This window comes from Tenacibaculum aquaeponti (assembly GCF_057221555.1).
The window spans coordinates 1,805,242-1,920,584 of sequence record NZ_CM170147.1 but is presented as its reverse complement, the minus strand read 5'-3'; the positions used below and the strand labels follow the sequence as shown (position 1 = coordinate 1,920,584).

The 115,343-nt window shown below is 31.2% G+C and carries 94 protein-coding genes, 3 tRNA genes and 2 pseudogenes (2 of these 99 only partly in view); 54 read left to right on the top strand and 45 right to left on the bottom strand.

The window, feature by feature from the left end; translation table 11 throughout:
- The 4 genes in view from AC2TEO_RS08465 to AC2TEO_RS08450 are tightly spaced (at most 48 nt apart) and all read right to left on the bottom strand, a layout consistent with a single transcriptional unit that may run on beyond the window.
- On the bottom strand, positions 1–226 hold the 5' portion of the coding sequence (locus AC2TEO_RS08465; RefSeq protein ID WP_442267687.1) for a hypothetical protein. It extends 89 nt beyond the left edge of the window; only the first 226 of its 315 coding nucleotides appear in the window; it begins with the start codon at positions 224–226; its stop codon lies off the left edge, out of view.
- A 5-nt stretch (positions 227–231) separates the two neighbouring features.
- Positions 232–774, bottom strand: a complete 543-nt coding sequence (locus tag AC2TEO_RS08460; protein ID WP_442267686.1) for a thioredoxin family protein — start codon at positions 772–774, stop codon at positions 232–234.
- 13 nt (positions 775–787) lie between these two features.
- The gene (gene gpmI / locus AC2TEO_RS08455; RefSeq protein ID WP_442267685.1) at positions 788–2,305 is read right to left on the bottom strand and encodes a 2,3-bisphosphoglycerate-independent phosphoglycerate mutase; all 1,518 of its coding nucleotides are present in this window, start codon (positions 2,303–2,305) and stop codon (positions 788–790) included.
- Positions 2,306–2,353: 48 nt separating this feature from the next.
- Positions 2,354–2,620: a hypothetical protein gene (locus AC2TEO_RS08450; RefSeq protein ID WP_442267684.1), complete on the bottom strand. Its 267-nt coding sequence runs from the start codon at positions 2,618–2,620 to the stop codon at positions 2,354–2,356.
- 210 nt (positions 2,621–2,830) lie between these two features.
- Between AC2TEO_RS08450 and AC2TEO_RS08445 the strand changes: the two genes are divergently transcribed.
- A complete protein-coding gene (locus AC2TEO_RS08445) occupies positions 2,831–3,682 on the top strand; it encodes a coiled-coil domain-containing protein (protein WP_442267683.1) in 852 nt (283 codons plus the stop codon).
- 412 nt (positions 3,683–4,094) lie between these two features.
- Here the strand turns inward: AC2TEO_RS08445 and AC2TEO_RS08440 are convergent, their stop codons facing one another.
- Positions 4,095–5,570: a hypothetical protein gene (locus AC2TEO_RS08440; RefSeq protein ID WP_442267682.1), complete on the bottom strand. Its 1,476-nt coding sequence runs from the start codon at positions 5,568–5,570 to the stop codon at positions 4,095–4,097.
- Positions 5,571–5,686: 116 nt separating this feature from the next.
- On the bottom strand, positions 5,687–6,466 hold the full coding sequence (locus tag AC2TEO_RS08435) for a M48 family metalloprotease (RefSeq protein WP_442267681.1): 780 nt from the start codon (positions 6,464–6,466) through the stop codon (positions 5,687–5,689).
- Positions 6,467–6,576: 110 nt separating this feature from the next.
- Here AC2TEO_RS08435 and AC2TEO_RS08430 point away from each other — a divergent pair, with 110 nt between their 5' ends.
- From AC2TEO_RS08430 to AC2TEO_RS08420, 3 genes are all read left to right on the top strand, one after another.
- Positions 6,577–8,334, top strand: coding sequence for an aromatic amino acid hydroxylase (locus AC2TEO_RS08430; protein WP_442267680.1), 1,758 nt, complete (start codon positions 6,577–6,579; stop codon positions 8,332–8,334).
- Positions 8,335–8,368: 34 nt separating this feature from the next.
- A complete protein-coding gene (locus tag AC2TEO_RS08425; protein ID WP_442267679.1) occupies positions 8,369–8,644 on the top strand; it encodes a rhodanese-like domain-containing protein in 276 nt (91 codons plus the stop codon).
- Positions 8,645–8,712: 68 nt separating this feature from the next.
- The gene (locus AC2TEO_RS08420) at positions 8,713–9,228 is read left to right on the top strand and encodes a cysteine peptidase family C39 domain-containing protein (RefSeq protein ID WP_442267678.1); all 516 of its coding nucleotides are present in this window, start codon (positions 8,713–8,715) and stop codon (positions 9,226–9,228) included.
- Positions 9,229–9,262: 34 nt separating this feature from the next.
- On the opposite strand, the gene AC2TEO_RS08415 is transcribed toward AC2TEO_RS08420, so the two are convergent.
- The 3 genes from AC2TEO_RS08415 to alaS form a co-directional block, all read right to left on the bottom strand.
- The gene (locus AC2TEO_RS08415) at positions 9,263–10,213 is read right to left on the bottom strand and encodes a GSCFA domain-containing protein (protein ID WP_442267677.1); all 951 of its coding nucleotides are present in this window, start codon (positions 10,211–10,213) and stop codon (positions 9,263–9,265) included.
- Positions 10,214–10,223: 10 nt separating this feature from the next.
- Positions 10,224–10,856, bottom strand: coding sequence for a hypothetical protein (locus AC2TEO_RS08410; RefSeq protein WP_442267676.1), 633 nt, complete (start codon positions 10,854–10,856; stop codon positions 10,224–10,226).
- Positions 10,857–10,967: 111 nt separating this feature from the next.
- Positions 10,968–13,583 (bottom strand): alanine--tRNA ligase, encoded by a 2,616-nt coding sequence (gene alaS / locus AC2TEO_RS08405; protein WP_442267675.1) that lies wholly within the window; start codon positions 13,581–13,583, stop codon positions 10,968–10,970.
- Between the two features lie 131 nt (positions 13,584–13,714).
- Between alaS and AC2TEO_RS08400 the strand changes: the two genes are divergently transcribed.
- The 8 genes and pseudogenes from AC2TEO_RS08400 to AC2TEO_RS08365 form a co-directional block, all read left to right on the top strand.
- Entirely contained in the window at positions 13,715–14,683 is a 969-nt protein-coding gene (locus AC2TEO_RS08400) for a M23 family metallopeptidase (RefSeq protein ID WP_442267674.1), read from the top strand.
- Positions 14,684–14,701: 18 nt separating this feature from the next.
- A complete protein-coding gene (locus AC2TEO_RS08395; protein ID WP_442267673.1) occupies positions 14,702–15,769 on the top strand; it encodes a CapA family protein in 1,068 nt (355 codons plus the stop codon).
- Position 15,770: 1 nt separating this feature from the next.
- Positions 15,771–16,103: a MerR family transcriptional regulator gene (locus AC2TEO_RS08390; RefSeq protein ID WP_299678954.1), complete on the top strand. Its 333-nt coding sequence runs from the start codon at positions 15,771–15,773 to the stop codon at positions 16,101–16,103.
- A gap of 15 nt (positions 16,104–16,118) precedes the next feature.
- The gene (locus AC2TEO_RS08385; RefSeq protein ID WP_442267672.1) at positions 16,119–16,727 is read left to right on the top strand and encodes a LemA family protein; all 609 of its coding nucleotides are present in this window, start codon (positions 16,119–16,121) and stop codon (positions 16,725–16,727) included.
- Complete coding sequence (locus AC2TEO_RS08380) at positions 16,728–17,165, top strand: TPM domain-containing protein (protein WP_442267671.1); 438 nt, start codon at positions 16,728–16,730, stop codon at positions 17,163–17,165.
- Positions 17,166–18,014, top strand: a complete 849-nt coding sequence (locus AC2TEO_RS08375) for a TPM domain-containing protein (protein WP_442267670.1) — start codon at positions 17,166–17,168, stop codon at positions 18,012–18,014.
- 88 nt (positions 18,015–18,102) lie between these two features.
- Entirely contained in the window at positions 18,103–18,969 is an 867-nt protein-coding gene (locus AC2TEO_RS08370) for a YjiK family protein (RefSeq protein ID WP_442267669.1), read from the top strand.
- 78 nt (positions 18,970–19,047) lie between these two features.
- Positions 19,048–19,221, top strand: a pseudogene (locus AC2TEO_RS08365) (DUF2237 family protein); the annotation flags it as partial.
- A 189-nt stretch (positions 19,222–19,410) separates the two neighbouring features.
- Here the strand turns inward: AC2TEO_RS08365 and AC2TEO_RS08360 are convergent.
- From AC2TEO_RS08360 to ric, 10 genes are all read right to left on the bottom strand, one after another.
- Positions 19,411–20,925 (bottom strand): hypothetical protein, encoded by a 1,515-nt coding sequence (locus AC2TEO_RS08360; RefSeq protein WP_442267668.1) that lies wholly within the window; start codon positions 20,923–20,925, stop codon positions 19,411–19,413.
- A 72-nt stretch (positions 20,926–20,997) separates the two neighbouring features.
- The gene (locus AC2TEO_RS08355) at positions 20,998–21,366 is read right to left on the bottom strand and encodes a DUF423 domain-containing protein (RefSeq protein ID WP_299680752.1); all 369 of its coding nucleotides are present in this window, start codon (positions 21,364–21,366) and stop codon (positions 20,998–21,000) included.
- 3 nt (positions 21,367–21,369) lie between these two features.
- On the bottom strand, positions 21,370–25,017 hold the full coding sequence (locus AC2TEO_RS08350) for a metallophosphoesterase (protein WP_442267667.1): 3,648 nt from the start codon (positions 25,015–25,017) through the stop codon (positions 21,370–21,372).
- Between the two features lie 137 nt (positions 25,018–25,154).
- The gene (locus AC2TEO_RS08345) at positions 25,155–25,760 is read right to left on the bottom strand and encodes a MarR family winged helix-turn-helix transcriptional regulator (RefSeq protein WP_442267666.1); all 606 of its coding nucleotides are present in this window, start codon (positions 25,758–25,760) and stop codon (positions 25,155–25,157) included.
- A 54-nt stretch (positions 25,761–25,814) separates the two neighbouring features.
- A complete protein-coding gene (locus tag AC2TEO_RS08340; RefSeq protein ID WP_442267665.1) occupies positions 25,815–26,078 on the bottom strand; it encodes a DUF2024 family protein in 264 nt (87 codons plus the stop codon).
- A 1-nt stretch (position 26,079) separates the two neighbouring features.
- The gene (locus AC2TEO_RS08335) at positions 26,080–26,802 is read right to left on the bottom strand and encodes a hypothetical protein (RefSeq protein WP_442267664.1); all 723 of its coding nucleotides are present in this window, start codon (positions 26,800–26,802) and stop codon (positions 26,080–26,082) included.
- 66 nt (positions 26,803–26,868) lie between these two features.
- The gene (locus AC2TEO_RS08330; protein WP_442267663.1) at positions 26,869–27,102 is read right to left on the bottom strand and encodes a thioredoxin family protein; all 234 of its coding nucleotides are present in this window, start codon (positions 27,100–27,102) and stop codon (positions 26,869–26,871) included.
- A 240-nt stretch (positions 27,103–27,342) separates the two neighbouring features.
- Entirely contained in the window at positions 27,343–28,905 is a 1,563-nt protein-coding gene (locus AC2TEO_RS08325; RefSeq protein ID WP_442267662.1) for a protein adenylyltransferase SelO, read from the bottom strand.
- A gap of 76 nt (positions 28,906–28,981) precedes the next feature.
- A complete protein-coding gene (locus AC2TEO_RS08320) occupies positions 28,982–31,207 on the bottom strand; it encodes a nitric-oxide reductase large subunit (RefSeq protein WP_442267661.1) in 2,226 nt (741 codons plus the stop codon).
- Between the two features lie 2 nt (positions 31,208–31,209).
- On the bottom strand, positions 31,210–31,935 hold the full coding sequence (gene ric, locus AC2TEO_RS08315) for an iron-sulfur cluster repair di-iron protein (RefSeq protein WP_442267660.1): 726 nt from the start codon (positions 31,933–31,935) through the stop codon (positions 31,210–31,212).
- A gap of 236 nt (positions 31,936–32,171) precedes the next feature.
- Between ric and AC2TEO_RS08310 the strand changes: the two genes are divergently transcribed.
- Positions 32,172–32,414 (top strand): hypothetical protein, encoded by a 243-nt coding sequence (locus AC2TEO_RS08310; protein ID WP_442267659.1) that lies wholly within the window; start codon positions 32,172–32,174, stop codon positions 32,412–32,414.
- On the opposite strand, the gene AC2TEO_RS08305 is transcribed toward AC2TEO_RS08310, so the two are convergent.
- The 4 genes from AC2TEO_RS08305 to msrB all read right to left on the bottom strand — a co-directional run bounded on the left by AC2TEO_RS08305 (position 32,403) and on the right by msrB (position 35,215).
- Positions 32,403–32,840, bottom strand: a complete 438-nt coding sequence (locus AC2TEO_RS08305; RefSeq protein ID WP_442267658.1) for an RrF2 family transcriptional regulator — start codon at positions 32,838–32,840, stop codon at positions 32,403–32,405. The genes AC2TEO_RS08310 and AC2TEO_RS08305 overlap by 12 nt on opposite strands.
- A 113-nt stretch (positions 32,841–32,953) precedes the next feature.
- Complete coding sequence (locus AC2TEO_RS08300; protein WP_442267657.1) at positions 32,954–34,174, bottom strand: bifunctional alpha/beta hydrolase/OsmC family protein; 1,221 nt, start codon at positions 34,172–34,174, stop codon at positions 32,954–32,956.
- Positions 34,175–34,245: 71 nt separating this feature from the next.
- On the bottom strand, positions 34,246–34,776 hold the full coding sequence (msrA, locus tag AC2TEO_RS08295) for a peptide-methionine (S)-S-oxide reductase MsrA (RefSeq protein WP_442267656.1): 531 nt from the start codon (positions 34,774–34,776) through the stop codon (positions 34,246–34,248).
- A complete protein-coding gene (gene msrB, locus AC2TEO_RS08290; RefSeq protein WP_442267655.1) occupies positions 34,766–35,215 on the bottom strand; it encodes a peptide-methionine (R)-S-oxide reductase MsrB in 450 nt (149 codons plus the stop codon). The genes msrA and msrB overlap by 11 nt, the downstream gene beginning before the upstream one ends.
- Positions 35,216–35,301: 86 nt before the next feature.
- Between msrB and AC2TEO_RS08285 the strand changes: the two genes are divergently transcribed.
- Both AC2TEO_RS08285 and AC2TEO_RS08280 read left to right on the top strand, forming a co-directional pair.
- On the top strand, positions 35,302–36,516 hold the full coding sequence (locus tag AC2TEO_RS08285; protein WP_442267654.1) for a Pycsar system effector family protein: 1,215 nt from the start codon (positions 35,302–35,304) through the stop codon (positions 36,514–36,516).
- A 121-nt stretch (positions 36,517–36,637) separates the two neighbouring features.
- Positions 36,638–37,126 carry a hypothetical protein gene (locus AC2TEO_RS08280; protein WP_442267653.1) on the top strand — a complete coding sequence of 163 codons (489 nt, stop codon included), beginning with the start codon at positions 36,638–36,640 and terminating at the stop codon, positions 37,124–37,126.
- A 52-nt stretch (positions 37,127–37,178) separates the two neighbouring features.
- Here the strand turns inward: AC2TEO_RS08280 and AC2TEO_RS08275 are convergent, their stop codons facing one another.
- The 5 genes from AC2TEO_RS08275 to era all read right to left on the bottom strand — a co-directional run bounded on the left by AC2TEO_RS08275 (position 37,179) and on the right by era (position 46,815).
- On the bottom strand, positions 37,179–39,563 hold the full coding sequence (locus AC2TEO_RS08275; RefSeq protein ID WP_442267652.1) for a GAF domain-containing protein: 2,385 nt from the start codon (positions 39,561–39,563) through the stop codon (positions 37,179–37,181).
- Between the two features lie 118 nt (positions 39,564–39,681).
- A complete protein-coding gene (locus AC2TEO_RS08270) occupies positions 39,682–42,486 on the bottom strand; it encodes an outer membrane beta-barrel protein (protein ID WP_442267651.1) in 2,805 nt (934 codons plus the stop codon).
- A gap of 404 nt (positions 42,487–42,890) precedes the next feature.
- Entirely contained in the window at positions 42,891–44,201 is a 1,311-nt protein-coding gene (gene der / locus AC2TEO_RS08265) for a ribosome biogenesis GTPase Der (RefSeq protein WP_442267650.1), read from the bottom strand.
- 83 nt (positions 44,202–44,284) lie between these two features.
- Positions 44,285–45,841 carry a choice-of-anchor I family protein gene (locus tag AC2TEO_RS08260; RefSeq protein WP_442267649.1) on the bottom strand — a complete coding sequence of 519 codons (1,557 nt, stop codon included), beginning with the start codon at positions 45,839–45,841 and terminating at the stop codon, positions 44,285–44,287.
- A 92-nt stretch (positions 45,842–45,933) separates the two neighbouring features.
- On the bottom strand, positions 45,934–46,815 hold the full coding sequence (gene era / locus AC2TEO_RS08255) for a GTPase Era (protein WP_442267648.1): 882 nt from the start codon (positions 46,813–46,815) through the stop codon (positions 45,934–45,936).
- A gap of 120 nt (positions 46,816–46,935) precedes the next feature.
- On the opposite strand from era, the gene AC2TEO_RS08250 reads away from it, so the two are divergent.
- Positions 46,936–47,008 (top strand) — tRNA-Met (locus AC2TEO_RS08250).
- A 167-nt stretch (positions 47,009–47,175) separates the two neighbouring features.
- Here the strand turns inward: AC2TEO_RS08250 and AC2TEO_RS08245 are convergent.
- Both AC2TEO_RS08245 and AC2TEO_RS08240 read right to left on the bottom strand, forming a co-directional pair.
- Positions 47,176–48,081, bottom strand: a complete 906-nt coding sequence (locus AC2TEO_RS08245) for a M12 family metallopeptidase (RefSeq protein WP_442267647.1) — start codon at positions 48,079–48,081, stop codon at positions 47,176–47,178.
- 170 nt (positions 48,082–48,251) lie between these two features.
- Entirely contained in the window at positions 48,252–50,069 is a 1,818-nt protein-coding gene (locus tag AC2TEO_RS08240) for a tetratricopeptide repeat protein (protein WP_442267646.1), read from the bottom strand.
- 583 nt (positions 50,070–50,652) lie between these two features.
- Here AC2TEO_RS08240 and AC2TEO_RS08235 point away from each other — a divergent pair.
- Positions 50,653–50,725: transfer RNA gene (locus tag AC2TEO_RS08235), tRNA-Met, on the top strand.
- Positions 50,726–50,923: 198 nt separating this feature from the next.
- Positions 50,924–52,885, top strand: coding sequence for an ATP-binding protein (locus tag AC2TEO_RS08230; protein ID WP_442267645.1), 1,962 nt, complete (start codon positions 50,924–50,926; stop codon positions 52,883–52,885).
- Positions 52,886–52,936: 51 nt separating this feature from the next.
- Here AC2TEO_RS08230 and AC2TEO_RS08225 read toward each other — a convergent pair whose 3' ends face one another.
- The 7 genes from AC2TEO_RS08225 to AC2TEO_RS08195 form a co-directional block, all read right to left on the bottom strand.
- Positions 52,937–53,404, bottom strand: a complete 468-nt coding sequence (locus tag AC2TEO_RS08225) for a GIY-YIG nuclease family protein (RefSeq protein WP_442267644.1) — start codon at positions 53,402–53,404, stop codon at positions 52,937–52,939.
- A gap of 31 nt (positions 53,405–53,435) precedes the next feature.
- Positions 53,436–53,873, bottom strand: coding sequence for a hypothetical protein (locus tag AC2TEO_RS08220; protein WP_442267643.1), 438 nt, complete (start codon positions 53,871–53,873; stop codon positions 53,436–53,438).
- An 8-nt stretch (positions 53,874–53,881) separates the two neighbouring features.
- Positions 53,882–55,096: a GIY-YIG nuclease family protein gene (locus AC2TEO_RS08215; RefSeq protein ID WP_442267642.1), complete on the bottom strand. Its 1,215-nt coding sequence runs from the start codon at positions 55,094–55,096 to the stop codon at positions 53,882–53,884.
- Positions 55,089–57,056 carry a DEAD/DEAH box helicase gene (locus tag AC2TEO_RS08210; protein WP_442267641.1) on the bottom strand — a complete coding sequence of 656 codons (1,968 nt, stop codon included), beginning with the start codon at positions 57,054–57,056 and terminating at the stop codon, positions 55,089–55,091. The genes AC2TEO_RS08215 and AC2TEO_RS08210 overlap by 8 nt, the downstream gene beginning before the upstream one ends.
- Positions 57,057–57,059: 3 nt before the next feature.
- On the bottom strand, positions 57,060–59,765 hold the full coding sequence (locus tag AC2TEO_RS08205; protein WP_442267640.1) for a DNA methyltransferase: 2,706 nt from the start codon (positions 59,763–59,765) through the stop codon (positions 57,060–57,062).
- Positions 59,765–60,886, bottom strand: coding sequence for a Fic family protein (locus tag AC2TEO_RS08200; protein WP_442267639.1), 1,122 nt, complete (start codon positions 60,884–60,886; stop codon positions 59,765–59,767). Before AC2TEO_RS08200 ends, AC2TEO_RS08205 begins: the two co-directional genes overlap by 1 nt.
- A gap of 310 nt (positions 60,887–61,196) precedes the next feature.
- Positions 61,197–61,424, bottom strand: coding sequence for a helix-turn-helix domain-containing protein (locus AC2TEO_RS08195; protein WP_442267638.1), 228 nt, complete (start codon positions 61,422–61,424; stop codon positions 61,197–61,199).
- Positions 61,425–61,538: 114 nt separating this feature from the next.
- Here AC2TEO_RS08195 and AC2TEO_RS08190 point away from each other — a divergent pair, with 114 nt between their 5' ends.
- Together AC2TEO_RS08190 and AC2TEO_RS08185 are read left to right on the top strand one after the other, a co-directional pair.
- Complete coding sequence (locus tag AC2TEO_RS08190) at positions 61,539–61,655, top strand: hypothetical protein (RefSeq protein WP_442267637.1); 117 nt, start codon at positions 61,539–61,541, stop codon at positions 61,653–61,655.
- A gap of 83 nt (positions 61,656–61,738) precedes the next feature.
- Positions 61,739–62,353 (top strand): hypothetical protein, encoded by a 615-nt coding sequence (locus AC2TEO_RS08185; protein WP_442267636.1) that lies wholly within the window; start codon positions 61,739–61,741, stop codon positions 62,351–62,353.
- A gap of 6 nt (positions 62,354–62,359) precedes the next feature.
- Here the strand turns inward: AC2TEO_RS08185 and AC2TEO_RS08180 are convergent, their stop codons facing one another.
- Positions 62,360–63,304, bottom strand: a complete 945-nt coding sequence (locus AC2TEO_RS08180) for a BAR domain-containing protein (RefSeq protein ID WP_442267635.1) — start codon at positions 63,302–63,304, stop codon at positions 62,360–62,362.
- Positions 63,305–63,669: 365 nt separating this feature from the next.
- Here AC2TEO_RS08180 and AC2TEO_RS08175 point away from each other — a divergent pair, with 365 nt between their 5' ends.
- The 6 genes from AC2TEO_RS08175 to AC2TEO_RS08150 all read left to right on the top strand — a co-directional run bounded on the left by AC2TEO_RS08175 (position 63,670) and on the right by AC2TEO_RS08150 (position 67,753).
- On the top strand, positions 63,670–64,842 hold the full coding sequence (locus AC2TEO_RS08175; RefSeq protein WP_442267634.1) for a hypothetical protein: 1,173 nt from the start codon (positions 63,670–63,672) through the stop codon (positions 64,840–64,842).
- 332 nt (positions 64,843–65,174) lie between these two features.
- Positions 65,175–65,489: a hypothetical protein gene (locus tag AC2TEO_RS08170; protein WP_442267633.1), complete on the top strand. Its 315-nt coding sequence runs from the start codon at positions 65,175–65,177 to the stop codon at positions 65,487–65,489.
- Between the two features lie 125 nt (positions 65,490–65,614).
- The gene (locus tag AC2TEO_RS08165; protein WP_442267632.1) at positions 65,615–65,986 is read left to right on the top strand and encodes a DUF7222 domain-containing protein; all 372 of its coding nucleotides are present in this window, start codon (positions 65,615–65,617) and stop codon (positions 65,984–65,986) included.
- A complete protein-coding gene (locus AC2TEO_RS08160; RefSeq protein ID WP_442267631.1) occupies positions 65,979–66,434 on the top strand; it encodes a JAB domain-containing protein in 456 nt (151 codons plus the stop codon). Before AC2TEO_RS08165 ends, AC2TEO_RS08160 begins: the two co-directional genes overlap by 8 nt.
- A 291-nt stretch (positions 66,435–66,725) precedes the next feature.
- The gene (locus AC2TEO_RS08155) at positions 66,726–66,983 is read left to right on the top strand and encodes a hypothetical protein (RefSeq protein WP_442267630.1); all 258 of its coding nucleotides are present in this window, start codon (positions 66,726–66,728) and stop codon (positions 66,981–66,983) included.
- A 191-nt stretch (positions 66,984–67,174) separates the two neighbouring features.
- Positions 67,175–67,753 carry an N-6 DNA methylase gene (locus AC2TEO_RS08150; RefSeq protein ID WP_442267629.1) on the top strand — a complete coding sequence of 193 codons (579 nt, stop codon included), beginning with the start codon at positions 67,175–67,177 and terminating at the stop codon, positions 67,751–67,753.
- Here the strand turns inward: AC2TEO_RS08150 and AC2TEO_RS08145 are convergent.
- The gene (locus AC2TEO_RS08145; protein WP_442267628.1) at positions 67,737–68,582 is read right to left on the bottom strand and encodes a hypothetical protein; all 846 of its coding nucleotides are present in this window, start codon (positions 68,580–68,582) and stop codon (positions 67,737–67,739) included. The two genes, AC2TEO_RS08150 and AC2TEO_RS08145, sit on opposite strands and share 17 nt — an antisense overlap.
- Before the next feature lie 208 nt (positions 68,583–68,790).
- Between AC2TEO_RS08145 and AC2TEO_RS08140 the strand changes: the two genes are divergently transcribed.
- The 3 genes from AC2TEO_RS08140 (at position 68,791) to AC2TEO_RS08130 (ending at position 71,107) form a co-directional block, all read left to right on the top strand.
- The gene (locus tag AC2TEO_RS08140; RefSeq protein ID WP_442267627.1) at positions 68,791–68,979 is read left to right on the top strand and encodes a helix-turn-helix transcriptional regulator; all 189 of its coding nucleotides are present in this window, start codon (positions 68,791–68,793) and stop codon (positions 68,977–68,979) included.
- Positions 68,980–69,309: 330 nt separating this feature from the next.
- Entirely contained in the window at positions 69,310–70,497 is a 1,188-nt protein-coding gene (locus AC2TEO_RS08135) for a tyrosine-type recombinase/integrase (RefSeq protein WP_484730887.1), read from the top strand.
- Positions 70,498–70,627: 130 nt separating this feature from the next.
- Positions 70,628–71,107 carry a hypothetical protein gene (locus tag AC2TEO_RS08130; protein ID WP_442267625.1) on the top strand — a complete coding sequence of 160 codons (480 nt, stop codon included), beginning with the start codon at positions 70,628–70,630 and terminating at the stop codon, positions 71,105–71,107.
- Positions 71,108–71,121: 14 nt separating this feature from the next.
- Here AC2TEO_RS08130 and AC2TEO_RS08125 read toward each other — a convergent pair whose 3' ends face one another.
- Entirely contained in the window at positions 71,122–74,403 is a 3,282-nt protein-coding gene (locus AC2TEO_RS08125) for an NACHT domain-containing protein (protein WP_442267624.1), read from the bottom strand.
- Between the two features lie 173 nt (positions 74,404–74,576).
- Between AC2TEO_RS08125 and AC2TEO_RS08120 the strand changes: the two genes are divergently transcribed.
- The 9 genes from AC2TEO_RS08120 to AC2TEO_RS08080 are packed head-to-tail and all read left to right on the top strand — an operon-like array spanning position 74,577 to position 82,943.
- Complete coding sequence (locus AC2TEO_RS08120) at positions 74,577–75,140, top strand: hypothetical protein (protein WP_442267623.1); 564 nt, start codon at positions 74,577–74,579, stop codon at positions 75,138–75,140.
- Positions 75,079–75,786, top strand: a complete 708-nt coding sequence (locus AC2TEO_RS08115) for a hypothetical protein (RefSeq protein WP_442267622.1) — start codon at positions 75,079–75,081, stop codon at positions 75,784–75,786. The genes AC2TEO_RS08120 and AC2TEO_RS08115 overlap by 62 nt, the downstream gene beginning before the upstream one ends.
- Positions 75,787–75,797: 11 nt before the next feature.
- The gene (locus tag AC2TEO_RS08110) at positions 75,798–76,505 is read left to right on the top strand and encodes a hypothetical protein (protein ID WP_442267621.1); all 708 of its coding nucleotides are present in this window, start codon (positions 75,798–75,800) and stop codon (positions 76,503–76,505) included.
- A complete protein-coding gene (locus tag AC2TEO_RS08105) occupies positions 76,502–77,227 on the top strand; it encodes a hypothetical protein (protein ID WP_442267620.1) in 726 nt (241 codons plus the stop codon). Before AC2TEO_RS08110 ends, AC2TEO_RS08105 begins: the two co-directional genes overlap by 4 nt.
- Positions 77,228–77,264: 37 nt before the next feature.
- On the top strand, positions 77,265–80,006 hold the full coding sequence (mobF, locus tag AC2TEO_RS08100; RefSeq protein WP_442267619.1) for a MobF family relaxase: 2,742 nt from the start codon (positions 77,265–77,267) through the stop codon (positions 80,004–80,006).
- On the top strand, positions 79,948–80,370 hold the full coding sequence (locus tag AC2TEO_RS08095; protein WP_442267618.1) for a hypothetical protein: 423 nt from the start codon (positions 79,948–79,950) through the stop codon (positions 80,368–80,370). Before mobF ends, AC2TEO_RS08095 begins: the two co-directional genes overlap by 59 nt.
- An 18-nt stretch (positions 80,371–80,388) precedes the next feature.
- Positions 80,389–81,099 carry a hypothetical protein gene (locus AC2TEO_RS08090; RefSeq protein ID WP_442267617.1) on the top strand — a complete coding sequence of 237 codons (711 nt, stop codon included), beginning with the start codon at positions 80,389–80,391 and terminating at the stop codon, positions 81,097–81,099.
- A gap of 27 nt (positions 81,100–81,126) precedes the next feature.
- Positions 81,127–81,396 carry a helix-turn-helix domain-containing protein gene (locus AC2TEO_RS08085; RefSeq protein ID WP_442267616.1) on the top strand — a complete coding sequence of 90 codons (270 nt, stop codon included), beginning with the start codon at positions 81,127–81,129 and terminating at the stop codon, positions 81,394–81,396.
- A gap of 2 nt (positions 81,397–81,398) precedes the next feature.
- Positions 81,399–82,943 carry a type IV secretory system conjugative DNA transfer family protein gene (locus AC2TEO_RS08080; protein ID WP_442267615.1) on the top strand — a complete coding sequence of 515 codons (1,545 nt, stop codon included), beginning with the start codon at positions 81,399–81,401 and terminating at the stop codon, positions 82,941–82,943.
- A 6-nt stretch (positions 82,944–82,949) separates the two neighbouring features.
- On the opposite strand, the gene AC2TEO_RS08075 is transcribed toward AC2TEO_RS08080, so the two are convergent.
- The gene (locus AC2TEO_RS08075; RefSeq protein WP_442267614.1) at positions 82,950–84,290 is read right to left on the bottom strand and encodes a tyrosine-type recombinase/integrase; all 1,341 of its coding nucleotides are present in this window, start codon (positions 84,288–84,290) and stop codon (positions 82,950–82,952) included.
- A gap of 323 nt (positions 84,291–84,613) precedes the next feature.
- Between AC2TEO_RS08075 and AC2TEO_RS08070 the strand changes: the two genes are divergently transcribed.
- The 13 genes and pseudogenes from AC2TEO_RS08070 to AC2TEO_RS08010 all read left to right on the top strand — a co-directional run bounded on the left by AC2TEO_RS08070 (position 84,614) and on the right by AC2TEO_RS08010 (position 106,586).
- Positions 84,614–85,909, top strand: coding sequence for a tyrosine-type recombinase/integrase (locus tag AC2TEO_RS08070; protein WP_442267613.1), 1,296 nt, complete (start codon positions 84,614–84,616; stop codon positions 85,907–85,909).
- A gap of 143 nt (positions 85,910–86,052) precedes the next feature.
- Entirely contained in the window at positions 86,053–86,238 is a 186-nt protein-coding gene (locus AC2TEO_RS08065) for a hypothetical protein (RefSeq protein ID WP_442267612.1), read from the top strand.
- A 100-nt stretch (positions 86,239–86,338) separates the two neighbouring features.
- Positions 86,339–86,785 carry a hypothetical protein gene (locus AC2TEO_RS08060; protein WP_442267611.1) on the top strand — a complete coding sequence of 149 codons (447 nt, stop codon included), beginning with the start codon at positions 86,339–86,341 and terminating at the stop codon, positions 86,783–86,785.
- Positions 86,786–86,895: 110 nt separating this feature from the next.
- Positions 86,896–87,439, top strand: a pseudogene (locus AC2TEO_RS08055) (transposase); the annotation flags it as partial.
- Between the two features lie 616 nt (positions 87,440–88,055).
- Positions 88,056–90,080, top strand: a complete 2,025-nt coding sequence (locus AC2TEO_RS08050) for a tetratricopeptide repeat-containing sensor histidine kinase (RefSeq protein ID WP_442267610.1) — start codon at positions 88,056–88,058, stop codon at positions 90,078–90,080.
- Positions 90,081–90,082: 2 nt separating this feature from the next.
- Positions 90,083–90,793 (top strand): response regulator transcription factor, encoded by a 711-nt coding sequence (locus tag AC2TEO_RS08045; protein WP_442267609.1) that lies wholly within the window; start codon positions 90,083–90,085, stop codon positions 90,791–90,793.
- Between the two features lie 187 nt (positions 90,794–90,980).
- Positions 90,981–100,739 (top strand): CLIPPER-2 domain-containing protein, encoded by a 9,759-nt coding sequence (locus tag AC2TEO_RS08040; protein WP_442267608.1) that lies wholly within the window; start codon positions 90,981–90,983, stop codon positions 100,737–100,739.
- A gap of 10 nt (positions 100,740–100,749) precedes the next feature.
- Positions 100,750–101,670 (top strand): PorP/SprF family type IX secretion system membrane protein, encoded by a 921-nt coding sequence (locus AC2TEO_RS08035; RefSeq protein WP_442267607.1) that lies wholly within the window; start codon positions 100,750–100,752, stop codon positions 101,668–101,670.
- An 18-nt stretch (positions 101,671–101,688) separates the two neighbouring features.
- Positions 101,689–103,590, top strand: coding sequence for an OmpA family protein (locus AC2TEO_RS08030; RefSeq protein ID WP_442267606.1), 1,902 nt, complete (start codon positions 101,689–101,691; stop codon positions 103,588–103,590).
- A 280-nt stretch (positions 103,591–103,870) separates the two neighbouring features.
- Entirely contained in the window at positions 103,871–105,067 is a 1,197-nt protein-coding gene (locus AC2TEO_RS08025) for an IS256 family transposase (protein WP_442265948.1), read from the top strand.
- Between the two features lie 254 nt (positions 105,068–105,321).
- A complete protein-coding gene (locus AC2TEO_RS08020) occupies positions 105,322–105,609 on the top strand; it encodes a hypothetical protein (RefSeq protein ID WP_442267605.1) in 288 nt (95 codons plus the stop codon).
- A complete protein-coding gene (locus tag AC2TEO_RS08015; RefSeq protein WP_442267604.1) occupies positions 105,518–105,847 on the top strand; it encodes a hypothetical protein in 330 nt (109 codons plus the stop codon). Before AC2TEO_RS08020 ends, AC2TEO_RS08015 begins: the two co-directional genes overlap by 92 nt.
- Positions 105,848–106,518: 671 nt before the next feature.
- Positions 106,519–106,586: transfer RNA gene (locus tag AC2TEO_RS08010), tRNA-Met, on the top strand.
- A gap of 142 nt (positions 106,587–106,728) precedes the next feature.
- Here AC2TEO_RS08010 and AC2TEO_RS08005 read toward each other — a convergent pair.
- From AC2TEO_RS08005 to AC2TEO_RS07990, 4 genes are all read right to left on the bottom strand, one after another.
- Complete coding sequence (locus tag AC2TEO_RS08005) at positions 106,729–108,156, bottom strand: S41 family peptidase (protein WP_442267603.1); 1,428 nt, start codon at positions 108,154–108,156, stop codon at positions 106,729–106,731.
- A gap of 160 nt (positions 108,157–108,316) precedes the next feature.
- On the bottom strand, positions 108,317–108,970 hold the full coding sequence (locus tag AC2TEO_RS08000) for an outer membrane beta-barrel protein (RefSeq protein WP_442267602.1): 654 nt from the start codon (positions 108,968–108,970) through the stop codon (positions 108,317–108,319).
- A 472-nt stretch (positions 108,971–109,442) separates the two neighbouring features.
- Positions 109,443–110,579: a serine hydrolase domain-containing protein gene (locus AC2TEO_RS07995; RefSeq protein ID WP_442267601.1), complete on the bottom strand. Its 1,137-nt coding sequence runs from the start codon at positions 110,577–110,579 to the stop codon at positions 109,443–109,445.
- 89 nt (positions 110,580–110,668) lie between these two features.
- A complete protein-coding gene (locus tag AC2TEO_RS07990) occupies positions 110,669–111,904 on the bottom strand; it encodes a helix-turn-helix domain-containing protein (RefSeq protein WP_442267600.1) in 1,236 nt (411 codons plus the stop codon).
- A 416-nt stretch (positions 111,905–112,320) separates the two neighbouring features.
- Here AC2TEO_RS07990 and AC2TEO_RS07985 point away from each other — a divergent pair, with 416 nt between their 5' ends.
- From AC2TEO_RS07985 to AC2TEO_RS07975, 3 genes are all read left to right on the top strand, one after another.
- Positions 112,321–113,838 (top strand): pyridoxal phosphate-dependent decarboxylase family protein, encoded by a 1,518-nt coding sequence (locus tag AC2TEO_RS07985; RefSeq protein ID WP_442267599.1) that lies wholly within the window; start codon positions 112,321–112,323, stop codon positions 113,836–113,838.
- The gene (locus AC2TEO_RS07980) at positions 113,835–115,160 is read left to right on the top strand and encodes a lysine N(6)-hydroxylase/L-ornithine N(5)-oxygenase family protein (protein ID WP_442267598.1); all 1,326 of its coding nucleotides are present in this window, start codon (positions 113,835–113,837) and stop codon (positions 115,158–115,160) included. Before AC2TEO_RS07985 ends, AC2TEO_RS07980 begins: the two co-directional genes overlap by 4 nt.
- A 171-nt stretch (positions 115,161–115,331) precedes the next feature.
- Positions 115,332–115,343, top strand: partial view of an MFS transporter gene (locus AC2TEO_RS07975; protein WP_442267597.1) — the start only. Its footprint extends 1,164 nt past the window's final position; the window shows 12 of its 1,176 coding nt (coding positions 1–12); the start codon lies at positions 115,332–115,334; the stop codon falls past the right edge of the window.

Genomic DNA, 115,343 nt, shown 5'->3' with positions numbered 1-115,343 from the left:
TGTGTGAATCATTAAAATCAAAATAAGGTTTGTAGCTGTGTAAATACTGAAATTCGTCTTTATGTTCCCAGTTTTCAAAACAAGATTTGTGCATTCCAGAATCTGAAAATTCACCAAATTTATGATCAGGTATTAAAAAAGCAGACCATGAAATTATTTCATCGTCTGCTTTTAATGTTTTGTTGCACAAAGAACATTTTGTTGAGTCTAATATTATTAGAGCCATAATGTTTACTTTTCATATGCGTGTTTGTATCCTTTGCCAGATACAATTTGTAGTATGTCTTGTTCTAAAAAAGCATCGTTAACAGTATGTTCTACAAATCTTCCAATTTCCTTTCCGTTTCGGTAAAAAATAAATGTAGGAACTCTTTCAATATTATATCCTTTTTCTATTCCTTTTGCCTTTTTATCTCTGTTTACGGTAACAAGTTCTAATCTACTTTGATTAAATTTTGTTTCATTTAAAATCTTGTAAAAGTTAGGGATTTCACGTCTGCTGTCATCACACCAAGTTCCCATAAAAGCTTTAATTGTTATATCTTTTAAATAAGGAGTTAACTCAGAAATGGTTTTTTTATCTGTTTCGTAATACTCATAATAATCATTAAACCATTCGCTTCCGTATGGTTCTTGTTTAAAGTCATTTTGAGTAGCATATCCAACTAAGTTCCCATCGCTATCTTTTTCTGCTTTAAACTTTGTGTTTGATTTTTGATAAGAAGAACAAGCACCGATTAAAAAAATAGTGATTGCGTATATTATTTTTTTCATTGTTATTTAAAGTTTATACCAGAGATTCTTGAGTCATTTCAGCTGGTTTTTCTACACCTAACAAATGTAATATAGTTGGAGCCATATTTCCTAAAATTCCATTTTTGATTGATTTTAATTCGTTGTCTATTAAAATTAATGGAACTGGATTTGTCGTGTGTGCTGTATTAGGAGAACCATCTGGATTAATCATGGTTTCACAATTTCCGTGATCTGCAATTAATAAGGTTGTATACCCATTAGCTAAAGCACTAGTAACAACTTCATTTACGCAAGTGTCAACAGCTTCACAAGCTTTAACAGCAGCATCAAAATCTCCTGTGTGTCCTACCATATCTCCATTCGCAAAATTCAAGCATACAAAGTCTACTTCTCCTTTTTCTAATTCAGGAACGATTGCATCTTTAATTTCAAAAGCACTCATTTCAGGTTTTAAATCGTAAGTAGCTACTTTTGGCGAAGGACATAAGATTCTTTTTTCTCCTATAAATTCTTTTTCTCTTCCACCAGAGAAGAAAAATGTAACGTGTGGATATTTTTCAGTTTCTGCGATTCTGATTTGCTTCTTTCCTGCAGTTTCTAAAACTTCTCCTAGAGTATTTTCAATGTTTTTATTATCGTAAATTACATGGATTCCTTCAAAAGTACTATCGTAGTTTGTCATGGTAACAAAATATAATGGTAACTTCTTAAGGTTTTGATCCGTAAAATCTTTTTGATTTAACGCTTGAGTTAATTGTCTACCTCTATCTGTTCTGAAATTAAAAAAGATAACAACATCATCTTCTTTAATTGTAGTTTTAGGTTGATTGTCTTCGTTAGTTAAAATTATAGGTTTAATGAATTCATCAGTAATATCATTCTTATAACTAGCCTCAATACTTTCAATAGCGTTTGTAGATAAGGTTCCTTCACCATTTACTAATGCATTATAAGCTAAAGCTACTCTTTCCCAACGATTATCTCTATCCATAGCGTAATAACGACCCGTAATAGAAGCCAAACGTCCAGTGCTATTCGCCATGTGATTTTCTATGTCTTTTATGTAATCAACTCCAGATTTTGGGTCTGTATCTCTACCATCTGTAAATGCATGTAAGAAAATATTTGATATATCATTACTCTTTGCAGCATCTAATAATCCTTTTAAATGATTAATATGTGAATGAATTCCACCATCTGAAACCAAACCTAATAAATGGATGTTTTTATTGTTTTCTTTTGCGTATTTAAAAGCATCAAGTAATTCAGTTTCCTTGGCTAAAGTATCTTCTTTTATAGCCTTATTTATTTTAGCAAGGTTTTGGTATACAATTCTTCCAGCACCTAAGTTTATATGTCCAACTTCAGAATTTCCCATCTGACCTTCTGGAAGTCCAACATATTCGCCATCGGTTCTTAATTCAGAATGAGGAAATTTTGAGTATAAAGAATCTATAAAAGAAGTGTTTGCTTTATCTACTGCAGAAATTTCAGGATCAGGTGAAATTCCCCAACCATCTAAAATCATTAAAATTACTTTCTTATCCATTTGGTATAATTTGATAAGTAAAAGTAGTAAAGATTTTAGGTTTTTTACTTAAAATTTCACGAAACCGATTGCGATTAATGTAGCGATAGAAATTAAACCAATTGGAATTAAAAAAGAAAGAAGTTTTCGTCTGTTTTCTTTTTTGGCTTCTAATCTTATTTGTTCTAATTGTTTTTCAGTAGCTGTTTTGTTGAAAGATAATTCGTATGAATCATCTTTTCCGAAATGGCTGTGTTTTTTTAATTTTTCAATAGCGCTTTTACGAGGCCTTTTATTGTTCTTAATACTCGTAATCATAGCAGAAGTTGATCCCATAACAATATTTTTAGCATTTCCTATATGTAGCTAAATGTTTGAAAATGTTACATTTTTACTTATGTTAATAGATTTTGAGGATGTGTTTTTTGTGTTTTTTTTATTCGTATATTTGCACCCCCTTAAAAAAAGAGGTTCTGTTTTGTGACTTTTTAACTAAAAAGGTATCAAATACAAGTGTAAACATTGAAAGTATAAATAAAAGAAGAAATGAAAATGTTCAAAAATGTAATCCCCACAATAGTAGTTATTTGTTTCAGTTTTCAAACCGTATTTTCTCAAGAATTATCCAGAGAAGATAGAAAAGCAATTAAAAATAAAGAACAAGAAATTCGTGTTAACGAAGAAATGTTGTTAAGTGGAGTAGAAGGTTTAGAAAGAATTAAGTCTAGATTAACGAAAGATAAAAGTAAAAACAGAATTACTAAAGAAGAGGTTATAAGAAAAGAAACAATCATTAGAAATGTTGAGGCTAGATTATCTAAACTTGATAAGAAGATTAAAGCTCAAAAAGAAGAGTTAATTTCATTCAAGAAATCTTTAAATGTTAAAGTTGCTGAACTTAAAGAAGTTGAGTCTGTAGGAACTGAGACTGTAGCAACTCCTGTTTCAGAAGTTAAAACTGATAGTGATTTAGAAAAAAGAGAAGAAGAATTAAAAGCTGCAAGAGAGAAGTTAGAGAAAGAAATAAAAGCTAGTGAAGAGGCTTATAAAAAGCAATTAGAGGCTTTGCGTAAAAAAAATGAAAAGTTAACGCAGTTAGATAGTCAGTTGAAAGCTGAAAAAAAGGAAATTGAAGATAAGATTTCTAAAGAAAAGAGAATGAAAATAATGGAGGTAGAAGATGATATTAGTGTTAATGAAGAAATGTTAATTAGTGGAAGACAAGGTTTGAAAAAGAAGAAAGATCAATTAGAAGCAGCTAAGAAAGAAGGTGCTTTAACTGCTGAAGATATTCAAAGAAAAGAAGCAATTATTAGTAGAGTTGAAAAAAGATTAAATAAGTTAGAAAACGAAATAAAAGTTAAAAAAGAAAAACTAAATAAGCTAAAAACAGCTTAAGTTTTTAGTGTAGATAATTGAGTTTAACTATAAAAAGGGTAGATTTTAAAATCTACCCTTTTTTGCACCTTAAAATTGAAAAGTCAATCTTGGGTAATTTTGACAATTCAAATAATCACTATAAATAATTTTTTTTAAGATTAATTTTTTTAATTAATCAAATCAAAAGTGTATTTAAAAACGATTTTAAATTATAGTTTTTGATGCGTTGAACATAGAAAGTATCAACACTAATCTCTAATCCATTGCAAGATGATTGTTTTTTAAGGAATTTTAAAAAATATTTTACTAGTTAAGTTTTTCTAAATTCATGGAAATAAAACATCTTCAGTATGTTAACTGGTTGTTTTTGAATGTTTTTATGTTGTTTTTTTAAAGGTTAAATTCTTTTTTTAAAGAAAATTGTGTTCTTTTATATCTTAGATTTTAACCATTCTAAAATTCCTATTTTTTTATCTAGAATAGAATCTTCTGATTTATCTAGTTTTTCATTGATTTCTAAATACAATTCTTTAAAGAGTTGTGATTTTTGAGAATCAGAAAAATAAGGTTTAATCTTATGTAAACCATTTAGAATACTGCGCTCTAAATTAAAAAGCCGCTCATTACTTTTCAAAAAATATTTACTGGTATGAATTAAATAAGAGATTAATTGATGATCTCCAAGATCATGTTGAATCATAATCCTTAAAATGTTGCCACAAGAAATTATAAGAGAAGCAGGATTCGTTTTTTTCTCACTTATCATCACGCAATAATGATTTGCTTCTTTTAACATACCGTTTAAAAAATACATGCGTGCAATAAATAATAATACTTCAACACTAAAGTTAGGGCCAGTCATTTCATTATGTAAATCGTAATTTTTTTTAATTTCTGGTATAATATGTAAGAAACGATCAATATCTTTTTTTATCCATAAATAGTTTAAAACTAAACAGTCATTAGCAATTGTAGTAAAACTTTTAGTGATTACATTAAATTTGTGTTTGTTTTCATTTATCAGCTTTAAAAGTTCTGGATGAATTTTTTCGAAAGGAGTTGTTTCCATTAAATTCATACTAGAATCTAAATAATTATTTAAAGCTTTAAATTTCAAAAGGAAATCATCACGATATTTAGAGGGGTTTTGGTCTAAATGTTCATATGCTAAAAAAGAATATCTTTTGCCTTCATTAAAATCATTGTTCCCCATGTGAATTAACGATTTTGCTCTGTAGAAAAAGTATATAGATAATACAGATTTAGCATTGTTAATGTCTTGAAGTAGTGGGGTTTTGTTGTAGTTTAGAAGTGTGTCTCTGTTTTTTATACGTTTGTCTAAAAATTGATAGTGTAATTCGCAAATCTCTTCTGCCAAAAGTTTATAAGAACTCAAGTTTTTAGATAACTGAATATATTTATCTAATTCTGCAACTCCTTCTTTGAAGCTGTTAGTGCCTTTTTCGTAATTAAAAAGCCTAAACTCTACAGCTTTTTTCTGTAACAGGCAACAGATTTCAAAGTTGCATTTCTCAGAAGCAATTTTTTTTAGATTACTAAGTTTTCTTTTGGCTTTAGTATATAAAGCATTTTTTAAAAGGACTTCTAATTCTACAAGTTTTTTGAATAAATTAATGTCGGAATACTTTTCTTCAGATACTTTTAAATGATCTATTAACTCTTGAAATAAATCAAATTTTAATGTATTAAATTTTAGAGGTGATAATTTGTGTTTTTTTATAAAAAAGTCTTTCTCAAAATCTTTTTTTCTTCTTATTGTTTCTAAAAGTTTGAGTTTTGTTGTGTTTTCAGATTTTGTATTTAAACTTCTTTTAAAAGAGTTGTAAACTTTGGAACTTAAGGAGCTAATTAATAAGTTTAAATCTGTTTCTTCAGATTTTGACATAGTTTGATGTGATAATTAATATATTACTATAAACTCTAAAACATCTTTTTCAATTACTAAATTATAACAGTATTTATTAATAAATATTATACCAGAATTTTTTTTAGGAAATATTCTTAAGAATATTTCCTAATTGCTTCTTTAATTTTTTGAATTCTATTTTCAGGATCAGGATGAGTACTTTGAAATTCTGGAACTCTGTTTGGACCCGCAGCAGCTTTTAAAATTTCCATTACGTTAATTAGATAGCGAGGGTCGTAACCAGCGTCAAGCATTAACTTTACACCTAATTCATCGCTTTCTAATTCATCACCTCTTCCGTTTTTAAGTAAAGTTTGTTGGCCGATACTGTTAGCTAATTGTCCCATGTCTGCTCCAACTGAAGCTCCCATTGTAATTAATTTCCAGAAGTTTGCTTCGCTAATTCTTTCGTTAGAATGTTTGCCAAGTACATGACCAATTTCATGTCCTAAAACACCAGCAACCATATCTTCATTTAGTGTTCCAGATCCGTCTGTGAGTTTAGAAAATAAAGCATAAGTGATAAATATTTGTCCGCCAGGTAAGGCAAATGCATTAATTGTTCTATCATCTCTTAATAGATGAAATTCATATTTATAGGCAGATCTTTTTGCTATAGAATTATCTACAAGTTTTTGTCCGATTTTATCAATGTAGGCTTGGTATTGGTTGTTAGGGTATAATCCACCATGTTGGTTTGCCATAGATGGAGCTTGTTGTAATCCAATAGCTATTTCTTGATCTGTGCTTAAACTTATGGTTTGCGTTTTACCAGTGTATGGATTTACCTTTTTTTGACTGCACTTTCTTAAGTAAGCGAAAGCAACTATAATTAAGCCAATTAATAGGCGGAACTTAAATCCTCCTCTTCTCATGTTTTTTGATTTTTGTGTTACTCGTAAATATACAAAAAACGAAAATTTTAAGGCTATTAATTTCGAAATGAGTATTTTTATCCTTACAAACAACACAAACATTTTAACGTATGAAAGCTCAATTTGAGTTAAATGAAGTAACTAGAAAATTGCCTCAACATTTACATAAGTTTGTGGTTAAACAACCTTATGATGAGTATACAGCTCAAAACCAGGCTGTATGGAGATATGTAATGCGAATGAATGTAGATTATTTAGGTAAAGTAGCCCATGAATCTTACATTGAAGGATTACAAAAAACAGGTATCTCTATCGATACAATTCCAAAAATGGAAGGAATGAATAGAATTTTAAAAGAGATAGGTTGGGCTGCTGTATCTGTAGATGGTTTTATTCCACCAAATGCTTTTATGGAATTTCAAGCTTATAATGTTTTGGTAATAGCTTCAGATATGAGAACAATAGACCATATCAAATATACACCTGCACCAGATATTATTCATGAAGCTGCTGGTCATGCACCAATTATTGCAAATCCTGAATATGCAGAGTATTTAAGAAGATTTGGAGAAATTGGAGCAAAAGCTATTTCTTCTTCTAGAGATTATGAAATGTATGAAGCTATTCGATTACTTTCAATCTTAAAAGAAAATCCAAATTCTAGTCAAAAGGAAATTCAAGAAGCACAAGAAAAAGTAGAATGGTTACAAAATAATATGGGGGCACTTTCTGAAATGGCTCAAATTAGAAATTTGCATTGGTGGACTGTAGAGTATGGATTAATTGGTACTGTTGATAATCCTAAGATTTATGGAGCAGGATTGCTTTCTTCAATAGGAGAAAGTAAATGGTGTATGCAAGATGCTGTTAAGAAATTACCTTATACTTTAGAAGCTTCTAATGTATCTTTTGATATTACAAAACCACAACCGCAATTATTTGTAACTCCAGATTTTGCACATTTGAGTTTAGTATTAGAACAGTATGCAAATACCATGGGAATTCGAAAAGGAGGTTTAAGTGGTGTTAATAAACTTATAGATTCTAAAAATTTAGGAACTATTGAATTGTCAACAGGGATTCAAATTTCAGGAGTATTTACTAATGTAATTACAGATGAAAATAATAAACCTATTTATATTCAAACTACTGGAGCAACAGCTTTAGCAAATAGAGATAAAGAATTGATAGGTCATGGTATAAGTTATCATGCAGAAGGATATGGAAGCCCTATTGGAAAACTGAAAGGAATTAATATTCCAATTGAGAATATGAGCCCTAGAGATTTGGAAGCTTATGGAATTTATGAAGGAAAAACAGTTAGTCTTGAGTTTGAAGGAGGTGTAAAAGTAGAAGGAGAAGTTATTACGGGAACTAGAGATTTAAGAGGAAGAATTCAACTTATATCATTTAAAAACTGTACAGTTACTCATTTTGATACAGTACTATTTCATCCAGATTGGGGAATTTATGATATGGCTGTTGGAGTAAATGTTATTTCTGCATATGCTGGCCCTGCTGATGTAAGTTCTTTTGAAGACATTGGTAAAGTTTCTGAAACTAAAACACATAAGATTAAATATTCTTCCTCAGATCGTGAATTGTACGATTTATATAGTCAAGTACGACAAATGAGGAAAGAAAATTTAATTTCTGAAAATAAAATTGTGGCAATTTTTAATCTAGTTGAAGAAAAATTTAATGAAGATTGGTTGTTGGCATTAGAGTTGTATGAAATTTCTGTAAAACAGAATTATGAAATTCAAAATTCAATTAAAGAATATTTAAATCGTTTAAAAATGAATGAAGAATTCTCTAGTTTAATTGAAGAAGGATTATCATTATTATTGAATGAACAAGTAGTATAAAATGAATATATTTAATTTATTTAGAAGGAAAAATATGGCAAACGAAATACAAGAATATTTAAAAAAAGGAGCTGTTGTTTTAGATGTAAGGACTTTAGCTGAATGGAATGAAGGGCATAGTGAAGGTGCGAAGCATATTGTGTTAGATACAATTCCAAATAATGTAGAAGAAATTAAATCTTGGGGTAAACCAGTAATTGCTGTTTGTAGAAGTGGAGGTAGAAGTGGACAAGCAACTAATTTTTTACAAGGGCAAGGAATAGATATAATCAACGGAGGTCCTTGGGGAGACGTAGATCAATATTTATAAAATAAAAATATTAAAGTTGTAAAGAGGTGTGCTTTAGCACATCTTTTTGCTTTTTTAAAAAATAAGCTATGAAAATTAAATTAATATCAACAATTGCATTCTTGTGGTTAGTAATTATTGGATGTAAAGTAAACACATCTAATCCTCCAGTTCTCACTAAGAAATTCCCTATTATACTTCAAGAAAATGCAAAAGATTGCGGTCCGGTTTGCTTAGCAATGCTTTGTAAATATTATGACTTAAATATTCAGTTGGATAGTTTAAAGAAGTTATCGTCTTACAATCCAGTAGAGGGAACAACACTATTAGGTTTAAGTGAAGCTTGTGATAGCATTGGAATCAAAAATTTAGGAATCCGAGTTACTTATGATAAAATATTAGAATACGATAATCCGACCATTGCTCACTGGGAGAATAATCATTTTGTAGTGGTTTATAAAATGACAAAAGATAGTGCTTGGGTTGCTGATCCTGCTAAAGGTAAGGTGAGATATTCAAAAAAAGAATTTTGTGAAAGTTGGGTTCAAAGTGAGGGTAATACTACTTCAGAAGAAGGGGTAATGTTACTTACAGAATTACTTTAATAAAAACAATCTTAGTTTATTAAGAGATAAAAAACTAAAACTTCATAAAAGGAAATGCTTGAATTAGTGTTTCCATTTTTTGTGCAATTTTATTTAAGAATTTTTGATGTGCTTCAGAATTCGGATTAAAAGGTTTGTGTGCTAATCCTTTCTGAATTTCCTCAACTTTAGTTAATGTTTGTAATGTGTTTTCGCTAAACCAAGTTTCAGAAAACTTTTTCCAGATGTAATTTATGGCAGTCTTATTTGGGTGAATCATGTCAGCATTATAAAAACGATAATCACGTAATTCATCCATTAGAATTTCATAAGATGGAAAATAATAGTGTTGGTTTCTTGGTTCAACCACTTCATGAATTCCTGCAAATAAATGTGATTTACTTCTTTGATTTTCTATAAAACCATCTTTTAAATGACGCACAGGAGAAACAGTAAAAATTATTGAAGCTTTAGGATTCACACTTTTAATTAAAGTACAAATATTCTCTAAACTAGCTGTAATCTCATCAACAGTTAACAATTCTTTTAAAAATTGCTTTTGAGGCACTTTATGACAATTTGCAACAATTGTATCCGAAGAAATAAAACGATACACCCAAGCTGTTCCTAAAGTGATTATAATATGACTTGCATCTAATAATTCTTTAGAGGTAGTTTGAATCGCAGAATTTATGTTTTGAAGTAACTGTTCTTTATCAATTTCACTAAGGTTAGAATGTACATCAAAACAATGCCAACGTTCATTTAATTCGAAAATATCAGTTTCAGTATATGTTTTCTCATTAATGGCATTGGTAATTAATGTTTCAATAGCTTTTGGGTGAAATAAAATTCCAAACGGATTTTGATTGACCTGAAACTTATAATAACTGAGTTTATTTCCAATATTTTCTGAAAAACAAGAACCTAACAATAATAATTTAGAGTTGTAATCAATTAAGTTATGTGATTGTTGTTTTAAAGGTAATTTGGTTTGTAAATCCATACTATTTCACTTACTGAGTTACTGGTTGCGCTAAATTAATTGAAATTTCTGGTACTCTTTTATTAAAGTATATTTTGATGTTTTGGAAATCTTCTTTTTCTAATTGAAGAAAAGAAATTAATTCTTGTGAATCTTCTTTAAAAAATATAATCTGATTCGGGAATACTTGTAAACTTGTTATTTCTGAAACATTAAAAATTCGTTCTTCTTTCCCATTTTTAAAAGTTATTAATCCTTTTTTAATTTGAAAGGATGCTGTTCTCTTTAAAGAAGTTTCATTTTTAGCATTTACTAATACAATCAGAAAAAAAATGATATAATTTACATTAAAAGAGTCTGAAATAAAAAAATACATTATAAATGCTGGTATAATAAAAATCAAAGAAATAAAGGTGTTTTCTTTACGTTGAAGGTCGTTTTCACTAGGTATTAATAGAATTTCTGGATTTTCTTTTGTTGGAGTAAAAGCTTTATATGTAGTATAAATTAATAATAAGAATAAAGCAGAGGTAATAATAGGTTTTGGGATTTTTTCATAATAAAATGAAATCATATCTCCATAGAATATATCTATTAGTATGTATAAAATAAAATAGATCCAAACCCCAAACTCTGTCCAATAATGTGATAATTTCTCTTTCATGTTGTAAAAATAAAAAAATCTAAAGTCATAATGACCTTAGATTTTTTTAATGCTATACTGAACTTATCTTAGAATCTTAAATGAGTTCTCAGATTGATTTTCAATTTTATATTATGCGATGTAATCCTTAGCGCGCTCTAATGCTTTAGGAATTCCACCAGGATTTTTACCTCCAGCCGTAGCAAAGAAATTTTGTCCACCACCACCTCCGTGGATTAATTTTCCTAATTCTCTAACTACTTTACCTGCATCGTAACCTTTTTCGTTAGCTAAATCTTTAGAAATATAACACGTTAACATTGCTTTTTCTTTGGTTGGAGCAGTAGCAAATAAGACAAATAAATTGTCAATTTCACCACCTAACTCGAATAGTAAGTTTTTAATACTAGTAGGGTCTAAATCTACTTTCGTAGCTAAGAAGTTCACACCATTAACTTCAGTGATTTGATTTTTTAAATCACCTTTCATGTTCTTAGCTTTATCTTTTAATAACTGTTCTATTTGCTTTTTTAAAGCAGCATTTTCATCCTGTAAAGAAGTAACAGCTTTAGTTAAATCTTTAGGATTTTTCAACACATCTTTTACAGCATTAAATTTATCTTCAACGTCTTCGAAATATTCTCCAACAGCCATATTTGTAATTGCTTCAATACGACGAATACCAGCAGCTACAGCACCTTCAGATTTAATTTTGAAATACCAAACATCACCAGTTTGCTGAACGTGTGTTCCTCCACATAATTCCATCGACTGGCCAAACTTAATCGCTCGTACACTATCGCCATATTTTTCTCCAAATAAAGCAATAGCGCCTTCGTCGATTGCTTGTTGCATTGGAATGTTGCGTTTTTCTTCCAACGGAAGATTTTCACGAATTCGAGCATTTACAAATTCTTCAATTTCTTTTAATTGATCGCTATCAACTTTAGAAAAATGAGAAAAATCGAAACGTAAATGTTTAGGACTAACTAAAGACCCTTTTTGTTCTACATGTGTTCCTAATATTGAACGTAAAGCTTGGTGTAATAAATGCGTAGCTGTGTGATTACTTGCAGATAATCTTCTGTATTCTTCATTTACAACAGCTTTAAACGATTCGTTTAAGTGTTTTGGTAAGCTTTTAGCATAATGAATAATTACATTATTTTCTTTTTTTGTGTCTAAAATGTAAATAACATCGCCATGAGCATCTTCTAAGAAACCTTTATCACCAACCTGTCCTCCTCCTTCAGGATAAAAAGGAGTCATGTTAAAAACTAACTGATATTGATCACCATCTTTCTTAGTAGTTACTTTTCTGTAACGAGTTAACTTTACATCTACACTTAAAGTATCGTAACCTACAAATTCTTCAACTTCATCTTCAACTAAAGTAATCCAATCTCCAGTTTCACTAGCCGAAGCAGCGCGTGAACGGTCTTTTTGTTCTTGCATGCTTTGCTTGAATTCCTTTTCATTAATCTCATATCCCTTTTCACGAGCGATTAACTGAGTTAAATCTAAAGGAAAACCATAAGTGTCATATAATTCAAAAGCTTTTTTACCTGAAACAATTTTGCTATCTGTAGACTCAATAACTTTATCTAATAATAACAAACCTTGGTCTAATGTGCGTAAAAATGATTGCTCTTCCTCTTTAATTACATTGTGAACTAGTGTGTCTTGTTTTTTAATCTCTGGAAATGCTTCACCCATTTGATGAGCTAAAGTTTCAGATAGTTTGTAAATGAATGGTTCTTTCTGATTTAAAAATGTAAATCCGTATCGAATGGCACGTCTTAAAATTCTACGAATTACATAGCCAGCTCCATTATTACTTGGTAATTGTCCATCTGCAATAGCGAAAGAGACTGCTCTTACATGATCTGCAATTACACGAATAGCAACATCAATTTTTTCATCATTTCCATACTTTACACCTGTAATGGTTTCAATTTCTCTAATTAATGGAGTAAATACATCAGTATCATAATTCGATTGAACTCCTTGTAAAACCATACATAAACGCTCAAATCCCATTCCTGTATCAATATGTTTAGCTGGTAATTCTTCTAAAGATTTATCAGCCTTTCTATTGTATTGCATGAAAACTAGGTTCCATATTTCAACTACTTGAGGATGGTCTTCATTTACTAAAGATTTGCCATCTATTTTAGCTTTTTCTTCAGCAGAACGAATATCAACGTGAATTTCAGAACAAGGTCCACAAGGTCCTTGATCACCCATTTCCCAGAAGTTATCTTTTTTATTCCCCTTTAAAATACGATCTTCAGAAATAAATTCTTTCCATAAATCGAATGCTTCCTGATCCATTTTTGTTCCATCACCTTCATCACCTTCAAATACAGTAACGTATAAAATATCTTTAGGAATTTTGTAAACTTCAGTTAATAATTCCCAAGCCCAAGCAATGGCTTCTTTTTTAAAGTAATCACCGAAACTCCAGTTTCCTAACATTTCAAACATGGTATGATGATATGTATCGTAACCAACTTCTTCTAAATCGTTGTGTTTACCAGAAACACGAAGACATTTTTGAGAATCTGAAACACGTGGGTTTTTAGGTGTGTTATTTCCCAAGAAAAATTCCTTAAATGGGGCCATCCCAGAGTTAGTAAACATAAGGGTTGGATCATTTTTCAATACCATTGGGGCAGAAGGCACGATTTCGTGTTGTTTAGATTTAAAAAATTCTAAAAACTTACTTCTAATTTCTTGAGATTTCATGGGTTATTTCGTTAAAATAATTCTAATTAAAGAAAGGAAATCGTTGAGTTTTGAAACATTTTATAACTTTGCATGTCTAATCAACTAAATAAGTTCCTTTCAAAGGACACAAAAGTACTACATTTGGTCATATGGCAAAAGTAAAATATTATTACGATCCAGAAACGCTATCGTACCAGCAAATTGAATTACGAAAGCGAGATAAGTTCAAGAATAGTATTATTATACTATTAGGTGTTGGACTTACCATGTTTCTTGGGTTTACGGTTTTAAGTCAGTTTATTGAATCGCCAAAACAAAAAGCACAAAAGAGAGAATTAGAAAATTCTAAACTTCACATTGAGTTATTAGGAAAACGTATTGAAGAGGTTACAGAAGTTTTAGGAGATTTACAAGAACGAGACAATTATATCTATAGATCATATTTCGAAGCAAACCCGATTCCTGATGAACAACGAAAGGCAGGTTTTGGTGGTGTAAATCGTTATAAGAATTTAGAGGGTTTTAATAACAGTGAAATGATTATCGATGTGACCAAGCGTTTAGATGTGTTGTCTAAACAAATAGTGGTACAATCGAAATCATTAGATGAAATTGTAGCTTTAGCAAAAGCTAAGGAGAAGATGTTAGCATCTATTCCTGCAATTCAACCTTTAAAAGCTGAAGATTTAACACGAATGGCTTCAGGTTATGGAATGCGAATGCATCCAATTTTAAAGATTCGTAAAATGCATAAAGGAATGGATTTTACTGCGCCTAAAGGAACACCAATTTATGCTTCAGGAAACGGAACAGTTTCTAGAGCAGATAGAAGTGCAACTTTTGGAAAAGTAGTATACATCGAGCATGGTTATGGTTATAAAACTGTTTATGCACACATGAGTAAAATTGGAGTAAAAAAAGGTCAAACTGTTAAACGTGGAGATATTATAGGTTATGTAGGAAATACAGGAAGATCTGTATCTGCACATTTACATTATGAAGTTCATCGGAATGGTGTAGCTGTAAACCCGATTTACTATTATTATGGAGATTTAACTCCTGAAGAATTTTTGGCAATGCAAAAGGCTTCAGAAGATGAAGGCCAATCGTTTGATTAAAAAAGTGACCCCAAAATTATGAAAAAAACAATTAGAAAGATATTAGTATCTGCTAGTATTGTAACGTTATCTGGAATCTCATACGCACAGCAAGCAGATTCAACTCAAGTAAAAACAAAGGAAATTACATTTATGGCAGTGGGAGATATGATGTTAGGAACAACGTTTCCTAATGCTTCATATTTACCACCAAAAGGAACCTATCCTTTTAAAGATGTACAAAATGTATTTGAAAACGCTGATGTTTTATTTGGAAATTTAGAAGGAACATTAACAGATACAGGTAAAAACGCAAAACGATGTAAAGATCCATCTAAATGTTATTCATTCAAAAGTCCGGAATCTTTTGGGAAGCATTTTGAAAAAGCAGGTTTTGATGTTGTAAGTATTGCAAATAATCATATTGGAGATTTTGGTGGTTTAGGAATTAAAAATACTTTAAAAACTCTTGATGATTCAGGAATTGCAAGTGCAGGAGTTTTATCTAAACCAACTACTGTTTTTGAAAAAGATGGTATTAAATATGGTTTAATTGCTTTTGCTCCTAATAAAGATTGTTTGAAGTTAAACTTTGTTACTAAAGGAACTCAAATGGTAAAGAATTTAGCTAAAAAAGTTGATATCGTTATTGTTTCTTTCCACGGAGGAGCTGAAGGTACAAAGCATAAAAATGTGCCTAGAAAAACAGAATATTTCTACGGAGAAAATAGAGGGAATGTGTATTCATTTGCACACAAAATGATTGATGCTGGAGCGGGAATTGTACTAGGTCATGGTCCACACGTACCAAGAGCAATTGAAGTTTACAAAGGGAAGTTTATTGCTTACAGTATGGGGAATTTTGCTACATATAAGCGTTTTAGTATGAGTGGATCTAAAGCATATTCTCCAATTTTTGAATTGAAGTTAAAAGAAAACGGCGATTTTATTGAAGGGAAAATTCATTCAGCAATTCAAACAAAAACAAGATATCCTTTTTTAGATTCACAAGAACGTGCATTTAACGAAATAAAAAAGTTGACTTTACAAGATTTTCCAGAAAATAAAATTAAGTTTGGTGAATCAGGAAAAATAGAATTAAAATAACATGCATGTCGATCTCCCCAAAAAAAGATATTACAAAATTGGCGAAGTAGCCAAAGCATTTGAAGTAAACGCATCTTTAATTCGTTTTTGGGAAGGTGAGTTTGATATTATCAAGCCTAAAAAAAATGCTAAAGGAAATCGACTTTTTACTCCTGAAGATATAGAGAATTTTAAGTTGATTTATAACTTAGTAAAAGAACGAGGTTTTACACTTGATGGAGCAAAACAAAAACTAAAGCAAAATCCAACTAAAATTGTTCAAAATCAGGAGATCATCAGTAGATTAGAAGCTGTAAAAGCGGAGTTAATAAAAATCAAAAATCAAATAGAATAACAAAAAATCGAAATTATGAAAAAATGGATAGTGCCTTTATTGGTAATCGGAGTAATAGGGTTTTATTTTTATAGTGCAGCTGTACGTTTTAATAACGTAGCAGTAGAATATCAAGAAAATGCAAAAACTAAATGGTCAAACGTTGAGAGTTCATATCAAAGAAGAAACGATTTAATAGGTAATCTTGTAAAAACAGTGCAAGGTGCTGCTGATTTTGAAAAAAGTACGTTGACTGATGTGATTAATGCAAGAGCAAAAGCAACTTCTGTAAATATTAATGCAGGAGATTTAACACCAGATAAAATGGCACAATTTCAACAAGCCCAATCCGGTTTAACAGGAGCATTATCTAAATTATTAGTTTCTGTTGAACGTTATCCAGAGTTAAAAGCAAATCGTAATTTCTTAGAATTGCAAAGTCAATTAGAAGGTACAGAGAACAGAATTAATGTAGCAAGAGATCGTTTTAATGAAAATGTGAATGTTTATAATAAACATATCAAAAAATTTCCAGGTTCGTTATTTGCTAGTAAATTTGGTTTTGAAGAGATGGCACGTTACAAAGCAGATCCAGGTTCTGAAAAAGCGCCAGATGTTAATTTCGATTTTGGAAATAAAAAGTAAATGTCTCAAGTAGAAGATTTTCTTTCTCAAAAAGAAGAACAAGAAATCGTCGAAGCTATTCGACAAGCAGAATTAAATACTTCTGGTGAAATTCGAGTGCATATTGAAGCTACTACAGAGCTATCGCATTACGATCGAGCATTAGAAGTATTTAAAATGCTTAACATGGATCAAACAAAAGCCGAAAATGCGGTTTTAATCTATGTAGCAGTTGTAGATCATAAATTTGTGATTTACGGCGACAAAGGTATAAATGCTGTAGTACCAGATAATTTTTGGGAAACAACAAGAGATGTTATACAAAACAATTTTAAGAACGGTAATTTTAAACAAGGTTTAGTTCAAGGAGTTTTAAAAGCTGGTGAAGAATTAAAGGCTCATTTTCCTTGGGACGAAGATGATATAGATGAGTTACCAAATGAAGTATCTAAAGGCTAAATGAAAAAGATTTTCTTCACGTTAGTATTTCTTTGTATTGGAGTTCAGTTGAGTTTTGCTCAATTTGATATTCCTAAGAAACCAAAGTTTCAAACAAGTGTTTACGATTACTACATAAAAAAAATAGATAATAAAGAACAAAAAGGTTTACTAACCTTAAGTGAAAATAAGGCTTTAGAAAACAAATTGGTTCGTTATTCAGACACTACCTCTACGCAAATTGTTGTTGCTATTATAAATACTACAAAAGGAGAAGAAATTGGTTATTTAGCAACGAATTGGGCTCATGAATGGGGAATTGGACAGAAAGATAAAGACAATGGAATCTTTGTGCTTTTGGCTAAAGATGACCGTAAAATTACCATTAGAACAGGCTACGGAACAGAACATTTACTCACCGATTTTACTTCTCGTCAAATTATTGAGCGTGATATTTTACCATATTTTAAAAAAGGACAGTATTATGCAGGTTTAAATCAAGGTGTAGAGTCTATTTTTAAAGTAATGAAAGGCGAGTATAAAGGAACTCGTAAAAGAAGAACTAAAGGGACAGATCCGGGTATTTTTATTTTCATTTTTTTTATCGTTATTTTTATACTATTAATATCGAGAGGAAATCGTGGAAATAGAGGAGGAAGATATAGAAATTCAGATTCTCGTGATCTTTTCGAAACCATTATTTTAAGTAATGCTGGTAGAGGCGGAGGTTCATCTCGAAGAAGTGGTGGCTTTGGTGGTTTTGGAGGTTCATCAGGAGGCTTCGGCGGTGGTGGATTTGGAGGCGGAGGCTTCGGTGGAGGTTTCGGCGGTGGCGGTTTTGGTGGTGGTGGAGCCACAGGAGATTGGTAGTTATTAATTGAAAATAAAGATATCGTTTATTATTATAAAATTGTTAAAGCTCTTAATTTTAGGGAGCTTTTTTAGTTATCTTTAGTTTATGAAAAAAAGCTATTATCTAGTCTTATTATTTTTAAGTTTTGGTTGTTCAAACCATGGTCAATTAAAAAAAATAGCAAGATTACCTAAGTTGTTAGATGAAGTTTCTGGAATAGAAAAAATACATGGTAAAAACTTATTTTGGATGCATAATGATGGTGGTAACAAAAATGAAATTTATCTGGTTAATTCTTCAGGTAAAATAGAAAGAACTGTTATTATTAATGCAAAAAATAACGATTGGGAAGATATTACTTCAGATGAAAAAGGAAATCTGTATTTAGCTGATTTTGGAAACAATCAAAATATAAGACAAGATTTAACTATTCTGAAAATTAACTTTGAAGAAGTAATGAATAAGAAATCTGTTGAAGTTGAAAAAATACAATTTGAATATCCTGAACAAACCAAATTTCCACCTAAAAAGAAAAAGCGTTTTTTCGATGCAGAAAGTATACTTTTCTACAAAGATAGTTTGTACATTTTTACAAAAAGTAGAGTGAAAAAAGATTATGGAAAAACGAGTTTATATAAAATACCAGCAAGTAAGGGTAAATACCAGGCAAAATTACTTAGTAGTTTTGAAAATTGCTCTAAAATGAAATGTTGGATAACATCTTCAAGTATTTCTAATGACGGAAAACAAGTTGCTTTATTAACGTCTCATACAGTTTTGTTATTTTATGATTTTGAAGGCGATAATTTTCTGAAAGGTAAATTAAAAGAAATTGATCTTGGTTTTGAGTCTCAAAAAGAAGCTATCGATTTTAATGATGATGATACAAAATTATTTATCACCGATGAAAGATCTCACGGAAAAGGAGGAAAATTATATGAGTTTGATCTTTCCAGAAAAATAAATCACTAAAGAGAATTTAAGGAATTAAATGTTTTAGGAAAACCACTACAAAGTTGTTGTGATAATCCGGCTACGGGTTATTTTAGAGATGGTTTATGTAGAACTGCAGCTCACGATTATGAAACACATGTAGTTTGTGTAGTAGTAACACAAGAATTTCTTAAGTTTACTAAAAGAAGAGGAAATGATTTATCTACTTCAATACCACATTGGAAATTTCCAGATTTAAAACCAGGTTTTAAATTATGTTTGTGTATTTAAAGGTGGTTATAAGCAGAACAATATGGAAAAGCTCCGAAAATTATTTTAGAAGCTACACATCAAAAACTTTACAGTACACAACTTTAGAAAAGTTGAAAGTTTATGAATTTGTAATTTCTTAGTCTAAAATTACTTTTATTTAGTGTCAATAAATAATAGAAGAGATTATAGCTTTATAAGCTATAATATTTAATTCTTCATTTTATATAAATTGAAAGGAATACCAACTCTAATTCTAGCCACAAAGTTTTTGTAAGCATTTTTATCATATCTAGCATTGTCAAAACCAATATCAATACCAAAAGTAAGTCCTGTTTTATTGTCTTTTGGTTTTCTAAATACAGGACCAAACAAAAGCGAGTAATTATCTTGGTAAAATGAATTTGCAGGAGTTTTAATCTTGAATCTGTGTGCTAAAGATAAGTTTAAACCAAATACTTTTTTTTCTCCAAAAAAGTATGCTCCATAAAGGTTAAAAGCTCCGTATTGTAATGTTTTATCTATGTTGTCAAAACTTCCTAGAACTTGCTCATCTTCATCTTTTATTATAAACAAATCATCTGTGTTAACTTCAGCAATTTCGGCAGTTCCATTAATCAAGTTGCTATTTAAAAATGAACCAGAATTAAATTGTAAACCTGCTTTTGTATAAAGAGCAGAATAACGTTTGTTTAAAGTCCAATTTAAGTTTAAAGAAACAACAGTGTTTAATCTATTGATACCTGTTTTCTTTACTTCTAAAGCATTAAAGTCTGCTAAAACAGTTTCATTGATATTCGCCGCTTTTTCAGAAAAATTAAAAGAGTTATTATTCAAACGAACATTAGCATCTAACCACCAGAAATTATAACCTGTACTTTTTATGTTTTTTTTATCATAAACATAAGCAGTTTCTTTAATTAATTCACTTAAAGCTCTATTTCCCTCTTTTTTTTGAGACCAAAGTAAATCTATAAGTTTGTTAATACTGTTATAGTTCTTCTTGTTTTGTGTTGAGTCAGTGTAATCTTTAAAATCTAAATTAGTGATTTCTCTGTTGCCTTTATACTTTTCAATAGCTTTAAAAATCTTTTCTAGGTTTTTTAAATCTTTAAAATAACGTTTTAAGATACTGTCGTTTTTTCCTTTTTTTAATGCATTTAGATATAATTCTAGTTTATTCTTATAGTCATTCTTCTTAATAGAAGTTATTCTTTTAGTGATACTATCTCTAATAAAAATTTTTCTAAGAACTTTATTATGGTTTAGTTTGTTTTTACCTTCATTAGTTAAGCCAGAGGCTTTAAATTTCCAGATGAGACCTAAATTTCCACCGACATTACTTTGCCATTCACCTCTAGAGTACAAGTTGAAAAAAGAACCACTACCATTAGCATTAATTCCGGCTTTTAGAAAAAATTGATGTTTACTTTCTCCCCATAAATGAAAATTAGTATTTACAGAAACTCTAGTTTTCTCGTCGTTTAAAGAAACTCCAAAAGCAGAAGCATTATCAACTAAATCTGAATTATTGAAAATAACATAGTTAAAAGCGTTGGTTAACCTTTCGTTTAAAAGTTTACTTTGAATAATAGTTTTGCCATGATGCGCACCTTTATAATTTGAAGTTATAGAGTCTAAGCGCTTATTAAATATTTCTCTTTTAGATTGAGAATATGTAGCGATATAAGATAAAAAAAGAACTAATGTTATAAAGGCTTTCATTGACTTTTATTTTGGTTGGGATAAAAATAAAGCCTTAAAGTGACGAATTTTATACCTATTTGTAGGTAGATTTTAGAGAATAGATACACCTAATAACAACCAACCAGCAGCTAAACAAAGTCCGCCTAATGGAGTAATAGGACCTAAAAATTTCATTTTCTTTCCAAAAGCATCAGACAATACTAAACCATAAATACTGAAAGAAAATAATAGTACACCAATAGTAAATAAAAGTAAACTATTGGCGTATTTTTCATTGAACTGCAATCCTAATGTGAGTAATACAATTGCGTGATACATTTGATATTTTACTCCAGTTTCAAAACTAGTGAGTTGATCTGTAGTTAATTTTTTCTTTAAAAAATGTGCTCCAAAAGCTCCTAAAATGATAGCTAAAAAACCAAAAGTAGCAGCAATAATAATTGTGATTTCCTGAGTCATGTTTTAAAAGTTAAATCCTAAACTAAATGTAAAACGGCTACCATCATCTCCGTTAAATAAAGCTAAGTTAGCGGTAAACATATCCAATCCACTTAACCAGAAAGAACCTCCGTAGCTAGAGTTCCAAGTATTCGATTGTGCAGCAAAAGGACTCCAAACTTTACCATAATCAAAACCACCAGTAACTCCAACTCTCATTGGAATAAAAGCTTTAAAACTACCTAAACGCAAACGTAAATCATTGGTGTGATAAAAACTCTCAGTTCCTGTAAAACGCTGATTGTTGTATCCTCTTAAGTTTCTATTTCCACCGATACTTGCTGCGTGATATATTTCGAATCTATTTTTAAAATTTAAATGACTACCAACTTCAGTAGCATAAACTAAACTTCTATTTGGAACTAAATTCTGATAAATAGCAAGTGAAGTTTTTAAATATCCGAAATATCTATTTGTGTTATTTGTGTTCATTTTAGCTCCCATCGTAACATCAAAGTTCATTCCTTTCGTAGGGAAACTATTATTATCAACTCTATTGTGATTAAAGTTCACTTCACCTCCAGCAAAATAATTTCTGTCAAAAATATTAGTAGCGCTATTAGGAGAGTTTGTAATATTTCTATTTGGAGTATTTTCTACTTTAATAGCTTCAAAAGTACCTGTAACTTTAAAAGTACTTCCCCAATTAAATCTTCTGATTAAAGAAGGAAGCAATAAGAATTCTTCTCGTTTAACTCTATAAAAGTCTAAATCTCTACTTTGATCAAAATTTGTTTCATTCCCGTAACCAAAGAAGTTAAAAGAATAATTACTACTTGTAGCACGTGCTTTTAATTCTAAACTCCAATTTCCAATAAATTCTGTAAACTCACCGGTATAATTAATATCGAAACCATTAGTACTTGAGTAATAATTTGCTGTTAAATTGTGTTGGTTATCAAATGGTCTTTTCTTAAAACCATAACGAGTATGCGTAACATTTACTCCAAAGAAGAAACCATCATCTGGGTTGGCACCTAAACTAGGAAAAACAAGTGTTGTGTTATTTTCAATATCTCTATGATTATATGTGTTTTTGAAGTAGTTATCTTCTCTTAAATCGTCAACTTCTTTTCCATTTACTGTATTTTTTTTAGAAATATAATCGTAAACTTTTGTCATTTTACTATTACCTTCAACAGAAGAGTTATCTTCGTAAAGATCGTTGTTATGTCCTCCAATTAAACGTAATAAAATTCCTTCTTGAACATCACCAGAAATAAAGAATTGATCTTTTCCATTTAATCCATAAAGTTGAATTTCTTCAGTTTCACTAGTTTTAAAAATTCTACTAAAAAATTTATTTTGTTTTCTTAAGATTTCAACACTAGTTTCATTGTTGTTTAAACGTTTAATAATGAAAATATCATCTTTATCTGTACCAACTATTTGGACTTTCTTAGCTTGTTTTGCATAATATTTTCTTGCGAAAGATTCTAATTTATCTCTTCTAGATTTAATTTTAGCAATTAATTCTTCTCCATCAATGTCGTATACATTCTTAGGGAATTGCTTTATTGAGTTTTCAATAACTTCATCAGTTAAGTTACGTTGAATATATTTTACCTCTTTTAACCAATCTTCTAAAGTTAATTGATTTAAGAATTCTGCATCAAAGAAACGAGGATAGTTGTTATACCACTTCATATCTTTAATATCGTAATCCATAGTTTGCATGTTCTTAATTAACGGAGTGTTTAATTTTAAAAGCGGAATTAAAACTCCATCAAATCTAGAAAACGGTTGATCACGATCTCTAGGAATTGGTCTGTAGTAGGTTTTATCATCTTCTGTTTTAAATGAAGCAAAACGCCATTGATCTTCATGACGATCCCAATCTCCAATTACCATATCGAACAATCTAGAACGGACTGTAAAGCTTTGATCAATGGTATGTTTTCCGTTTTTTCTGATTTTCTCTAGTACATCATAGGTACTAATAATCTTTTTAGAGTTACCAAACGAAGCAACATCTTCACGATTTCCAGCGGGTCTTTCCTCTAATAAATATAAACCACCACCAAAAACATCGTTATACATTCCTAAAGCAGGTTGTTTAGGCATGTAATATAATTTAGGGTTTGTATGATAAATACCAGCAGCTTCAGCCATATCAGGAATTACAAAAGCAGCATATGGATGCGACATCGTAAAAATATCTTGAACAACATCTACTAAAAAAGTACCTTTTAAAACACCTCCCATAATTCTACTTCCATCTTTATACATTGATCGAAGCACATATTGTTTTCCTTCAGCATTTTCTAGTCGTAAGGAATTTGTTTGGTTTCCACCACCACGACGAATTGGTTTTAAACCTCCAAAAACGTTATCCAATTCTAAAACGGGAACAGTAATTTCTTTACCATATTTTTCACGGTTTAAATCTCCCCACATGAATTTATGAAAACTAGAAACATCTACTGCATCTTTACTATATAAAGTAGTTGTAATTTCTTTTTTATGTTGTTCAAATTCAGAAAAATCAAAATTTGTTTCTCTTTGGATAGGAGCTATAATTTGTTTACTGAATAATAATTTGTTCTTATCCTCATCATTTGCAGAGTAATACTCAACGATTGCAGAACCATCATCATAGAAATTTAATTTAGCATAACCATAATTACCATAAGTGAATTCGGCACCATAACCAACTAAAGCAGGAGATTTTTTAGATCCAGCTCCACTTACAATTTGTTTAAAACCGTTGTTTTCTATGTATTGTAAGTTATGTTCGTGTCCTCCAACAAAAACAATGTTATTTTTAAAGTCGTTAGCAATAGTTTCTATTTGACGAACAAAATCGCTATACTGTTTATGAAAGTTATCAGTTTGAATACCTGCATGAGAACGTAACATATTTTTAAATGTTCCTAAAATAGGAGCCGGACTCATATGATCTTTTACAGAAAAACTTCCTCCATGCGGACCATTAGAATACATTGGATGATGCATAGCTACTACCACGTTTTTGTACCTATTCTTTTTAAATAAACTCCATAATTCTTCAATAAAACGTTCTCTAGTTTTTATGTCACAATTGTCATTTATTTTAGGCTCTTCATCCCAATTCATGATAAACCATTTACTGTCAATAGTAATTAGAGTTAAATTCTCATTAATATCAACCTTATCTAATCCACAACCGTTTTCAGGTAAAAATGAATCATTACCTAATGCTTTTTCAACTAGTTTTTCTTGTCTTTTTAATCCATCTACACCATTATACCAATCGTGATTACCAGGTATAAAAATACTTCTCCCTTTATTTTTTTTTGCAACTGCTGTTTGAATCTCTAAACGATATTTAGAAAGTTTATAATCTTGATGTTTTTTAGGATAAATTCCAACTGGATATACATTATCTCCTAAGAACAATGCAGTACTATTCTCTGTTGCATTTATAAGTTCTTTTTCAAAGAAGTTTAAAGAAGTAAGTTGATCACCTTCTTTCGCTACATTGCCTGCGTCACCAATTAAATAGAAAGTATAATTAGGTTTTTTAGTTGTTGTTTGTTGAGGTGTGTAGTTTTTAGAACTATACTGAGCTTTATAACTAGCACATCCATAAATACACACAGAAATTATAGCTAAAAGAAAGAATTTCTTCATAGTAGTTGAGTTAATCTAAACAAAAATACAAATTAGTTTACAGATGCTTAAAGTGAAGTCATATATGTATTTTTCATCTAAAAACAATAGTGAATATTGTGTTGATGAGAAGATGAAAATATATATAATTCAAATTATTATTTTTTTGCTTCAAAATCGGGACAATCAAGTCTGATTTCTGTAGTTAGTAGTTGCGTATTTAATAAATTACAAAAATGAGAGGTACCGCTTTTTTGATAGAACTTGCATCCGTAACAAGTTCTTTGTACTGAAAGAATTCCGTTTTTGTTTAGTTTATGAATTAAAGTACTTAAACTTTCAAATAAACTTTCTTTTTCTTGTTGTTCGAAATTATCTATTTGATTTTTTAATGGATTTGAAAACCCTTGAGTTTCATTTACAATCTCTTTTCCTTTTTCTGATAAAATAATCGTATAACTTCTATTATCTGAAGAAGAGTAATCTTTAATAATTAGTTCTTTTTTATGCAATACACGAATGGCATCACTTATGGTAGGTTTGGTAACATTAAATTCTTTGGCAAGATGACTTACATTACATAAATCTCGCCTATGAAAAGTAATGAAAATTAGAATTTGTATTTGAATGGGACTTAAACCTATAAGTTTTGCTTTTTCCCAAAGCAGCTTTTTAAAAACTTCAGAAACACGTTCTAAACCAGCAACTATTTTGCTAGAAATATCTTTTTCTTGTTGTTCTGGGTTAAAAGTACTTTCGTTCATAAAAAAAGCCTGTCTGAATTTAGTAGACAGGCAAAGTTAGTAATCCTAATTAAATTAATTGCAGTTTTCCATTTCTATAATTGCAAATCCGTTTTTTTGAATCACACTTACTACTTCTTCAGTAGCTTGTTCAATATGGCAAAGGCGACATTCTTTAGCCGTTAATTGTAATGTTTTAAAAGTTTTACTTTTTAGATACGTTTTACCAAAGTCAAATACAGTATTTGAATCAGTAATATGATTTGGCACTAAAATATCGAAATGCATTAATTTGCCATCTTCTCTGTTTACATAGGTGTCCCAAACTGATACTTTCATATTATTGAATTTTTACTTTATAGGGTAATGATAAATTTCCACTAGCTACACTAAATACATGATATACTCCGAGCATTGGTAAATTACTGTTACTTGTATTAACTTTCATAAAAGCAGTTACGCCATCGTAATTGAAATCAGATTTATTATTCATTCTGTAATTGGGAACAACAACTTTTATGGTATTCTTTTTTGTAGTTACAGGAAAACCTGGAGAATCCATATACATTGGCATTCCTGGATTTGTTGGTGGTAACACAACAGTTTTATCTGCTTTTTTAAATTGCTTTACTGAAAGCCCACCTGAAACTCTATCATCTTTATGTAATACAACCCAATGCGGATGCCATATAATTCCATCATTGTCGTATTTCTGATCATTATTTTCATCCCACAACGGAGTATCATCAAAATCAGGATGAGAAGTTAAAGCGAGTGCAACAATACCTGAGGTTTGATTAAAACCAACATCAGATGGTTGTAAAGATGTAGGGAATACATAACCTAAAACTGGTGCTCCATCTAATTGTCCCGCTTTTTTAGGAACAGTTTTACCAGCAAAACCTTTTACTTTAATTTCCCAAACTGTTACTCCCAAGTCTGTTTTATTTGTAACCTGTACGTTTTTAATACTAAAATTATCACTTTTATATTCCTTTTGCTGAGAAAAAGCAATTGTTATTGAAAATAATAGTATCGTTAATTGTTTAATATTAGTTTTCATATTATTTGTTTTAATAGTTAGGATTTTTTTTAGTAGGAATCCTAACTATGTTGGTTTTTAAAAAAATTATCCTTTTACATCTGCCATAGAAGCACCGAAGTTGATATGCAAAGCATTACCATTTGGTGTTACCAAAGCTGGTACTGATTTTACTCCTGCTGATTCAGCTTCAGCAATTCTGTTTCGATCTTCACCAATGTGAACGATTTCTACATTATCTGATCCAATTAAATTAACGATATCGTGTTCTGCACTTATACAAACTGTACAACCTGCGTGATAAAAAATTGATTTACTCATAATAATATGTATTGATTTTATATTTGTTTCTATTTTAATTACGATACAAATATAGTAAGGGATCCTAACTAAATAAAATTTTGATAGATTTTTTTCTAATCTTAACTCAGAATATATCGTGAAACCCTTGTGATATAAGGAAAGTAGCGGGTGTTTATTTTTCTCTTAGAATAAAGAAAAGTCTCTTAAATTATGTTATAAGAGACTTTTTAGTGTGTTATTTGTATTGAAATCCTTCAATTAAGAACTACACGATAGCATAGAACAACCTATTTTATGTCGAGCCCAATCTGGTCGTTTAGCAAACCATTTTTCGTATTCAGGTTGATTATCGTAAGGTTTTTTTAGCATTTGATATAGTTCGTCAATTAATTCATAATTTCCTTTATCAGCATCATCGATTGCTAATTGTGCCATGTAATTTCTCAAGACATATTTTGGATTAACTGAATTCATTTTAACTTTTCTTTCGTCATCTTCATTAGTTTCATTTTGTAATGCTTCAATGTAACTATTCATCCAATCGTTCCACTGCGATAAAACTTCTCCTTGTAAAGCTTTTTCGTTATAAAATGCGTATGTTATTTTTTCGATAGCTTTAGCTGTTGAATCATTTTTCGAAATTGAAGCTAAATTTCTAAAGAAGATGGTATAATCCGTTTCTATAAGTTGTAAAGCTTTTTCCAAAGATGAAATAAGTTCAACATAATCTCCATTGATAGAAAGACCAAGTTTTTGCATCATCATTTTAGAATATTGCTCAATATATAATCCTTCAAAAGTATCTAGAACCTCTTGAAGTGGTTCTACTTCATTAATCAAAGGGTATAGTGCATTTGCCAATTTGAATAAATTCCACATACAAATGTAGGGTTGATTACCAAATTTATAACGTCGATGTTGTGCATCAGTAGTATTTGGAGTCCACTCGTAATCAAAATCTTCTAACCAGCCATACGGACCATAATCAATAGTTAATCCTAAAATAGACATGTTATCAGTATTCATTACACCATGAACAAACCCAACACGCTGCCAGTGTACTACCATTTCAATAGTTCGATCTCTAATCGCTGTTAGAAAATCAAGATATTTTTGTTTTCCTTCTGAAGTAATTTCAGGATAGAAATGTTTGATGGTATAATCTGTAAGCAATTGCAGTGTTTCATGATTCTGACGAGCTGCTAAAATTTCAAAATTTCCAAAACGGATAAAACTAGGCGCAACTCTACAAACTACAGCTCCTTTTTCATAAGCTGGATTTCCATTATACATTACATCCCGTAACACTTGATCTCCAGTTAAACTTAAAGATAAAGATCGTGTAGTTGGAACGCCTAAATGATGCATAGCTTCGCTACACAAATGTTCACGAATAGAAGAACGAAGTACAGCCAGTCCGTCTGCCGTTCTGGAATATGGAGTTTCACCAGCACCTTTTAATTGTAATGCCCAATGTTCATTATTATGATCAATTTCAAAAAGGTTAATCGCCCTACCATCACCTAATTGTCCAGCCCAATTTCCGAACTGATGTCCACCATAACACATGGCATACGGATGTGTGTTTTCTAAAACTTTATTTCCAGTAAAAATCGATAAAAACTCATCTGATGTTGTATCTTCTTTAGTCAAACCTAAATGTTCAAGTAAAGTTTCCGATACATGTAAAAGTTCTGGTTTTGGTGTTTTTTTAGGTGTAGCATAAGAAAAGCAAGCATTGAATACTTGTCTTCTTGAATTTTCGTGATTGATATCAGGAGGAAGTTCTTCGGAGAATGTATTTCTGATAGTAAAGTTCATATTAAATACGTTGAGAAGAGACTGAATTTATAAAGAAATTCAGTCTCCATGTATATATTACAAAAATACTAAGAACTTAACTAATATTTTGCTGTTTGATGGCTCCAATAGTCGCTTTGGTGACAAACACACAGAAATACCCAATTCCAACAGAGAATACAACATCTCCAATAATTCTTAACCATTTTAAAGTTTGTACAGTTGGACTATAGAGAAGTTCAGCATCTCTAGCATAAGAATATCCCTTTGTTATAGATGTATATGCTTGAATAATTCCTATAGGTAATAAACTTAAAGCAACCATTAAAACTAGTCCAATATTAAGTAGCCAAAAGGCATTTCTAATCAACTTTTCATTCCATTGTTGATTTGAATAAAAGCGCAAGCATATTATAATGAACCCCATTCCAAGCATTCCATAAACTCCAAAAAGAGCTGTATGAGCATGTACTGCTGTGGTGTTTAATCCTTGAATATAATATAATGCAATTGGAGGATTAATTAAAAAACCGAACACACCAGCACCTAGCATATTCCAAAAAGCAACTGCAATAAAGAAGTATATTGGCCACTTATAGCGATGTATCCAATGATATTCTTTAAGTAAATTCCAGTTTTCTCTGATTTCAAACCCCATTAAAGTTAAAGGAACAACTTCTAAAGCACTGAATGTAGCGCCCAAAGCAATTGCTTGAACAGGTGTACCTGAATAGTATAGATGGTGTAATGTTCCTATAATACCACCAGCTAAAAATATTGTAGCAGAAGCAATAGAAGTTTTTCCAGCTGTTTTCATAGATATTATTTTCATTCTAGAAAAGATGTATGCAATAATTACTGTTGCAAAAACTTCAAAGAAACCTTCTACCCAAAGATGTACTAACCACCATCTCCAATAATTTATTACTGGAAGTGTACTATTTTCGCCATACATTAAACCTGAAAAAAAGAACATTCCAATTGCCATTACAGCAACTAATAAAATTGTTAGTAAATGTTTAGAGTCGTCTTTTTTTCGAATTGCAAAAATTACATGTCTGCCGACCATTAACATCCAAAGAATTAAACCAACTGCTAGTAATAGTTGCCAAAATCTTCCTAAGTCCATATATTCATAACCTTGATGTCCGAAGAAGAAGTTTGTGGTTAAATCTAAGAATTGATGAATTCCTAACCATTCTCCTAGCATAGAACCTAATACAATTATTAGTAGGGCAATGAATAGAAAGTTAATTCCAAATACTTGGTGTTTCATTTCTTTACCACTAATCATAGGGGCCAAGAAAAGTCCGGTAGCTAACCAAGTAGCAGCTATCCAAAATACAGCTAATTGTGTATGCCAAGTTCTGGTAACGGAATAAGGTAAAAATTCAGATAAATTAAAACCAAAGAAAGCCTGCCCTTCAACGGTGTAATGAACTGTAATAATTCCTAATACAACTTGCAAGGCAATTAAAAGTGTGATTACTAGAAAATATTTCAGTACAGCTTTTTGTGATTGAAACAATGATATATTCAAAAGTGTATCACTAGTTGGTTTTGTAATTGCTTCTCCCTTCTCATGGTTTCTGATATAGTAATAAGTCAGAATTCCTATAAATAAGAGTAATAATATGACCGAGAAACCAGACCAAATTTGAGAATCTGGAGTAATAGTATTGTCAATTAAAGGTTCGTGTGGCCAATTTGATGTGTATGTATAATTTTGATTAGGTCTGTTTGTACTAGCTGCCCAAGAGGTCCAAAATAAAAAAGCATTTAATTTTTTAAGTTTTATCGAATCAGTTAATGCTCCTTTTGGAATAGCATATTCTTCGTTTCCTTTGGAAAAAATACTGGAGTAGTAAATAGAATTCTGTTTAATTGCTTTTAATCGTTCTTCTGATATTATTATTTCTTTTGTCTGATGATTATAAGTATTTGTTTTAATTTCATTTACTAATCTTGCTTTTAGTGCTCCTTTCTGTTCAATATTGAGTTGTTCATAAGTGGTTTTAAAATCTTTATAAGCCCAATGGTTTAATAAAAATAGTGCTTCTTTATGAATCCAATCAGCTGACCAATCGGGAGCTACATAACTTCCATGTCCCCAAATTGATCCAACTTCCATTCCTCCAATGGATTCCCAAACGTTTTGACCAGTTTGGATGTCTTCTTTTGTATATACTACTTCATTTGTGTCTCTAACTTTCACAATATCGGGTATAGGTGGTTGTTGTTGATATACTTCAGTACCTACCCAAATTAAGGCCGCAAAAGATAGTACGACGACAATTATAAATCCTGTCCAAATTTTTCTCATTTCTAATTGTTATATAATTGATTTTCTGTTTGAATTGCTTTTTTGAATAAAATGTTATTCTCTAGGTGAATATGTTTATGTAAGTCTTGCTCAAAATCTTTTAATAAGGAAAACGCTATTTTGTATGAATTACAAGCATCTTTAGGAACGTTATAATTGTTTGATAACTCCTCAATTTTCCTAAAACGTTCTCCTTCGTCATCATGTTCTGTATGCATCATGTCTATAGGATTCTGAATAGTTTCGAAAGGAGGTTTCTCAAGTTTAGAATTATCTTTTGCCGCTTTGGCTATTTTTTTTATGAATGGAAAAAGAATAAGCTCTTCTTTTTTCATATGCATTGTAAGTTCGTCAGCACTTTTTTTGAATAGCTGTCTTATTTCGTTTAACTCAGGATGATTATCACCATGAACTTTGTAAATTTTATCTAGATAATGAATAACCTCAGGTACTTGTCTTTCAACGTACTTATGATGATTCTGATAAATATAGTCAGCGAGAAAATCTAAATTCCAATTTTGATAATCTGTTGGAGGAGCTGTTTGATTTAATAGGTCATTAATTTCATTTATAATTATTGATGAGGAAATATTATTTTCCTTCGACACAGTTTCTATTGTTCGATTTCCATTGCAACAGAAGTCTACTTTATATTTTTTGAATATACTAGCTGTTTTGTAGTTATTAGCTACTATTTCAGATACTAATGTTTTGTTATTTATATTCATGTCTAATGATTTTTATTCCAACGGTAAGAAGTGTTACTAGCTTTAGTATTTCTAGAACTACATAAACAACATGAGTGTAGTTGTTTTGGACTTCCTGATTTTGAATAATTAAATGTGCCCTTATATTTAATGAGGGTAATAAATACAATGTTTGTAATGCGAGAATTAAAATTGGTATTAAGAGATACTGAATGGGTTTTATGAAATTGTAAATCCTGTTTTTTAATGTAATACTTATGAGTACTAAAGAAATGAGAATTTCAACTTTATTTAAAGCGTTAAAAACCAAACTTCCAATTGATAGCCCAATAGGAAGTGTTACTCCTTCAGCTTTAAATTTTAACCAAGCCTCCATGAAACTTATAGCGGATATAAAACCAATCCAAAGAAATATTAACGCTATGTACAACTTGTTATGTTTCATAAAATATAAAAAGATCTTTTTATCTGTTATGTATTTAAATTTTTTATCGTTTTAACCAAAAAACATTCTTTTTACCTTTTGTGTATAAGATTTCGTGTAAGGTATTTGAAATCAACATTTCTCTTAATTCTTCTCTAATTTCTATGAATTTATGATGTAATGGGCAAGGAGATTTTTCGTTGCATTGTTTTAAGCCCAAAGCACACCCTGTATAAATCTTATCTCCATCTAATACACTTACAATATTCGCCAATGTAATTTCATTTAGCTTGTTTTCTTCAATAATAAAGCCACCGTATGGTCCCTTTATAGAACTCACAATATTATTCTTGGTAAGAATTTGTAATATTTTTCCCGTGAATGCTTCAGGAGAATTAATAGCTTTTGCAATAGCTTTTAGTCCAACCTTATTATCTAGGGTAGACTGTTCAGCTATATATATAGCGGCTCGTAATCCATATTCACAAGATTTAGAAAACATATAATTTGATTATAATGCAAAGGTAGTATTATTTTACAAAAGACAAAAATATCTTTTATAAAATAACACTAACTTAAGTTAGAAATGCTTTCGATTATTTTGACTTTAATCTATTAATCAATGAGTTCACTTTTAAAATATGCTTTGTTTTCTAAAGTTTTATGAACTGGACATTTCGCAGCAATTTCTAATAAACGAGCTCTTTGCTTTTCGTCTAAATCACCAACCAGTTTTATCTTTTTAGTAAAATGATCGTGTCTGTTGATTCCTTCTGAAGTTATTCCTAATTCTTCACTAGATTTTTTTACACGAGTAACATATACAAACACCTCTTGTAAATCCCACTGTTTTCTATTGGCATACATTTTAAGTGTCATAGTAGTACAAGCAATTAAAGCAGCATTAAGATAATCGAAAGGAGAAGGACCAAAATCATCTCCACCAACACTAGCAGGTTCATCAGCAATTAAACTGTGGTTGCTAGTTTGAATTTTTGTTGTGAAATTATCTTCAATTAAATTTAAATGCCCCACAGCTTGTTCTTTAGCTGAATCTAAGTTTACTTTTGCTTTTTTAGGAAAATAACGTTGTACCCAAGCTCCAATAACATTACCTGCATATTTACTATCTTCTGAATTGGTTAATAAATGATCTGCATTATCTAACGTTACAAAACTTTTTGGATGATGCGCGTTATGATATATTTTCTCAGCATTTTTAATACCCACAATAGCATCTATTGGAGAATGAAGAATTAAGATAGGTTTTCTTAATTCTTTTACAATACTTGGTAAATCTGTTTTCGTGAAATTATCAACAAATTCTTTATTAATTTTAAAAGGTCTTCCTCCAATATTCACATTTACTTCTCCTTTTAGTTCTACTTCGTGAATCCCATGAGAGAATAAATGAGTTACATGTTCTACATCGGCTGGTGCACCAATTGTTGCTATAGCTTTTACTGAAGTTAATTCTGCTGCTGCAGTAAGTACAGCTGTACCACCAAGAGAATGCCCAACTAATAAAGAAGGAGCTTCAAAATTAGTATTCATATATTCACTTACTGCAACTAGATCGGCAACATTTGCTGAAAAATGACTTTCATGAAATTCACCTTCACTTTTACCTAAACCTGTAAAATCGAAACGAACAACCCCAAAACCATAATTAGTAAGCGTTCTACTGATATTTTTTACTGCACTTAAAGAACTAGTACACGTAAAACAATGTGCAAAAATGGCAAAGAAATCAGGTTTTTGATTTGCTGGTAATTCTAAAAAAGCATTTAAAATTTGTCCTTTACTATTAGGTATTTTCAGTTTAGATCTTTTCATGAAGTAATATTTTATTTACAAGTTTTATGTCGAGTTGAATAATGATTACTTACTAAAAAGAAAAGTTGCGATTATTTCAGCTTATCAGCATATAATTTTCTAAGCTTAGAAAGCTTTGGAGTAATCACAAAGTTGCAATATCCTTGTTCCTTGTTGTTTTCGTAATAGTTTTGATGATAATCTTCTGCTGCATAGAAAATTGGCATTTCACTTACTTCAGTAACAATTGGATTATCAAAGTAAGGTTGTACTTGTTTTATTACTTCTTCAATAATACTTTTCTCTTCTTCATTCTGATAGTAAATAACAGAACGATATTGAGTGCCAACATCTGCTCCTTGACGATTTAGCGTTGTAGGATCGTGAGTGGTCATAAAAATGATTAAAATTTCTTGAAAAGAAATTACATCAGGATGATAAGTAATCTGAATTACTTCTGCATGTCCTGTTAATCCAGAACAAATTTCTCTGTATGTCGGATGCCCAGGAGCGTTTCCGCCTGCATAACCAGAAACTACTTTTTCAACACCTTTTATTTGATTAAAAATGGCTTCAGTACACCAAAAACATCCACCGCCAACTGTAGCTATTTTAGTTTTCATCGTCTAATTGAATTGATAAAGAATTTACACAATAACGTAAACCACTAGGTTCGGGGCCGTCAGGAAAAACATGACCCAAGTGAGAATCACAAGTATTACAAACAATCTCAACACGAATCATTCCATGTGAAGAATCTTTATGATACTTAATAGCATTCTCTTGTATTGGCTGAGTAAAACTAGGCCATCCAGAACTAGAATCAAATTTTATTGAAGAATCGAATAATGGTGTACCACAGCAAGCACAGTAATATTTTCCTTCAGTAAACGAAGTACAGTGTTCTCCACTAAAAGGTCTTTCAGTTCCTTTTAATCTAGTAATCATAAATTGTTCAGGAGAAAGGATTTCTTTCCATTCTTCATCAGTTTTTTCAACTCTCTTGTCAGGAGTTGGATTACCATTAACGGTAAAGTGTATAATATTTTTCCAAGTAAGCATAATTGTATGTCGTAATAATTCAAGAAACCTTGCGTTATAAAAATTGCTAAAGTTTAGTTACTTTTACTAAACTAAATTACGGATTTATGAGCACTATTCTAGAAAAAGCAGAAAGTTTTGTGATGAATACTTTAAATGAAAAACTAGACAAAAAATTAGTTTATCATAGCTTATCGCATACACTTCGAGTAGTGGAAAAATCTTCTGAATTAGCTGAAGAAGCGAAATTATCAGAAAATGATAAAGAGTGTTTAGTTTTAGCAGCTTGGTTTCATGATACAGGTTTTACTGTAGACCCTAAAAATCATGAAGTAGAAAGTACAATTATTGCATCTGATTTTTTATCTAAAGAAGGAGTAGAAGAGGAGAAAATAGAAGTTATTAAGGGAGCTATTTTAGCAACTAAAATGGATGTTGAACCAGTTTCTGAATTAGAAAAGCTACTAAAAGATGCCGATTGTTCTCATTTAGGAAGTAAGAATTATAATGAGTTTTCTCAACTACTTCATAAAGAAATAGAGTTATTATCGGATTCAAAAATTAAAGATACAGATTGGATAAAAAAGAATATTGATTTTTTAACTAACGGACATCGTTTTTATACAGATATTGCTGTAAGAAAATGGGAAAAGCAAAAATCGAAAAATTTAGCACAGCTTTTAAAAACTGAGAAAAAAATTAAGCAAGAACAAAAGAAATTATCTCAGAAAAAAGAAGAACTTCAGTTTAAAAAAGATAAAGTTGAGTTACCTGAAAGAGGAATTGAAACAATGTTTCGTGTTGCATTGAGAAACCATATTACACTAAGTGATATTGCTGATACAAAAGCCAACATTTTACTTTCTGTAAATGCAATTATTATTTCTATGGCATTATCTACATTAATTCCAAAATTAGATAATCCTTCTAACGGGTATTTAATAGTACCAACAATTATTTTCGTTGTTTTTACTGTAATCTCTATAATTCTTTCCATATTAGCAACACGACCTAATGTTACTCAAGGAAAGTTTACAAAAGAAGATATTGCAAACAAGAAAGTAAATTTGATTTTCTTTGGTAACTTTCATAAAATGAGTTTGCAAGAGTTTGAATGGGGCATGAGTGAAATGATGAAAGATCGTGATTATTTATATGGATCTTTAACGAAAGATTTATATTTTTTAGGACTAGTTTTAAACAGAAAATATAGCTTATTACGCACTACTTACACCGTATTTATGATAGGAATTATTGTAAGTGTTATTGCTTTTGCAGTAGCTTTTTATAATCAAAGTGCGGGAGTTGTTCCAGTTGCTTAATTCCTTGTCAATAGATAGTTTGAAGGAAAACTTTCTTTTAAGCTAAAAATATGTTGAAAAATGATAGGGTAAATTTCTATTGAATTGTATTACATGAGTAATAATTTAAAAAATAATTCTCATGAAGTTTATCAAAAATCTATTAGTAATTAATTTAGCATTAATCTTATTTGTTTCTTGTAATGATGATGATTCTGATGTTGTAAATCCAGACAATGGTTCTGCAACTTGTGAAAAAGTTGACTTTACAATTTCTGAAAATATTGGATTAGATTTAAAATTCGAAGCAGAAAAGAAAAATGGATACACATATACTTTTCAGGTAAATCAAAAAGATGCAACAGGTAAAACTGAAGAGTCAAAAGATACAAGTAAAGGAGAAAATTCATTTGTTTGGGGAATTGGAGAAGGAGAGTATACTGTTTGTTTAACTGTAGCAATTGCAAATAACGATTGTACTCCAGATAAAACGTGTAAAACATTAATTGTAACTGCGAAAAATGTAACTGATTTTAATAAGCCAGAAACAGAGAAAACTGTTGTTTTTAAAGATAATGATGGTAATTATAAATTAAGATTCTTGGACAAAGACGGAAAAGAAGTAAACTAAAAATACAAAGAGCCTCAATATTGAGGCTCTTTGTATTTTATATAGTTGTTAATTATATTTTTTTAATCAATTCATCAATAGATAAATAAGATTTTGAGTTTACTTCTTCATTATAATTAACTTCTACTCGAATAGCTTTTAATCCAGAAACTCCTTGTAAATCTTCTAATTCTAAAATCTCTACTTCCCCTAATTGGTTTTTAGATTGTAAATACTTTATATATTTTAAGTACTCTTGCGCATCTTTATCTTGAGAATAAACAATGGCTATTTTCCCAGGAGTTGTTAAGCGTTCTGTAGTACCTTTAATGTGTGCTTTATCTATTCTCTTTTTTATGATTTCATAACGAATGTTGTAAGCACCATCTACATCAAATTGTTTTTCATCCATTCTAAATTCAATAGCTAAAGGATTGCTATGAACTAAAATTAATGATGCAACGCGTAAGTCATGATCTAAATCTTTCCTCAAGTTATAAGCAACATTTTCCATTTCGTAAGTGGTTTGCAATTGCCATAATCTTAAATTATAAAGATATAAAGGATCGTACTTTTTTTCTTTTGTAATTGATTGTCCGATATATAAATTATATTCTACACCATCTGTTTTGTAACGTTCAAAATAATGCGGGAATATCTTTTGAGCTTCTTCTTGTTTTTTATCGATAAACTTAGCTAGTTTGTCATTAAGTTTTGTAACACTATTTTCATAGTCTTTTCTCTTTTCATAAACAACTTGAAGATTGTTGTCTAATAATCCTAAATAATCATTTACAACCTGAGTAAGTTCGTTGTTGATTTCTTTGATATGATTAAAAACAGGATAAATATCACGTTTTAAAAAGTCTAAAATAGCAACTTCATCTCCAGCTTTCATTCCTTTTTCAACTTCAACTAAATAATCTTCTACACGATACATTAATTCATCATATATAGGCAAGTTTTCTTTTAAACAAGCTTTTCTTAAAACATGAATTGCAGATTTTAACTGCTTTGTTAAATCTTGTTTAATGGCTAAATTTCTTGCGTGTGAAGAGCCTTTAATGTCTGATTGTCCGTACAAAGGATAAACATCGTTAAAAGTGATTTTTTCTATTTTGGCATCTTCTTCCTGATCTAAAAGTGCATTTTGATAGTTTTCAGCAGCTTCGTAAAAACGCCATTTAACAGCAGGATGAATAGAAGTGTAATATTCTTGAATAGTTGCTTCAAGAATATTCATATATTCTTCTGAATTACGTTCTGCAGCAGCTTGAAAAACAGGAATAATATCTTTAAGTTTCTGTTTGTTTACAGAGTTTAATTCATAAGCTCTTGGTGAAGCTATTTCTATAAGAACTAAATCTTGACTCGTACTGTTCTTAATAGGTATAAGGATAATACTACCAATTTCTCGGTCTTCTAAGTTTTTTGAAAATTTATTCCCACCAGATAAATCTTTGTAGTTTTTAGTATCAGAAATTACAATGCTCTCATTTTCTCTGAAAATTTTACTTATTAAATGATTGCAAAAATATTCATTACAAGTAATTTGAGTTTCTTGATTAAGAAGTATACTTTCAGATCTTTTTACTCTTACACTTCCATGAGAAATATTACTGATGTCAAAAACAGAATACCCTACTTTTAAATCTTTAATAACATAAAAATCACGTAAGTTATCTCTTAATTTTTCTGTCATACTTTGATCTTCCTTCCTAACAAGATTATCACGAATAGAAGTGATAGTTTCGTCTGCAGTAACATCGAAAAGATTCATGATACCAAAACCTTTAAAAGTATAAGAGTTTGGAGGGAATTTTTCTTTCCAAATTTCAATATTATCAAAATTATCTAATAATAATTTAATATCGTCTTCAGTGATTTTTGGAGCATTTTCAGTAGGAGTAATGTCCATAAAATCACCATTAAATGCAACTCTATAATGTTTTGTAAAGTCGCTGATTTTATCTGGGATATCAAAATAAAACGGACGTTTTAAGTCTACATGATAGTTGTATATAGAAGATAGAATTAATGTACAGGCATAAATATACATAGCATCTTGTTCGAAATTTCTTACTTTAAATTCATAATCATCACCTGCATTATTTAAAATATTATCGAAACGTTCTGTGAATTTAAAACATGTAAAAGAGAATGGAATTGTAGCTGCTTTTATTTCATTTGTTGTTAGTATTTCAGGAAATAAAGTGTCTAATAATATTTCTATTAATTCTTCATGTTTGTTTAATAAAGAAAAATCGGAAAAGCCACTAATTAATTCAGGAACTTTTTCAATTTCTTTAACCATGTTTAAAGCAGATTGATGATAAGGATGATTTTCAAACTCTTTAGCAGCATATTTTTTATATACATCATACACTTTTTTAAAGCTGATGTTGATATGTAAAGGTAATTCTAAATCAATATTATCATGAAAGCTTCTAATGGTCATCTTCATCTCTTTTTGGTAATTACAAAATTACGAAATGTATTTCTTAGTCGTATTGATCTATGACAACTTGCAGAATTGAAATAAAAAAAGCCATCTTTTAAGATGACTTTTTAATGTTTTAATGAAATCCGTAATCTCTAATTTCTCCTTTTTTTCCTAAACTGTTAAATTTCCAGCTGAACCCAAGCATAAAATATTGTTGTAAAACTGTACTTTCCGAGTCTTCGATATAGTTACCAACGGCATTTCTTCTTGCATTGGTATTTTGATTCAATAGATCGTATGCTTTTAAGGTAATTGTTCCTTTATCTTTTAATACAGAATATGCTAAAGTAGAGTTCCAAAACCAAGCCGATCTGTTAAATCCAATAACATTTGGGTTAAATGTATAACGGATGTCATTTCTCCATTCTAATTTTTTAGGTACATTGGTTCTTGTTCTTATACGAAATGAATGCCTAGTGAAATTTTGATCTGCTCTATTATTAACATTAAACTGAGTATTTGTAAAAGCAATTTCGTAGTTAGGTTCTATAACTATTTTTTTATTCCAATTAAATTCAAGCCCTAACCTAGGAGTAATAGAGCTGGTTTTTGTTGTGTTTTTTATTTCATTTAAGATATTAATACTTTTTGAAGAATTGTATCGTAGCCCTGTTCTGATGTTAAGCGTAGATATTGAATCTAATTTAATTCCTCTATTATAACTACCACCTCCATAAAAACTATACGCACCATCTGCATTTTCATATGTAGTTGTTCTTACTAAATTGTTTCCAATTGTTGTTTTACTTACAATTTGATTGTTTGTAATATCTCCACCTCCCCAAAAGAAGAATCCAGTTCTTTTTTGCCAGTTGTATTTATTAAAATTTGCGAAAATTCTGTGATTCTGGCTTGGTCTAAGGTTAGGGTTACCAGTTACAATGTTAGATGGATTAGATACATCTGTGAAAGGTTGTAATTGAGTTATTCCTGGAGCATTATTATCTAAATTATATCCGATGTAAACTCTAGCTTTGGAAGGAAATCTATAACGCATACTAGCATCAATAGTAACATTATTAAAATCTTTGTTTAAACTTAAGTTAGGCCTTAATACATCTTCATTTTCTAATGTTCTAATAGTTTGTCCTATGTCAAAATCTAAATTAAATGATTTTGTGTCGTATGTAATTCCAACTAATGGAGTTTTAGTAATATCATTAAATGTAAAGTTGGTACTTAAATCAGTGTTGAAATTAGTAAAATCCTGTGTAGTATTATCAAAATCAAAAGTGCTTTCAACTCTAGTTCTTTCATCTATTCTATAACGATAGTTTAAATTAATAAATAACTTTTTAGCGATAATTGGTTGACGATACGATAAACGAGTTCTAAATCCGTTTAAATCACTCGTAATATCTGTTTTTTGATCTCGTATTTCAGTGTTAGCATTTATTCCAAACGTCTCAATTGTTGAGTTATTAAAATCTTCTCCTTCAGTTTGATCAATTTGATTTGTAATAGAGGCTTTAATAAAACCACCTTTGTTACCAAATTTTTTAGTAATGTCGATTCTGTTTTGAAAGTTTTTAGCTTCTGAAGTAGAAAATGAATTACTTGAAAACCTGTTTGTAAGTGTTCTATTTTCATCTAATGTTTCATCAGATTGAGTGAAGTTTGAACTTCTATCATTAAACGTAAAACGAGGTGTAACATTAATTAAAAAAGTAGAATCTATTTCAATATCTAAATCAGCATCAAAATTATGATTGTCATTTTCTGTAGTACTGCTAGAATTTGAATTTGTAAAATAACGAAGTTCTCTAGTTTGAGTAGGATCATTTTCGTCTTGTACTTGAACAGTATATTCTCTATTACTTCTATTTATGTTCTCTGAATCACTACCCGAATAAAAGTAATTTGCATTAAGATCAACTCCTTTTCCATATTCATCGGCATAAGTTGCTCCACCAGTTCTAGAAGTAACAATACCTTGTCCGCCTCCAAAACTTCTACCTCCAATAGAGAATCTACCATTACCAAAAAAACTGGCTCCACCACTATTACCGAACATTTTGGTGATTTCACCAAAACTAAATCCAGGAGAGTTAATGTTATTGGTTCCGGCTAATACACTAAAACGAGTATTATTGTCGAATCTATTTACAATAGTAGCAGCTTCGTAACGTTCGTCTGTTCCGCCTCCAGCAGCAACTCTACCAAACCAACCTTTATTGTTTTCTTTTTTTATTGTCAGGTTAATCGTTTTATTGTTAGCATCTCCTTTTTCACCAGAAAAAGCTTCAGATTTTGACTTTGTATCTGTAATTTGAACTTTTTCTATAATTTCTTTTGTAAGATTTTTTGTGGCTATTGTAGGATCATTTCCAAAGAAAGGTTTACCATTCACTAGAATTTTATTTACAGCTTTACCATTAACAGTTATTTGGCCTTCTTCGTTAACTTCAACTCCGGGAAGTTTTTTTAATAAATCTTCCACATTAGCATCCTTTTTCGTTTTAAAAGATTTTACATTAAATTCTAATGTGTCTTTTTTTATCGTTATGGGTGCTCTAGATTTTATAACTACTTCATTTAATAAATTCGATTCTTCTTTTAAGAAAATCGTTTCTAAATTTATTTTTGAATCTTTATCTAAAAGAATTGGTTTGCTATACTCATCCATTCCGATAAAAGATATAAATAGTTTTATATTTTTGTTGTATACTTTTCCTTCTAAAGTGAAGTTTCCGTTACTGTCTGATATTGTGTAAGATAATACTGTGCTGTCTTTTTCTTTTTCTAAATGAATTGTTGCTGCTTCAATCGGTGTTTTTTCTTTTTCAGATTTAATAGTACCAGAAATCTTAAATTTATAAGATTGTGCATAAGCACCAAAAGATGTTATTAAAGCAATAATTAACAATGTTTTTTTCATATGTCCCCTTTTATTTTAAAGACGCCAAAAATATTTGACTCTGTTTAATTGTAAAAATGAAATGTATTGAAATGTGATTTTTTGGTGATCAACCATATCGTTTTTAATATTCAAGTTTCATTTTGAATAAATTGAAAACGTTTTCATAACATTTTATTCTTTCAAATAAATTAGTGACAAAAGAACAAAAAAAAGAAACGATATAAAGTTAATATAAGTTAACAATGGTTAAGAAATGTTAATTTTTATAAAAGGAAAAAAATGAGGTTGTTTTTATAGTTGAAAATATTTGATATTATACAAATAAAAAAGCTTCTAAATTCTTGAAATTACTAGAATTAGAAGCTAAAATGTTTCTTAATTTACCTTTAGTGATAAATAATAATGATAATTAACTACCACTATTATTTTTGTCTGAAATAAATACTAATAGGAACACCGTTAAAGTTATAATGTTCACGAAGTTTATTTTCTACAAACCTTCGATATGGATCTCTTATGTATTGAGGAAGATTTGCGAAAAATGCAAACTGAGGTGTATGTGTTGGTAATTGCATACAGTATTTAATTTTAATGAACTTACCTTTTGTTGCTGGAGGTGGGGTTTGTTGCATAATTTCCAACATGGTTTCATTAAGTTTACTCGTTTGTATTTTACGTTTTCTATTTTGGTGAACTTCAACAGCAGTTTCTATAGCTTTAAATATTCTTTGTTTTGTTAAAGCAGAGATGAATACAATCGGAACATCTGTAAATGGTTCTATCGTTTTTCGAATTTTATTTTCGAAATCACGCATGGTATTGGTTTCTTTTTCAACTAAATCCCATTTGTTAACTAAAATAACTACACCTTTTCTGTTTTTTTCAGCAAGCCAAAAAATCTTTTCGTCTTGGCCTTCGAAACCACGAGTTGCATCTACCATAACAATGGCTATGTCACAATATTCAATTGCTCTTACAGCACGCATTACAGAATAAAATTCTAAATCTTCTTTAACTTTCGATTTTTTACGAATTCCAGCAGTATCAACTAAATTGAATTCAAATCCGAAACGATTATATTTTGTATCAATAGAATCTCTTGTAGTTCCAGCGATATTTGTTACAATATTTCTGTCTTCTCCAATTAAAGCATTAATAAAGGAAGATTTACCAGCATTTGGTCTACCTACTACAGCAAAACGTGGTAAGTCATCTTCTATTTGTTCTTCTTCTACAGGTTCAGGAATTTCTTCAACAATAGCATCTAATAAATCACCAGTTCCACTTCCGTTAACAGATGAAATAGTGTGATAATCACCTAAACCTAAGTTGTAAAATTCAACAGCATCAGCAGCACGCATAGCGTTATCTACTTTGTTTACTGCAATAAATAGAGGTTTATCTACTTGACGTAAAATTTTAGCAACTGCATTATCCATAGGAGTAATACCTTGTTCTACATCAACAACAAATAAAATAATATCAGCTTCATCTATAGCTAACTGAACTTGTTTTCTAATCTCTCCTTCAAAAATATCATCTGATCCTACGATGTATCCACCAGTATCAATTACAGAGAATTCTTTTCCATTCCATTCAGATTTCCCATAATGGCGGTCTCTAGTTACACCGCTTACAGAATCTACAATGGCTTCTCTTCTTTTAATTAATCTGTTGAATAATGTAGATTTACCTACATTTGGTCTTCCTACAATGGCTACAATACTATTCATGCTGCAAAGGTAGCGTTTCTATAAAATAAAACAACTATTGAAGTGCATCAATAGTTGTTTTTTATGAATACGCAAATTAGTTCTTATTTTACATTCTGATAGATACTTACAGTTCCACTATCTTCATTTGAAACAAGTACTAAGTCTTTTCCATTAGGACTGTCTGCAGCAGGAATAACTAACAGACCTTCTGGTGCTTCGTCGCCTTCGTGAGATAAAATTGATAAAAATGTAGGTGTAGTAGGTGTTGTAATATCATAAACTAATACCTGATCAGTTCTTTCTAATCCAACAAAAAGAATATATCTTTCATTACCTATGTTTAATACTTCTACCGCTTCTGGTTCTGCACCTTTGTCATCACTTCTTTTATCTTCATCATTAAATCTTGCAGGAGTTAATTCTAAAGTTTTACTAGCAATACTATTACCACTATCATACACTAAAGTTCCGTTTTCAGACCAAATACTGAAAGAACGAGCACCATAAGAATATAACTTGTCATAATCGCCATCGCCATCGGTATCACCTAAATCTAATGCAATTTTTAATCTACCTAAATCTTCTTCTTTTTGTAAATCAGTAGCGTTAGGAAAAGCAGTTGGGTCTAAATCAATTTTCTTGATTCTTTTTTCGTTTACAAAAATATCTTCGTCGTCGTCTTCAGTATCTGTTCCTTTATCGTCAATGTATTCTCTAGCATCACCTTCGTTAGCAGAAATAATATATCCAACTCCATTTATATTTACATAAGTAATCGCATCTGGTTGATACATTCCGTAAACTGGAACACTTCTTAATTCAGTTTTACCATCTTCATTACTAGGATCGATTTCGTTTCCTGCTTGGTTATAATCTTTAAAACCTAAAGGATAAATTGCTTCAATAGATTTTGAAATTAAATTTACTTTAGCAATACCATTATTTTCCTGTAAAGAAACCCAAGCTGTTTTAGAATCATCTGAAATAGCAATGTATTCAGGTTCAACATCTGTAGCTAAATTCGCATTAGGACCAAATACTCTAAATCCATTGGCTTCTAAAGAAGCTTCTTGTCCATTAAATGCATTAAAGTCTAATGTAGTTACTTGGCTGTTTTCAATATCAATAATACTCACACTACCTTCAGGATCATTTGTGTACAAAGCATTCGGTTCTCCTTCATTAGCACAAACTAATAACTTACCATCTTTAGAAAAAGTAACCATGTCGGGTAATGCTCCAACTGTGTAAGTATTAATTAAAGTATTATTTTCTGCATTATATAAAGCAATTTTCCCATTGTTTTGTTTTACTTCATCTTCTAAAGCAATAGCAATTTTACCGTCATAAGCAGAAATGCTATTTGGAGCACCACTCATTATAGGAATAGAAGAAACTTGTTGAGGTGCAACTAAGTTTTCAATATTATAAACAGAAATTTCTTTTGATTCAGCATTTACAACAAATAACTTTTTTGTTTTTTTATCGTATGCTGAAATTTCAGCAGCTCCTTCACCACCTACATTAATGGAACTTAAATATTGAAAATTCACAGTTGTGTCAACTGGAGTAGGAACTGGATCTGTAGTTTTATCATCGTCGCAGCTTACTAAATTTAAAGCAAGGACAAATAGTAAAGTTTTAAATAAATTTTTCATGGTTGATAATTTTGACAAAAATTTATTTAAAACTTTACTTAAAAGTTATGTGAAGTAAAATAGTTTGTTATGTTAAACTTACGAATGTTAAGTTACTCTTTATATCCAAATCTTCTTAATTGTTTATCGTTTGAACGCCAGTTTTTATTCACCTTTACATAAAGATCTAAGAAAATCTTTTTGTCAAAGAAGTGTTGTAAACTTTTACGAGCTTCAGTACCAACACGTTTAATTGCAGTTCCTCTATGACCAATAATAATTCCTTTTTGTGTTTCTCTTTCTACCATAATTACAGCTCTAATTTTTATGATATTAGGTTCTTCCACAAAACTTTCAGTTTCTACTTCTACAGCATAAGGAATTTCTTTCTTATAGTGTTGTAAGATTTTTTCACGTATAGTTTCATTTACAAAGAAACGCTCAGGTTTATCTGTTAATTGATCTTTAGGATAAAAAGGAGGAGAATCTGGTAATAACTCAATAATTTTATAAAAAACGGTTTCTACATTAAACTTTTCTAATGCAGAGATTACATAAACAAAAGAGTTAGGTACTTTATTTTTCCAATATTCTATTTTTTCTTCAACTTGTTCTTGACTAGAAGTATCAATCTTATTTAATAATAAAATAACAGGAATTTTGCTGTTAATTATTTTATTAAAAAAGGCTTCATTTTTTAACTCTTTCTCACCAACTTCAACCATGTAAATTAATACATCTGCATCATCAAAAGCAGCTTTTACAAAATCCATCATAGAATCTTGTAACTCATACGCTGGTTTTATAATACCAGGAGTGTCAGAAAAAACAATTTGATAATCATCACCATTTACAATCCCTAAAATACGATGTCTAGTTGTTTGTGCTTTAGAGGTTATAATAGAAAGCTTTTCACCAACCAAAGCATTCATTAAGGTTGATTTTCCAACATTTGGGTTTCCAATAATATTTACGAATCCTGCTTTATGTGTCATAAGGGCAAAGGTAAGTGTTTTTATGAGTGTCAATTATAAAATAATACTATAGTTTTTTGAAAAAAGTTAAAATAAATTTGGTAGACTGTTTTAAAAGTGTGTATATTTGCCGTCCAATATCGCGGGATAGAGCAGTAGGCAGCTCGTCGGGCTCATAACCCGAAGGTCACAGGTTCGAGTCCTGTTCCCGCTACTAGATTTGACAAGGCTTTCAATTTTTTGAAAGCCTTTGTTTTTTATAAATAATTTAAAGTCATTTAAATTTAAACCTGATTTTATAAAAAGCGATAAGCTTCACAATAATATTATTGTGAAGCTTATTTAAATTTAAAATAAAAGTAATTGCTGTTTTAGGATAGCTTACCTATAGATAGCATTTAATAATCTAGTATCTCCATAACTTAATCTATTAGCTCCTGTTTCTACATTACTATTAAATGGCTGACCATTATCTCTTCTTACCATATCCCAACCAATTGAATTAGGGAATCGTCTTGATGGATATAACATAATAGAACTAAAATCAAATGCTCCATAGGCGTATCCCATTTTAACAAAATTATAGTAGTTCTGCATTTGAGCATTTCGATCTACATAAATGTAATTATCTCTATCAGGTCTTTGATGTTCATGGATTAAACCTAAAGCATGTCCTAACTCATGAATTGCTATACCAATTGTCATGTTTTGAAGTGACAAATCTTGCCTTCCACCAACCATTCCTAGTTGTGAGTAATTTCCTTGACCAGTAAAAACTCGAATATAATTTCCATTTCCAGTTCCATATTGAAATCTTACTCTAGTTTGATTTGAAATAATCTGCATTGCTTGTGACATAACTTGTCTACCATACGAACTAAAGTTACCGTCAAATACATAATATACTGTATTACCATACCAAGGTCTTCCTCTTGAAAAATCATAACCAGCTCTAGATTGAATGTCATCTGTAGTTTCAGAGTCTGTCATGAATTCTTCTATTCTTTTTTTCGACATAAGTATATCTCCATCAACAAGAAACTTATCATCAAAAGTTTGAACATTCATTTTTTTGTTAACTACATTAATAGTTTTAAAAGGAATATCCATGAAAAAAGGATTTGAACTTACTTGTTCTTCAGCTAAGACTTCAGGATTATCGTCATTTTCGTTTTGACATGAAATTAATCCTGTAATTGACATTAATAAAATTAAAAAATAATAAATGCTTTTTTTCGATTGTTTACTAAAAGCGATTAAAAATGAAGGGTTTTTTAATACTCTCATAATTTGAAAATTTAATGTTAATATTTTGTTAATAGTGTTGCTAATTAACTTCTTAAATTTTCATAAATGAAGATGTAAGTTAATTTATTTCGATATAGTTACCTTTTGTTACTTATTCTGTTTAATTTTTTTTAATAGCTGTAATTACTGTTATATTTTAAACTTAAATATTATATGTTTTGTATAAATCGATTTAATTCATCTTTGAATTCTAGATTCATTTTCTTTCTTATCCTAGATCTAGTCATTTTTACAGAAGCAATAGTTGTTCCTCTTATTTGAGAGATTTCTTTGTTGGAAAGATTTAGTTTTATTAAAGAACAAACTTCTCTTTCTGTTTTTGTTAGTTTAGGATATTTATCAATTAAATTTTGAATAAAATCTAGGTTGATTTTAGAATCGTTTTGATATAAAGTTATTAATCTCTCTTCTGTTAGGATTTTAGATTTAATATCAATCTTGATTTTTTTAATCCCGTTAGAAATATCTTTTTTTTCGGGTAGTTGATTAATGTTATCAAGAATAGTTTTTAAAAAATCTCTTTTAACTTTACTAGAAATTAATATGTTTTCTACTTTATTATTTACCGATGATAATTCTCTTGAAAGAGTGTTTTTTTCATTAACAGTGTTTTTCAACTTAAGCTCATTCAGTTCATTTATTTGAAGCTGATTTTTTTGATGAATGTTTTTTACTCTAATTAGCATCAATAGTATAATGATAGTTAAAAGAGTTAAGCTAATCGTTATTATAAAGTAAATTATTTTTTTGTGAAATGCTTCTTGTTTACTTAAGTGTATTTCTTTTTCTAATTCTAATTGGTCGTTAAAATTTTGTTCTTGAATTTTTAAAAAATTATCTTTTAAAATTTTAAAATCGGTATTATTCTGTTCGTTTTCTAGTTTTAATTTATTAATTATTTCACTTTGAAATTTAATTGTTTTATTTTTAAAATTATTATCATTTAAATACTTTAATTTACTATTAATAAATTTTTTAAGGTATCTGTTTAATCTTTCGTTGAAGATTTCTTTTCTTTCTTTAAAATAGTTTGTAATAACTTTATCTGTAAGTTCAACTTTTTTGTGATTTTTTAATTTAGCATAGCAAACAAACTGATTTATTTTGCTGAAAATATCATATTTATTTTCGTTGCTTTTCAATCTAACTTTTTCAACATGTTTATACAAATTTAATGCCCGATGAAAATTACCACGTTCAATTTCAATGTGGGCTAAATTTTCTTCGATATTTACTAAAAATAGAGGGTGTTTTTCATGATTCAATACATCTTTGGCTTTAATAAAGAAAGATTCTGCTTTTTTATTATTTTTTGTAAAATAATAATGACACCCAATATTATTATAAGCTGAAGAGTTTAATAAGTTATTTCCTAACTCTTTTGTCTCGTTTAAAGCCTTAAAATAAAATTTTAAGGCCTCTTGATTTTGATTTTTTTTAAAATTTATAGAAGCTATATAATTATAAATATGAAATCTTCTATGATTTTTTTCTGGACATAAGCTATTAAGAACATCTAGTGCTTCATAAAAATGTTTTAGAGATTGATCTAATTGTTCACATTTCATTAATAACAAAGCCATTCCATATTTTATAGAAAAATCGGTGTATGATTTTTTTAGTCTTTTTGCTAGTAAATTATTGGCTATTCTTAAATGTTTAAAAGCTTCTGATTTTTTATTTTGTAATAAAAAACATTCAGCAATTAATCTGTTAGATAAAATTTGTAATTCTATATTATTTGTTTTTATACCTTTTTCTTTTTTCTCTACAGCTAATTTGTAATAGAATTTGTAATTTTTTTCTATGTTAGTGTTTAATAGAGAATCTAATAAGTATAAATCAACATCTTTTTTTTTATAATTAGATTCCAAACAATTTTCAATTGTTTCAAAATCGGATGAATAATGTGAAGAGAACGCTAAATATATAAGACAACATCCTATTATTATAATTACTTTTTTCATAATAGTATCGTAAGATGACCTTGATTTAAAGTTTTAATCATGAATTGTGTCAAGTTTTAGTATTTGGACTATTAAAAAAGTTAACGTGTTTTTTGAGATAATCATACTTTTAACTTTTTAATAATGATAGATTTTCAAGTTTCAAAAGTAATTTTTTAAATGTGTTATAATAATCAATGTGCTTAAATCTTGCAGTATGTTACTTTTTGTTACTTCATTTAATTAAGCAGGTTTTAATAAAAAGATTAACTTTAAGCTTGTAAACGGCTAAGGGTGTTGTTTCCCCTAACATAACATATAATCCCCAAGATAAAGTAACACTCTTAGTTTTTACTATTTAACTTCACCGAAATCTATTGTTTAGTTTTATAGAATTCTTTTTCTTGTGACGAATAAAATATTATGCAAAGTGAAGTATATATGAAACTCACAAAACATAGTGTTATTTGTTTTTTTTGGATTATCAGACACAGGAAAGACTGCTTTTAATCTATAGATCAGTAGAATTTATAGTTTTTTCAAAATAAAGTTATTTTTTATTTGGATTTTACTGGGAAAAAGACGTATTTTTGCCGTCCAATATCGCGGGATAGAGCAGTAGGCAGCTCGTCGGGCTCATAACCCGAAGGTCGCAGGTTCGAGTCCTGCTCCCGCTACTAGTAACAGCAAGGCTTTCAAGAAATTGAAAGCCTTTTTCTTTTTCTATTGTAAAAACAATGTAAAAACAAATATTCAAGGATTAACTTTAGTTGTCTTAATTAATAGTACGTGAAAAAAAATATCAAAACACCAGTTTAATAGAAGTAAATAAGTATTTTTATAGTTCTCAATCGCTAAAAAACGAATTCAAAGGAATGTCAAAAACTATAAACCTTAGTGTTGAACGTGACCATATAGAATCATTGACTAGGGCTAATGGGCTTACAGCAATTTCAGAACTTATTTGGAATGCTTTAGATGCTGATGCATCTGAAATTAATATATCATATAAAAAAACACCTCTTAATGGTTACGAATACATTAAGATTAGTGATAATGGTCACGGTTTGAAATATGATAAAGCTCAAAAAGTATTTGGGATGTTAGGTGGTTCAGAAAAAAAGATTAGAACCCAGAGCCCTAATGGAAGATTATATCATGGTAAAGAAGGAAAAGGACGGCTAAAGAGCTTAGCTCTTGGGGATTTAGTTAGATTTACAAGCAATTTCGAAAAAAATGGTAATGGTCAATTATCTGAATTTCAAATTGAACTTGATAGGAATAGATTATTAGAAGCAGTTTTTAGTGATTTGAAACTCCTTCCTAAAGGAAATGGAAGTTCTGGACTAAGTGTAGAGATTTTAAATGTTAATACTAAACAAGCGGATGAAGCCTTAAATAGAAAGTATAGAAGAGAGCTTGAGCATAAATTTTCTTCTTATTATTTAAGTTATCCAAATTTTAAAATCTTGTTTAATGGTGATGCTTTGGATTTTAATTCTCTCATTAAAGATTCAATGGAGAAGTCAATACCTATTGAGATTGATGGAAGCAACTATCTTTTTACAATTAAAATCTTAGAATGGAATTTTCCAATAGAAAAAAAGAAAACTTATTTATGTAATGCAACTGGAGTTCCTTTTTCTGAAACTAATTTAGGTGTTCGCTCATCAATTCCGATATCAATATTTATTCAGTCAGAATACATCGAACTTTTACACAGAGACAATAAACTTATTCTTGAAAAGCTAAATCCAAACATCAATCATGTTCATAATGAAGCAAAAAAAATTGCAAAAGAATACATTAAAAAGCAACTGCATAAGCAATCTTATGAATATATTAATCAATTAAAGAAGGATGGACTTTATCCTTTTACTGAAAAACCCGAAACAGTTGTTGAGAAAAGTAAGCATCAAATATTTGATATAGTAGCATTACAAGTGCATGAATATCTTCCTGATTTTGATCAGCAAGATGATAAAAGTAAAAAATTTACTTTTTCTTTAATCAAAGAGGCTTTAGAAAAAGATGCTACTGCTTTACAGAAAATATTATCTGAGGTTATAGAGCTACCAGATGAGAAGAGAAATGAATTAGTAGAAATTCTAGAAGAAACTTCTTTATCAAGTATTATTGATTCTATTACAGAAATTAAAAACCGATTACATTTTATAAATGGATTGGAACAGCTTATATATGACACAGATATAAATAAAGAAATAAAAGAGCGCAAACATCTTCATAAAATTATTGTAAATGAGACTTGGATTTTTGGTGATAATTTCACTTACGGAGCTGATGATGTGACACTAAAAAATGTATTAAAAAAATACCTTAAAGATATAGGTAGAAAAGATTTTCAAGAAGTAGTAGATGAATCAGATAATGAAGATTTGAAAACAATACCAGATGTTTGTTTATGGCAACAATTTAGTTTAGGCTCAGCAGGAAAAGAAAATCTAGTTATTGAATTGAAAAAGCCAAATCTAAAAATAGGATTTACAGAAAAATCACAGATTGAATCTTATGCTTCAAAAGTTGCAGGTGATACAAGATTTCCTAAAGATAAGACTAGATGGAAATTTATTTTATTGGCAAAAGATTTTAAAGATGAAATAAAACCGTTATTATCTCAAACTGGTAGGGAGTATGGTCATGTTGTCAAAAGTGATAACTTCGATGTCTTTATTTTGACTTGGGGAAGGATTTTAAGCGAAGCAAAAATTAAACTAGAATTCATTAAGGATAAACTTAATATGAATCTAAAAGACAACAAGCAAGGTTTAAAATACCTAAAGAATAAATATAAGGAATATTTGCCTGATGATTTTTAATTCATAAAATGGTTGTTTTTAGTTTATTACTAACACTTTAATTATTAATAATCATAAGTTTTTAGATAGGTGTGAACCTCTCTTACCTTTTAAGTTATATTTAGGTTTTAACTTCTCAAACAATCTTTCTTCTAATTCTTTTCTTCCTAAATCAGTCAGTATGAAAGACATTGTTAAGTTGGTCTCTATTAGCTCATTTAATAACAGTTCGATTTCTGGAGCATATTTTTTTCGAGAAGAGGCTTTCTCATATAATGGATGGTTTTTAAAATGATAATGACCTAGATTTCTTCTTAAGGTATGATGGTATGTGTTTAAAATATCTCCCATTCTTCCATAAAAATTGCCTGTTTCTCCTATATAGCAAACTTTACCGTTTTCACGGAAAAGATAGACCGCAGCTTGTTTTGGAAATTGCTTGGTCCAATCTCGGGTTATTCTTATTCTAAAATGTTTTGATTTGTTGAGAAGTTTATCTTCTAAATCTGATAAATATTCTTCAATTTGATCACTTTTCATTTTTCTTGTTTGCTTCTGAACGTCGCACAGTTTAAAGCATGATTTTTTCTTTGAATCGTTCTAGTATTTCTAAACTAGATTCAAGCAATCTTTTGCTTCTATCTGGATCGAACCACGAGCCATTAAACTTTGCTCCATGATACAGATTATTCCTTACTCTTGAAATGTGACCAAAAAGGCTTTGAACAGATTTATTTTCATTAGAAACGGCTTGCCAAACAATATTTCCTTCTTCATTAACACTTTGTCTTTTGGGTGGTTCCTGAAGAATATAGTTTGCAAACTCTGCTTTATCTCCCAAATCATTAATGAAGTTGTTGCCTATGACTTCATTTGCAAAACGATCCCAATCAACAATTACTTTTTTATTTCCTCCAGAAACAAAAAAGCCATTCTCCTTAAGAGATGATTCATATTGAGCAAAAAGTTTAAAAAAAGAAAAGGCTAATTGATCTAATTCGTTATCCATTAATCAGATTATTTTTTAAGTTTTAATTTTTTATTCATTACATCATATTCAAAATTGGTTATGTTCTCATTTAAAATCAATTGAATTGCTTCCTCAATAACTTCTAAAGGAACTACAAACCATTCTCTTGGATTGAGTCGTTGCCCTTTATCGTTGTATAAATCAATGTTTAAACATGCATTCGCAAAGAAACGATGTAGGAGATTTTCTAGTTTGTTTGCGTTACGATTATAGACCTTGTAAGTCGCAACCTTTTGTACATCAGCAAATAAATAAGTAGCTTCATTTTTAGCATTTTTAATTCTATTATCTACAGAATCACTAGAAAAACCGATTTTGTATAAATCTTTAATTTCGGTTAATTCTTGTAATGTTGATTTTGTCTTCAAAATATATATCCAACCAGATTGAATGTCTTCCTCTTTAACAAGTCCAGAATTCACAAATAAATCGTGCTCAATTTTGTCCGAAGTGTTAGTGATTAATTTACCGTCTTTCTGGATTTGTTTACCTAAAGAACGATAAAGCATATTGCTATATGTCCCATTTTCAAAGACGGTTCTTGTTCGACCTTCAATCCGTACTCTATTACCAGAACCTAATTCAATTTCATCTTTCTGTAAGTTTGCTGATTCCAAATAAAGCATAATACCATTCATTAAATAAAAATCTCCAACATGTAAGTTCTTTTCAATATTCTTAAATGGTTTAATCTTTCTTTTACCTTCTTTTATTTCCTTATAGACTTGTAAAAACATGTTTTCATATTCCTTAAAGTCCTTTTCTTTCATTGGTTTTCGTTGAGCTACAAAATCTGCCTCTGCTCGATCTTCAAGTTTAGGAGTGTGATTGAATTTAAAAATATCCAAATCCTTATCAGAGTCTAATAAACCAAACTCGTCATCTTCATTTAAAATATCATCAATAGATGGCTTTTCCGTTTCCACATGACCCAATAAATTGTGTCGGTCATAAGGTTTTAAGATTTTCTTTTGATCGTCATTATCTCTAAAGTTCTTAAGCTTTGCTAATAAACCATATTCTGACATGCTTGATTTATTCGGCTCTCTATCATTTTTATCTATAAAAAGATTTATTTCTTCAAATGAATCAATAAGTCTTTCTTCATCTGTTTTCACAGTAGAAGTTTTGACTTTAGAATCTAATAGCCCAAAATCATCATCATTGAAAATGTCATCTATTGTTAGTTTCTTCTTAGCCATTTTCTAATGCTTTTTTACGCTTTAATTCTCTCAAAAATACTAAAGCTTCTGCCATTCTCTTTTCTTTCTGGTCGAATGCTTGAATGCTTGGTTGTTCTCCTTTGTTGTTTTTTACCCACTCTTTGATTTTAGGCCATAGTAAAATAGCTTCTTCTTCGGTCATTTCAATTTTGGTGGATTGAATATGTTCATCAATCAATTTTAAAACTTGAGTGGTAACTGATTTTGACAAGATTTCGAATGCTTTTTGGAAAGGGTTTACTTGGTCTATCAAGTCAATATGAATATCATCAATATTAACAAAACTTCCTGCCATTCTAATGAATTTCTTATCGCCTTGTTCTTCAATCGTACTATTTTTTATGACTGAATCTACTACTACGTGTTGTCTTACAGCTTCAACATCTTCTTCATCTAAGTCAGGATAAACTTCTCGAATAATCTTAGGGATCAAAACAGTATTGATAACCTCTGGTTCAATATTCCCTGGCATTGCTTTGAGCATTTGAGGGTCTTGTAAAATTTTTGCTTTTAAATCGTTTAAGTCTGTTTCAATTATATCTTTAGCTCTTTGTGACGTAGGTAACTTGAAACCTCTAATTTTAATAGTATTTTCGTCTTCATTTTCATCATCATCATCGTCTTCATCTTTCTTCAATTTAAATTTGAAATTAGGAGCTAATACTTGTTCCATTAATAAAGATGCAGTTATTGCTTTTAGCATATTGTTTACAGAGAATTTAACATCTTCATCTTCTGCATCAGGTTGAGCAATCAAGTTGGTAAATTGAGCGTGGGTTTTATTATTACTATCTCTAGTTGCTCTACCAATTATCTGAATAATTTCAGTTAATGATCCTCTATAACCTATTGTCAAAGCGTGTTGGCAATAAGGCCAATCAAAACCTTCCTTAGCCATTCCTAAAGCTATGATGATATCAATATCATCTGCCGAAGTTATATTGCGTAAATAAGTGCTTATTTTTTCTCTGGATTTTGGATTATCATTCACTAAATCGGCGACTTTCAGAATCTTACCTGTCTTATGACTGTTGATATACAAAACACCTGTTTTTTCATCTTGATAGTCTAATACACCCAGAACATCTATAATGTGATTAACTTCTTCATATTTTTCTTTAGAAGATTCTGCTGAATTTACGCTAGGTATATGAATAATTGTTTTTTGATTTTCATTCAAAATTTCAGCCAAAGCTGACATTTCTTTATCAGGGTGTTTCTTAAAATATTTACCTGTATAAAAATGATAACCAATACCTAAAGATTTTAAATATTCATAACCATTCAATTGCTGATAGTAGGTATAAGTTACTTTTGTAAATTTTGCTTCGTCTTCTGGCATTAAAACAGGAATATTATCACCCCTAAAATATGAACCCGTCATGGCTACTATATGAGCTGATGAGTTCGCCATTATGCTCTTTAATACTTGCCCCAGAATATTATCGCCTTCGGCTGATACATGATGAAATTCATCAATAGCGACTAAAGTATTATCAAGTTTTTTAGGGTTCAAACCTTCAAAAGCAAAACGAAATGTTGCGTGAGTACATATTAAAATTGATTCATCAGACTCTAAAAAATCTAAAAAAGCTGTTACCTTGCTTTTTTCTTTTCCTGGTGTGCAAAGGTTATATTTAGGGTTAGGATTCCAATCTGAAAAAAAACCAAATTTCTTTAGTTCTGTTGTTCCAAATGATGCGCCGATAGACTTTTCTGGAACAGCAACAATAACCTTTTTTAAACCCTGATTTTTTAATTTATCTAAAGCAATGAACATTAAAGCCCTTGATTTTCCTGATGCTGGAGGTGCTTTAATTAATAAATATTGTGCAGTTCTACCTTCATAGGCTTTTTCCTGCATTTCTCGCATTCCTAAAGCGTTGGTGTTTTTGCTTTTTCCTGTTTGATTGTATGTTACATTTATTAAGTTCGGCATATCTTATTTTTTCGCTGTCTTTTTTCTTATTTTCTTTTGTTTTGCAAAAAGCGTGTCTCTTTTTACCATTTCCTCATACTGTTTGAATAAAAACTCCAAACGTTCGGTATCATTTTTAAAAGGTTGTAAACGGTAACATTGCTCAATGGCTGTATCTAGTTCTTGATGAGCTTTCAACAATCCTTTTGGCATGGTGTCAGGATTATATAATTGCGCCATGGTTTTACTTGGATGTTTTGCTCTTTCATCTAAAATAGCAAATACATAGAGATTCAGATTCTCTTTTTTCTTTTTACTGATTTCAGGAAAGGGAAAAGTATTGTAACACAACTTTGCTGAGTACCTGTAATCTGTTTTTAACTTTCCACTTATTGCCCTTACCCATACTATATGGATTCTTGAATGGATAAAACCGAAAATCCATGGTTCTGCATCATATACAATATTGGTAGCATCAGAAACAATAGTATCAGAGCTAATATATGCTAAGGGAATGTAAGTTCTGTTTTCTGATGAAACTCGTGGAACAATAATACCATCCGTATCTTTGAAAGAAATTTGTCTAAAGCTAAAATCATATTCTGCATAATCTCTGGTAGACTTTGCTTTACTTTCAGAACGAAAAGTAAAAAGTCTGTCTGTTCTTTCTTTAATGAGTGGAATTGCTTTAGCTGTTTTTTCATCCTTTGGTTCTATCCAAAGACAATACCTATGATTTCCATTTAAGAAATCACCTGCACTAGAGTAGTGTTTGATAAATTTCTTACTATCAGGATATTGTGAGGTGAGTTCTTCTGCCTCTTGCTGACTTAAAATTAAATTTCCATCATCAGCAGGCTTATTTCCCATAACTAATGGAGGAAATCCTTTTGGTGGCTTTGATTTTGGAAGTACAATTACACAGGTGTTTTTAATGAGATATGGACCTATACTTTTTACGGTTTCTACATAGTTTTTATCGAACAAAAGAACCTTTTTTACACTTGAAGATGATAGACCTATTATAGCTACCGTAACACCGGCATTGCCTTTGGCATTATTAGTCCATTTAAAGGATTTTACAGCAAAATGGATAAACACATTCAATTCAAATATTCTGCTCCATAAAACTGGAACCTGAACTCCTTGTGTAATAGAATTTGTTGTAACAAAAGCTGCTTTTGCACTTGTTCTTGAGATATACCTTGCAGCTAGTAAAAACCAAGTCCCTATGTAATCAAGACGATTTAAATTCTTTGTGCCAAAAATTCTCCACATATCTTCTCTCTGATCGTCAGAGTGTAAGTTGCTTCCTAAATATGGCGGGTTTCCAATAATATAAGCCTCATCCTCTACTGAAATTGGACAAATTGCTTCCCAATCTATTCTTGTTGCATTCCCTTGTGTAATTTGACCTGCCTCTTTTAAAGGTAATATGGGTTTAGATTTACCGAAATCAAAAAGCATTTCTTCAAATACTCGATTCATTTGGTGTTCTGCTAACCAAAGAGAAAGTATTGCCATTTCATGGGCAAAATCGTCTATTTCAATCCCATAAAATTGCGAGAGCTGAATAGAAGTCCATTTAAAAGTAGGGGAAGTCTCTAAATCAGTAATTTTTTGTAAAACTTTGATCTCTAGTAAACGGATTTCCTTGTATGTAATAATTAAAAAATTACCACTACCACATGCTGGATCAAAGAATTTGATATTAGAAATTCTTCTAATAAGTGCGTTTAACTGTCTTACAGTTGTTGCTTTTTCAAATTCTTCGTATAATTCATCAAGAAACAAAGGTTTAATAAGCTTTAGGATATTAGTTACAGAGGTATAATGCATTCCAAGATCGCTACGGTAATCAGGAATAACTACTGCCTGTATCATTGAACCAAAGATGTCTGGATTAATTTCAGACCAATTAAGATCACCTAATTCAAGTAATATTTTTCGAGCTTTAGTATTAAACTTTGGAGAGTGTACTTTTTGACCAAATAGTCCGCCATTTACATAGGGAAATTTAGCTAAGAAATCTGGATAATTATCTTCACTTTCACTATTTAAGCGATCAAATAAATCATCTAAAAAAGAGTGTGTATCACTTCCGTTTTTAGCAGTATGTTGTGCAAGTGTATTGGTAAAAATGCTTTCCTGCTCAAAAATTTCAGTATCTTCTGCAAAGAAGCAAAATAATAAACGGGATAAAAAGATATTAAGATGATGAATGCTCTCTTTTGAGTTATAAATATTTGGATTTTCCTCAATTAGCAAATCATATAAAGAAGCCATTTTGTACGAGGCATTTCTATCTGCTTCATTATCGTTACTTGAATTATATACTTCGCTACCTGCCAATGGTAAAAAGAAATCGAAATAGTTAGGCAGTTCCTTTATTTCAATATCTAAGTTTTTACCTAATCTTAAATCCTTTGCTACAATTTGTTTATTGTCAGTTAGAATTGCAAATCTTGGTTTGTATTTTAAGATTTGTTCGTCTTTTGCAATGGTATCAATACTGCTTAAGAGTTTTCCAGTAGCCTCTTCTTTAAAAAAGATTTTCTTTTTATAAAGAATCTCACCATCAACCTTTGATAAGTTATAATCTCCTTTTTTTAGCCTTGTTACAGAAGTCCTTGAAATTCCATAAGCAATCAACAAATCAAATATGAATTCGTCTTTTGAAAAGTTGTCTGTTAGATTCTGAACATTATATTTTATTTCGGTTGATTTCATTAAGCTTCTTCTAAATTAATATAATAACGTGTACTTTTTAGCTCTCCTGTTTTAAACAGAATACCTTTACCTACCAAATCTTTTAAATCCCTTGTTGCTGTTGACGCAGAAGTTTTTGCAATGCGCGTATAGTTTTCTGCACTTAAACCACCTTTAAAACCATGATGTCCCTCTCTAAATATACGACGTACAACAGTCGTTTGGCGTTCATTCATTAGATTAGCAAAACGATCAAAGAATTTTGCTTTTTGAATTAAAAACTCAATAATCTGTAAGGTGTTATTTTGAGCATCAATAACTGTCTGACCAAAATACAATAACCATTCTGTAAGGTCTAACTTCATATTATGTTCACCTAGAGATGCATAATAGGCTTTCTTATTGGATTGAATCATTTGGGACAATGAAATCAGGGCAGGGCGACCCAAACTTATAGAAAGAGACTTTTCTGAAATTGCCCGAGCTATCCTTCCATTTCCATCCTCAAAAGGGTGAATAGCTAAAAAATAAAAGTGAGCGATTCCTGATTTTGCCAATAATGAACTAGCACTCATTCCATTTGCGTGTTGCTCATTAAACCAATCGTTAAAAGCTTTCATTTCATGTGCCATACTGTTGGAAGGAGGTGCTTCATAATGTACCGTTTTCTTATCCATCCTTGCACCAGAAACAATTTGCATAGGATCTTCATGCGTTCGGTAGCGACCAATATCAACCAAATCCCTTCTGCCATTGGTAAGCATTCTATGCCATTCAAATAAATATTCGTTTGTTAATGACTCATCATAGGTCTGATATAGATTGACCATCATTTCAGAAATTCCAAACTCGGCAGCAGGTAATTTTCTGTTTTCAACGGCTAATCCTAAATTTTTCTTGATGGACTCCTGAATGCTATCACGATTTAGATACTCACCTTCAATTTCTGAGGTTTTCATGGCTTCATCAGATAATACTTCCACAAGTAACTGATCTTTCTCATCGTTAGATACATGCTTCAAAGCACCTAATGCCATCGCGCTAGATTGAATAAATGCAAGTTCTAACCCTAGCAAAGCCTCTTCATCATAGGTGAAGTTAGGCCATTTATCTTGTTGCCAATTCCATTTAAAAGCTGTCATGAGCTATATCTTTCTTTTTTATAGCTCAAATATAATATTTTTTTGAGCTATAAATAAAGGTTTTTTAGCTCAATTTATATATCGATCCCAATAATAAGGTGGTTTACGATTTTTTTCAAAAAAACACTTGACATAAATATCAAGACTCTGTATAAACTACTACTCATCAACCAATACCTCCCAAAATTCATAAAAATGCTGCTTAAAATCTTGCAGTTTTTTTTCAAGTGTATTGGCAATTCAGCTATTAACAACTGCTACCTGGAAGGGTATTTAAAACACCTCAAGCAGAACGCAAATTTTCATTTGATTAACTCAATTCTTTAAAAAAATCTTCCAAAGTAATTTGATGAATATCTAACAAACGAAAAAGGGTTTCGATCTTGAAGTTTTGACCTTTTTCTAATCTCCAATACTGCTTTCTATCCAAGCCTTTGTCCAAAGCAAAATTCTCATAGCTCGTGTACCCTGCATCTATGCGGAGTTTCTTTATGCGTTCTGCAATACTGGTTATTCTTTTACTGTTATCTATTCCCATACAGTATCGAAATAACCGTAATTTAATTGTTAAAAAATACGGCTTACAAGCCTCTATTAGAAAAAAATCAATATATTTGAGGCATAAAAGCCGTATAAATAAATTATAAAAATCATGTCAAACCACAAACAAAAATGCACGATGTGTAATGGAACGGGGCGTATTTACAATGCCCGAAAAGGAAGTGAAACCTGTCCTACTTGCCAAGGACGCGGATATATTTGGGTATAAAACCAGTATTAAAAGCAATAAAATGGGCATTTCAGTACCTATTTTAAACAATCAATACCGTAAATCTTAACATCTTAATACTTATGACATCACAAGATTGCCCGCACATTGAAATACATGGTATAAACAACCTACAGAAATGGAATAAAATTATGAATGCCAAGAAACAACTAGCAACATTAAGTCTTATTGCCCTTGGTGCCTTTGGCACGTTAAAGGCACAGACATCTAATGACAATTTGTTGGCATTTAATGGCGCTGCTAAAACAGAAGTTACTACCAATAACAATGCTCCAATAATTAAAGTTGGACACGGTGGTGATGCGGAAACACTTTCAATCAAAAATTCTGCATTGGTTCTATACATTTCTGGCGGTACAAAAGACAAATATTCCGCAGAGCAATATGCCAAAATGCTTCAAACCATGTTTAAAGATGCAAAGCGTACCAATTATCCAACTGATATTTCCATTGTATATCAAGAAAGCCAAAAAGATAGGGTTACGCTTGGTTCTGCATACATTAATGGTCGTACTTATGATAAAAATGGTGGAGACTATAAAGATGGTGATGGTATTTTAACGCCTGCTCAGATGGTTAAATTAATACCTGTTTTAACGGCTGAACATGCTAAGAAAAACAATATTGCCGCTGTTAAGAAGCCAGAAGCTGACTCTCCATCTATTGTAATGAATTAAATCAACTTATCCCAAACCAATATCTGATTTGATAACCGGTTCTTGTGGTTGGGTGTTTAGTGCAATATTTTGTTTTGGCTGGATATTCATGCCGTTAGCCACCTCATTAAACGGGTCTTTTATACTACTGGCTTTTTCAGAAAAAGGATCATCAGATACAGTACTTGCAAATGAAGTGGTACTTTCATTATTAAAGGAAGCAAACGGATCGTCATTTGATGTAAGATTATTTGTATGGGCGTAGTTATCCAGTTCATCTTCTCTAATATCCGCTCTAGCTTCGTTTAAAAGAGATGAGCTTCCTTTATTATCAATGCGTACATCAACCAGAGCTTTCTCAGTATTAATGCCATCATGTTTCGCTTGGGCTGTGAGGTCTTTAATTTTTTTAAGTGCTTCCGCTTTATACTCGGCTTCCAATTCTTCCCTTACTTTAGGATCAAGCTTATCCATCAAAGGATCATTGAGTTTATCGTTTAAGTTTTTATTGATGTGATTGTACTTGTCTTTGAGTCTGTCAAAATCGCTTTTTTCCTTACTTAACTGCGTGTTCAATACATCTTTGGCTTCTTTTTCATTTAGGTGAGAAACGTCCTTGTTATATTCGGTTTTCATGAGTAATTGAAACTCTTGAAGATCAAAATCACCTTTAAGGTGATTAAGGTTTTTAATGCGCTCAGCAGCTTTTTCCATCTGAATGCGCGTTTCTTTTAACTTATCAAGTAAGTCCTTAATGCTGTCCTCAAAGTTTTGCAGTTGCTGCATCAAATTAAGTGTTTTAGTAATATCGTCTGATTTTTTATTCTTAAGATCTTTTTCTTGAATTATGTCGGATATGTATGTATTGGCAATATCCACACGATTACCAGATTTTATAGCAAGCAGTAGTTCATTTTCAGCTACCGCCTCAACTGTCGCATTATCCTGTTTGTGTTTGTTATCCTCAGACATTGGTTTTCCCTCATTTCCCCATAGTCACGTAATATTTTGACAGAAAAAGATAAAGTGACGGTTAATTATGGAAACTAATTTTAGATAAATACCCCTAAAATTTTATCTATTTATCCAATTTAAGTGCTCACTAACCTTTTCAGTCCGTATGATTTTTGTTTTAATTTCGATTTATACTTAGATAGCCTAAAGAACGCAGTCACTTGAAAGCAGTATTTTTTTGAAAATGGAATAAAGAGACTTATCCCAAGGAAGGAACACTCTAAATAAAAAAGATTAAAGAAGGATTAAGGTTTCTTGTTTTATAATTATGACCGTGAGATTTCATTGATGCGAGGGCAGGTATTGTGCGTTGGACAAAAGTATTGGCAAGAGATTTAAGGCTTCGTGTAGCAGCCACAAAGATACCGCCTCACAGGTTTCTAAAAGATAGAACTGATATTCTAGAGGGATTGGATGATGATTTATTTACGGCCCTTATCAAAGGTGAGTATGACGGATTGGTAGACCCTAGCCATATCAATTATCTTTATGCAGCTTGTAAAGCAGAGAAAAAAACACATACCCGAAGACAGAGCAAAGAAAAGACTGAAATTCCAAGTGCGAAACGAGATAAAATTAAAGACGAAATAAAACGTACTGGATTAACCATTTCTAGACTTCTAAAGATACATCCCGAAGTCGATATCAACCCTGTCAATGTTCGACTTGTTGTAAACAATAAAATCAATAAATGGTTTGAAAAAGAAATTGATATTATCCTTTCACTTTACGCTCAAAGACCTGATAGGATTGTAAATGAGGAAACTATTTTACAAACCGACAAGGACTGTAAAAAAGGCAAAAGCCAAGCATCATTAAAATCAACATATATTCCTGTAACGGAAGACATGGTGCAACATATAAAACTCGAAGCTAGTCGCACAGGTATAAGTCCCCGCACACTTTCCACAGCGTCTAATTATGATGGCAATTTCCAATTTATCTATAAGCTTTATTGTGGACATCAAAAAAGCATTGCTAAGGATAAGCTAGATACAATTTACAAACTCTATGCACAATTACCCGATAAAAGCGGTAACCTTAAAAGAGGTTGCCGCAACGGATATACCCAAATTACACCAGACATTATTGAAGAAATCGAACACCATATAGAACGTACTGGATTAGGTATTTATCGCTTTATGAATTTGTATGGGCTTAATTACATAGGCATTTCTAATGTTACTAATTGGGTAAAAGGACGCGCTAAAAGTGCTTTGAAAGAGCATGTAGAAACGCTCTTAAATACTTGGAAAACATTACCCGATAATTACTACATCAAAATTATTCCTGAAATGTCCGCTCATGTAAAAAATGAAATTGAACGCACTGGCATTGGTGTGCATAAGATTCTTAGAGGGAATACAGAGGCGAAAAAAGCGGGCATTACCTCATCTCAAATCAAATCGGTAATCGAGTGTACTAGCCTTAAAATGAAAGCTACCATGGTTCATCAAATATTGGCTTTATGGAATGACAAACCAAATAAAAGCTAGCCGAAGCAAATGAGTAAAATAGCAGTTTGTAAACCAGTGCAAATATAGCCTTTCAGCCTTTGCGCTCATGAAAGACCTCGCCCTTCGGGTTGCCGAACATTTTTTCTTGAAAAAAATAACCGCCCAAGTCTTGCCTCTTCCACCGCTGCGGCAATCATAGCCCTGTCTTACAAACAGCTCTTAAACCCAAAAAAAGAAAAAATAATTAAGAAAATAACTCATATCTGAATGGAATATGTCAGGTACATACACCTGCAACCTTTGTTAATGATTTTTTTAATTTTTCCGAGCTAAGCCCTTGTTGAAAAATAGTATTTAAGAAAGGAAAGAACATGGAAAACCATATTTTTTATAGTGAAATCAGAAATCAAATTGTATCTGAATTATTAAGTAGTCCAGGGGATTTGTTAAAAATCAAGCATATCGTACATCTTGAAGACAATGAGCAGTCTCATTTTTCAATTTGTTCAGAAGCAGCAAGGGTCTTTTATGCTGTTCAGGATTTATCAGGTGTCAAAATAATGAATCAATCTCAAGCATTGTCCCATTATTCAAAGAGAATTTTTAAATGCCTAATCAAAAAAAAGAAGCTGGCAGGTATTGATATGGTAACAATTGCCTCTCAGACCATTCAGCAATTTTCTTAAACCTGCCTATGACTGGCTGATAACTCTGGTCAGTTCTTTTTAATAAACCGTATTTCAATTGGTACGCATCTAATCACTTAGATGATGTAACCGCCTGCCTGATTAACAACAAAAAAGGAATCTATATGAACGAAACACTTTTACGAAAAAGCTTGAATTGCATTATTCACAATGAGCCTGACAGCATCAAAGCTTTTGTGGCTAAAGAAGCACTTAGTTGGAGGAATATAAAAGGTTTTTTTATAAACTTAGAAAAACGTAGCTGTACCTCTGGAATGATAAGCACGCTGAATCACTATGACCAAACGCATCGGTTTTTTAATCATTACTATGATGAAATTGAAGCACTGCGAATGGATATCCAAAAGCAAACGGGTACGCCCGTAAAGATCACCTATGATTTAAAAACATCATTATCTTGGTTTGCCTTTGAGCAAACAGCCCATCAAATGGCAAATGATTTAAAGATTTTTGATGGAGGTTCTCAGCATGACTAAAAGAAAAAGCAATATTGAGCATGTGAAACTTGTTTACAGAAATAAGATCAAAGCTTCAGATAGACCAAAAGTTGCATGTAATAGGGATGCCTACAAAATCTTTAGAGAAGATTGGGATGATGACACCATTAATTTGGTGGAAGAATTCAAATTAATGGCTCTTGATAGAAACCTACGGGTAATGTCTATTGCCACGATTTCAAAAGGCGGTATGAGTGGTACTCTTGTTGATCTTAAAATTTTGTTTGCAACAGCTTTATTACGACGAGCAAACCGCATAATTATTGCTCATAATCATCCAAGTGGTAATACAAAACCTAGCAGACAAGATATAGCACTTACCGAGAAAATTAAAAAAGCAGGTGAGATATTGGACTTGCCATTAGATGACCATATTATTGTGACTGATAGTGCTTATGGTTCTATGAATGAACAGGGTTTTATCTGATAAAACTCACAGATTAGCCCTAGTGGCGAGTTCACTAATTAATTTAGGCGTTCCCCCTCACTTGGCTAAGGCTTCGCTTTGCTCACGAGCTTAAAAACCGTTTCCCCAAGTTTTTCTAATTCGATTTCATCTTATTAAAAAAACTTAGGAGATACCCCTCGTTTTTTAAGGCCAAGCCTTCGTACACCCCCTTTTAGCAACCCATTGGTTCTATGGAAGCGACCCACCACGCTAACGCTTTGGTGGTGTGCTTCAAAGAACCACAAAACCATTTTATGAAAGGAACTGAAAATGGAAAACAAAACTGAAACCACAAACAATGAAAACAAACCTAACTGGAGATTGGTACAAGAAAAAGCGTATTACAAAACAGCAAGGAATGGACAGCAGGTTCGTGAAACCAAGAATATAGAACTGGCTGTTGGATGGCAAAAGGCTAATGAAAATGGAACTAACTATATTTCTTGGTCGGATAGTGTAATTCCTGTTTTGCCAGATGTTGACGGGCGCATTGTTACACGCGCTTTTGAAATTACTTACGACAATTAAAGAGCTTAACTATGCAAGGGAATATCTCCCTTGCATAGCTTATTTATGGAGGAAGACCATTGGTAAACTATTTTAACGACTTTGCAAAACCTATTGAACAAATCGGACGAAAACACGGAATTTCAAAAGTATTCAATGATCTATTAACTATGGGTATTTGTTCATTCCATAGCACAAACATACAAAGCCGATTGATACAGAAAGATGAAGATAATGAAGCTTTATATATGGAGACTATCAAGTCCTATACAAAAGAAGAATTAAACGAACTCGCTAAATCTTTAGGAGCTTTACAACTAAATGTGTTTGATAATCCATATTCGGATATTTTGGGTGAATATTTTACACAAAGCATTACCAAAGGACAAAACGGACAGTTTTTTACACCTACTCATGTTTGTGAAATGATGGCTCAAATGACAGTTCCTAATTTAGAAGAAGAAGGAAAACGAATTTTAGACCCTGCATGTGGCTCTGGACGCATGCCACTTGCAGCGGCTAAAATTAATCACAAAAATGAGTTCTTTGGTGCAGATAACGACCAAACCTGTGCAAAAATGGCAACGCTTAATTTCTTTTTAAATGGACTAAAGGGAGAAGTGGCGTGGATGAATAGTCTTACTATGGAATGGTATGGCAGTTGGCAAATCAATATGAATGGATTGGGAATTATTCCCGTTGAAAAAGAGCAATCTTATATATGGAGTGAGGCTCCAAAATTGAAAAAGTCAAATATTAACGAAGACAAACAGCTTACTCTTTTCTCATAGCTGTACCATTAGCAAACCGTTTTGTAAGAATAGGAATGTGATCTAGTAATTGTTTTGGTGAAAAAACGCCATCACCACCTTCATATTCACCACCACTTTTGTCATAATATTTTCCCTGTAAGTATGCAGATATTAGAGTTCTTCTGTTTGAGGAACTTTCTTCATAATACACGTAAATATCTGTTGGATATTGTGTGCGCTTTTTATCTTTAAACATTATACGAAACATTTTAGCATAATCTTCAGCTGAATATTTTTTATCCTGTCCGCCTGATACATGTATTACAATTGCATTTATTTTTGCTGAAAGAAGGTGAGCATCAGAAGATTTTCCTTTTCTTATAAATGAGATACCTTCCGTTTTGTTGGTTTTAAAATCTTTACTATTTAATTTTGCAAACCGCTCAGTTATTACAGGAATATAATTTACTAATTCAGCAGGTGTAAAAACACCATCTCCATTTTCGTATTCGCCTCCATTTTTGTCAAAATTTCTTCGAGAAATAAGTGCTCTAACGGATGTTTTTCTATCCTTACCACTTTCCTCATAACGCACATAGATTTCTGTTGGATATTGAGTGTACTTTTTATCTTTAAACATTAAGTGAAACATTTTTGCATAGTCTGTGGCGGAATATTTAGGATCTTTACCTCCTGAGATATGAAGAACAATTACTGGAAATAGAGCTGAAATATCCACTGCTTGCCCTGCTGTACCTTTTGCTATTAATGGTAAATCTTCGACACCTATATTCTTAGTTTTTGAATCTTTTTGCGCGTAAACAGCAATACTAAAAAATAAAAGCAGAAAAGCAATTCTTAATTTCATAAATGGCTGTAAGTTTTGAGGTTATCCAAACAAAAATAACAACTTTTTATGAACCAATTTTGCGCATCTCATCAATTGATAGAGAAATTAATTTTTAGGACAGACATCACGTCAGGGGAGATCAATCCCCTGAATATGTGACGCTTCATGAGTTTTATTTGCACCATAAATAACAATCTATAAAGCCCATCAACAAAGAGAGGTAAACATGCCAAATCGTATCTTGAAATTACCAGAGGTTATTCAAAAAACAGGATTGTCTAGATCAACCATATACGCCTACAAAAAAGAAGGAATATTTCCTGAACCGATTAAACTCGGAAGAAGAAGTGTAGGATGGATTGAACAGGATATAGAAAACTGGATTGAAGAAAAAAGAGTGAGTTATTCAATTTGACAAGGGATTCTGGTATACTAAATGATGTACCAACAGGAATAACCCTGAATGTTATAGCAATTGTTTGTGGGGGTATTTTAGGGGGTATCAGATTTTTTAGGTTTACCAAAAGTGTTTTGATTCAAACGGTTAATGCGTTCATTCGTGTTCCTGCGCGATCACCACTTACTCTTCCAAAGAAATCTAAAAAACTCCCCAAACCCCATACTAAATAAGCTTTTCAGGAGAATTATTCTTCCGAGTAAGTCCATGAGGATTTACAGAAATCTATCCTATATGGGGGTATTTCTGGGGGTACTGAATCAATTTAGAGAAAGGATGATACCCCCAATGCAACTAACTGACCTACAATGCAAAAAGTTAAAACCTAAAAATCGAGAGTATAAAAAAGCCGATGGCAGGGGTTTATTTATGCTTATCAAGCCAAATGGCTCAAAGCTTTGGCGTTATAAATACCGAATAGAAAGAAAAGAAAAGCTGTATAGTATTGGAATGTACCCTGAATATTCTTTAGCAGAAGCCCGAAATATCCATCAATCTCTACATAAAATGGTTACAGAAGGTATAGACCCTATTGCATATAACAAGAACAAGAAGCAAAAAGAGCTTCAAGAAAAGGGGCAAACATTTTCAATGATAACTTATCAATGGTTGGCAAAGCATAAGCAGGAAGTTAAGCACCAAACTTATGAAACAAAAAAAAGCAGAATTGAAAAATATATTTTACCGTCTTTGGGAAATATCCCAATAAGAGAACTAAGCTCTCAAGATATTCTTTCTATGATAAAAAAGATTGAGCAAAGAGGGACGTTTGAGATTTCAAAAAGAGCAAAACAACATTGTTCACAAATTTTGAGGTATGCATTGGCATGTGGACTGGTAGAACGAGATTATACCGTTGATATTAAAGATGCACTGGTAAAACATAAAATCAAGCATCAACCTGCATTGATTAAGCCAGAAGATGTAAAAGATTTTTTAGATGCGTTTCAGCGTAATGATGCACGATTACATAAACAAACAAGACTTGCTCTTGAAATGCTGATGCTTACGTTTGTTCGTCCCGTTGAAATGGCAGAAGCGAAATGGGAAGAATTTAATTTAAATGAGAATAAATGGGTTATTCCACCAGAGAGAATGAAAATGGGAGAAGAACATATTGTACCATTGTCAAAACAAGCAATACGAATTTTACATGAGTTAAAAGAACTCAATGGAAATAGAGAGCATTTGTTTATCAATCAGCGTGACCCAAAAAGACCTATGAGTAGAGATACGTTTTCAAATGCTATTAGATTGCTAGGTTTTCAGGGACGTCATACAGGACATGGATTTAGAGCTATGGCAGAAACATTGATTCAAGAACAGTTAGAATATGATTTTTCTGTTGTAGATCGACAATTGGCTCATAAACCCAAAGGCTCATTGGGAGCTACCTATAACAGGGCGCAGTTTTTAGAAAAAAGAACCCTAATGATGCAAGATTGGGCGGATTACATAGACAGACTTAAGTTTTAAAATTTATCAATGCAAATAATTGACATAATACTTAAAATGGAGTATTGTTCATTACCATAAGCATAGGGAGAGGTTAATGCCGCTATTATTATCACAGGATCTTAGAAATTATTTTCATCATGTTGCAAGTTTGAAAACGCATGTGTTTCATCGTAAACGTCGCAAAGCATACATAGCTAATAGTAATAAAGAATTGATAGAAGATTTAAAAAAGGATGGTGCATATTCTGGAATAAATGGAGAAACCCTGAGAGATTTAAAACTTCAACTAATAAATTTTAAATGGGATGTTGAGCTAAGTATGCTTAGTCATAAAACTACAGTTTTATATGAATGTGGTGAGACCGAATTAGGAGTAGAAGATTTTGAGGCTTTCAAACAGTTTATTAACAATGAAATTGCTAAACGTCCAGAACCAACATTAACGGATCATGAAAAAGTATTAAGATATCTAGACTATAAACAAAAGAGAGAAGAATTTAGCATAAGGAACGCTATCAATAGTGATTACTATAAAATTAATCAGGATGAAAGTGTTTTCTCAGATGAATTCAAAGAAACACTAACTGCCTATAAAAATTGGGTTTCGGCTGATTTTGGGCCTCCATAGATAAGTTATTAACCTCAATCACTCATAATAAACTCCCCTTTAATAGTCGCTGTCCTTATAACAACAGAGATAAAATAATTTACTACATTATTGTGGCAAAAACTTTGTTCAATGAATTTAATTAATTCTTGTCCACTTATGGATGTTGTCAAAAGTAAGTATTTGATAAGTAAACTTACAAAACTATTAGCCCATGCATCATCAAACTTTTTACTCTCTACTATTGCTCTTATACAATCAATTAGACATCCTTTTAGCCAGCTAATATAATAATCATTGGGTACATGATTCAAATGGAGAAGGTACTCGATGGAATTACTCTTATCCAAGTAAGAGGCTTGCTCATCAATTATAATAGACCAGGCTAACTCTACAAAATCACCAGTATTGTATTCTTTGAGATGTGACCAAAATAGAAATGAAAATTCAGTTCTATCAAATTCTTCAGATGATTTTGTAAACGCTTCTTCTAGTAATTGAGGTACAAATAAGAATTCATTTATAGTAGAAAAATGCTTATACGATCTATAGAGTAACATATATATATGTGGTGTCATTTGATAGCCAATATCGCCTTTATAATTTTGAATTTTTTTTATCAAATGTATACTCGTCATAGGGATATATGAAATTGACTTAAGGATTATAGCAGCAGCTTTAGTCTGAATATTCTGAACTGCCCAGTTGAATAACTTTCCAATACTCTTGGCATCTTTAAAGGAAGAACAAATTGAAACTATAGCTGTTTTTAATTTGCTATCATGAGTATCTGTTGTTACTATTTGTTCAAGCTTTGACTCAACATTTTTCTCGATAGAGAATCCTTTTAGAAGGTAAATCACTAATCTAAACTGATTTGGATAAGGTGGCTTTTGTTTTAATAACCAATCACAAAGCATCTTTTTTGTTTTAATATCAATACGATTAGCCGTATTAATTATACGTGAAAAATGTTCGGGAGCTATAATAGAATCTTCACATCCATTAATGAGATGATTTGCCAGAACGCAAAGAACTTTAGGACTGCCAATAGTTGTAAGAGCAAATGTAGCGGTACTAGCAAAAATAGAGCGATTTAAAAAAGGAATGATTGTCTCAATAAATCGGTCATCTCGTAAAGAGGCAATATTACACATGGCACTTATTACATTAAGTTCATTTTCATTATCCCAATTGTCTATTATTTTTAAGAATCTCAACCTATCCTGTTTACTCATAGTGTGAAAACTAACTTCTTTCTTACTCCAAGTAGGACTAGTTAGACGAGTATAAAAATCAGACGCCCATAATTGAGGTACGGAGTAACGTAAATTACTCCATTTAATTGAAGGGATTCGATTTGACAAATCTTTAATAAGATATTCATTTTCTGACTCTAATAATAGGGAAAGGATGTCTTGGTACCTGGGATGACCATTTAACGCATAGTTTATTAATATTTCATAAATGTTAATCCCTATATCATTTGTATCTCTTAAAGAGGCTCCTTTAGAAACTTGTATCTTCGCTAAGATATACCATCCATTTCCAGTTCGTTCACGTTTAATCCATTTTAAGTGTTCTTTAAGCTCTTTATTTATTACATCTTCTGTGTCAGTATTCATTGAACATCCCGCTAAAAGACAAGTCACCTCTAGCCATTCAAAGTCAAAAGCTCTTTCTTGCATAAATCGTTTAACCCAAGTAATACCTTTATTATTAATACTAAGAGCTGTAAAATATTCTTGTAAATTTAAGTGTGTAAATTCAAATACTCCTGGGCTCGTTCCAATTTCATTTAAAAACCTAGATTGTTTTAATACTTTTTTTACAAAATCATTTTTAGGTAAGACTCCTTTAATTAATTTTTGCTCAGATGAAAATGAAAGTATCTCTGCAAAATGCGTAATGATTTCTAGATGTTCTTCTTCTAATACATCATCGTGATTTTCGTTGTAATCCAACTGAATTAGCTTTACTAAATAGAAAAATACTTTTGCTTTTGTAAGTTCTGTAATTTCAACTGATTTTTCTTTGGAAATTAGATAGTTAATTACCTCACACAGTATGATTAACATAAAAGGTGTCGTTGCCAATTGCCTAATTGTTCTATTAATGAATAATACTCTAAGTATCTCACTTTGATGCAGTTTGCCAGGGTTTAAACTACAGTACTGAGCTACTAAATGCTTCATTGAGGAGGGAGCTAAAGGAATAATATCATAAAAAGATACTGTCCCTAAACGGGATATTTTACTGAGTCCACTGGACCTAGAAGTGATGATTACTTTTTTATTTGACAGCTTACTCCTAATCTGGTTGATAATAGATTTTCTTTGTTTAGGTGAAACCTCATCCAGCCCATCAAACAAAAATATAGGATTTAGCTCTTTTTTGATTACAATATCTTCAAGTAGAAGCCCTTTGTATATTGCCGTGTCTAAATTGTAATTTAGATATGCTTGAAAGAAATAAGTATAAAAAGAATGTGTTGGATGATGATTAAAAAATTTCTCTAGATCATGTAAAGAGAAATAAAGAGCAAAGTCGTAATCCGTAATATGTCCAAAACAAACTTGTTTTAATAGCCATTTTAAGCTGCACGTCTTTCCGCTCCCAGGCACCCCAATAAGGACTGACCATTGGGATGTATCTGCAAAAAGAGATTGAATTGAAATTGAATTGAATGATTTCTCATGTAAACCTTTTGAAATCTCAAATTCTCTCATTTCACTAGTCTGGGATGCCATTCTTTCCCTAATGTTTAAGGGGGATAAATGGATAGGCTGATACAATTCATCACTAGATAGTTGAGCGTGTAGAAGTAATTGAACAGGATTCCATTTCGGGTCTTCAAGGACTTGTTTTTTCCATTTTTCCAGTTCCGTTTTTATAATTGTTCTTGGGGTTGTTTCAGTTAGTAGTTCTTTATGAGTTTCTTGGGATAAGTCTTGAGTAATTTCAGGTTGAATTCCATAAATCTTTCTATCTATATAATCCTTAGCGGAGTTGTAACCCAGATAGATTGCAAAACAATTCTTAGTGTGTTTGTTCCCTTTCGATCTCCTATATTTAAATATATTTTCAACTGTAGCGGCACTTATAGAGCCTATATATAATCGATTCTCTTTAGTCCGTTTTGCGCGCAAAATATTTCCTAAGTAATAATCGTTTTTTACTTTATTCAATAATGTAGCTTCAAGATCGCTTACAAATTCTTCACTTATGCTTCTAGACCAAGAGCTAGGGTTTCCCCTTCTAAATTGTTGCGCTAGGTCCTCAGCAATATTTTTCCAAAAAACATCTAGTTGATCCATCTAATAGCTGGTTTTTTTTAAGAGGTTTTTAGATGCAATACCATTTTGCAAAGACTTTGCAAATAAAATGCAAAAACTCTGCAAATATCTGTCTATCAATTACCTCGAAATTTGCATCAGTAACCTAATTAATCACGGTTAAAAATAATTAATTAAAACAAAATCACATCATTATGATTTTCAAAAAAAAGAAAAGGAATCCATCGCTGATCATACCAGTAAGTAGTGTTTCCGAAAAAAAGAAAACCTCGTCAAATAGTTTAGGCATAGAGATGAAACCATTTCACCGAGACAATGATTTGAACGTAACAAAGCACGATAAACTTGTTCGTCAAGTAGAGAGTAAACTTCCCTTAACAATTAAGGGTGTAAGACGTTTTCCTGTGGAAGTGGTCAAACAAGACATTACCAATCTTTGTGAGAAAGCCTTACACCAGATTCAAGCTGATCTAGGTACAGTTCGACTGGTTGTAGCGCAAGGGCAATCCAAATTTAAACACAGGCTAGCCAATTTTGATAAAGAAGCCCTTAAACAAAAATATAAGGAAGAACACTTACAAAAACATTCAGGGGCACTTCAAGAAAAAAGAAATAAGCTCACAGAATATGTCGAGGCGCAAAAAGCAAAAAGACATTTGATTTTAGAACAGTTAAACCAATTAAAACACGAAACACATGACTATTTATTCGAAAAATGCAAAGGCGAAGCGCCAAAAAAGAGCTGGTACAATGCTTAAAATAAACTGGTACATACTATTTGTAGGGACACTGGGATTTGTTGAACTCATCTTGAATTTTTTCGGGCTTCAGCACCTTGGAGGTGAAAATATTTCTAATATCTTTTTGCTTCCATTATCAATAGCCTTGTCATTGGCTATGATGTTTTCAGCACATTATGCAGGCGAAGCTTTGCAAAATCGTTTGTTAAAGGCAGCAATCATAGCTTTTGTTTTGGGAATTCTGTTTTTAGGAATTATAGCGTATATCCGATTTATCTCTGATTCTTCATTTATCCTTACACTAGCCAATTTAGGATTTTATGGCACTATTGCCTATGTCAGTTATTTAAGAGCTGAACATCAACCTCATTTTGATAAACAGAAAAAGATAGAAGCTAAAAGTATGGAAGATGCTAGAATTCGATCAGGAATTGAGCGTGAACAAAAATCGTATGAGCATGAAGTTAATGCAATAAAAGTTGAAGGTGAAACTTATGCGGCTCAGAGAGTGCAAGATGAATTTGATTTTATAGAGAATGCTATTAGTGAAGCAGCTCATATCATCGAAGTTACTGATGGATATGAGGCACATAGAACAAAACAATTAAGAAATATTGAAAAAGCGGCTTATAACGCCTGCGATAAAAATAACTATTCCAACTAAAATTTTAAAAGATGAGACAAGTTTATATTGGTCTTATGTTCGTTTTGATGGGCTGCACCACATCACCTAAAAGTGATGCAGTCCTGATTTTCGATCAGACTGAAAAAAGAGAACCACTGAATGAAAATAGCCTGTTTTCGATATACCGTAACATCTCACACGGACAAATAACGATGACGGAAATTAGAGATCAATCTATCTCTAAAAGCACCGTAATTGTTAAAGAAGAAAGCCCATCCTACTTTTTAAGGGTAGAGAGTGAACAGCATGAAAAAGAGCTAAAATTTGAAAAGGATTTTATAAACGGATTACAGCTTTATGATGTACCTAATCAGGAACTATCCAAAAGTTATGTATATAGTGTTTTTGCAGAACACTTGTACAAACTGATGGAATCAAACGCAGATCGAAAAAGCATATTGGCGTTTAGCGATTCATTTGAAAATGCGGAATTCAGTTTCTACAAATACCGTAAGAATCCTTTGAAAATTAGAGATGATTATCAGAACATAGTAGCTGAATTAGAAAAACATGACCCTCGGATTAAGGATGCAGACTTATCAGGAATTGTTATTTCAGTAGTGTTTCATCCAAGTAAAAAAGACGATTCACTTTTTAGAGAAGTAAGACAGTTTTGGACACGCTATTACGAGTCAAAAAATGCAGGAATTGAGTTTGTAACTAGTTTAGAAAATAGCTCATTAATACAAGGATTATGATTACCCAAAAATCCAATCATAACATTACACCTCGCAAAACGGTTAAAGTTTCAGATGCAGCTATTTTATTCGCAGCAGTATATCAAACACAATTTTGGAAAACGCTGTTATATAAATCTTGGAAAGAAACGCTCTTGCTTTTAGCCAGATACTATTTCCGTTTTAACAAAGCCATACACGCCATGTTGTTTTGGTCACCCATTCGTTTTAGAGCGGGAAGCGCAACTATTGGGGTACTGGCTATAATGTTTGGAGTTAGCCTATTACTGAGTTGTAATAGCATGGATGTACCTATCTTACTAAAGCCTATAGTAGCATTTTGTGTTCCATTAGTTCCATTTTTTAAAACACAAGATGAGCTTTACAGATTAGTTTTTGTTGATATCCATTCATGCTATTTGTTGATTTATACAGGATTATTTGTCGTATCAGGATTTATCCATTTGATAATAGTTTGGCTTGGATTTTCTAATCCAAGTCAGACCAAACGAGGAAATAGCTTAATCGTTTTAGTGCTTTCAAGATGGATGCCTGTAAATGAATTTCTGATTTGTGGCCTTGTAGAACCACTATTGGGTATAGGGCTTGGTCTTGCTACTTGGCACTATGCAGATGATGTGTGTTTTGGAATTTTCATGATACTGATTTCTATGTCAGAAGCTGCTCAACAATGGTTGGACAAAGCTTATCAAATGCATACCCAGTCTGTTTTAAAAGCATAATTCACAAACAACTCAACTAAAATTTAAAAAGAAACCAATGCTCGGAATCTATAAATCATATAATGGTCAGGCTGCTGCCGATTACTTTAAAAACTCTTTGAGTAAAGAAGGAAACTATTATCAAGAGAAGGAAGTAGTCGCACATTGGGATGGAAAAACAGGTGTCAAGTTAATGCTACATGGAAGTAGGGTTACTGGTGAAGTTTTTAGTGATTTCGTTCATAATAAACATTATGGAACAAAGGATAGACTTACTGTTATAAACGCAAAAAATCGTAGAGCAGGTTATGATTTTACTTTTTCAGCCCCTAAATCAGCTTCTGTTTTATATGGTATAACCAAAGACCCTGATATTTTGAGTGCACATCGTTATGCCTATCGCAGTACAATGCAGGAAATAGAAAAACATATACAGACACAGGCAAATACACAAAAACAACGAGGCTTTATAACTACAGGTAATATCATTTATGCAGCATTTGATCATTTTGAGAGTCGTCCTGTAGAGGTGCATCATAAAGGGAGAGTTTTATATATTCCAGATATGCAGATGCATACCCATTGCTATGTGCCTAATGTGACATGGGTAGAAGAAAAAAAACGTTTTCAAGCCATTGAGACTGGAAATATTCATAAGCTCGCACCTTATTTTGAAGCCTATTATCATGCACTAATGAGTCATCGCCTGAATGAATTGGGTTATATAACAGCACGAACTCATGAGCGATGGGAGATTTCAGGAGTATCCAGAGCTATTATTGAACGTTATTCCAATCGTGGTAAGCAAATCGATTTGGTAGCAAAAGAAAAAGGAATTACTAGCCTAAAAGAAAAAGCAAAGCTAGCAGTAATCACAAGAAATTCTAAGGGAAAAGCAGTTGATGACAAGCAGCTTTATGAGCTTTGGAAAGCTCGTTTGAGTGAAAAAGAATTTAGCACATTACAAAACATAAAGAATAGTCCTCAACATGAGATCAATTCTATATCTGCTAAAGAAGCTGTAGAAAGAAGCCTTGAACATTTTTTGGAAAGACAATCCACAGCGCATGAAAAGCGCGTACTTGGTCATGCTCTAAGCTTGGGATACGGAACACTATTGCCAGAAGAGGTGACTCAAGCGTTGAATGAGAGAGAGGATATTCTGAGGTCAGAAGATCAGACTATTTCTATCATTACCACTCGTGAAATGGTACGTGCCGAAAATAAAATGATTGAACTTGCTGCAAATACCAAAGGCAAGTTTAAACCAATCCATCCGAATTATAAACCTAAGCGAGATTTTCTAAATGAGGGACAAATGAATGCTGTTAAGGCAGCACTTAGTTCCCCTGATTTTATAACAGGCATTCAAGGAAATGCAGGAGCAGGGAAAACAACTTTGCTTAGTGAAATAGCAGATGGAGTGAAACAAAAAAATAAAACGTTGGTAAGTATTGCTCCGTCCTCACAAGCAGTAGAAGTGCTTAGAAAAGAAGGTTTTGATGCTTACACGGTAGCAGCTTTTCTGGTGAATTCAAAGGTGAGGCAAAAGATAAGAAATGGTGTGCTTTTGTATGATGAAGCGGGGCTTAGTGGTGTAAAATCCATGACACAGGTTTTAGAAAAAGCCCAAGCGCAGAATGCACAAGTAATTTTAAGTGGAGACACCAAACAGCATAATGCTCCTGGGGAATATGGTGATGCGTTTTATATGTTGCAAAAAAGTGCACAGATAAGAACTGCCCATGTTAAAGAAAATATGAGACAAGAGCCAAAAGAGTACCGTAAGGCGGTAAATCAAATTGCTAGCGGAAATATACGCGGTGGTTATCAAACTTTAGATAAAATGAACGCTATACAGGAAATCCCTGATACAGATCAGCGTTTAAATCAAATTGCAGATGATTATTTAAGCTCTATTCAAAAAAAACGAAGTGCCTTAATTGTGAGTCCAACCCATGCAGAAGGTGATCAGATTACAGCTATTGTTCGTCAAAAACTAAAAGAAAAAGGAGTTGTCAAAGGAAAGGAACGTTCTTTTGAAACTCTTAAAAATTTATCTTTTACAGAGAGTCAAAAGAAAGATTTGGTGAATTATCAGCAAGGTCAAATCATTCGTTTTACTAAAAACCAGAAAGGTGGGTTTAAGGCTGGTACTCATTATGAGGTAGTTTCCCAAACAACTAAGAAAACTGTTGAAGTTCGAGATGTAAAAACAAAGCAAGTATTAGAGCTTCCTTATAATACACCGACACATTTTTCAGTATATCAAAAAACACAAACACAAATTGCAGTAGGTGATTTAATCCGGCCTACTGAGAATTTAAAATCTAAAGAAAATACTAAAATCAATAACGGCACACCACAAAAGGTAAAAGGATTTGTAGGTGGGGATATTAAACTAGCCAAAGGCAAAACTTTAGATAAAAACAGTTATCATTTCAAACACGGCTATGTAGATACCAGTCATTCCAGTCAGGGGAAAACGGCTAGCGATGTGTATATCAGTATGACAGATATGTCCTTTGGTGGAGTGAATGAGCAGAGTTTTTATGTTGGTGTGTCAAGAGGAAAAAATAAAATACAGCTTTATACCTCAGACAAGCAGGAACTTAAAAAAGCCATGGTAAGAAGTGCTCAGCGAACCACGGCACGAGATATTGAAAAAGAACATGCACAGCATATTCATAGACAAAAACAGCGCGATTATCATCAAAATATTCATAGACAAAAAGAACAATATGACATTTCAAAACAAAGAGACAAAACCATTGAGAGGCATATTTCCCGTAGAATCTAAACAAGAGTTGCCAAATGTATCGAAAGAATTTTCAGCGGAGAATCAATTTTATGCTGTGGCTTTGGAAGAAGAAATCATAAAGAAGTTTATGATTATTCTAAGGTCAGGAAGAAAGTTTAGAGTGCCATACGCCACATTACCCATTACAGAGTTATCCGATAAAAATGATGCACTTTTTATCATGGCGTATCAGCTTTTAATCATCATAAAAGGTAGAAATATCGCACCTATTGACGAGGCTCTAGCATCAGAATCCCTGTTATGGGTTTCTGAGAGTTTTTCAGAAAAAGATGATGGGATATCACCGGTATTTATTTCCAATATAACCATTGAGGGAAAAGCTATTAGTAAACAAGTAGATTGATTTTAAACATTATGATTTATGAGAACATCAAAAACAGAAAGGACAAAACAGGACAAATTATCACCAACGGTTATCAAGCAAGATAATACCCCAGATATGATAAACGCAGAAAAGGATTTATCTGATGGAGAATTGCAGGAGCGTTTGGATTTATATAGCAACGGAAGCAAAGAACAATTTTTCAAAGTTCAAAAAATCAAGCAGCGATACGTTGAAAAAATCAAAGAAGAGCAAGTTAAACGTACACAGGCTGATTTGTATTATGCACAAGGAGTAAGGGCAGGATTGCCGCATGCGTATCATGACAACCTAAAAGACATCAGAGAACGACAAGACCAGTATTTTAGGGATGAAATACTAGAAGAAGCCAAAGCCGAGTACAAGAATCATGAGAATTTAACCAAACTTTTTGATAGAGAAGCTCCTTCAAAAACTACCAAACAAGCACCGAAAATTAACAGACAAAAGGCTAAAGTTTACAATAAACTTGGAAAGCTCATGGGTGCATTTAAAGCAGTACAGCAGGCTAAAGAGAATGTCATTTCCAAAGTAGATGTAGTTGAATCAGGTATTGTAAATCACAATGCTATTGAGGAATTAAAACCAAATCAAAAAACAGCAGAGAAAACGGAAAAAAGCCTGAGCAAATATTTTAATACCTATACCCCAGAGCCGAAGGACATACGCAAAACTTTTGAGAAGATAAAAGGTAAGGATAGAGATAGATAATAAAGCAGAATTGAAAAATACAGAATTATGAAAGTGATACTAATTGAGGAAGAAGCATTTTTTGAACTCATTGACAGAGCTGTTGAGCGAATGAGTGGAAAAATAAATGCAGAGCAAAAAAAATGGCTGACTCCAAAAGAAGCCATGAAGGAATTGGGTATTTCTTCGCCAACGACCTTACAACGCTATCGTGATGAAGGAAAAATAAGGTATTCACAGCCGAGTAAGAAAGTTATTCGCTATGACCCTGAATCGATACAGGAATTCTTAGATAGTAAAACCAAAAATACCTTTTAGTTATGAAATTTTTTGGCATTGGTTCTAAAAATAAGCATCAAAGTTACGAGGATTTATTAGATACACCTTTATATAAAATCCCTAAGACAGATACAGTGATTACGTGGGCTGATAGCATAGAAGGAACTCTTATTACTGGGGCTATTGGAAGTGGTAAATCCAGTGGAGCAGGGAGACATATTGCACATGCTATGCTTAAAAGTGGTTTTGGTATGGTCATTTTATGTGCGAAGAAGGATGAGCGTAGAAGGTGGATGCGATACATTGAAGAGGTGGCTCCTGATCGTAGTGAAGATGTGGTGATATTTGATAAGCAAAGTAACCTCAGATTTAACTTTTTAGACTATGAAATGCACCGTGAAGGAGAGGGAGCAGGTGAAATTCTTAACATTGTAGAATTTTTAGTAGGTCTAAGTGATGCTGTTAGAGTTTATCAATCTGGAAGTGGTAGAGGAAAAAACGAAGAATATTGGGATTTATCATTGAGGATGCTTATAAGTCGTTGCATCTCTGTTCTGAGACTCTCAGGAGAAGAAATTAGTATTTTCAATATGCGTAGGCTTGTTTCATCTCGTTTTGTAGAAGGAGAGCCAGAGTATTATCGAAAATTAGAACGATTGGCAGCAGATCCCAAGATTGATCCAGACAAACGTCATAAAGCACAGACCGAAATTAACACTTGGATTGAAGATCGTTATTTTCTGCAAATACTTTTGAAAATTAGTAACAGAACACTAAATGCAAATGATAGAGATCAAGCAAATTTGGTAATAAATTATTGGCTTCAGGAACTTCCTAAAATTGGTGAAAAAACCTCGGGAATTATCGTTTCTAGTTTTATGGGGATTGTAGAGCCTTTTTTGAATAATGGAATTTTAAAAGATCAATTTACAAATGGATTAAGTGAAGAATTACTACCAGAAAATATTTATGAACAAAATAAAATTGTAATCATTGATTTCCCAATCAAGGAATTTAAGCTAGCAGGTGTTTTAGCTGCGACTATCTACAAGACTGTTTTTCAGGAATGTATGGAGAGAAGGGATGTTGAAAACGAAGAAAACCCAAAACCTGTTGGTATATTTATAGATGAATACCACCTTTTTTGTAATCCACAAAAGGATAGCATATTTGCTACAACATCCAGAAGTTCATGGGTAGCATCCGTTTATATCACGCAAAATATTAACAATATCTATTTCATTATGGGGAGTGAACAACCAGAGTCTAGAGCTAAAAGTTTACTCGGAAACTTGAATCTGAAATATTTTGCTAGCAATGATAATTACGATACTAATCTGTGGGCTTCACAAATGATTGGACAACACAAAGTTGATTTTGAGCATTTGAGCTTCAGTAAAGATATGGAGATTAGCAAAAGTAAAAATCAGCAGATGCAATATCGAGTGACTCCAGATCATTTCACAACACTAAAGACTGGTAGAAAATCTAATAAATATATTGTCGAAAATATTGTTTTTAAAGCAGGAAAGACTTGGGGAAAGAACAAACAGAATTTTGCTTTGGTGGGGTTTAAGCAGAAATAATTGGTTTTAAGAATTTAAAACTTGTTCTAATGCATCATCTGCTTCTTTATGGATAAAATTAGCTTGATAGTTAATGGTCGTTTTTAAATCTGTATGGCGGTATAGCTTTTGAAGCATTAATGGATGAATTGCATCACCTGCTATATTTCCAAAACTGTGCCTTGCAATATGATTGGAAAGATTTTTATCAATTTCACATAGAGTTGCAATTCTTTTCAAATATTTGTTGAATAATGATGTAGCATTTCTCATTTTAGTAAACATATCCTGTTTATTTTTAGGATTAGCTTTTTTAAGAAAAGGAAACACAAAATCATTTTTCTTTTTCCTGCTTTCTTGGTACAGATTAAGGATATTCATTGCTTGCTCAGGAACTTTAAGACTTACAGGCTTTTCGTTTTTATTCATTTGATAGTATAAACGGCCATCAATGAAGTCAGACCATTTTAATTCAAGGACATCTGAAATACGAACACCTGCAAAGTAATAAGAAAATAGCCAAACATTGCGAGTATGCCAAATGGAAGAATCTTTCTCTAATTTGATATTTTCAATTTTACTAATTTCTTCTTTGGTTAAACCAATTTTGTTTCCAGAGGAAATACGAATTTTTTCTTTTTCGCCAGCAAAAGGGTAATTTCTACCATCCACTAAATTTTCTTTGATAGCTTGGTTATAAAGGGTGCGAATAAAGATGAGTTGATTGGTAACTGTTCGTGTTTTTTGTTCAAGATAAGAAGTACAAAAACTTTTAAACCGATTAATAAAAGCCATATCAATATCGCTAAATGTAAGCGATTGATTTTTTGCAAAGTTCTTTAAGACCTCTGAAACATCTACTGCTCCTTTTCGAGCTTGTGAAATTCGTTCTTTTCTTCTTTTTTTAATATCCTCAATAGCTTTTTGTTGAGGGATTGTAGTGTTAAGGTCTAAAAACTCCTGAATATTATACAGGATAGATAATTCAGATTTTGCAACTGAGAAAGTTCCTTCTTTGAATTTTCTTTTGATACGTTCCGTTGCGAGTTCAAAGAAATAAACACCAGAAGATTGTCTTTTTACTTTTTTCTTTATTTGTTTTGCAGAAAGGTGATTTTTGCTAACTTCCTCATCCAAAGATGTTGCGTAGGCTTCACTAAGTTTCTTTTGGATGAGATTGTTTAAACGTTTCGAATTAGGGTGTGATTTTTTAATGATACCGTTTTTAGTATCCCAATCTTTTTCATGGATGTACTGTCCAGTATGAATGTACTGAGGTTTTCGATCTTTTGTTATTCGAATAGCTATAGAACAGGAGCCATCCTCTCGTTTTCTATATTTCCAAAGGATCACTTTGATTGAAGCCATAAATGATGTTGTTTTACACATCAAAAATACAAAACGAAAATCATTTTGTAAAAACAATGTAAAAACATTTAGTGTGTTTTTATAGAATTAAATGACTTTATATGTTTGCAACTAATTCGTTAACAGGTTGTTTTTTAACATTTTGTATTAAATAAGGTTAAAGACATCAAAGCTCATAACCCGAAGGTCGCTGGTTCGAGTCCAGCTCCCGCTACTAAGCTTAAGCTTTTAAAATCAACGGATTGTTTACTACAATCCGTTTTTTTATGTCTTTATCTTTCTTACTTTTACGTACCGTAAACGCTAGCGTAAACACTTTTGCAATGAAAATGAATTTTACAGAACCTAAAATATATACTGGTGGAGTACAAATATCTGAGTGGTCTAAACTGACAAAACTTGAAAAAGAAACTGCATTAAAAAAGGATTGGTTTGTGTATTATTCTTATCGAAATCCACAAACGCAAAAACTGAAAAGACAGCCACATATTAAGGCTGGTGTAAATAAGTTAAAAACAAAAAGAGAACGCATTGCGTTTTTACTTACTATGCAAAAAGCATTGTTAGAATTACTGCAAGCAGGTTTTAATCCATATCAAGATAATTCGCAATTAGAAGCAGAATTATTTGGTAGTTCTAGTATAGCACAATCTTCTAATATTGCGCAAACGCAAAAAAATCAAAAAGAAAAAAAAGAACGTATTGAGACTCAAGAACTCGAGAGTAAATCAATTGCTGAGGCTTTTAAAATTGGGTTGAGTTTAAAAGAAAGGTTAATGAACAAAAATTCATTTACTAAATATAAAAGCAGGATTAATCGTTTTTCTAAATGGTTAAAAAAGGAAGGCTACGAAAAACAATCTATAACTACCATTCATAAGAAACTTGTGATTGAATATTTAAACGAAGTTTTACAAAGTTCAAGTGCAAGAAACAGAAATAATACTCGTACAGATATAGCTTCGCTGTTTCAAATTTTAGAAGATAACGAATTGATTACCGAAAACTTTGTAAAAAAGATTAGTGTATTAAAATCTAAACCTAAAAGGAATAAAACATATACTCCAAAATTGCAAAAAGATATTTATGATTATTTGAAGGAAAATGACGAGCATTTGCTCTTATTTATTCAATTTATATCCTATAATTTTTTACGACCAATTGAAGTGTGCAGATTAAAAGTTGAAGATATAGATGTTAAAGACAAAAAACTATATGTCAAAGCCAAAAACAGTCCTGTGAAAATTAAGATTATACCAGAAATTTTACTTGAACAATTACCTGATTTCTCAAATAAAAACCCAAAATCTTTTTTATTCACACAAAACACGGTAGGTGGAGAGTGGGATATTGAAGAGGAAAATAAAAGAGACTATTTTACTAAAAGATTCAAGAATATAAAAGATCACTTTAAGTTAGGTAAAGAATATGGCTTATATAGTTTTAGACATACTTTTATTACAAAACTATATAGAGAACTTCGCAAAACAAATTCTCCGTTTGAAACTAAAAGTAAGTTAATGTTGATTACGGGTCATTCAACAATAACTGCACTAGAAAAATATTTACGAGATATAGATGCAGAATTGCCTGAAGACTACTCTTTTTTAATAAAATAGTTTGTGTTAGGTTACTTTAAAGTGACGTAAAGTAGTTTATCCTCACGTAACCTTGCTTAAAGTGGTGTAACCTCGTTTAACTTCTTTAGCTTATTTTTAGAGTTATTACTATTGTGTTTAATTATATTAAATCAAAAGTAATATTGAATGCACAAGTAGTATATCAAGTAGCAAAAGCTCTTCCATTAGAAGAGCAAAAATTGTTATTTGAAATGCTACAAAAAGAATTTCGTTTTAACATTCATAATGTAAAGAAACTTAATACTCATATTTTAACAAAGGAGGATGCGATTCAATATTTATTAAAGAATGTTTTTAACAAGAAGTAATAGTAAATAAAGACTTACTGAATAGTTAGTCTTTATTTTTTTACCCATTTTATAAAACGTTAAATTTTATTCAATTTAACGTTTTAAAATACTAAAATCGATGAAAATCAAGATAAATTGCAAAAATTGTGGTGAAGTATTTAAAAGAAAAAGAAGAAATCAAAAGTATTGCAGTGCAAGTTGTAGAACTATGGCTTGTTACAAAAGAAATAAATATGAGTATGTTTCAGGAGGATATAAAAAGTCTATTAACAAATTAGGAGCTATCAAAACCAAAAAAGAGAATCAGCTTTTACCCAGTGAATTAAATTCAAAACTTGATAGCCTACTTGAAAAAGAAGAAAAAATATTTGATACAAAAAGTATAACAAATACGGTTACAAGTAATTTAATTTCAGATTCAGCTGTTTATGGTCTAAAAAAAATATTTAACCCAAACTCTTTACCTGCTACAAAAGGAGATATAGAAGCAATGTTGATACAAATTCAAGAAATGCAAAGATTATTGATTGAAATGAAGTTTAAGAGTAGGTTTAATGTGAAATAATTTTGTAGGTAATGGTTGTATCTCATAAACTGTGTAAGTTTTTTAAAATATCGGGGTTGAATTCAACCCCGATATTTTTTAAATAATTAATTTTAAAATTTTACACAAAGATTAAACCTGAAGATATATTAAACGACGACTTTTTTAAAACAATTCAGTAACGGTTCAGAGTTAACCAGTTCCCTAAAAGAACTTCATAATCGAGGTGTAGAAAAGATTCTAGATGGAGAATTAGATGCTCATTTAGACTATGAAAAAACATAAGAAAAGTATCACAGGTAATGCTCACAACGGATATTCTAAAAAGAAATTAAAAACTTCATTAGGCGAAATAGAGATACAAGTTCCTAGAGATAAAGAAGGTAGTTTTAGTCCTATACTTATAAAGAAAAGAGAAAGCACCTTTGATGGAGTTGAGAATATCATCATATCCTTATATGCCAAGGGAATGAGTACTAGTGATATTGAAGATCTAATAAAAGAACTTTACGGTTTTAATATCTCTCGTTCTACTATATCTCGAATTACGGATAAAATCACCAATGATATAATAGCTTGTAAGAATAGACCTTTAGAAACCACTTATTTAATTGTATGAATGGTATTGTATTTAAAGTTAGAGAGAACTTTAAGGTTATTAATAAAATTATCTACAGATAATCACAATTTTTTATAGAATCAATATTATTAGAAATCATTTATATATAATAGATGATTATTTAACCTAGTCTCATTATCAAAATATTAATTAACTTAATAAAAAGGTTAGTCTAAATTTATTCAAATATTTAAAAAAACCGTGGAGTCAAGCTAGTTTGATAATTTAATACTCAATATCATCTTCTTTTAGATAAGTCGATAATCTCTTAAAATAATAATAGATATGGAATTCTTTTTTTATTGATTTTATAAATGATTTTAACAAGTACTTCTTGGGTTATTTGTCTGTGGGAAAACCCTTATGCAATAATTTCTTTTAAAGCTAATTTTAGTATTCTTAAAATGTATAGATTCGTTAAAACATTGGGTGAGAACTAACAGTAATTTTTAATGCATAAGATGGTAATCTTTTTACGATTATTGTTAAATGTTAAAATGCCTCTTGAAAATCAAATTCGTTTTGAACTAACTTCTCGTGGTTACTATAAATTCTGAATTTAAGGTAATTAAGTATAGTTAAACCCCTGTTTATTTGAGAGTTTTTTTAATAATATTTATAATTGATTAATCTTTTTTTATAATATTTGTTTTGAATATAAGATTGGTTTTTGTGCGTAAATTTATTATCACTTTATTAGTATTAATTACTATAAGCAATACTTATAGTCAAAATCAGGAAGAATCCTATATTTCTTTAAAAATTGATTCCTTATATAAACTAGCAAGAAAAAAGCGTAAATCAGATATTAAAACTTATAATGATTTAGTTGATACAATTTTTGTTTATTCAGAAAAATCAAACTACAAAAAAGGTATTGCTCAATCTTTGATTTTAAAGACAAATAGTTTAATACATGATGGCGATTATAATAACGCAGAAAAAATAATTGCAAATTTTTTTGAATTACCACAAAATTTGGAAAAAATATATATTAATGAAATGTTATACTATAAATCATTAATACTTTTTTTTAAAAAAAAATATATTGAAGCAGAGCAAAACTTACAAAATGATTTTTCAGATAATTTAAAACAAGATTTTTATGCTGGGTTTGCCTATAGTTTATTAGGAGCTATTAATACTAGAAATAAACAATTAAAAAAAGCAATAAACAATTATAAAAAAGCAATAATTATATACGAGAATACTAACAAATATATATATATACCAAATGTTTTTTCTGAAGTAGCTTTGCTTTATATGAAGTTAAATATGCCTGATTTAGCACTAGATTATTCGAATAAATCTATTGATAAAAAGTTTTTTGCATTAAAGGATGATCAAAGTATTGCAATTTTAAAATCAAATGCTGCACTAATCCAAGTAAAATTGAAAAAATTTGAGAAAGCAGATACTTTATTAAATCAAGCAAGTAATTACTTTGATGCCCAAAAAAGTAGATTATATTATATAAACAATAATAACAGAATAGCAAACTTAGCTTATTATAAAAATCAATATAATAAATGTATTTCTTTAAGTAATAAGATAATTGACCTTAATTTAAATGAGGAATCTATTAATATAGCTAAGTACAATTTAGGACTTTGTTATTTTGAGTTAAAACAATATAACAAAGCAATTAAAAATTTAATTGAAACAGAAAAATACTTAACTCATACAAATAAAATAGTTTTTGAAATTAATGAAGAAGAGCTATACTCTAAATTAACTAATTCTTATTTAAAAATAAAAGACACTTTAAATTACTTTAGATATAAAAATAGTTACTTGGCTATTCAAAATGAAAATTATAAAAGTGAAAAAGAAAATGATCTTATAAAGTTACAATTAGAGTTTGATAAATATATCGATAATTCTGAAATAGAAAAATTAAAAATAAAAAATCAAAAAAATGAATTAAAGGTCAAAACAAGAAATATAATATTACTCATAGGTGTAATATTTACTATTATAATATTTGTTTATACATTAATTTTAAAAAACATTTCTAATAAAAAAGAAAAATTAAATAGTAGTTATAAAAACAGTATTGTTAAACTAGAATTAACTAAAAATGAATTAACCAAAACCCTCAATGAAAAAAATATATTAATTAAAGAGGTACACCATAGAGTTAAAAATAATCTTCAATTAATTACTAGTCTATTAAATCTTCAAGCAAATAAAAAATATAATATTAGTGTTGAAGAGTTTGTAAGTAAAAGTCAGTCTAGAATAGAAGCCATGGCATTGGTTCATGAAAACTTGTATAAAAATCAAAATCTAGAATTTATTAGTTTAGATGTATATGTAAATCAACTTATTAATAATTTAAAGAAAATATATACTAATAAGTTATCAAAAATTAAATTTCATATTTCAATACAAAATACCAGTATTAATATAGATACAGCAATAACTATTGGCCTGATAGTTAATGAATTAATTTTAAACTCATGTAAATATGCATTTATTAATAGTAGTGGAAATATACACATAGAATTTAAAAAGTATAAAAATGATTTATTTATATTAAAAATAAAAGATGATGGGAAAGGTTATGATGTAAAAAATCAAAGTAATAGTTTCGGATTGCAATTAGTAAATTTACTTTCACTACAATTAAAAGCAACTTTAGAAATTACTTCATCTAATATGGGTACTATTAATCAATTAATTTTAAAATTATAATAATGAGTAAAAAAATTATAATTGTAGAGGACGAGTTAATTGTAGCATTACATTTAAAAGAAATATTATCTGAATTTAATTATGATATTATTATAGGAGCAACAACATATGAAGAAGGAGTAAAAGCTATTTTAGCTCAAACGCCAGATCTCGTGTTAATAGATATAAATTTAGATTCAAGCAAAACAGGAGTAGAGTTAGCAAAATTTATAGAAACAAAAAATTTATGTCCTTATATATATATAACTTCATATACAGATAATAAAACATTAAATCAAGTAAAAAAAACATCACCAAGTGGTTATATTGTTAAACCATTTAAATCTGTAGATGTAACTATTTTAGTTCAATTAGTATTAGAGAAGAGTAATAATACAGATTACCTACCATTAAGCATTAAAAACGTAATTCAATACATACAAAATAATATAGATAAAAAAATTGAAATTAGTGAGTTGGCTACATTAACCCAATGGGGTACACAACATTTTTCAAATATATTTAAAAAGTATGTTGGTATTACACCTTATCAATTCATAATAAAAACCAAAATAGATAAGGCAAAACATATAATTGTAACAGAAAACATAAATTTAAAAGACCTAGCATTTGATTTAGGTTTTTCAAGTTATACAAATTTTTTTCATGCTTTTAAAAAGTATGTTAAGACTACACCAGAAAACTACTTAAGAAATAATAGAACTAAGTTATAACATAAAAAACATGTGTTAATATGTTTTTTATGTTATAAGTATTATTGTTTTTTTTTCAACATCTTGTTTTTCAGAGGTTTTTTTTTTTTGTACCATCTAATAAAAGAATACAAAAAGGAGGGACCACATGAAAAAAAATGACATTCGAGAAATAATAATTATTTTCTTGATATGCTTTTTATTAAGTATGTCAAAAGCAGCAGCTCAATCCTCAGTCGGAAGAATATGGACTGATTGGAATGGCTATTGGACGTCAAATGTTGCAACTACAGGAAATAACAGACCTGATAGTTACAATAATTTAACAGCTTTTAGATGGAACGGAACAGTTTACTCAACAGGTGTAAATGATGCAAGTTTAACAGCAAATGGTGTTTCTTTTACACCGGCCAACTTTAAATCATTGCCAATAAGAAGTATACCAACAGGTGGTTTGTTTTTGCAAGGTGCAAGAATAGATGGTACTGTCACGGTAGCAAACTTAATTCCGCCTGTTGCTGGTGCAACGGCAACTTCAGAAGAATACGCCCAAAGGTTAACAGATGGGGTTAAAGGATTAGCCTTGGGCACTGGAGTCGCAAACATACCAGCAGGTCAAACAACATTTCAGTTGCAACCAGGAGCTATTAATATTTCAACAATTAACGATGGTGTGCCAGATCTCTTATTTAATCAAATAGCACAACCATCATCTACTGTTGATAGGATATGGTTTGTAGATTCTTCAGGTAATGTTGTTGGTAATCAGGTTTCAATTTCCTTTTTAGGGTATCCGGTTCTTGGTACATATATATTAGATATTTTTAATCCCGATGGAACTTTATGGGCGGGAGCTAGTAACACTTCTAGGGATATAAGAATGATGGCGTTAGATTATGCTTCCTTGGGTATAACAACAGCAAATGCTTCTCAAGTAGATAGGTTAATAGTTAGGTTTAGCGGTCAGTCAGATATAGGATTTGTGGCGGCTAATGAGGCTTCATTACAAGTGCCAGATCCAGCATTAACAGTAGTTAAAACAGCAACATTTAATGATGCAAACGGTAACAGCTTTGCAGATGTTGGAGAAACCATTACCTATGTATTTACCATTACTAATATAGGTAATATTGCCATAGATAATATAGTAATATCAGATCCTATGCCAGGGTTAACAATATCAGGTAATCCAATCGCTTCGCTAGCGCCAGGTGCAACTAACAATACAATAACAGCTACATATGCAGTCACTCAAGCAGATTTAGATAACGGAAGCGTTAGCAATAATGCAATAGCACAAGGTCTTGCAGTAGATCTTGATGGAGATGGTAATCCAGATACCGTTACTTTTCCCTCAGATGATGATGGTGGAGCTACAGATGCAAACGGAGATGGTAATCCTTATAATGATAGCACAATTATAGGTATGCCAGTAAATCCTGGCATTGGTATTACCAAGGTTGGTGTTTTAAATGATGGCGGAGATGGCTTACAAGCTGGAGATAGTATTGACTATACGTTTGTGGTTAGTAATACAGGAAACGTAACTTTAAGTAGTGTTGTATTGAACGATCCTCTATTAGGAGGAGTTGTATCAGGTCCTGTAAGTGGAGATACAAACAGCAACAATTTATTAGAAGTAGATGAGACGTGGACATATACAGCGAGTTATACTTTATTACAATCAGATGTTGATTCAGGTTCGGTAGTCAATACGGCTACAGTTTCAGGAAGCAGTCCATCGGGTACAGGTGTGAGTGATGATTCAGATGATCCGAACAATCCGACCAATACAGATGCAAACTCAGATGGAGAGCCAGATGACCCTACTGTTGTAGGTTTACCAGAGAGTCCAAGCATTGGTATTACCAAGGTTGGTGTTTTAAATGATGGCGGAGATGGCTTACAAGCTGGAGATAGTATTGACTATACGTTTGTGGTTAGTAATACAGGAAACGTAACTTTAAGTAGTGTTGTATTGAATGATCCTCTATTAGGAGGAGTTGTATCAGGTCCTGTAAGTGGAGATACAAACAGCAACAATTTATTAGAAGTAGATGAGACGTGGACATATACAGCGAGTTATACTTTATTACAATCAGATGTTGATTCAGGTTCGGTAGTCAATACGGCTACAGTTTCAGGAAGCAGTCCATCGGGTACAGGTGTGAGTGATGATTCAGATGATCCGAACAATCCGACCAATACAGATGCAAACTCAGATGGAGAGCCAGATGACCCTACTGTTGTAGGTTTACCAGAGAGTCCAAGCATTGGTATTACCAAGGTTGGTGTTTTAAATGATGGCGGAGATGGCTTACAAGCTGGAGATAGTATTGACTATACGTTTGTGGTTAGTAATACAGGAAACGTAACTTTAAGTAGTGTTGTATTGAACGATCCTCTATTAGGAGGAGTTGTATCAGGTCCTGTAAGTGGAGATACAAACAGCAACAATTTATTAGAAGTAGATGAGACGTGGACATATACAGCGAGTTATACTTTATTACAATCAGATGTTGATTCAGGTTCGGTAGTCAATACGGCTACAGTTTCAGGAAGCAGTCCATCGGGTACAGGTGTGAGTGATGATTCAGATGATCCGAACAATCCGACCAATACAGATGCAAACTCAGATGGAGAGCCAGATGACCCTACTGTTGTAGGTTTACCAGAGAGTCCAAGCATTGGTATTACCAAGGTTGGTGTTTTAAATGATGGCGGAGATGGCTTACAAGCTGGAGATAGTATTGACTATACGTTTGTGGTTAGTAATACAGGAAACGTAACTTTAAGTAGTGTTGTATTGAACGATCCTCTATTAGGAGGAGTTGTATCAGGTCCTGTAAGTGGAGATACAAACAGCAACAATTTATTAGAAGTAGATGAGACGTGGACATATACAGCGAGTTATACTTTATTACAATCAGATGTTGATTCAGGTTCGGTAGTCAATACGGCTACAGTTTCAGGAAGCAGTCCATCGGGTACAGGTGTGAGTGATGATTCAGATGATCCGAACAATCCGACCAATACAGATGCAAACTCAGATGGAGAGCCAGATGACCCTACTGTTGTAAGTTTACCAGAGAGTCCAAGCATTGGTATTACCAAGGTTGGTGTTTTAAATGATGGCGGAGATGGCTTACAAGCTGGAGATAGTATTGACTATACGTTTGTGGTTAGTAATACAGGAAACGTAACTTTAAGTAGTGTTGTATTGAACGATCCTCTATTAGGAGGAGTTGTATCAGGTCCTGTAAGTGGAGATACAAACAGCAACAATTTATTAGAAGTAGATGAGACGTGGACATATACAGCGAGTTATACTTTATTACAATCAGATGTTGATTCAGGTTCGGTAGTCAATACGGCTACAGTTTCAGGAAGCAGTCCATCGGGTACAGGTGTGAGTGATGATTCAGATGATCCGAACAATCCGACCAATACAGATGCAAACTCAGATGGAGAGCCAGATGACCCTACTGTTGTAGGTTTACCAGAGAGTCCAAGCATTGGTATTACCAAGGTTGGTGTTTTAAATGATGGCGGAGATGGCTTACAAGCTGGAGATAGTATTGACTATACGTTTGTGGTTAGTAATACAGGAAACGTAACTTTAAGTAGTGTTGTATTGAACGATCCTCTATTAGGAGGAGTTGTATCAGGTCCTGTAAGTGGAGATACAAACAGCAACAATTTATTAGAAGTAGATGAGACGTGGACATATACAGCGAGTTATACTTTATTACAATCAGATGTTGATTCAGGTTCGGTAGTCAATACGGCTACAGTTTCAGGAAGCAGTCCATCGGGTACAGGTGTGAGTGATGATTCAGATGATCCGAACAATCCGACCAATACAGATGCAAACTCAGATGGAGAGCCAGATGACCCTACTGTTGTAGGTTTACCAGAGAGTCCAAGCATTGGTATTACCAAGGTTGGTGTTTTAAATGATGGCGGAGATGGCTTACAAGCTGGAGATAGTATTGACTATACGTTTGTGGTTAGTAATACAGGAAACGTAACTTTAAGTAGTGTTGTATTGAATGATCCTCTATTAGGAGGAGTTGTATCAGGTCCTGTAAGTGGAGATACAAACAGCAACAATTTATTAGAAGTAGATGAGACGTGGACATATACAGCGAGTTATACTTTATTACAATCAGATGTTGATTCAGGTTCGGTAGTCAATACGGCTACAGTTTCAGGAAACAGTCCATCGGGTACAGGTGTGAGTGATGATTCAGATGATCCGAACAATCCGACCAATACAGATGCAAACTCAGATGGAGAGCCAGATGACCCTACTGTTGTAGGTTTACCAGAGAGTCCAAGCATTGGTATTACCAAGGTTGGTGTTTTAAATGATGGCGGAGATGGCTTACAAGCTGGAGATAGTATTGACTATACGTTTGTGGTTAGTAATACAGGAAACGTAACTTTAAGTAGTGTTGTATTGAACGATCCTCTATTAGGAGGAGTTGTATCAGGTCCTGTAAGTGGAGATACAAACAGCAACAATTTATTAGAAGTAGATGAGACGTGGACATATACAGCGAGTTATACTTTATTACAATCAGATGTTGATTCAGGTTCGGTAGTCAATACGGCTACAGTTTCAGGAAGCAGTCCATCGGGTACAGGTGTGAGTGATGATTCAGATGATCCGAACAATCCGACCAATACAGATGCAAACTCAGATGGAGAGCCAGATGACCCTACTGTTGTAGGTTTACCAGAGAGTCCAAGCATTGGTATTACCAAGGTTGGTGTTTTAAATGATGGCGGAGATGGCTTACAAGCTGGAGATAGTATTGACTATACGTTTGTGGTTAGTAATACAGGAAACGTAACTTTAAGTAGTGTTGTATTGAACGATCCTCTATTAGGAGGAGTTGTATCAGGTCCTGTAAGTGGAGATACAAACAGCAACAATTTATTAGAAGTAGATGAGACGTGGACATATACAGCGAGTTATACTTTATTACAATCAGATGTTGATTCAGGTTCGGTAGTCAATACGGCTACAGTTTCAGGAAGCAGTCCATCGGGTACAGGTGTGAGTGATGATTCAGATGATCCGAACAATCCGACCAATACAGATGCAAACTCAGATGGAGAGCCAGATGACCCTACTGTTGTAGGTTTACCAGAGAGTCCAAGCATTGGTATTACCAAGGTTGGTGTTTTAAATGATGGCGGAGATGGCTTACAAGCTGGAGATAGTATTGACTATACGTTTGTGGTTAGTAATACAGGAAACGTAACTTTAAGTAGTGTTGTATTGAATGATCCTCTATTAGGAGGAGTTGTATCAGGTCCTGTAAGTGGAGATACAAACAGCAACAATTTATTAGAAGTAGATGAGACGTGGACATATACAGCGAGTTATACTTTATTACAATCAGATGTTGATTCAGGTTCGGTAGTCAATACGGCTACAGTTTCAGGAAGCAGTCCATCGGGTACAGGTGTGAGTGATGATTCAGATGATCCGAACAATCCGACCAATACAGATGCAAACTCAGATGGAGAGCCAGATGACCCTACTGTTGTAGGTTTACCAGAGAGTCCAAGCATTGGTATTACCAAGGTTGGTGTTTTAAATGATGGCGGAGATGGCTTACAAGCTGGAGATAGTATTGACTATACGTTTGTGGTTAGTAATACAGGAAACGTAACTTTAAGTAGTGTTGTATTGAATGATCCTCTATTAGGAGGAGTTGTATCAGGTCCTGTAAGTGGAGATACAAACAGCAACAATTTATTAGAAGTAGATGAGACGTGGACATATACAGCGAGTTATACTTTATTACAATCAGATGTTGATTCAGGTTCGGTAGTCAATACGGCTACAGTTTCAGGAAACAGTCCATCGGGTACAGGTGTGAGTGATGATTCAGATGATCCGAACAATCCGACCAATACAGATGCAAACTCAGATGGAGAGCCAGATGACCCTACTGTTGTAGGTTTACCAGAGAGTCCAAGCATTGGTATTACCAAGGTTGGTGTTTTAAATGATGGCGGAGATGGCTTACAAGCTGGAGATAGTATTGACTATACGTTTGTGGTTAGTAATACAGGAAACGTAACTTTAAGTAGTGTTGTATTGAACGATCCTCTATTAGGAGGAGTTGTATCAGGTCCTGTAAGTGGAGATACAAACAGCAACAATTTATTAGAAGTAGATGAGACGTGGACATATACAGCGAGTTATACTTTATTACAATCAGATGTTGATTCAGGTTCGGTAGTCAATACGGCTACAGTTTCAGGAAGCAGTCCATCGGGTACAGGTGTGAGTGATGATTCAGATGATCCGAACAATCCGACCAATACAGATGCAAACTCAGATGGAGAGCCAGATGACCCTACTGTTGTAGGTTTACCAGAGAGTCCAAGCATTGGTATTACCAAGGTTGGTGTTTTAAATGATGGCGGAGATGGCTTACAAGCTGGAGATAGTATTGACTATACGTTTGTGGTTAGTAATACAGGAAACGTAACTTTAAGTAGTGTTGTATTGAACGATCCTCTATTAGGAGGAGTTGTATCAGGTCCTGTAAGTGGAGATACAAACAGCAACAATTTATTAGAAGTAGATGAGACGTGGACATATACAGCGAGTTATACTTTATTACAATCAGATGTTGATTCAGGTTCGGTAGTCAATACGGCTACAGTTTCAGGAAGCAGTCCATCGGGTACAGGTGTGAGTGATGATTCAGATGATCCGAACAATCCGACCAATACAGATGCAAACTCAGATGGAGAGCCAGATGACCCTACTGTTGTAGGTTTACCAGAGAGTCCAAGCATTGGTATTACCAAGGTTGGTGTTTTAAATGATGGCGGAGATGGCTTACAAGCTGGAGATAGTATTGACTATACGTTTGTGGTTAGTAATACAGGAAACGTAACTTTAAGTAGTGTTGTATTGAACGATCCTCTATTAGGAGGAGTTGTATCAGGTCCTGTAAGTGGAGATACAAACAGCAACAATTTATTAGAAGTAGATGAGACGTGGACATATACAGCGAGTTATACTTTATTACAATCAGATGTTGATTCAGGTTCGGTAGTCAATACGGCTACAGTTTCAGGAAGCAGTCCATCGGGTACAGGTGTGAGTGATGATTCAGATGATCCGAACAATCCGACCAATACAGATGCAAACTCAGATGGAGAGCCAGATGACCCTACTGTTGTAGGTTTACCAGAGAGTCCAAGCATTGGTATTACCAAGGTTGGTGTTTTAAATGATGGCGGAGATGGCTTACAAGCTGGAGATAGTATTGACTATACGTTTGTGGTTAGTAATACAGGAAACGTAACTTTAAGTAGTGTTGTATTGAACGATCCTCTATTAGGAGGAGTTGTATCAGGTCCTGTAAGTGGAGATACAAACAGCAACAATTTATTAGAAGTAGATGAGACGTGGACATATACAGCGAGTTATACTTTATTACAATCAGATGTTGATTCAGGTTCGGTAGTCAATACGGCTACAGTTTCAGGAAGCAGTCCATCGGGTACAGGTGTGAGTGATGATTCAGATGATCCGAACAATCCGACCAATACAGATGCAAACTCAGATGGAGAGCCAGATGACCCTACTGTTGTAGGTTTACCAGAGAGTCCAAGCATTGGTATTACCAAGGTTGGTGTTTTAAATGATGGCGGAGATGGCTTACAAGCTGGAGATAGTATTGACTATACGTTTGTGGTTAGTAATACAGGAAACGTAACTTTAAGTAGTGTTGTATTGAACGATCCTCTATTAGGAGGAGTTGTATCAGGTCCTGTAAGTGGAGATACAAACAGCAACAATTTATTAGAAGTAGATGAGACGTGGACATATACAGCGAGTTATACTTTATTACAATCAGATGTTGATTCAGGTTCGGTAGTCAATACGGCTACAGTTTCAGGAAGCAGTCCATCGGGTACAGGTGTGAGTGATGATTCAGATGATCCGAACAATCCGACCAATACAGATGCAAACTCAGATGGAGAGCCAGATGACCCTACTGTTGTAGGTTTACCAGAGAGTCCAAGCATTGGTATTACCAAGGTTGGTGTTTTAAATGATGGCGGAGATGGCTTACAAGCTGGAGATAGTATTGACTATACGTTTGTGGTTAGTAATACAGGAAACGTAACTTTAAGTAGTGTTGTATTGAATGATCCTCTATTAGGAGGAGTTGTATCAGGTCCTGTAAGTGGAGATACAAACAGCAACAATTTATTAGAAGTAGATGAGACGTGGACATATACAGCGAGTTATACTTTATTACAATCAGATGTTGATTCAGGTTCGGTAGTCAATACGGCTACAGTTTCAGGAAACAGTCCATCGGGTACAGGTGTGAGTGATGATTCAGATGATCCGAACAATCCGACCAATACAGATGCAAACTCAGATGGAGAGCCAGATGACCCTACTGTTGTAGGTTTACCAGAGAGTCCAAGCATTGGTATTACCAAGGTTGGTGTTTTAAATGATGGCGGAGATGGCTTACAAGCTGGAGATAGTATTGACTATACGTTTGTGGTTAGTAATACAGGAAACGTAACTTTAAGTAGTGTTGTATTGAACGATCCTCTATTAGGAGGAGTTGTATCAGGTCCTGTAAGTGGAGATACAAACAGCAACAATTTATTAGAAGTAGATGAGACGTGGACATATACAGCGAGTTATACTTTATTACAATCAGATGTTGATTCAGGTTCGGTAGTCAATACGGCTACAGTTTCAGGAAGCAGTCCATCGGGTACAGGTGTGAGTGATGATTCAGATGATCCGAACAATCCGACCAATACAGATGCAAACTCAGATGGAGAGCCAGATGACCCTACTGTTGTAGGTTTACCAGAGAGTCCAAGCATTGGTATTACCAAGGTTGGTGTTTTAAATGATGGCGGAGATGGCTTACAAGCTGGAGATAGTATTGACTATACGTTTGTGGTTAGTAATACAGGAAACGTAACTTTAAGTAGTGTTGTATTGAACGATCCTCTATTAGGAGGAGTTGTATCAGGTCCTGTAAGTGGAGATACAAACAGCAACAATTTATTAGAAGTAGATGAGACGTGGACATATACAGCGAGTTATACTTTATTACAATCAGATGTTGATTCAGGTTCGGTAGTCAATACGGCTACAGTTTCAGGAAGCAGTCCATCGGGTACAGGTGTGAGTGATGATTCAGATGATCCGAACAATCCGACCAATACAGATGCAAACTCAGATGGAGAGCCAGATGACCCTACTGTTGTAGGTTTAAATTTAGTTTCAAGTGTTGCTATCATAAAGACAGCAGAGTTTAATGATGAAAACAACAATGGTATAACTGAAGAAGGTGAGACAATAAGTTATTATTTTACAGTGGTAAACACTGGGAACACAACTTTATTTGATGTAAGTGTAGATGATCAATTACCTAATATAATCCTTACAGGAAATGTAATAGAAGTTTTATTACCTGGTGAATCAGATTCTACATCATACTCAGCGATATATACAATAACTCAAGAAGATCTAAATAATGGATTTGTGTCTAATCAAGCTATTTGTATAGGTTTTAATTCTAATGATGAAGAGGTTTCAGATTTATCAGATTTTGAAAGTCTTACAAATGATAACCCAACAATAGTTCCATTAGAAAATGATGATGTAATTATTTACAACATATTTACTCCAAATAATGATGGTGATAATGACTTATTTGTAATTGGAGGTATAGAGAGTTTTCCTAACAACAGATTAGAAATATTTAATAGATGGGGTAACCTTGTATATAAGAAATCTGGTTATGATAATACGTGGAATGGTACTTCAAATGGAAGAGTAACAATACAAGTAAATGAGAAATTACCAACAGGAACATATTATTATGTACTTGATTTAGGTAATGGATCTAAACCGAAGGTTGGTTGGTTATATATTAATAGATAAAAAATAGAATATGAAAATTAAATATATTATAATCGGGTTTTCGTTATTGTTCTCCAGCATTAAGGGAAATGCCCAACAAGATCCACAGTATACACAATACATGTATAACACTATGAGTGTAAACCCTGCTTATGCAGGTTCTAATGGACATACTGTTATTAATGTTTTAGCTAGAACCCAATGGGTTGGTGTTGATGGAGCACCAGACACACAGACTTTAAGTTATGATACTCCACTAGGTTATAGCGGAGTAGGTTTAGGAATTAATTTGACTAATGATATTATTGGACCATCAAAGGAAATTTATTTAGATGCAAATGTTTCTTATTCGATAAGAACTAGTAATGAAGGAAATTTATCATTTGGATTAAAGTTAGGTGGTAGACATTTAAATATTGATTGGGATAGAGGTTTAGTACAAAATGTAAATGATAAACGTTTACAAGGAAATGTTAGTAGGTTTTTACCAACTATTGGTGCAGGTGTTTACTACTACACAGATAAATGGTATTTGGGAGGTGCTATACCTAATTTTTTGAAAACAAACCATTATAACGATAACTTTAATGGAGGAGATATTGCAGAAGAGCGAATGCACTTTTTTTTCATAGGAGGTTATGTATTTAATTTAAATGAAAATTTAAAATTTAAACCTGCAGTTTTAACAAAAGTAGTTAATGGTGCTCCCCTTTCATTAGATATTTCTGCTAATTTTTTAATTAAAGAAAAATTTAATGCTGGATTAGCATGGAGATGGGATGATTCTATTAGTGCACTTTTAGGTATTCAAGCATCAGAAAACTTACATATTGGGTTTGCATATGATTTAACAACATCAAATTATAGTAATTATAATTCAGGCACATATGAGTTAATGTTACGTTGGGAAATATTTAAAGATTTAATTCCTAAATCACCTAGATTCTTCTAAACCCTATAAAGTTAAATTATGAAAAAAATAATAGTTTTAATATTAATGTTACTATCGTCTTTAGCTTTTGGTCAAAGAAAGTATGCGGCGGATAGATATTTCAAAGAATTTGCTTATAAAAAATCTGCAGAACTATATAAGTCAATATATAATAAAGGTGATGACACATATTTGGTTTTAAGTAGGTTGGCAGATTCTTATTATTTTAATTCAGAATATAATGAAGCTGAAATTTTTTATGAAGCTTTAATGAATAAATATTATTCAGATGCTACATCGGAACATATTTTTAGATATGCACAAACCTTAAAGTCTAATGGGAAAATTAATGAGTCTGACAGATGGTTATTAAAATTAAAAACTTTAAAGGAAGATAGTAGAGCAATTGCGTTGGAGAATAATGAAAATTATTTTATTGAGTATTCTAATAAGCCAAAAACTTTTATAGAAGTAAAAAACCTGTCAAGTAACACAGCTTTTTCTGATTTTGGAGGATTTATTTATAACGATAAACTTTATTATTCATCATCAAAACCATTAAGTAAAAATAAAAAACTTTATAAATGGAATAATCAACCATATTTGAATATATACCAAGTTAATCATAATTATGAAAATCTCGATGTTGCTACCCCTGAATTGATTAATGATCTTACTTCAGAATATCATGAATCAAATTTGATATTAACAAAAGATGGAAATGTAGCTTATTTTACCAGAGATAATTTTGATGGGAAAAAATTAAAAGGAGATGAAAATAGAATATCTCATTTAAAAATTTATAAAGCAGAAAAAAAAGATAATAAATGGATCAATATTATAGAATTGCCTTTTAATAGTAATTCTTATTCATGTGGTCATCCAGCATTAAGCTTAGATGAAAAAACGCTTTATTTTGTTTCTGATATGCCTAATGGATTTGGAGGTACAGATATTTATAAAGTAGATCTTTTAGAAGATAATAAGTTTGGAGAACCAAAAAATTTAGGTAAGAATATTAATACTGAATCTAGAGAAATGTTTCCATTTATTGATGTAAACAATACTTTATACTTCGCTTCTGATGGACATTTAGGTTTGGGGGCTTTAGATATTTTTGAAACCAAATTTGAAAACGGTAATTATACTAAACCTGTTAATGTAGGGGCTTCTATAAACGGACCATTTGATGATTTTGCGTTTGTAATTAATAAAGAATACACAAAAGGTTATTTTTCTTCAAATCGTAAAGGAGGTAAAGGAGATGATGATGTATATAGCTTTGTAATTTATAAATGTAAGGAAGACATACAAGGTTTTGTTACTGAAAAAAATACTAATAAACCATTAAATAATGTTAAAGTTAGATTGATAAATGAGTATGGTGAACCGGTTAAAGAACAATTAACAAATGAAAGTGGAGGTTATTCATTTAAGTACTTAGACTGTGAAAAAAAATATACAGTAGTAGCTTCTAAAGATGATTATAAACACACTAAAGCCGATGTAATAACAAGAGATGTTGATAAAAAAATTATAAACAAAAATATACAGTTAGAATCATTGATTGTTGAAAATCAAATTGTAATTAATCCAATATATTTTGATTTTGATTTATTTAACATAAGAGAAGATGCTGAATATGAGTTAGAACATATTGTTTCTGTAATGACAAATCATCCTAATATGGTAATAAAAATTGAATCACATACAGATAGTAGAGGATCTAAAGAATATAATAGAAGCTTGTCCGATAAAAGAGCTAAATCAACTCGAGATTATTTAATATCGAGAGGTATATCAATTAATAGAATTCAAAGTGCTAAAGGTTATGGAGAGGATATTTTATTAAATAATTGTAGTGATATTAATATAAATAAATGTTCTGAAAAGCAGCATCAGATAAATAGAAGATCAACTTTTTATATTTTGAAGAATTAAATTTAACTGGATTTTTTTATTTCATTTGATTGGGATTCTAAAAGTACAATTAGTGAGCAAAAGTTCCCCCCGGTATAATACATATTATATCGCTTTTGCTCCTTATTAATTTTTTAAAAATTATACTTTAAATACTTTAGAGCAAATAAGGTCCCCCCCCCTTACAGCACTATGTCAAAATAGGTAGTATCTCATAAACTGTGTAAGTTTTAAAAATATCGGGGTTGAATTCAACCCCGATATTTTTTTTAAATAATTAATTTTAAAATTTTACGCAAAGATGAAACCAGAAGATTTATTAAACGATGACTTTTTAAAACAATTCAGTAACGGTTCAGAATTAACTAGTTTTCTAGAAGAGCTTCATAAACGTGGTATAGAAAAGATTCTAGAAGGAGAATTAGATGCTCATTTAGACTATGAAAAACATAAGAAAAGTAGCACTGGGAATGTTCGCAACGGATATTCTAAAAAGAAATTAAAAACCTCACTAGGCGAAACAGAGATACAAGTTCCTAGAGACAGAGAAGGCAGTTTTAACCCTATGCTTGTCAAGAAAAGAGAAAGTACCTCTGATGGAGTTGAGAATATCATCATATCCCTATATGCCAAGGGAATGAGTACTAGTGACATTGAAGATCAAATAAAAGAACTTTACGGTTTTAATATCTCTAGTTCTACTATATCTCGAATTACAGATAAAATCACCAATGATATAATAGCTTGGAAGAATAGACCATTAGAAGCTACTTATTTAATTGTTTGGATGGATGGTATTGTTTTTAAAGTTAGAGAAAACTCTAAGGTTATCAATAAAACCATCTATATGGCAGTAGGCTTAAGAACAGATGGTAAGAAAGAAGTGCTAGGCTTATGGTTGGGTAAAAATGAATCGTCTGCTTTTTGGATGACCGTATTAACCGACATTAAAGCTAGAGGAACTCAGGATATATTGATAACAGCTACCGATAATTTAAATGGCTTTACTGATACTATAAAAACAGTTTTCCCTAATTCTACTACTCAAATATGTGTAGTTCATCAAATTAGAAATTCTTGTAGATATGTCGTGTGGAGAGATAAAAAAGCTTTTACTCTTGACATGAAGCAAATCTACACAGCGCCCACTAAAGAAGCCGCTAAAGCAGCTTTAGAAGACTTTAAAATCAAATGGAACTCAAAGTACTCTTATGCCATAAAAAGCTGGGAAAATAACTGGGATGAACTTACGGTGTTCTTTGACTTCCCTGTTGAAATTAGAACTATAATTTATACCACAAACCTAATCGAAAATCTAAATGGGAAAATTAGAAAATACACCAAAAATAAACTCTCATACCCAACAGATGAAGCTGTAATTAAATCTGTGTTCTTGGCTTTAAGACAGAGTACAAAAAAATGGACAATGCCCGTTAGAAACTGGGGGATTATTCTTAACCAGTTTTTGGCTATATTTGAAGACAGGATTAAGATTTAAAACCTTAACCCTGATATTTTGAACTTACACACTTTTTGGGATAGTGTCTCAAAATACATAGTGTTGTTTGCTCTATTTGTTTTATTCCTTTTAATTTGAAATATGAGTACGTTTCTAAAAATATGTCGAATAAAATCAAATGAAATAAAAAAATTAATGTTGTTAAAATTCAACAATAAAATATAGATTTTTTGAAAAAATAAGTTTACATCTTTATCTTAATGTTTCAAGTTGTTTAGGCTCAGGAAATTAGAATGATTGATAACAAAGGAACTATTAATACAGTTAGAAATAATCAAGTAACAACATCTAATGTTCAGCCAATAAATCCATTAAAAAACGATGTTTGGTTTGATAATACAGATACTAATAATTCGATAACTAAAATATGGGATGGTAATGTTTGGAGAGCTATAGGAATTGAAAGTAAAACCTTAATTCTAAACAGGGATGACGGAAATTTTCCAACAGCAACAAATAACTTTTTTAATCTGCCTCTTAGTACAATACATATACAATTTATTATACCGCGTATTATATAACGTAACTGGGACTGGAGAAGTTACCATTTTAAAAAAAGGAAACTATTTAATTTCTGGTGAATTATCAACTACTAATATGCCAAGTGGGGATATAAAATTTATATTAGCTGTGTTTATAAATGGTGTTAGGCAAGGTTATCTATCTAGAGGTTTTGCTAGTATACCAAATCAAGATTTTTGGGGAACTACAGGAACATTAATGTACCCTTTAAATGATAATGATATTATTAATATATAATACGTTATTAATGCAGGAGGTAGAACACTTAACGCTAATTTCTTAAACATAGGTATTACAAAATTGTAATTATTAAATAGAGGGTAGAAACCCGCCATTAAAACTATAAATTTTAACTGTTTAATTACTAAAATTAAAAAGAAAGCTATCACATTTTACTTATGATGGAAGGAAAGATTTAATAATTTAGATAAAGAATTTAAAATAGAAGATGAATAAAATTCCTAATAACAGAAACTAATTTTACAAAGATTAAAAAAGGTACTTTTAAGCTCTAGTGTTATATAACTCTTTAATTTTAGTACAGATTGATTCAGTAAGAAGTATAACTATAAACCAAAATTGAAGTTAAGAATAGTCTTATTCCTTTTTATTTGGAATATGTTTACATTTGTACTAATTTATCTAATAAAATCATATATTAAAGAGCAATTTTGTTATAAGTTAACAATATAATGTCGAGTTTTTTAAAAAACCTAATAATTATTATGTAAAGTAAATTACGATAAAATTTAGTAATTATCCTACATAAACAATTTTCATATACATAATGTTTTACTATACATAATGTTGTAGTATTACCAGATAATTATTCTATATTTGTTTAATAATAATGTTTAATTTACAGTAAACAATATCGTAAACGATTTTATAAGATTAAAGCATAAAATAGCGAGAAAAAAGGTGATTCTTCGAACTCATAACCCGAAGGTCACAGGTTCGAGTCCTGTTCCCGCTACTAAGCTTGAGCTTTTAAAATCAACGGATTGTTTATGGACAATCCGTTTTTTTATACCTGTATTCATATTCGTTTAGTTTTAATTACTAAGATTATGATTTTCTCATAAAGGCCATATTATTCTTGTTAGACGTTAAAAGCGTTATTTTTTTTCTAACACGCTAATTGCTTTTAATATGTTTTTTTTGTCAATATCTAAATCATTCACGATACTCCTGAAAAAAGCTTGTCTGTCTTTGGGGTAATTTAACTCGTAATCAACTGGAATTCCAATGTTTTCATAAGCTTTACCATTATTATCCATATATATTTCATTTGAAATTGCAAAAGACCAACCATTTGGAAGTGTCTTTTCTAATGCTGTTGACATTGCTCCTGATGTCTTAGAGCCAATTCTTTTTGTATTATCCATTGCCAATGTTGCTATAGAAAAGGCTTCTGCAGCACTTCCTGTTTGTTGAGATGTTAGAATATAAACAGGTTTGTTATATGCATTTTTAGTTCCTTTGATGTATAAAGGGAGTACATTTGTTAGCTCATTACCATTTCTTAATTGTTGGGTTGCTATTTGCAGTTTTTCTTTTGAAATAAATCGACTCAATATCTCAAAACTTACGGCATCTTGACCGCCACCATTGAACCGAACATCTATAACTATAGATTCCATTTCAGAAAGATCTTTCATTATTTTGTCTAATTGTTTAGATATTCCAGCAATTTCTTTTTCAATATAGTTTCCTTCATACATTTTATGAAAAGTTCTCACATAGGCATCTACATATCCTATGTCGTTAATTAATTGTTTTGGGATATTTAAATCTGCAAATAACCACATCGCTTTAACTTGAATAAATCCGATGTTGTCAGTCATTTTTCCCCATTGAATTAACCAAGAATCTTTTGTCATTTCTTGAATCAAATGATGTTCTGCTACCATTTGGGCAACTTGAAAATCTCCATACTCAGGGAGTTGTTTTGATTCAGTTTCTTCTATTTGTTCTGATTTACTTTCTAATAATTTATAAACTTCATCAGTAGCTTCAAGAAAGGCGTGATTATCATTAAGTATTTCTAATGTTTCATTAATTACGTTGTATAGCTCAACATCTGTTGATCTTTTCGTTAACTTTTTCTTTTGCTGATTATATATATTATGCCAATTTATATTATTTAGCTCTAAGAAAGCATAATGTTCTTTAACAGTTTCAGCAAATACTTCAAAATTATAAATAGGATTTTTATTTTTAAGGTCAGTTTGAGTTTTGCATAATTCTATTTGATTACTTTTTGTGAATTTATATGTAATAACTCCTTTCTTTAATTCAAGTGTGTCATTTTTTAAAGTTAATGATTTTTGTAATTCTCTGAAACTCCCTTTTCTACTTGGTAAACAAGAAATATTAGTAACGTCAAAAAAACTATAATTTGTGCTATCTATGATTTGCAAAACCCAACCTGAACCAATTGATTTCCATGTTCCATTTACTGAAAAGTTTTCTTGGTTAGGTTTTTTGTTACAAGAAAAAATAGTGACTAGAATAATAACTATTATTAAAATTTGTTTTTGCATAATTTTGTTTTTCTTTTTAACTACACTTTGTAATTAGTATGTTTTCTTTATAATAGTGATGGCTTGAAACGTAAGTTTGTTAGTTTTTTATTAAGTGTTTTTTGATTTTAATATAGTACTGTCTGAAGAATATTTTATGCCATAGTGTTGGCATCAGCTATTATTTAAGTCTATATCCAATTGTCAAATTTATAGTAAAAGTATCTATGGTTACTTCTCTACCATTTGTAGTATTTTCAGTTTCCCAATTTGCAACTTTTGTAAAATCTAAATAGTAATCTGCTCTCAATCCAAGTTGAAAGTTTGAAGTGTCATATTTTAATCCTCCACCAAAAATTAATCCAAGCGATGTGCGTTTTAACTCATTAATATCTTTAAGGCTTTCAAAATGCGTGCTACTATTTATTAAATAATCAAATCGAGGTCCAAAACTTATAAATGGAGAAATATTCTCTTTTATTTTATACTTGAAATCAATCGTAGTATTAATTGATAAATAATCCAGTGATGGTTTCTCTGTAACTATCTGTCCCGTAAATTCCCCAAATTGGTTGGTAAGTTGAATTTCATCTTTACCACCTTTTCTAATCATTCCAATGTTGCTAGAAAGATTGAAATACTGTTTGTCGAAATAATCTAATCCAACAAATATGGAGTATCCGATTAATGTTTGGGTATAAAAAGAATTGTCATTAATCCCTGATAGTTTCCAATTAAGTTTTGATATCGATGTTCCTCCTTGAATTTTTAAAGTTTGTCCATGTGTAATAACTGTAAAAGTCAATACTATTAATAGTAATCCGGCCTTTTTCATATTTAATTGTTATTTATGTGGGATGTAGTATATGTGTTAGGTTACAATTTTAAATGTTTATAAGAGTTAGTTGTCAACTAAGGCTATCTTTAGTAATTATGACGGATTCAGATTTATTTGAATCCGTCATAATTGTGGTTAAATATCATCTTTGTTTTAATGATTACAGTGTCTCAGACAAATATCTTCAATAATATTATCTCCAATAGTTTTATCAATAGTGTAGCTTAATTGACTTGTATTAAAGCTATGTTCAAATTCGTAGGTAAATTATATACAATACATATAGATATTCTGTTTGAATATCAGTTTTTTAACTTCTTTTAAGTTTAGAAAAGATATAATTGTATATTTTGATAACTTTTTACTTTAATATATGAGGTATTAATTATGGATATATTCTGAATATTTTCATACTGAATGGTTAAAAATGATAATAAAAGACAATAATCGTTTTCATTTTTTCCTTTATTTAATTTTGAATTTTTAATTCAATTAAAAAATTAGTAGCCATTGGGACTATTGTTTCATGATATTCCTCTACATTAATTAAAACTAAAACACCTATTTCATTACTTTTATCTATAAAAAGTATTGATGAAAAACCTCCTGTGCCACCATCATGTTGTAATAAAGAAAAGTCTTCATGATCACTAATTCCCCACCCTAAACCTACATGCTGATCTGTTTCTTTTTTAAATGTTTTTTGTTGTGGTAGATTGTAGATGGCGTCATTTTCAAAGTTTTTACGAATAAATTTTTCCATATCACTAACAGAAGATTTTATTGAGCCAGTTGCCGTTATGATTTCAGCGAAATTCCAATACGATTTAATATTTCCATTAATATCTCTTGGTTCTACTAACCTAGAAGCATCAACGTTATTTAGTAATGTTGTACTACTATTCATACCTAATGGATTAAAAATAAGATCTTGTAATAGCTCTTCGTAAGTTGTATTTCGTTTTCTAGCTAAAGAGTATCCTAAAATACCTGTTGCGATATTAGAATATTCATAAACAGTACCACTAGGGTTATTAAGAACTACATGGTTTTGTAAATAACTTTTCAAATTTTCGTAAGTATAAATTGCATAGGGATCTTCTGGATTAAAGCCTACAATTTCACTTATATTGTTTGGTAATCGAGGTATGCCAGATGTATGATTTGCCATTTGCTTAAAAGTAACATCTCCACCAGCTAATACAGGAAAGTCAAATTGCTGTTGTAAAGTTTCAGATAAACTAACTTCATTACTATGTATCATACTTGATAGACTTATACTAGTAAATACTTTGGTGATTGAGCCAATTTCAAATATACTATTTGTATTGTCTTTTACCTTTAACTCATCATTCTCTCTAATAACTCCAATATATTCGGTTTTATCTCCTTTAATTAGCGCGATAGCTACTTGGGCTCCTTCAGGTAAATTTGATAGTTTACTTTCTAAAATATCAACGTACTTTTGATTACTAATTTCATCTGATAACGATGAATCTGAAATAGGTTCGCTTTTATCACAATTTACAAGTAATAAAATCATAAATATTGTAAAAAGTACAATTGTTTGGTAAGTTGTGTTTTTTTCTTTTTTTGAAATTTCCATTACTATAGATTTTTAATTTTTCTACAGCAAAACTCTATAAAAGATGTAAGTAAGAGGTTTTAAAAAGACCGAATCGTACAAATTGAAACCTATTTATGTATACTTTTATAAGCATTTGGAGTCATACCTGTAATTTTTTTAAATGAATTATGAAATGTTGTTTTAGAAGAAAAGCCACATTCAAGACCTATAGCTAATAAGCTATAGTTTTCAAACTCTTTGTTTAAAATAATCTTTTTCACATCTTCTACTCTATATCGATTGATATAGGTAGTAAAATTACTCCCTGTTTCAGAATTGATAATTTGAGAAAAATAGTTAGGGCTAATGCCTAGCATTTTAGCTACTTTATTTCTGTCTAATGTATTATCTCTATATATTTTTTCATTTAAACAAAGATCTTCTAATCTTTTGAAATAAATATTTTCTTTTGATAAGGTTGAAGTATATTCATTAGTTTTGAATTCTTGTTTATGTGATTCTATGTTTAAATTAGTTATAGTCACTTTTAAATCTTCTTTATTATTTGTTTCATTGTTGTGAGGTTTTGGTAGCGAAGATTTTTCTTTTATGTTTTCAAATTTATTAGCGTTAAAAAATTTATTGGTAAGTAGAGCTCTAATTTTTTCCCTGTCGCTTTTTAATTTCAATTTATAAACTCCAGAATAAGCAATCCAATGAATAAACAGCGTTCCAAATAGTGCTATTAATTGTATTATACTTGCTGTCAAATCAACTACGAATGGACTTATAACGAATAAAAGCATTACCATTACTAATAAAAAAACTTCAAATTTCCATAACTTTAATAACCATTGTTTTTCTTCTTTATAAATAGAAAGTTTTATGTATTTGTATGTTTTAATTAAACAATACGGAATAAAAGAAAGAGTAATAATATATAATAAACCAATTAAAAGAAATGCTAATAACATATTGGTTTCATTTAGATCTTTAAAATCATTAAAGAAATAATTAAAAAAAGCCAATACTATTACAATAAAAGCTGTGGGTATAAACAGCCATAATAATTTTTTAGAATTTCTTTGAGGCGATTTTACCTGATGAATTACAAAAAGTAATATAAAAGTTGGAAATAGTAATAGAGCGTCTAATGTTTCTATGACTTTAAGGTAAGGAAACAGTTTATATGAATTAGAAATTTCTAATATTATATCTAACAAAACCCATGATGCAGAAAAAAGAGCATAAGCAAGAAACTTGTTAGATTTACTTTTAAAAAAAGGTGATTTTAAAAGTAAAAAACCAATAATCATTCCTTGAAATATAGCAATACTGAAAAGTATTATTTTTATTAATAACATTAGTGAAATTGAATATATGATTATGTGTTTATATTATACTTTTTCCCTTAGTTAGGAGCCTTTTCCAATTATATAAAAAGTTTAAAGCAATTTTTTACAAAAGTAAATATTAAAAATTAGTTTATTGTTCATCACAAATTGCTATTATTAAATGATTAATTTTTGTTTACCAATTTTAACTAAGTTTTTTTTAGTGTCTTATACTTTGTATTAAGAGATGTTTCTTTTGTAATAATTAATAAACCTTTAAAAAAGCTTTAGAACAATAAAATTTAAAAGGAATAATTGTAAAACCTTTTCCTGTAGAGTTAGAATATTTGTAGTTCATAATCACGTCTTTTTTAATCCTTAATTCGTCACTAATTTTTTTAAATCTATAAATAATTTTGCATCATTATTAAGACTAAATAAAAATAATGTTTGTAAATGAAGCTCCTCCTTTTAAAGAATTATCATTAAATAATTACTTGTTTAACGATGAATCTTTACAGTTATATGAAGATTATGTTTCAAAGACTTTAGGTTATATTCAGAAGTTTTTAGGCACAAGAAAATTCTACAAAGGAGACAACCTCGAAGAAATTCATGAGAATAAATTAAAAGCTCGATTAGTTGATATTGATGATTCAAAATCAATTGATAAAGCTTTGCAAGAACTTAATGATTTATATATAAATCATGCAATACGTTTTCATAATCCAAATTATGTAGCGCATTTAAATTGTCCAATTACATTACCGTCTATTATTGCAGAACTTATAGCAACAACAGTAAATACAGCTGTAGAAACTTGGGATCAAAGTACTTCGGCAACGTTTATAGAGCAAGAAGTAATTCGTTGGATTTGTAATGAGTTCCGTTTTAATACAAACTCAGACGGAGTATTTACAAGTGGAGGAACACAATCGAATTTTATGGCGCTGTTAATGGCAAGAGATCATTACGCTTTCGAGAATTATGGAATCAATATTAAGCAAAACGGATGGTCTGAAGAAGTAAATAAATTCAAGATTTTCTGTTCTGAGAAATCACATTTCAGTATTCAAAAAAATGCAGCTTTATTAGGTTTAGGTTACGATGCTGTAATTCCTATTAAAGTAGATGAAAAAATGCGAATGGATACTGAAGCTTTATATGTAGCTATTGAGAAAACCAAGCAAGAAGGAAATATTCCTATTGCAGTTGTTGCTACATTAGGAACTACGGATTACGGAAGTTTTGATCCATTACAAACTATAGGGAAAATTGCGAAAGAGCAAAACATGTGGTTGCATGTAGATGGCGCATATGGTGGATGTTACATTTTAACTGAAACACATAAACATCATTTTAAAGGAATGGAAATGGTAGATTCTGTAACTGTCGATTTTCACAAAACGTTATTCCAACCTGTAAGTTGTAGTGCTTTTTTAGTAAAGAATAAGCAACATTTTCAATATGTGTCGTATTACGCAGATTATTTAAATCCGCTAGAAAATAAAGACAAAGAGCGGCCGAATTTAATTGAAAAATCAATTCAAACAACTAGAAGATTCGACGCTTTAAAAGTGTGGTTAACCTTAAAAACTTTAGGAACAAAAACTATTGCTTCATACTTAGAGGAAGTACACGATTTGGCAAAACAAGTGTACATGCATTTAAATGAGAATTCGAATTTTGAATTAGCTCATGTTCCAGAATTAAGTACTGTTGTTTTCCGTTATAAAAATTCTGAAGCAGCACACGAACCTACTCACGATGATGTGAATTTATACATTAAGAACAAACTATATACATCAGGAAAAGCTTCTGTAGCAAGTACAAAGTTAAACGGAAATATCTATTTAAAATTTACACTTCTTAATCCTAAAAACACAATAGAAAACCTATTAAATATTGTGAAAATGATTGAAGAAACAGGAAAACAATATCAACCAAAAACCGAATTATTATGAGTAAGCATGTAGCAGATTTTATAGCAGTTGGAGTAGGACCTTTTAATTTAGGTTTGGCTTGTTTAACTGAGCCGATAGAAAATTTGAATGGTATTTTTTTAGATAAAAAAGAAAAGTTCGATTGGCATCCAGGAATGTTGTTAGAAGATACCACATTACAAATTCCTTTTATGGCAGATTTGGTAACATTAGCCGATCCTACAAATGAATTTAGTTTTTTAAATTATATCAAACAGAAAGGAAGAATGTATTCTTTTTACATTCGAGAAAACTTTTTGTTACTAAGAAATGAATACAATCAGTATTGTCAATGGGCTATTAGCAAACTAAAAAATATTCATTTTAATACAGATGTAACTCATATCGATTATGATGAGAAAGAGAAAGTTTATGTAGTTACAGCAAGATGTACAAAAACACAAGAAATAAAAATTTATAAAGCTAAAAAGTTAGTTTTAGGAACTGGAACTCCACCTTATATTCCAGAATGTTGTAAAAAACTAAAAGGAAAAGCTGTTCATTCTTCAACATATTTAGATCATAAAGAAAGTTTACAAAAACAAAAGAAAATTACGGTTTTAGGAAGCGGGCAAAGTGCTGCTGAAATTTTTCACGATCTATTACTAGAAGCAGATACAATTGGTTATGAATTGAATTGGATTACACGATCTCCAAGATTCTTTCCTTTAGAATATTCTAAGTTGACATTAGAAATGACATCTCCAGAATATGTAGATTATTTTTATGATTTACCTAGTGAAAAAAGAGACGATTTAATTAAAAATCAGAAACATTTATACAAAGGAATAAACAGTGATTTAATAGCTGCAATTCACGATACTTTATATACGAAACGAGTAGTTGCAGAAGATAAGTTGAAAGTTTCTTTAAGAACAAATACTGAACTTATTGAAACTAAACTGCAAGACAATACAGTTCAATTAGAATTACATCAAATTGAACAGAATAAATACTTCCAACACAAAACTGAAGGTTTGGTTTTGGCAACAGGATATTCATACCAATTACCAGAATTTGTAAATGGAATTTCAGATCGAATTCAATGGGACGCAAAAGAGCGTTTTGATGTAGCACGTAATTATAGTGTAGATAAAAATGGTAACGAAATTTTTGTGCAAAATGCAGAATTACATACTCATGGTTTTGTAACTCCAGATTTAGGAATGGCAGCCTACAGAAACTCATACATCATTAAAGAAATGACAGGAGTAGAATATTACCCTATCGAGAGTAAAATTGCTTTTCAACAGTTTGGTGTGAGTCAAGAAGAAGAAATCATGAAGAGCGTAATGAGTCACTAACTATAAATTATAGATGTCAGTTCGAGTATTTTTTTCTGAAGATTGAGTGGAGTCGAAATCAGAAGTAAAAATGTATCGAGAACAATTAGTGAAAATGAATACTTCTAGTGAAATTATTCGTAATACAATGGAGAATAATTTCACTAGAAGTGATAGTAAAGATTGAAACAAATGAAATTAAAA

Coding starts and splice junctions, on each gene's coding strand:
- AC2TEO_RS08020 (WP_442267605.1), top strand. CDS start 105,322: ATGATTGATAACAAAGGAACTATTAATACAGTTAGAAATAATCAAGTA.
- AC2TEO_RS08205 (WP_442267640.1), bottom strand. CDS start 59,765: ATGAAATCAACCGAAATAAAATATAATGTTCAGAATCTAACAGACAAC.
- AC2TEO_RS08310 (WP_442267659.1), top strand. CDS start 32,172: ATGAGTACTAAAGAAATGAGAATTTCAACTTTATTTAAAGCGTTAAAA.
- AC2TEO_RS08270 (WP_442267651.1), bottom strand. CDS start 42,486: ATGAAAAAAACATTGTTAATTATTGCTTTAATAACATCTTTTGGTGCT.
- AC2TEO_RS08095 (WP_442267618.1), top strand. CDS start 79,948: ATGACATTTCAAAACAAAGAGACAAAACCATTGAGAGGCATATTTCCC.
- AC2TEO_RS08080 (WP_442267615.1), top strand. CDS start 81,399: ATGAAATTTTTTGGCATTGGTTCTAAAAATAAGCATCAAAGTTACGAG.
- AC2TEO_RS08165 (WP_442267632.1), top strand. CDS start 65,615: ATGAACGAAACACTTTTACGAAAAAGCTTGAATTGCATTATTCACAAT.
- AC2TEO_RS08430 (WP_442267680.1), top strand. CDS start 6,577: ATGAAAGCTCAATTTGAGTTAAATGAAGTAACTAGAAAATTGCCTCAA.
- AC2TEO_RS08190 (WP_442267637.1), top strand. CDS start 61,539: ATGTCAAACCACAAACAAAAATGCACGATGTGTAATGGAACGGGGCGT.
- era (WP_442267648.1), bottom strand. CDS start 46,815: ATGACACATAAAGCAGGATTCGTAAATATTATTGGAAACCCAAATGTT.
- AC2TEO_RS07985 (WP_442267599.1), top strand. CDS start 112,321: ATGTTTGTAAATGAAGCTCCTCCTTTTAAAGAATTATCATTAAATAAT.
- AC2TEO_RS08355 (WP_299680752.1), bottom strand. CDS start 21,366: ATGACTCAGGAAATCACAATTATTATTGCTGCTACTTTTGGTTTTTTA.
- gpmI (WP_442267685.1), bottom strand. CDS start 2,305: ATGGATAAGAAAGTAATTTTAATGATTTTAGATGGTTGGGGAATTTCA.
- AC2TEO_RS08075 (WP_442267614.1), bottom strand. CDS start 84,290: ATGGCTTCAATCAAAGTGATCCTTTGGAAATATAGAAAACGAGAGGAT.
- AC2TEO_RS08400 (WP_442267674.1), top strand. CDS start 13,715: ATGGCAAAAGTAAAATATTATTACGATCCAGAAACGCTATCGTACCAG.
- AC2TEO_RS08360 (WP_442267668.1), bottom strand. CDS start 20,925: ATGAAAGCCTTTATAACATTAGTTCTTTTTTTATCTTATATCGCTACA.
- AC2TEO_RS07990 (WP_442267600.1), bottom strand. CDS start 111,904: ATGTTATTAATAAAAATAATACTTTTCAGTATTGCTATATTTCAAGGA.
- AC2TEO_RS08460 (WP_442267686.1), bottom strand. CDS start 774: ATGAAAAAAATAATATACGCAATCACTATTTTTTTAATCGGTGCTTGT.
- AC2TEO_RS08220 (WP_442267643.1), bottom strand. CDS start 53,873: ATGGATAACGAATTAGATCAATTAGCCTTTTCTTTTTTTAAACTTTTT.
- AC2TEO_RS08230 (WP_442267645.1), top strand. CDS start 50,924: ATGTCAAAAACTATAAACCTTAGTGTTGAACGTGACCATATAGAATCA.
- AC2TEO_RS08210 (WP_442267641.1), bottom strand. CDS start 57,056: ATGCCGAACTTAATAAATGTAACATACAATCAAACAGGAAAAAGCAAA.
- AC2TEO_RS08035 (WP_442267607.1), top strand. CDS start 100,750: ATGAAAATTAAATATATTATAATCGGGTTTTCGTTATTGTTCTCCAGC.
- AC2TEO_RS08120 (WP_442267623.1), top strand. CDS start 74,577: ATGATTTTCAAAAAAAAGAAAAGGAATCCATCGCTGATCATACCAGTA.
- AC2TEO_RS08170 (WP_442267633.1), top strand. CDS start 65,175: ATGGAAAACCATATTTTTTATAGTGAAATCAGAAATCAAATTGTATCT.
- AC2TEO_RS08410 (WP_442267676.1), bottom strand. CDS start 10,856: ATGAAAGAGAAATTATCACATTATTGGACAGAGTTTGGGGTTTGGATC.
- AC2TEO_RS08025 (WP_442265948.1), top strand. CDS start 103,871: ATGAAACCAGAAGATTTATTAAACGATGACTTTTTAAAACAATTCAGT.
- AC2TEO_RS08000 (WP_442267602.1), bottom strand. CDS start 108,970: ATGAAAAAGGCCGGATTACTATTAATAGTATTGACTTTTACAGTTATT.
- AC2TEO_RS08225 (WP_442267644.1), bottom strand. CDS start 53,404: ATGAAAAGTGATCAAATTGAAGAATATTTATCAGATTTAGAAGATAAA.
- AC2TEO_RS08070 (WP_442267613.1), top strand. CDS start 84,614: ATGAAAATGAATTTTACAGAACCTAAAATATATACTGGTGGAGTACAA.
- AC2TEO_RS08115 (WP_442267622.1), top strand. CDS start 75,079: ATGACTATTTATTCGAAAAATGCAAAGGCGAAGCGCCAAAAAAGAGCT.
- msrA (WP_442267656.1), bottom strand. CDS start 34,776: ATGAAAACTAAAATAGCTACAGTTGGCGGTGGATGTTTTTGGTGTACT.
- AC2TEO_RS08005 (WP_442267603.1), bottom strand. CDS start 108,156: ATGCAAAAACAAATTTTAATAATAGTTATTATTCTAGTCACTATTTTT.
- AC2TEO_RS08260 (WP_442267649.1), bottom strand. CDS start 45,841: ATGAAAAATTTATTTAAAACTTTACTATTTGTCCTTGCTTTAAATTTA.
- AC2TEO_RS08030 (WP_442267606.1), top strand. CDS start 101,689: ATGAAAAAAATAATAGTTTTAATATTAATGTTACTATCGTCTTTAGCT.
- AC2TEO_RS08445 (WP_442267683.1), top strand. CDS start 2,831: ATGAAAATGTTCAAAAATGTAATCCCCACAATAGTAGTTATTTGTTTC.
- AC2TEO_RS08425 (WP_442267679.1), top strand. CDS start 8,369: ATGGCAAACGAAATACAAGAATATTTAAAAAAAGGAGCTGTTGTTTTA.
- AC2TEO_RS08320 (WP_442267661.1), bottom strand. CDS start 31,207: ATGAGAAAAATTTGGACAGGATTTATAATTGTCGTCGTACTATCTTTT.
- alaS (WP_442267675.1), bottom strand. CDS start 13,583: ATGAAATCTCAAGAAATTAGAAGTAAGTTTTTAGAATTTTTTAAATCT.
- AC2TEO_RS08215 (WP_442267642.1), bottom strand. CDS start 55,096: ATGGCTAAGAAGAAACTAACAATAGATGACATTTTCAATGATGATGAT.
- AC2TEO_RS08395 (WP_442267673.1), top strand. CDS start 14,702: ATGAAAAAAACAATTAGAAAGATATTAGTATCTGCTAGTATTGTAACG.
- AC2TEO_RS08335 (WP_442267664.1), bottom strand. CDS start 26,802: ATGAAAACTAATATTAAACAATTAACGATACTATTATTTTCAATAACA.
- AC2TEO_RS08060 (WP_442267611.1), top strand. CDS start 86,339: ATGAAAATCAAGATAAATTGCAAAAATTGTGGTGAAGTATTTAAAAGA.
- AC2TEO_RS08305 (WP_442267658.1), bottom strand. CDS start 32,840: ATGTTTTCTAAATCTTGTGAATATGGATTACGAGCCGCTATATATATA.
- AC2TEO_RS08325 (WP_442267662.1), bottom strand. CDS start 28,905: ATGAACTTTACTATCAGAAATACATTCTCCGAAGAACTTCCTCCTGAT.
- AC2TEO_RS07995 (WP_442267601.1), bottom strand. CDS start 110,579: ATGGAAATTTCAAAAAAAGAAAAAAACACAACTTACCAAACAATTGTA.
- AC2TEO_RS08340 (WP_442267665.1), bottom strand. CDS start 26,078: ATGAAAGTATCAGTTTGGGACACCTATGTAAACAGAGAAGATGGCAAA.
- AC2TEO_RS08435 (WP_442267681.1), bottom strand. CDS start 6,466: ATGAGAAGAGGAGGATTTAAGTTCCGCCTATTAATTGGCTTAATTATA.
- mobF (WP_442267619.1), top strand. CDS start 77,265: ATGCTCGGAATCTATAAATCATATAATGGTCAGGCTGCTGCCGATTAC.
- AC2TEO_RS08420 (WP_442267678.1), top strand. CDS start 8,713: ATGAAAATTAAATTAATATCAACAATTGCATTCTTGTGGTTAGTAATT.
- AC2TEO_RS07980 (WP_442267598.1), top strand. CDS start 113,835: ATGAGTAAGCATGTAGCAGATTTTATAGCAGTTGGAGTAGGACCTTTT.
- AC2TEO_RS08245 (WP_442267647.1), bottom strand. CDS start 48,081: ATGAGAGTATTAAAAAACCCTTCATTTTTAATCGCTTTTAGTAAACAA.
- AC2TEO_RS08415 (WP_442267677.1), bottom strand. CDS start 10,213: ATGGATTTACAAACCAAATTACCTTTAAAACAACAATCACATAACTTA.
- AC2TEO_RS08350 (WP_442267667.1), bottom strand. CDS start 25,017: ATGAAGAAATTCTTTCTTTTAGCTATAATTTCTGTGTGTATTTATGGA.
- AC2TEO_RS08285 (WP_442267654.1), top strand. CDS start 35,302: ATGAGCACTATTCTAGAAAAAGCAGAAAGTTTTGTGATGAATACTTTA.
- AC2TEO_RS08390 (WP_299678954.1), top strand. CDS start 15,771: ATGCATGTCGATCTCCCCAAAAAAAGATATTACAAAATTGGCGAAGTA.
- AC2TEO_RS08450 (WP_442267684.1), bottom strand. CDS start 2,620: ATGGGATCAACTTCTGCTATGATTACGAGTATTAAGAACAATAAAAGG.
- AC2TEO_RS08345 (WP_442267666.1), bottom strand. CDS start 25,760: ATGAACGAAAGTACTTTTAACCCAGAACAACAAGAAAAAGATATTTCT.
- AC2TEO_RS08090 (WP_442267617.1), top strand. CDS start 80,389: ATGAGAACATCAAAAACAGAAAGGACAAAACAGGACAAATTATCACCA.
- AC2TEO_RS08125 (WP_442267624.1), bottom strand. CDS start 74,403: ATGGATCAACTAGATGTTTTTTGGAAAAATATTGCTGAGGACCTAGCG.
- AC2TEO_RS08370 (WP_442267669.1), top strand. CDS start 18,103: ATGAAAAAAAGCTATTATCTAGTCTTATTATTTTTAAGTTTTGGTTGT.
- AC2TEO_RS08240 (WP_442267646.1), bottom strand. CDS start 50,069: ATGAAAAAAGTAATTATAATAATAGGATGTTGTCTTATATATTTAGCG.
- AC2TEO_RS08140 (WP_442267627.1), top strand. CDS start 68,791: ATGCCAAATCGTATCTTGAAATTACCAGAGGTTATTCAAAAAACAGGA.
- AC2TEO_RS08380 (WP_442267671.1), top strand. CDS start 16,728: ATGTCTCAAGTAGAAGATTTTCTTTCTCAAAAAGAAGAACAAGAAATC.
- AC2TEO_RS08045 (WP_442267609.1), top strand. CDS start 90,083: ATGAGTAAAAAAATTATAATTGTAGAGGACGAGTTAATTGTAGCATTA.
- msrB (WP_442267655.1), bottom strand. CDS start 35,215: ATGCTTACTTGGAAAAATATTATACACTTTACCGTTAATGGTAATCCA.
- AC2TEO_RS08160 (WP_442267631.1), top strand. CDS start 65,979: ATGACTAAAAGAAAAAGCAATATTGAGCATGTGAAACTTGTTTACAGA.
- AC2TEO_RS08040 (WP_442267608.1), top strand. CDS start 90,981: ATGTCAAAAGCAGCAGCTCAATCCTCAGTCGGAAGAATATGGACTGAT.
- AC2TEO_RS08195 (WP_442267638.1), bottom strand. CDS start 61,424: ATGGGAATAGATAACAGTAAAAGAATAACCAGTATTGCAGAACGCATA.
- der (WP_442267650.1), bottom strand. CDS start 44,201: ATGAATAGTATTGTAGCCATTGTAGGAAGACCAAATGTAGGTAAATCT.
- AC2TEO_RS08375 (WP_442267670.1), top strand. CDS start 17,166: ATGAAAAAGATTTTCTTCACGTTAGTATTTCTTTGTATTGGAGTTCAG.
- AC2TEO_RS08085 (WP_442267616.1), top strand. CDS start 81,127: ATGAAAGTGATACTAATTGAGGAAGAAGCATTTTTTGAACTCATTGAC.
- AC2TEO_RS08145 (WP_442267628.1), bottom strand. CDS start 68,582: ATGAAATTAAGAATTGCTTTTCTGCTTTTATTTTTTAGTATTGCTGTT.
- AC2TEO_RS08180 (WP_442267635.1), bottom strand. CDS start 63,304: ATGTCTGAGGATAACAAACACAAACAGGATAATGCGACAGTTGAGGCG.
- AC2TEO_RS08155 (WP_442267630.1), top strand. CDS start 66,726: ATGGAAAACAAAACTGAAACCACAAACAATGAAAACAAACCTAACTGG.
- AC2TEO_RS08440 (WP_442267682.1), bottom strand. CDS start 5,570: ATGTCAAAATCTGAAGAAACAGATTTAAACTTATTAATTAGCTCCTTA.
- AC2TEO_RS08385 (WP_442267672.1), top strand. CDS start 16,119: ATGAAAAAATGGATAGTGCCTTTATTGGTAATCGGAGTAATAGGGTTT.
- AC2TEO_RS08105 (WP_442267620.1), top strand. CDS start 76,502: ATGATTACCCAAAAATCCAATCATAACATTACACCTCGCAAAACGGTT.
- AC2TEO_RS08110 (WP_442267621.1), top strand. CDS start 75,798: ATGAGACAAGTTTATATTGGTCTTATGTTCGTTTTGATGGGCTGCACC.
- ric (WP_442267660.1), bottom strand. CDS start 31,935: ATGAATATAAATAACAAAACATTAGTATCTGAAATAGTAGCTAATAAC.
- AC2TEO_RS08200 (WP_442267639.1), bottom strand. CDS start 60,886: ATGACAGCTTTTAAATGGAATTGGCAACAAGATAAATGGCCTAACTTC.
- AC2TEO_RS08300 (WP_442267657.1), bottom strand. CDS start 34,174: ATGAAAAGATCTAAACTGAAAATACCTAATAGTAAAGGACAAATTTTA.
- AC2TEO_RS08185 (WP_442267636.1), top strand. CDS start 61,739: ATGACATCACAAGATTGCCCGCACATTGAAATACATGGTATAAACAAC.
- AC2TEO_RS08280 (WP_442267653.1), top strand. CDS start 36,638: ATGAAGTTTATCAAAAATCTATTAGTAATTAATTTAGCATTAATCTTA.
- AC2TEO_RS08330 (WP_442267663.1), bottom strand. CDS start 27,102: ATGAGTAAATCAATTTTTTATCACGCAGGTTGTACAGTTTGTATAAGT.
- AC2TEO_RS08015 (WP_442267604.1), top strand. CDS start 105,518: ATGACGGAAATTTTCCAACAGCAACAAATAACTTTTTTAATCTGCCTC.
- AC2TEO_RS08275 (WP_442267652.1), bottom strand. CDS start 39,563: ATGACCATTAGAAGCTTTCATGATAATATTGATTTAGAATTACCTTTA.
- AC2TEO_RS08135 (WP_484730887.1), top strand. CDS start 69,310: ATGCAACTAACTGACCTACAATGCAAAAAGTTAAAACCTAAAAATCGA.